Annotated in this window: 110 protein-coding genes and 1 riboswitch (1 of these 111 running past the window's edge); of the genes, 53 read left to right on the forward strand and 57 right to left on the reverse strand. The window is 62.9% G+C overall.

Going from position 1 to position 112,799, the window contains the following annotated elements; genetic code table 11:
- A protein-coding gene (locus RTP54_RS09325) for a kinesin (protein ID WP_312363215.1) crosses the window boundary here: on the forward strand, positions 1-1,333 show its final stretch. The gene continues 5,243 nt to the left of window position 1, outside the view; the window shows 1,333 of its 6,576 coding nt (coding positions 5,244-6,576); the start codon falls outside the window, past its left edge; its stop codon occupies positions 1,331-1,333.
- Positions 1,334-2,774: 1,441 nt separating this feature from the next.
- On the opposite strand, the gene RTP54_RS09330 is transcribed toward RTP54_RS09325, so the two are convergent.
- From RTP54_RS09330 to RTP54_RS09350, 5 genes are all read right to left on the reverse strand, one after another.
- Positions 2,775-3,644, reverse strand: coding sequence for a cytochrome c1 (locus tag RTP54_RS09330; protein WP_112815545.1), 870 nt, complete (start codon positions 3,642-3,644; stop codon positions 2,775-2,777).
- 32 nt (positions 3,645-3,676) lie between these two features.
- Positions 3,677-4,957, reverse strand: coding sequence for a cytochrome b (locus RTP54_RS09335; protein WP_112804860.1), 1,281 nt, complete (start codon positions 4,955-4,957; stop codon positions 3,677-3,679).
- A gap of 14 nt (positions 4,958-4,971) precedes the next feature.
- Entirely contained in the window at positions 4,972-5,550 is a 579-nt protein-coding gene (petA, locus tag RTP54_RS09340; protein WP_112804858.1) for a ubiquinol-cytochrome c reductase iron-sulfur subunit, read from the reverse strand.
- Between the two features lie 352 nt (positions 5,551-5,902).
- Positions 5,903-7,768: an ABC transporter ATP-binding protein gene (locus RTP54_RS09345; protein WP_112834214.1), complete on the reverse strand. Its 1,866-nt coding sequence runs from the start codon at positions 7,766-7,768 to the stop codon at positions 5,903-5,905.
- Positions 7,769-7,885: 117 nt separating this feature from the next.
- Positions 7,886-9,739: an ABC transporter ATP-binding protein gene (locus RTP54_RS09350; RefSeq protein ID WP_312362127.1), complete on the reverse strand. Its 1,854-nt coding sequence runs from the start codon at positions 9,737-9,739 to the stop codon at positions 7,886-7,888.
- A gap of 404 nt (positions 9,740-10,143) precedes the next feature.
- Between RTP54_RS09350 and RTP54_RS09355 the strand changes: the two genes are divergently transcribed.
- Together RTP54_RS09355 and RTP54_RS09360 are read left to right on the forward strand one after the other, a co-directional pair.
- Entirely contained in the window at positions 10,144-10,710 is a 567-nt protein-coding gene (locus RTP54_RS09355; RefSeq protein ID WP_312362129.1) for a GNAT family protein, read from the forward strand.
- 6 nt (positions 10,711-10,716) lie between these two features.
- Positions 10,717-11,178, forward strand: coding sequence for a tRNA (cytidine(34)-2'-O)-methyltransferase (locus tag RTP54_RS09360; protein ID WP_112804852.1), 462 nt, complete (start codon positions 10,717-10,719; stop codon positions 11,176-11,178).
- Between the two features lie 72 nt (positions 11,179-11,250).
- On the opposite strand, the gene RTP54_RS09365 is transcribed toward RTP54_RS09360, so the two are convergent.
- Entirely contained in the window at positions 11,251-11,826 is a 576-nt protein-coding gene (locus tag RTP54_RS09365) for an NADPH-dependent FMN reductase (protein WP_112804850.1), read from the reverse strand.
- 77 nt (positions 11,827-11,903) lie between these two features.
- On the opposite strand from RTP54_RS09365, the gene soxR reads away from it, so the two are divergent.
- Complete coding sequence (soxR, locus tag RTP54_RS09370) at positions 11,904-12,383, forward strand: redox-sensitive transcriptional activator SoxR (protein WP_112804848.1); 480 nt, start codon at positions 11,904-11,906, stop codon at positions 12,381-12,383.
- A 44-nt stretch (positions 12,384-12,427) separates the two neighbouring features.
- Here soxR and RTP54_RS09375 read toward each other — a convergent pair whose 3' ends face one another.
- Positions 12,428-12,688: a hypothetical protein gene (locus tag RTP54_RS09375; protein WP_112804846.1), complete on the reverse strand. Its 261-nt coding sequence runs from the start codon at positions 12,686-12,688 to the stop codon at positions 12,428-12,430.
- 194 nt (positions 12,689-12,882) lie between these two features.
- Between RTP54_RS09375 and hemF the strand changes: the two genes are divergently transcribed.
- Together hemF and RTP54_RS09385 are read left to right on the forward strand one after the other, a co-directional pair.
- Complete coding sequence (hemF, locus tag RTP54_RS09380) at positions 12,883-13,794, forward strand: oxygen-dependent coproporphyrinogen oxidase (RefSeq protein ID WP_312362133.1); 912 nt, start codon at positions 12,883-12,885, stop codon at positions 13,792-13,794.
- 484 nt (positions 13,795-14,278) lie between these two features.
- On the forward strand, positions 14,279-15,751 hold the full coding sequence (locus tag RTP54_RS09385; RefSeq protein WP_312362135.1) for a hypothetical protein: 1,473 nt from the start codon (positions 14,279-14,281) through the stop codon (positions 15,749-15,751).
- Between the two features lie 85 nt (positions 15,752-15,836).
- Here the strand turns inward: RTP54_RS09385 and RTP54_RS09390 are convergent, their stop codons facing one another.
- Positions 15,837-16,013: a hypothetical protein gene (locus tag RTP54_RS09390; protein ID WP_162703194.1), complete on the reverse strand. Its 177-nt coding sequence runs from the start codon at positions 16,011-16,013 to the stop codon at positions 15,837-15,839.
- Positions 16,014-16,185: 172 nt separating this feature from the next.
- On the opposite strand from RTP54_RS09390, the gene RTP54_RS09395 reads away from it, so the two are divergent.
- On the forward strand, positions 16,186-16,458 hold the full coding sequence (locus RTP54_RS09395; protein WP_112804840.1) for a BON domain-containing protein: 273 nt from the start codon (positions 16,186-16,188) through the stop codon (positions 16,456-16,458).
- A gap of 7 nt (positions 16,459-16,465) precedes the next feature.
- Here RTP54_RS09395 and RTP54_RS09400 read toward each other — a convergent pair whose 3' ends face one another.
- The 4 genes from RTP54_RS09400 to RTP54_RS09415 form a co-directional block, all read right to left on the reverse strand.
- Positions 16,466-17,083 carry an ABC-type transport auxiliary lipoprotein family protein gene (locus RTP54_RS09400; RefSeq protein ID WP_112815554.1) on the reverse strand — a complete coding sequence of 206 codons (618 nt, stop codon included), beginning with the start codon at positions 17,081-17,083 and terminating at the stop codon, positions 16,466-16,468.
- 93 nt (positions 17,084-17,176) lie between these two features.
- Complete coding sequence (locus RTP54_RS09405; protein ID WP_112804836.1) at positions 17,177-18,547, reverse strand: MlaD family protein; 1,371 nt, start codon at positions 18,545-18,547, stop codon at positions 17,177-17,179.
- A gap of 92 nt (positions 18,548-18,639) precedes the next feature.
- Positions 18,640-19,449, reverse strand: coding sequence for an ABC transporter ATP-binding protein (locus RTP54_RS09410; RefSeq protein ID WP_312362139.1), 810 nt, complete (start codon positions 19,447-19,449; stop codon positions 18,640-18,642).
- A gap of 13 nt (positions 19,450-19,462) precedes the next feature.
- A complete protein-coding gene (locus RTP54_RS09415; protein ID WP_312362141.1) occupies positions 19,463-20,617 on the reverse strand; it encodes an ABC transporter permease in 1,155 nt (384 codons plus the stop codon).
- A 138-nt stretch (positions 20,618-20,755) separates the two neighbouring features.
- Here RTP54_RS09415 and dgcA point away from each other — a divergent pair, with 138 nt between their 5' ends.
- Positions 20,756-21,739, forward strand: coding sequence for an N-acetyl-D-Glu racemase DgcA (gene dgcA / locus RTP54_RS09420; protein ID WP_312362143.1), 984 nt, complete (start codon positions 20,756-20,758; stop codon positions 21,737-21,739).
- Here the strand turns inward: dgcA and RTP54_RS09425 are convergent.
- Both RTP54_RS09425 and RTP54_RS09430 read right to left on the reverse strand, forming a co-directional pair.
- Positions 21,691-22,911 (reverse strand): MFS transporter, encoded by a 1,221-nt coding sequence (locus RTP54_RS09425; RefSeq protein ID WP_312362145.1) that lies wholly within the window; start codon positions 22,909-22,911, stop codon positions 21,691-21,693. The two genes, dgcA and RTP54_RS09425, sit on opposite strands and share 49 nt — an antisense overlap.
- Before the next feature lie 99 nt (positions 22,912-23,010).
- The gene (locus RTP54_RS09430; RefSeq protein WP_112804826.1) at positions 23,011-23,850 is read right to left on the reverse strand and encodes a UDP-2,3-diacylglucosamine diphosphatase; all 840 of its coding nucleotides are present in this window, start codon (positions 23,848-23,850) and stop codon (positions 23,011-23,013) included.
- A 175-nt stretch (positions 23,851-24,025) separates the two neighbouring features.
- Here RTP54_RS09430 and RTP54_RS09435 point away from each other — a divergent pair, with 175 nt between their 5' ends.
- From RTP54_RS09435 to RTP54_RS09450, 4 genes are all read left to right on the forward strand, one after another.
- Positions 24,026-26,338, forward strand: a complete 2,313-nt coding sequence (locus RTP54_RS09435; protein ID WP_112804824.1) for an NADP-dependent malic enzyme — start codon at positions 24,026-24,028, stop codon at positions 26,336-26,338.
- 169 nt (positions 26,339-26,507) lie between these two features.
- Positions 26,508-27,245 carry a helix-turn-helix transcriptional regulator gene (locus RTP54_RS09440; protein WP_112804822.1) on the forward strand — a complete coding sequence of 246 codons (738 nt, stop codon included), beginning with the start codon at positions 26,508-26,510 and terminating at the stop codon, positions 27,243-27,245.
- 155 nt (positions 27,246-27,400) lie between these two features.
- Entirely contained in the window at positions 27,401-28,045 is a 645-nt protein-coding gene (locus RTP54_RS09445) for an acyl-homoserine-lactone synthase (protein WP_112804820.1), read from the forward strand.
- A 185-nt stretch (positions 28,046-28,230) separates the two neighbouring features.
- Complete coding sequence (locus RTP54_RS09450; RefSeq protein WP_112834169.1) at positions 28,231-29,310, forward strand: DUF2865 domain-containing protein; 1,080 nt, start codon at positions 28,231-28,233, stop codon at positions 29,308-29,310.
- On the opposite strand, the gene bluB is transcribed toward RTP54_RS09450, so the two are convergent.
- From bluB to RTP54_RS09465, 3 genes are all read right to left on the reverse strand, one after another.
- Positions 29,219-30,010 (reverse strand): 5,6-dimethylbenzimidazole synthase, encoded by a 792-nt coding sequence (bluB, locus tag RTP54_RS09455; protein ID WP_312362153.1) that lies wholly within the window; start codon positions 30,008-30,010, stop codon positions 29,219-29,221. The genes RTP54_RS09450 and bluB overlap by 92 nt on opposite strands.
- Positions 30,011-30,054: 44 nt before the next feature.
- Positions 30,055-30,264: riboswitch (cobalamin riboswitch) on the reverse strand.
- A gap of 76 nt (positions 30,265-30,340) precedes the next feature.
- Positions 30,341-31,162, reverse strand: coding sequence for an SDR family oxidoreductase (locus RTP54_RS09460; protein WP_312362155.1), 822 nt, complete (start codon positions 31,160-31,162; stop codon positions 30,341-30,343).
- Between the two features lie 96 nt (positions 31,163-31,258).
- Positions 31,259-32,452 carry a phytanoyl-CoA dioxygenase family protein gene (locus RTP54_RS09465; RefSeq protein WP_312362157.1) on the reverse strand — a complete coding sequence of 398 codons (1,194 nt, stop codon included), beginning with the start codon at positions 32,450-32,452 and terminating at the stop codon, positions 31,259-31,261.
- Positions 32,453-32,552: 100 nt separating this feature from the next.
- Between RTP54_RS09465 and RTP54_RS09470 the strand changes: the two genes are divergently transcribed.
- Positions 32,553-33,578: a LacI family DNA-binding transcriptional regulator gene (locus RTP54_RS09470; RefSeq protein WP_112804810.1), complete on the forward strand. Its 1,026-nt coding sequence runs from the start codon at positions 32,553-32,555 to the stop codon at positions 33,576-33,578.
- A 54-nt stretch (positions 33,579-33,632) separates the two neighbouring features.
- Here RTP54_RS09470 and RTP54_RS09475 read toward each other — a convergent pair whose 3' ends face one another.
- Both RTP54_RS09475 and RTP54_RS09480 read right to left on the reverse strand, forming a co-directional pair.
- The gene (locus tag RTP54_RS09475) at positions 33,633-34,598 is read right to left on the reverse strand and encodes a quinone oxidoreductase (protein WP_312362160.1); all 966 of its coding nucleotides are present in this window, start codon (positions 34,596-34,598) and stop codon (positions 33,633-33,635) included.
- 11 nt (positions 34,599-34,609) lie between these two features.
- A complete protein-coding gene (locus RTP54_RS09480; RefSeq protein WP_112834168.1) occupies positions 34,610-35,098 on the reverse strand; it encodes a 2,4'-dihydroxyacetophenone dioxygenase family protein in 489 nt (162 codons plus the stop codon).
- Positions 35,099-35,209: 111 nt separating this feature from the next.
- Here RTP54_RS09480 and RTP54_RS09485 point away from each other — a divergent pair, with 111 nt between their 5' ends.
- On the forward strand, positions 35,210-35,881 hold the full coding sequence (locus RTP54_RS09485) for a helix-turn-helix domain-containing protein (protein WP_112804804.1): 672 nt from the start codon (positions 35,210-35,212) through the stop codon (positions 35,879-35,881).
- A gap of 1 nt (position 35,882) precedes the next feature.
- Here the strand turns inward: RTP54_RS09485 and RTP54_RS09490 are convergent, their stop codons facing one another.
- The 4 genes from RTP54_RS09490 to RTP54_RS09505 form a co-directional block, all read right to left on the reverse strand.
- Positions 35,883-37,403 (reverse strand): diguanylate cyclase domain-containing protein, encoded by a 1,521-nt coding sequence (locus tag RTP54_RS09490; protein WP_312362165.1) that lies wholly within the window; start codon positions 37,401-37,403, stop codon positions 35,883-35,885.
- Positions 37,404-37,563: 160 nt separating this feature from the next.
- Positions 37,564-39,300, reverse strand: a complete 1,737-nt coding sequence (locus RTP54_RS09495) for an ankyrin repeat domain-containing protein (protein WP_312362167.1) — start codon at positions 39,298-39,300, stop codon at positions 37,564-37,566.
- A 165-nt stretch (positions 39,301-39,465) separates the two neighbouring features.
- The gene (locus RTP54_RS09500) at positions 39,466-40,293 is read right to left on the reverse strand and encodes a TolB family protein (RefSeq protein WP_312362169.1); all 828 of its coding nucleotides are present in this window, start codon (positions 40,291-40,293) and stop codon (positions 39,466-39,468) included.
- 37 nt (positions 40,294-40,330) lie between these two features.
- A complete protein-coding gene (locus RTP54_RS09505; protein WP_312362171.1) occupies positions 40,331-42,013 on the reverse strand; it encodes an NAD+ synthase in 1,683 nt (560 codons plus the stop codon).
- 269 nt (positions 42,014-42,282) lie between these two features.
- Between RTP54_RS09505 and RTP54_RS09510 the strand changes: the two genes are divergently transcribed.
- The 6 genes from RTP54_RS09510 to RTP54_RS09535 all read left to right on the forward strand — a co-directional run bounded on the left by RTP54_RS09510 (position 42,283) and on the right by RTP54_RS09535 (position 49,584).
- On the forward strand, positions 42,283-44,205 hold the full coding sequence (locus RTP54_RS09510; RefSeq protein WP_312362173.1) for an LTA synthase family protein: 1,923 nt from the start codon (positions 42,283-42,285) through the stop codon (positions 44,203-44,205).
- A gap of 148 nt (positions 44,206-44,353) precedes the next feature.
- Entirely contained in the window at positions 44,354-44,902 is a 549-nt protein-coding gene (locus RTP54_RS09515; protein ID WP_112804793.1) for a DUF1003 domain-containing protein, read from the forward strand.
- A gap of 208 nt (positions 44,903-45,110) precedes the next feature.
- The gene (locus RTP54_RS09520) at positions 45,111-45,533 is read left to right on the forward strand and encodes a TadE/TadG family type IV pilus assembly protein (RefSeq protein ID WP_112804791.1); all 423 of its coding nucleotides are present in this window, start codon (positions 45,111-45,113) and stop codon (positions 45,531-45,533) included.
- A gap of 1 nt (position 45,534) precedes the next feature.
- Complete coding sequence (locus RTP54_RS09525) at positions 45,535-47,274, forward strand: TadG family pilus assembly protein (protein WP_312362177.1); 1,740 nt, start codon at positions 45,535-45,537, stop codon at positions 47,272-47,274.
- 196 nt (positions 47,275-47,470) lie between these two features.
- Positions 47,471-48,388: a hypothetical protein gene (locus RTP54_RS09530; RefSeq protein WP_312363218.1), complete on the forward strand. Its 918-nt coding sequence runs from the start codon at positions 47,471-47,473 to the stop codon at positions 48,386-48,388.
- 155 nt (positions 48,389-48,543) lie between these two features.
- Complete coding sequence (locus RTP54_RS09535; RefSeq protein ID WP_312362179.1) at positions 48,544-49,584, forward strand: MerR family transcriptional regulator; 1,041 nt, start codon at positions 48,544-48,546, stop codon at positions 49,582-49,584.
- A 4-nt stretch (positions 49,585-49,588) separates the two neighbouring features.
- On the opposite strand, the gene RTP54_RS09540 is transcribed toward RTP54_RS09535, so the two are convergent.
- On the reverse strand, positions 49,589-49,987 hold the full coding sequence (locus RTP54_RS09540; RefSeq protein ID WP_312362181.1) for a GFA family protein: 399 nt from the start codon (positions 49,985-49,987) through the stop codon (positions 49,589-49,591).
- Positions 49,988-50,111: 124 nt separating this feature from the next.
- Complete coding sequence (locus tag RTP54_RS09545; protein ID WP_112815725.1) at positions 50,112-51,485, reverse strand: class II 3-deoxy-7-phosphoheptulonate synthase; 1,374 nt, start codon at positions 51,483-51,485, stop codon at positions 50,112-50,114.
- A gap of 734 nt (positions 51,486-52,219) precedes the next feature.
- On the opposite strand from RTP54_RS09545, the gene RTP54_RS09550 reads away from it, so the two are divergent.
- Positions 52,220-53,083 carry a LysR family transcriptional regulator gene (locus tag RTP54_RS09550; RefSeq protein ID WP_312362184.1) on the forward strand — a complete coding sequence of 288 codons (864 nt, stop codon included), beginning with the start codon at positions 52,220-52,222 and terminating at the stop codon, positions 53,081-53,083.
- 114 nt (positions 53,084-53,197) lie between these two features.
- Here the strand turns inward: RTP54_RS09550 and gor are convergent, their stop codons facing one another.
- The 3 genes from gor to rpiA form a co-directional block, all read right to left on the reverse strand.
- The gene (gene gor, locus RTP54_RS09555) at positions 53,198-54,586 is read right to left on the reverse strand and encodes a glutathione-disulfide reductase (protein ID WP_312362186.1); all 1,389 of its coding nucleotides are present in this window, start codon (positions 54,584-54,586) and stop codon (positions 53,198-53,200) included.
- Between the two features lie 253 nt (positions 54,587-54,839).
- Entirely contained in the window at positions 54,840-55,388 is a 549-nt protein-coding gene (locus RTP54_RS09560) for a DUF2059 domain-containing protein (RefSeq protein WP_112804778.1), read from the reverse strand.
- A gap of 122 nt (positions 55,389-55,510) precedes the next feature.
- Positions 55,511-56,206 (reverse strand): ribose-5-phosphate isomerase RpiA, encoded by a 696-nt coding sequence (rpiA, locus tag RTP54_RS09565; protein WP_112805274.1) that lies wholly within the window; start codon positions 56,204-56,206, stop codon positions 55,511-55,513.
- Positions 56,207-56,427: 221 nt separating this feature from the next.
- Here rpiA and RTP54_RS09570 point away from each other — a divergent pair, with 221 nt between their 5' ends.
- On the forward strand, positions 56,428-57,105 hold the full coding sequence (locus tag RTP54_RS09570) for an HAD family hydrolase (RefSeq protein WP_312362189.1): 678 nt from the start codon (positions 56,428-56,430) through the stop codon (positions 57,103-57,105).
- Positions 57,106-57,332: 227 nt separating this feature from the next.
- Here the strand turns inward: RTP54_RS09570 and RTP54_RS09575 are convergent, their stop codons facing one another.
- Positions 57,333-59,225, reverse strand: coding sequence for a murein L,D-transpeptidase (locus tag RTP54_RS09575; RefSeq protein WP_312362190.1), 1,893 nt, complete (start codon positions 59,223-59,225; stop codon positions 57,333-57,335).
- 532 nt (positions 59,226-59,757) lie between these two features.
- On the opposite strand from RTP54_RS09575, the gene fumC reads away from it, so the two are divergent.
- The 3 genes from fumC (at position 59,758) to RTP54_RS09590 (ending at position 63,233) form a co-directional block, all read left to right on the forward strand.
- The gene (fumC, locus tag RTP54_RS09580; protein WP_162703192.1) at positions 59,758-61,149 is read left to right on the forward strand and encodes a class II fumarate hydratase; all 1,392 of its coding nucleotides are present in this window, start codon (positions 59,758-59,760) and stop codon (positions 61,147-61,149) included.
- Between the two features lie 190 nt (positions 61,150-61,339).
- Positions 61,340-62,410 carry a GGDEF domain-containing protein gene (locus RTP54_RS09585; protein ID WP_112804770.1) on the forward strand — a complete coding sequence of 357 codons (1,071 nt, stop codon included), beginning with the start codon at positions 61,340-61,342 and terminating at the stop codon, positions 62,408-62,410.
- Between the two features lie 172 nt (positions 62,411-62,582).
- Positions 62,583-63,233, forward strand: coding sequence for a L,D-transpeptidase (locus RTP54_RS09590; RefSeq protein ID WP_312362195.1), 651 nt, complete (start codon positions 62,583-62,585; stop codon positions 63,231-63,233).
- Between the two features lie 12 nt (positions 63,234-63,245).
- Here RTP54_RS09590 and RTP54_RS09595 read toward each other — a convergent pair whose 3' ends face one another.
- From RTP54_RS09595 to RTP54_RS09605, 3 genes are all read right to left on the reverse strand, one after another.
- Positions 63,246-64,058, reverse strand: a complete 813-nt coding sequence (locus RTP54_RS09595) for a M15 family metallopeptidase (RefSeq protein WP_312362197.1) — start codon at positions 64,056-64,058, stop codon at positions 63,246-63,248.
- Positions 64,059-64,122: 64 nt separating this feature from the next.
- Positions 64,123-64,731: a pyridoxamine 5'-phosphate oxidase family protein gene (locus tag RTP54_RS09600; protein ID WP_312362199.1), complete on the reverse strand. Its 609-nt coding sequence runs from the start codon at positions 64,729-64,731 to the stop codon at positions 64,123-64,125.
- 141 nt (positions 64,732-64,872) lie between these two features.
- A complete protein-coding gene (locus tag RTP54_RS09605; RefSeq protein ID WP_312362201.1) occupies positions 64,873-65,781 on the reverse strand; it encodes an alpha/beta fold hydrolase in 909 nt (302 codons plus the stop codon).
- Between the two features lie 47 nt (positions 65,782-65,828).
- On the opposite strand from RTP54_RS09605, the gene RTP54_RS09610 reads away from it, so the two are divergent.
- Complete coding sequence (locus RTP54_RS09610; protein WP_312362203.1) at positions 65,829-66,314, forward strand: MarR family transcriptional regulator; 486 nt, start codon at positions 65,829-65,831, stop codon at positions 66,312-66,314.
- Positions 66,315-66,335: 21 nt separating this feature from the next.
- Here the strand turns inward: RTP54_RS09610 and RTP54_RS09615 are convergent, their stop codons facing one another.
- Both RTP54_RS09615 and RTP54_RS09620 read right to left on the reverse strand, forming a co-directional pair.
- A complete protein-coding gene (locus tag RTP54_RS09615) occupies positions 66,336-68,156 on the reverse strand; it encodes a monovalent cation:proton antiporter-2 (CPA2) family protein (protein WP_312362205.1) in 1,821 nt (606 codons plus the stop codon).
- Between the two features lie 24 nt (positions 68,157-68,180).
- Entirely contained in the window at positions 68,181-68,555 is a 375-nt protein-coding gene (locus RTP54_RS09620) for a gamma-butyrobetaine hydroxylase-like domain-containing protein (RefSeq protein WP_112804761.1), read from the reverse strand.
- Between the two features lie 148 nt (positions 68,556-68,703).
- On the opposite strand from RTP54_RS09620, the gene moaA reads away from it, so the two are divergent.
- Complete coding sequence (gene moaA / locus RTP54_RS09625) at positions 68,704-69,753, forward strand: GTP 3',8-cyclase MoaA (RefSeq protein WP_312362207.1); 1,050 nt, start codon at positions 68,704-68,706, stop codon at positions 69,751-69,753.
- 314 nt (positions 69,754-70,067) lie between these two features.
- Here moaA and RTP54_RS09630 read toward each other — a convergent pair whose 3' ends face one another.
- Positions 70,068-72,620: a methyl-accepting chemotaxis protein gene (locus RTP54_RS09630; RefSeq protein WP_312362209.1), complete on the reverse strand. Its 2,553-nt coding sequence runs from the start codon at positions 72,618-72,620 to the stop codon at positions 70,068-70,070.
- Between the two features lie 234 nt (positions 72,621-72,854).
- On the reverse strand, positions 72,855-73,031 hold the full coding sequence (locus tag RTP54_RS09635) for a hypothetical protein (protein WP_312362210.1): 177 nt from the start codon (positions 73,029-73,031) through the stop codon (positions 72,855-72,857).
- A 45-nt stretch (positions 73,032-73,076) separates the two neighbouring features.
- Between RTP54_RS09635 and RTP54_RS09640 the strand changes: the two genes are divergently transcribed.
- The 3 genes from RTP54_RS09640 to mobB are packed head-to-tail and all read left to right on the forward strand — an operon-like array spanning position 73,077 to position 75,191.
- Positions 73,077-73,985, forward strand: a complete 909-nt coding sequence (locus tag RTP54_RS09640; RefSeq protein ID WP_112804756.1) for a DMT family transporter — start codon at positions 73,077-73,079, stop codon at positions 73,983-73,985.
- 13 nt (positions 73,986-73,998) lie between these two features.
- The gene (mobA, locus tag RTP54_RS09645) at positions 73,999-74,667 is read left to right on the forward strand and encodes a molybdenum cofactor guanylyltransferase MobA (RefSeq protein WP_312362212.1); all 669 of its coding nucleotides are present in this window, start codon (positions 73,999-74,001) and stop codon (positions 74,665-74,667) included.
- A complete protein-coding gene (gene mobB / locus RTP54_RS09650) occupies positions 74,664-75,191 on the forward strand; it encodes a molybdopterin-guanine dinucleotide biosynthesis protein B (protein ID WP_112833010.1) in 528 nt (175 codons plus the stop codon). Before mobA ends, mobB begins: the two co-directional genes overlap by 4 nt.
- Before the next feature lie 242 nt (positions 75,192-75,433).
- On the opposite strand, the gene RTP54_RS09655 is transcribed toward mobB, so the two are convergent.
- Together RTP54_RS09655 and RTP54_RS09660 are read right to left on the reverse strand one after the other, a co-directional pair.
- The gene (locus RTP54_RS09655; RefSeq protein ID WP_312362217.1) at positions 75,434-76,177 is read right to left on the reverse strand and encodes a polysaccharide deacetylase family protein; all 744 of its coding nucleotides are present in this window, start codon (positions 76,175-76,177) and stop codon (positions 75,434-75,436) included.
- A 104-nt stretch (positions 76,178-76,281) separates the two neighbouring features.
- Entirely contained in the window at positions 76,282-78,630 is a 2,349-nt protein-coding gene (locus RTP54_RS09660; protein ID WP_312362219.1) for an OmpA family protein, read from the reverse strand.
- A 415-nt stretch (positions 78,631-79,045) separates the two neighbouring features.
- On the opposite strand from RTP54_RS09660, the gene RTP54_RS09665 reads away from it, so the two are divergent.
- The 4 genes from RTP54_RS09665 (at position 79,046) to RTP54_RS09680 (ending at position 82,072) form a co-directional block, all read left to right on the forward strand.
- The gene (locus RTP54_RS09665; RefSeq protein WP_112804748.1) at positions 79,046-79,828 is read left to right on the forward strand and encodes an ABC transporter substrate-binding protein; all 783 of its coding nucleotides are present in this window, start codon (positions 79,046-79,048) and stop codon (positions 79,826-79,828) included.
- A gap of 169 nt (positions 79,829-79,997) precedes the next feature.
- Complete coding sequence (locus RTP54_RS09670; protein WP_112804746.1) at positions 79,998-80,801, forward strand: ABC transporter permease; 804 nt, start codon at positions 79,998-80,000, stop codon at positions 80,799-80,801.
- Entirely contained in the window at positions 80,798-81,628 is an 831-nt protein-coding gene (locus tag RTP54_RS09675) for an ABC transporter permease (protein ID WP_112815586.1), read from the forward strand. The genes RTP54_RS09670 and RTP54_RS09675 overlap by 4 nt, the downstream gene beginning before the upstream one ends.
- A 177-nt stretch (positions 81,629-81,805) precedes the next feature.
- Complete coding sequence (locus RTP54_RS09680; protein WP_112804742.1) at positions 81,806-82,072, forward strand: usg protein; 267 nt, start codon at positions 81,806-81,808, stop codon at positions 82,070-82,072.
- Between the two features lie 37 nt (positions 82,073-82,109).
- On the opposite strand, the gene RTP54_RS09685 is transcribed toward RTP54_RS09680, so the two are convergent.
- Both RTP54_RS09685 and RTP54_RS09690 read right to left on the reverse strand, forming a co-directional pair.
- Complete coding sequence (locus RTP54_RS09685) at positions 82,110-82,814, reverse strand: SDR family oxidoreductase (RefSeq protein WP_112804740.1); 705 nt, start codon at positions 82,812-82,814, stop codon at positions 82,110-82,112.
- 116 nt (positions 82,815-82,930) lie between these two features.
- Entirely contained in the window at positions 82,931-83,656 is a 726-nt protein-coding gene (locus RTP54_RS09690; RefSeq protein ID WP_112804738.1) for a DUF2270 domain-containing protein, read from the reverse strand.
- Between the two features lie 168 nt (positions 83,657-83,824).
- Here RTP54_RS09690 and RTP54_RS09695 point away from each other — a divergent pair, with 168 nt between their 5' ends.
- The 3 genes from RTP54_RS09695 (at position 83,825) to RTP54_RS09705 (ending at position 86,353) form a co-directional block, all read left to right on the forward strand.
- Entirely contained in the window at positions 83,825-84,652 is an 828-nt protein-coding gene (locus RTP54_RS09695; RefSeq protein ID WP_112804736.1) for a class I SAM-dependent DNA methyltransferase, read from the forward strand.
- Between the two features lie 106 nt (positions 84,653-84,758).
- A complete protein-coding gene (locus tag RTP54_RS09700; protein WP_409517120.1) occupies positions 84,759-85,634 on the forward strand; it encodes an NAD(P)-dependent oxidoreductase in 876 nt (291 codons plus the stop codon).
- Positions 85,631-86,353 carry a DNA alkylation repair protein gene (locus tag RTP54_RS09705; protein WP_312362226.1) on the forward strand — a complete coding sequence of 241 codons (723 nt, stop codon included), beginning with the start codon at positions 85,631-85,633 and terminating at the stop codon, positions 86,351-86,353. Before RTP54_RS09700 ends, RTP54_RS09705 begins: the two co-directional genes overlap by 4 nt.
- 105 nt (positions 86,354-86,458) lie before the next feature.
- Here the strand turns inward: RTP54_RS09705 and RTP54_RS09710 are convergent, their stop codons facing one another.
- From RTP54_RS09710 to RTP54_RS09720, 3 genes are all read right to left on the reverse strand, one after another.
- Complete coding sequence (locus RTP54_RS09710; protein WP_112804730.1) at positions 86,459-86,947, reverse strand: Lrp/AsnC family transcriptional regulator; 489 nt, start codon at positions 86,945-86,947, stop codon at positions 86,459-86,461.
- Positions 86,948-87,011: 64 nt separating this feature from the next.
- Entirely contained in the window at positions 87,012-87,647 is a 636-nt protein-coding gene (locus RTP54_RS09715) for a uracil-DNA glycosylase family protein (RefSeq protein WP_312362229.1), read from the reverse strand.
- The gene (locus RTP54_RS09720; RefSeq protein WP_312362230.1) at positions 87,640-88,260 is read right to left on the reverse strand and encodes a thermonuclease family protein; all 621 of its coding nucleotides are present in this window, start codon (positions 88,258-88,260) and stop codon (positions 87,640-87,642) included. The genes RTP54_RS09715 and RTP54_RS09720 overlap by 8 nt, the downstream gene beginning before the upstream one ends.
- A 196-nt stretch (positions 88,261-88,456) precedes the next feature.
- Between RTP54_RS09720 and RTP54_RS09725 the strand changes: the two genes are divergently transcribed.
- Complete coding sequence (locus RTP54_RS09725) at positions 88,457-89,992, forward strand: HAMP domain-containing sensor histidine kinase (RefSeq protein WP_312362232.1); 1,536 nt, start codon at positions 88,457-88,459, stop codon at positions 89,990-89,992.
- 3 nt (positions 89,993-89,995) lie between these two features.
- Positions 89,996-90,535: a GNAT family N-acetyltransferase gene (locus RTP54_RS09730; protein ID WP_312362234.1), complete on the forward strand. Its 540-nt coding sequence runs from the start codon at positions 89,996-89,998 to the stop codon at positions 90,533-90,535.
- Positions 90,536-90,540: 5 nt separating this feature from the next.
- On the opposite strand, the gene RTP54_RS09735 is transcribed toward RTP54_RS09730, so the two are convergent.
- Positions 90,541-90,954 (reverse strand): diacylglycerol kinase, encoded by a 414-nt coding sequence (locus RTP54_RS09735; RefSeq protein WP_112804722.1) that lies wholly within the window; start codon positions 90,952-90,954, stop codon positions 90,541-90,543.
- Between the two features lie 228 nt (positions 90,955-91,182).
- The gene (cobT, locus tag RTP54_RS09740; RefSeq protein WP_112804720.1) at positions 91,183-92,199 is read right to left on the reverse strand and encodes a nicotinate-nucleotide--dimethylbenzimidazole phosphoribosyltransferase; all 1,017 of its coding nucleotides are present in this window, start codon (positions 92,197-92,199) and stop codon (positions 91,183-91,185) included.
- Positions 92,200-92,352: 153 nt separating this feature from the next.
- On the opposite strand from cobT, the gene RTP54_RS09745 reads away from it, so the two are divergent.
- From RTP54_RS09745 to RTP54_RS09760, 4 genes are all read left to right on the forward strand, one after another.
- Entirely contained in the window at positions 92,353-93,141 is a 789-nt protein-coding gene (locus RTP54_RS09745) for an adenosylcobinamide-GDP ribazoletransferase (protein ID WP_312362238.1), read from the forward strand.
- A gap of 69 nt (positions 93,142-93,210) precedes the next feature.
- Positions 93,211-93,432, forward strand: a complete 222-nt coding sequence (locus tag RTP54_RS09750; protein ID WP_112804716.1) for a DUF1289 domain-containing protein — start codon at positions 93,211-93,213, stop codon at positions 93,430-93,432.
- Positions 93,429-94,130, forward strand: a complete 702-nt coding sequence (locus RTP54_RS09755) for a TIGR02281 family clan AA aspartic protease (RefSeq protein ID WP_312362240.1) — start codon at positions 93,429-93,431, stop codon at positions 94,128-94,130. Before RTP54_RS09750 ends, RTP54_RS09755 begins: the two co-directional genes overlap by 4 nt.
- A gap of 79 nt (positions 94,131-94,209) precedes the next feature.
- Positions 94,210-94,890 (forward strand): permease, encoded by a 681-nt coding sequence (locus RTP54_RS09760; protein WP_112815596.1) that lies wholly within the window; start codon positions 94,210-94,212, stop codon positions 94,888-94,890.
- Between the two features lie 16 nt (positions 94,891-94,906).
- Here the strand turns inward: RTP54_RS09760 and RTP54_RS09765 are convergent, their stop codons facing one another.
- The 10 genes from RTP54_RS09765 to RTP54_RS09810 form a co-directional block, all read right to left on the reverse strand.
- On the reverse strand, positions 94,907-95,668 hold the full coding sequence (locus RTP54_RS09765) for an ABC transporter permease (protein WP_112804710.1): 762 nt from the start codon (positions 95,666-95,668) through the stop codon (positions 94,907-94,909).
- Positions 95,665-96,591, reverse strand: a complete 927-nt coding sequence (locus RTP54_RS09770; RefSeq protein WP_312362242.1) for an ABC transporter ATP-binding protein — start codon at positions 96,589-96,591, stop codon at positions 95,665-95,667. The genes RTP54_RS09765 and RTP54_RS09770 overlap by 4 nt, the downstream gene beginning before the upstream one ends.
- A 116-nt stretch (positions 96,592-96,707) precedes the next feature.
- On the reverse strand, positions 96,708-97,196 hold the full coding sequence (locus RTP54_RS09775; protein ID WP_312362243.1) for a YeeE/YedE family protein: 489 nt from the start codon (positions 97,194-97,196) through the stop codon (positions 96,708-96,710).
- On the reverse strand, positions 97,193-97,600 hold the full coding sequence (locus RTP54_RS09780) for a YeeE/YedE family protein (RefSeq protein ID WP_312362245.1): 408 nt from the start codon (positions 97,598-97,600) through the stop codon (positions 97,193-97,195). The genes RTP54_RS09775 and RTP54_RS09780 overlap by 4 nt, the downstream gene beginning before the upstream one ends.
- The gene (locus RTP54_RS09785) at positions 97,597-97,929 is read right to left on the reverse strand and encodes an ArsR/SmtB family transcription factor (RefSeq protein ID WP_112804702.1); all 333 of its coding nucleotides are present in this window, start codon (positions 97,927-97,929) and stop codon (positions 97,597-97,599) included. The genes RTP54_RS09780 and RTP54_RS09785 overlap by 4 nt, the downstream gene beginning before the upstream one ends.
- Before the next feature lie 296 nt (positions 97,930-98,225).
- A complete protein-coding gene (locus tag RTP54_RS09790) occupies positions 98,226-99,047 on the reverse strand; it encodes a sulfite exporter TauE/SafE family protein (RefSeq protein ID WP_112804700.1) in 822 nt (273 codons plus the stop codon).
- Positions 99,048-99,280: 233 nt separating this feature from the next.
- Positions 99,281-100,528 carry an extensin family protein gene (locus RTP54_RS09795; protein ID WP_112804698.1) on the reverse strand — a complete coding sequence of 416 codons (1,248 nt, stop codon included), beginning with the start codon at positions 100,526-100,528 and terminating at the stop codon, positions 99,281-99,283.
- Between the two features lie 288 nt (positions 100,529-100,816).
- Positions 100,817-101,359, reverse strand: a complete 543-nt coding sequence (locus tag RTP54_RS09800) for a Kazal-type serine protease inhibitor domain-containing protein (protein ID WP_312362249.1) — start codon at positions 101,357-101,359, stop codon at positions 100,817-100,819.
- 344 nt (positions 101,360-101,703) lie between these two features.
- Complete coding sequence (locus RTP54_RS09805; RefSeq protein WP_112804697.1) at positions 101,704-102,261, reverse strand: Kazal-type serine protease inhibitor family protein; 558 nt, start codon at positions 102,259-102,261, stop codon at positions 101,704-101,706.
- 222 nt (positions 102,262-102,483) lie between these two features.
- Entirely contained in the window at positions 102,484-104,298 is a 1,815-nt protein-coding gene (locus tag RTP54_RS09810) for a methyl-accepting chemotaxis protein (RefSeq protein ID WP_312362252.1), read from the reverse strand.
- A 216-nt stretch (positions 104,299-104,514) separates the two neighbouring features.
- On the opposite strand from RTP54_RS09810, the gene RTP54_RS09815 reads away from it, so the two are divergent.
- Positions 104,515-104,901, forward strand: a complete 387-nt coding sequence (locus RTP54_RS09815; RefSeq protein ID WP_112804693.1) for an acyl-CoA thioesterase — start codon at positions 104,515-104,517, stop codon at positions 104,899-104,901.
- Positions 104,902-104,912: 11 nt separating this feature from the next.
- Positions 104,913-105,503, forward strand: coding sequence for a hypothetical protein (locus tag RTP54_RS09820; protein ID WP_112804691.1), 591 nt, complete (start codon positions 104,913-104,915; stop codon positions 105,501-105,503).
- A gap of 5 nt (positions 105,504-105,508) precedes the next feature.
- Here RTP54_RS09820 and RTP54_RS09825 read toward each other — a convergent pair whose 3' ends face one another.
- Both RTP54_RS09825 and RTP54_RS09830 read right to left on the reverse strand, forming a co-directional pair.
- Entirely contained in the window at positions 105,509-106,144 is a 636-nt protein-coding gene (locus RTP54_RS09825) for a DUF1109 domain-containing protein (RefSeq protein WP_312362256.1), read from the reverse strand.
- Complete coding sequence (locus RTP54_RS09830; RefSeq protein WP_312362258.1) at positions 106,131-106,697, reverse strand: sigma-70 family RNA polymerase sigma factor; 567 nt, start codon at positions 106,695-106,697, stop codon at positions 106,131-106,133. The genes RTP54_RS09825 and RTP54_RS09830 overlap by 14 nt, the downstream gene beginning before the upstream one ends.
- 226 nt (positions 106,698-106,923) lie before the next feature.
- Between RTP54_RS09830 and RTP54_RS09835 the strand changes: the two genes are divergently transcribed.
- The 8 genes from RTP54_RS09835 to RTP54_RS09870 all read left to right on the forward strand — a co-directional run bounded on the left by RTP54_RS09835 (position 106,924) and on the right by RTP54_RS09870 (position 112,651).
- The gene (locus RTP54_RS09835; RefSeq protein ID WP_112804683.1) at positions 106,924-107,193 is read left to right on the forward strand and encodes a DUF2282 domain-containing protein; all 270 of its coding nucleotides are present in this window, start codon (positions 106,924-106,926) and stop codon (positions 107,191-107,193) included.
- Positions 107,194-107,252: 59 nt separating this feature from the next.
- On the forward strand, positions 107,253-107,537 hold the full coding sequence (locus RTP54_RS09840; RefSeq protein WP_112804681.1) for a DUF2282 domain-containing protein: 285 nt from the start codon (positions 107,253-107,255) through the stop codon (positions 107,535-107,537).
- Between the two features lie 79 nt (positions 107,538-107,616).
- On the forward strand, positions 107,617-108,471 hold the full coding sequence (locus tag RTP54_RS09845; RefSeq protein WP_312362260.1) for a DUF692 domain-containing protein: 855 nt from the start codon (positions 107,617-107,619) through the stop codon (positions 108,469-108,471).
- Between the two features lie 11 nt (positions 108,472-108,482).
- Positions 108,483-109,238, forward strand: coding sequence for a DUF2063 domain-containing protein (locus tag RTP54_RS09850; protein ID WP_112815608.1), 756 nt, complete (start codon positions 108,483-108,485; stop codon positions 109,236-109,238).
- 25 nt (positions 109,239-109,263) lie between these two features.
- Complete coding sequence (locus RTP54_RS09855; RefSeq protein ID WP_312363220.1) at positions 109,264-109,743, forward strand: DoxX family protein; 480 nt, start codon at positions 109,264-109,266, stop codon at positions 109,741-109,743.
- 221 nt (positions 109,744-109,964) lie between these two features.
- Positions 109,965-110,918, forward strand: coding sequence for an aliphatic sulfonate ABC transporter substrate-binding protein (locus RTP54_RS09860; protein WP_112815610.1), 954 nt, complete (start codon positions 109,965-109,967; stop codon positions 110,916-110,918).
- Between the two features lie 101 nt (positions 110,919-111,019).
- The gene (locus tag RTP54_RS09865) at positions 111,020-111,802 is read left to right on the forward strand and encodes an ABC transporter permease subunit (protein ID WP_112815611.1); all 783 of its coding nucleotides are present in this window, start codon (positions 111,020-111,022) and stop codon (positions 111,800-111,802) included.
- A gap of 33 nt (positions 111,803-111,835) precedes the next feature.
- Positions 111,836-112,651: an ATP-binding cassette domain-containing protein gene (locus RTP54_RS09870; protein WP_112815612.1), complete on the forward strand. Its 816-nt coding sequence runs from the start codon at positions 111,836-111,838 to the stop codon at positions 112,649-112,651.
- Positions 112,652-112,799 lie beyond the last annotated feature (148 nt).

The raw sequence follows: 112,799 nt of genomic DNA on the forward strand, positions 1-112,799 counted from the left end.
CGAATCCATGCGCAATGCCCTGGCCCAGGCCGGCGAAGAAGCGGGTGCCTCGGTCGAAGCCGTGTTCTCGCGCGCCGAAGACCGCTCGCGCCAGATTGCCGATACCCTTCGCTCCGGCGTCGAGACGTCGTTTGCCGACGTCAACAAGACGCTTTCGGCGGTCGAGGGCCGTGCGCTCGGCGCGTCCGAAGCACTGCGTCAGGCGATCGCCAAGGTCGGCGAAGATGCGAACGCGTCGATCGAGGGCGCATTCGCCAATGCGGAAGAGCGCTCCAAGGAAGTGGCAACCCGCCTGCGCGGCAGTGTCGCCTCCTCGGTTTCCGACGTCGAACGCATGCTCAACGAGAGCGGCAAGAAGTCGGACGGCGTGGCAACCCAGCTGCGCGAAGCCGTGCGTGTCGCCATCGACGAAGCCATCGGCCGCTTCAGCGGCGCGACCGACGATATCCGGCGCTCGGCTGGCGAGATCCGCAAGGAACTCGACATGACCCGCGAAGAGCTGAAGCGCAGCGCCTTCGACCTGCCCGAGGAAGCCAAGGAGAACGCTGCTGTCATGCGCCGTGCCGTGGCCGAGCAGATCAAGGCCCTGCAGGAATTGTCGGATATCATCGGCAAGTCCTCGACGCAGCTCGAAGTCGCACAGCCGCTGCGCCAGCAGCCGGTCGCCGCCGCCCCTGTTGCGGCTACACCTGTCGCTCGTCCTGCGGTCCAGCAGCCGGTCGCAGAACCGCGCCGCCAGGAACCAGCTCCGGCGCTGCGCGGCAGCCTCGGTATCGAGCAGGCAACCACGGTTCAGCAGCCTGCCCCCGTCCAGCCGACCCGCGCTCAGCCGGCAACGCAGGCCGTAACGAGCGAGGTCGCCGAAGGCGGCGGCTGGATGCGTGACCTGCTGCGCGCCGCTTCACGCGAGGAGGCACCGGCCGCCGCTCCGCAGCGCCCGGCCGAAAGTCAGCCGGTTGCCCGCAGCGGCGACACCCGCAACCCGCGCCACGTCGTGGAATCGCTGAACTCGCTGTCGGTCGATATCGCCCGCGCCATCGACCATGACGCCTCTGTCGACCTGTGGCGCCGCTACCAGCGCGGCGAACGCGACGTCTTCACCCGCAGGCTCTATACGCTGAAGGGCCAGCAGACCTTCGACGAGATCAAGCGCAAGTACGACCGCGAGCCGGAATTCCGCACCGCCGTCGATCGCTACATCGCCGACTTCGAAAAGCTGCTCGCCGACGTTGCGCGCAACGACCCGGACAAGCGCATCACTCAGACCTACCTCACCTCGGACACGGGCAAGGTCTACACGATGCTCGCCCACGCGGCCGGCCGCTTCAACTAAGGAAGCACCATCGGTAAAGATCAGACGGCCCCACCTTCAAGGTGGGGCCGTTTTCGTATGCGCGCCACAGTCCACGTTCGACCATACGGCGAGTTTTGCTCCGGCTTGGGCGTGCCGCAACTTCGTGCGAAGCCGATGCGGATCAGCAACTTACCTGGATACCTCACACTATCTGAATACCACATGCGCGATGCTCGTTCCCGACATCGGGATCATGGTCATGCAAGTCACGGCTGTCCGTGACGGATTGCGGCAGATGTGGCTGAACCGCCGACAGCCATTGGCGTGTCCCCTTGCCAGCAAGGTCCCGTAAGCATCCCACGCATCAGCCTGCACCCGCGCCAGGTTCGCCGGCGTGCTGTGGGCCCGGGCCTGCCACCGCCCCGGGCTCGCACGACACAGCGGGTGTGCCGGCGTGATCCGTATCGGGCAAGGCCAGGTACCGCGACCGGATTGACGTGAGCTGCGACGCCCGCCCAAGCGAAATTTGCACTATTGGTGCGTAACCCACGACGCGGGCAATAGGCAAAGTCGTTATCCTTGCCCGACGACGCACACGGCCCACTCGTCACCTTCGCGGCCCATGACAAAGTTGGGATCGCCGGATCAGTCCCTGACGGACCAGCTTGCGACAAGCGTTCCGGGCGGCAATTCGCGGACCTGATCCAGCAACGGCGTCACCTGCCCCCAGTATCGCTCGAACGCGCAAATCCCATATTGGATAGCGCATCCTCTTCGCCGGGTCATAATGGATTTCGACAACCGATAAGTTGGTCACAGGCGGCCAGACGACCTCCCGCAGAGCGGCAGGATTGGAAGAAGCTAAGGGATAGGTCAGCTTCTGCCTGGTGGTGCAAATCATCACCATGAACGGGGCCATCGTTCGCGGGCAGCATCTCACCAGTACCAGGCACGAAGAGCAACAGCTGCTCACCGATTGCCCCCGGAAGCCATCCAATTCGAATTGGCGCCCCAGCCAATCTGCGCCAAAACAGGCTACTTGGCCTGCAAGGCCGGGCGATGCAGCGTGCGCATGCCCGGTAAACTGCTGCGCCCCAGCCCGTCGCAGACGATGGACACCAATTCAGACGGCACGACGTTATTGCCATCGTGGACGGCCGTTTACCTCTGGCCGTTGCGACTTTCAGACACCGTGGTCCCGTTTGAAGTGCCGCCGGCAAACGTGCAAAGCAGTTTCCTGACGGGAATGGCCGGGATTGAGCGATGGCGCGTCTCTGCATGCATATTCCATTCGGAAAGGCTCTGCGGCCCTCCGTGCCGGGCGCGACCCTGTTCCATCTCATTGCCATCGCCTCTGTCCGACAGCGACGGAAGCTCGCCGCAACGACCGCCTATGCACGGGGTCATCCAACGAAAAAAGGCCCCGGATGAACCGGGGCCCTTTCAAACTTCGATCGAGCCGGCCTGAGCCGGCCGGCGATCAATGTTCCTTGTTGGCGTAGACCGACTTCTTGGTCAGATAGACCAGACCGGTGAAGATCAGCAGGAACACCATGACCATGAAGCCGGTGCGCTTGCGCTCTTCGAGGTGCGGCTCGGCTGCCCACATCAGGAAGGCCGAAACGTCCTTGGAGTACTGGTCGACCGTCTGCGGCGTACCATCGTCATAGGTGACCTGGTCGGCGGAGATCGGCTGAGCCATCGCCAGCGCCGAAGCGTTGGCGAAGTACGGGTTGTAGTGGGTGCCCTCGGAGATCTGGACGCCTTCCGGCGGCTCCTGGTATCCCGTCAGAAGCGCGTGGATATAGTCCGGACCACCTTCCTGGTAGGGCCAGAACATATCGAAGACGAACTGCGGGAAGCCGCGTTCGATGCCGCGCGCCTTGGCGATCAGCGAGAAGTCCGGCGGTGCGGCCCCGTTGTTGGAGGCAGCGGCCGCTTCCTTGTTCGGGTAAGGCGACGGGAAGTGGTCCGAAGGCACGGCCTTGCGGGTGTACATTTCGCCGTCGGCGTTCGGGCCGTCCTGCACTTCGTAGTTCGCGGCGAATGCCTTCACCTGGGCGTCCGAATAGCCAAGGCCCGTGAGCGTGCGGAATGCCACCAGGTTCATCGAGTGGCAGGCCGAACAGACTTCGGTGTAGACCTTCAGGCCGCGCTGCAGCTGGCCCTTGTCGTAGTTGCCGAACGGGCCGGCGAACGACCAGTCCTGCTGCTCCGGCTTGTGGATCGGATAGTGGGGCGTACCGCCGCCATGCTCCTCGCCGCCCTTCGCCTCTTCGGCGACAGCCGCTCCGAGACCGAGGCCAGCGACGACAGCAAGTGACAGAATGCCTGTTACAAGCTTTTTCATTGTTGTGGGTTCCTTATCAATCGCTGTTCTGATCAGGCACGTGCGGTGGCTGGCTGCGCCTTTGCATTCTTCTTTTCCAAGACCGCTTCGGTGATGGAGTTCGGAATGCGCTTCGGCGTTTCGATCAGGCCGAGAACCGGCATGATGACGAGGAAGAAGCCGAAGTAGTACAGCGTGCCGATCTGCGACATGACAACGTACAGGCCTTCTGCAGGGCGCGAACCAAGCCAGCCGAGCAGGATGGCGTTGACCACGAAGATCCAGAAGAAAAGCTTGTACCACGGACGGTAGACCGCCGAGCGGACCTTGGAGGTGTCGAGCCAGGGCAGGAAGAACAGGATGATGATCGAGCCGAACATCACCAGAACGCCGCCGAGCTTGGAGTCGATCGGGCCGACATTGAAGGTGATGGCGCGCAGCATCGCGTAGAACGGCAGGTAGTACCATTCGGGAACGATGTGAGCAGGCGTCTTCAGCGCGTCAGCCGGAATGTAGTTGTCCGGATGGCCGAGGAAGTTCGGCTGGTAGAAGACGAACCACGCGTAGACCAGAAGGAAGATCGAAACGCCGAGTGCATCCTTCAGCGTCGCGTAGGGCGTGAAGGGAACGGTATCGGTCTTCGACTTCACTTCGACGCCGGTCGGGTTGGTCTGACCGGTGACGTGCAGGGCCCAGACGTGAAGCACGACGACGCCGGCAATCATGAAGGGCAGCAGGTAATGCAGCGAGAAGAAGCGGTTCAGCGTCGGCTGGTCGACGGCAAAGCCGCCAAGCAGGAACTGCTGGATCCACTCGCCCACCAGCGGGAAGGCAGAGAAGAAGCCGGTGATAACGGTCGCGCCCCAGAAGGACATCTGACCCCAGGGCAGAACGTAGCCCATGAAGCCGGCAGCCATCATCAGGAGGTAGATGACCACGCCGAGGATCCAGAGGATTTCGCGCGGTGCCTTGTACGAGCCGTAATAGAGGCCGCGGGCAATGTGCAGGTAGACGGCGATGAAGAAGAACGACGCGCCGTTGGCATGCATGTAACGCAGCAGCCAACCATGGTTGACGTCGCGCATGATCTTTTCGACCGAGTTGAACGCAACGGTCGTGTCGGCGGCATAGTGCATGGCGAGCACGATACCGGTCAGGATCTGGACGACCAGCATGACGGAAAGCATGGCGCCAAAGGTGTATGCGTAGTTCAGGTTCCGGGGAACCGGATAGCTGATGAAGCTGTCATGAATCATACGCGGCAGCGGAAGACGGGAATCAACCCATTTCTCAATGCCAGTCGTTGGCGTGTAGGTTGAATGTTCAGCACTCATTATCAGTAGTCCCCTCAACCGATCTTGATAACTGTGTCGGAAACGAACGAGAAGGTCGGCACGGGGAGGTTTTCCGGCGCCGGACCTTTACGGATTCGGCCAGCCGTATCGTAGTGCGAACCATGGCAGGGACAGAACCAGCCACCGAAATCACCGGCCTGACCGAGCGGCACGCAGCCGAGGTGGGTACAGGAGCCGACCATGACGATCCAGTTTTCCTTGCCTTCGCCGGCCGAGCGATCGAGATCGTTCGCCTGTGCGTCGGTCGGAAGGTTGGCATTGCGCGCAACCGGGTCCTTGAGGTCGGCAAGAGCGACCGCCTTGGCCTCTTCCACTTCCTTGTCGGTGCGGTTGCGGATGAAGATCGGCTTGCCGCGCCATTTGGCCGTCAGCGACATGCCCGCCTGCAGGCTCGATACGTCGACCTCGATCGAGGCGAGCGCCAGCGTCGAGGCATCCGGACGCATCTGGTCGATGAATGGCCAAGCAACAGCGCCGGCGCCAACGACGCCTGCCATGCCGGTGGCCAGGTAAAGGAAATCGCGGCGAGTGGGCTCGCCCGAGGTCTCGCTTGAAATGTCGTGTTCGCTCACGGCTAAACCATCCTCTCACGCAATGTTGCGGAAACCGCATCCGCCCAGCGAGATCCCTGCCCTTGCGGTTTGACCTAGGTCAAGGAAACACGCCCAATCAAAGTGCTGACACTTTCGCGTGTTTACCGTTGCAAACACGTTTTCAGCGCCAGAATCCGTAAACTTCTGCGCGCGCACGGCTCGCAGATTCCCCGTCAATCCGGCGCGTTCTATGCTTGATCGCAAATTATGTCCAGCCTTGACAAGGGCGGGTGGGCAGATTGTCGCGGGGAAAAGCGCGGCCAATTGGCACAAGGACTTGACGGTTGGCATTATGGCCGTCGAGCCATCTTGAAATAGCGAGAGGGCGGCCCTACTCCGCCGCTTCTTCGCGCGCCAGAAACCCGCCCGATTGCCGCGACCAGAGGTCGGCATAAAGCCCGCCCCGTGCGATCAGTTCGGCATGGGTTCCGTCCTCGACGATGCGTCCCTTGTCCATGACGACGAGCCGGTCGAGCGCGGCGATCGTCGACAACCGGTGCGCGATCGCAAGCACGGTCTTGCCCTGCATCAGCCGGTCGAGATTGGACTGGATCGCGGCCTCAACCTCGGAATCGAGCGCCGACGTCGCCTCGTCGAGGACGAGGATCGGCGCATCCTTGAGCATGACGCGAGCAATGGCGATGCGCTGCCGCTGGCCACCGGAAAGCTTGACGCCGCGTTCGCCGACATGGGCATCGAAGCTCCTGGCGCCGCGCTGGTCCTGCAGCCCGAGGATGAACTCGTAGGCTTCCGCCTTCTCCGCCGCAGTGATCAACTGCGCCTCGCTCGCATCCGGCTGGCCGAAGAGGATGTTGTCGCGAATGGAGCGGTGGAGCAGCGAAGTGTCCTGGCTGACCATGCCGACCTGGGCGCGCAGCGATTCCTGGCTGACCATGGCAATGTCCTGGCCGTCGATGAGGATGCGCCCGCCTTCGAGGTCGTAGAAGCGCAGGAGCAGGTTGACGAGTGTCGACTTGCCGGCACCCGAACGTCCGACGATGCCGACTTTCTCGCCCGGACGCACCACAAGCGTAAAGTCGTCGATGACGCCAGCGCCCTTGCCATAATGAAACTTCACATGCTCGAAACGGATCTCCGGCTCGCGCACGGAAAGCGCCTTGGCACCGGGCTGGTCGACGAGGCCGATCGGTTGTGAGACCAGTTCGGCCGAATTCTGGATCGTGCCGATATTGCGCATGATCGAGTTGAACTGCGTCATCATGCGGCCAAGCAGCATGTTGAGCCTGAGCACCAGCGCCAGCGTGAACGCAACGGCGCCCGCGCTGATCGCGCCGCCGAGCCAAAGGTGGATGGAATAGATCGCGATCGCCGCGATCATCATGCCCGAAAGCAGCGCAAGCGAGGCGCGCACGGCCGTCAAGAGCCGCGTGAAGGGGATAACGGCTTTCTGGAAGCGGTCGAAGCCGGCGCGGATGTAGCGATCGTTCTCGTCGTCACGCCCAAACAGTTTCAGTGTCTGGATATTGGAATAGGCGTCCACCATCCGCCCGTTCAGCATCGAGGCCATCTCGGCCGTTTCGCGGGCATGCTTGCGGATGCGCGGAACGAAGTAGCGTGCCAGCGCGAGAAAGACGACGATCCAGAACGCCACCATGGCCGCCAGCCGCCAGTCGAGCTGAGCGACCAACGCCATGGTCGAGGCGGTGTAGATGACGATGAACCAGACGACCTGCAGCAGCGACACGATCAGGTCGCTTGTCGCCTGCGCTCCGGACCAGACCTTGGTCACGATTCGGCCGGAAAAATCGTTCTGGAAGAACGACAGCGATTGCCGCGCGACGTGGGTATAGGTCTGCCAGCGCACCAGATTGAGAAAGCCGGTGGTGATTGCCTGTTCCTCGACCAGCGCCGCCAGTGACACCGCCACGAAGCGAAACACCAGCACGGTCAGCAGCATGAACAGCAGCTCCGGACCATTGGCGGCGATCAGCCCGCTCCAGCCCGCCTCCGGCTTGACGGTATCGAGAACATCGACGAGGCGCCCGACAAAATAGAAGAGCCCGGCCTCCAGCATGGCGACGAGACCGCCGAGGATGGCCATCGCCAGAAACGGCCCCTTGGCCTGACGGGCATAGAACCAGGCAAAGCCCCAAAGGGATTTCGGCGGCTGCAGTCGCTCGCGCGGCGCAAACGGCCTGATCCAACTCTCGAATATACTGACGATGGCGCTGAGCATGCTTCCGATATAGGCGCTTGGGCGCCAACGGCAATCGGTTTTCGCCTCCGGCCGCATTACAAATACGTTAGGTCAAGGGATGGCCCCGCCACGGACATGGGGCGGGGCAGCTGCGGATCACTCCGCAGCTTCTTCCTTTTCCGTGTCGTCGGCGATGAAACCGCCGGACTGGCGCGACCAGAGGTCGGCATAAAGTCCGCCCTTGGCCACGAGATCGGCATGCGATCCGGTTTCGACGATCCGGCCGGCTTCCAGGATGACGAGGCGGTCCATTTCCGTCAGCGTCGACAGGCGGTGGGCGATCGCGATCACCGTCTTGCCGGCCATCAGCGCGAACAGGTTCTCCTGGATCGCCTGCTCGACTTCGGAATCGAGCGCCGATGTCGCCTCGTCGAGCACCAGGATCGGCGCGTCCTTGAGGAAGACGCGGGCGATCGCGATACGCTGCCGCTGGCCGCCGGAGAGCTTGACGCCCCGCTCGCCGACCTGGGCATCGAGCCCCTTGCGTCCCTGGTTGTCCTCGAGCCCCTGGATGAACTCCCAGGCATTGGCGCGCTTGGCCGCCGCGATGATCGCCTCATCGTCGGCTTCCGGATGCCCATAGGCGATGTTGTCGCGAATGGAGCGATGCAGCAGCGAGGTATCCTGCGTGACCACGCCGATCTGCGCGCGCAGGCTGTCCTGGGTGACGGTGGCGATGTCCTTGCCGTCGATGCGGATCGCACCCGCTTCCACGTCGTAGAACCGCAACAACAGGTTCATCAGCGTCGTCTTGCCGGCGCCGGAGCGTCCGACGAGGCCGATCTTTTCGCCCGGCTTGATGTCGAGCGACAGATGATCGATGACGCCCTTCGCCTTGCCGTAGTGGAAGCGAACGTTGTCGTAGCTGATTGCGCCCTTCTCGGCCTTCAGCGCCTTGGCGTCCGGCTCGTCGACGATATCCTGTGCCTTGGTCATCATGCCGATGCCGTCATAGACCGTGCCGATGTTCTCGAACAGCGCCGAGACTTCCCACATGATCCATTGCGACATGCCGTTGATGCGCATGGCGAGGCCGACGGCAATCGCGATGGCACCGACCGAGATGGCACTCGTCAGCCAGAGGTGGATGCCGAGCGCGCTGATCGCAAACAGCGCGATGCTGTTGTTGGTGTAGACCAGCACATGAAACAGCGTGACCTTGCGCATCTGGCGATGCACCGTGTCAAGGAACCCGTCCATACCGGCGCGCGCATAGGTCTCTTCGCGGCCCGCATGCGAGAACAGCTTGACCGTGCCGATATTGGTATAGCTGTCGACGATACGGCCGGTCATCATCGAGCGCGCGTCGGCCTGCTCCTTGGAGATCTTCTGCAGGCGCGGCACGAAGTAGCTGACGATGCCGATGTAAATCACCAGCCAGACGGCCAGCGGCATCACCAGCCGCCAGTCGGCGGCGGCGACGACGATCAGCATCGAGACGAAGTAGCTGACGACGTAGACGAAGACGTCGAGGATCTTCATCACCGTTTCGCGAACGGCAAGCGAGGTCTGCATCACCTTGGTCGCGACACGACCGGCAAACTCGTTGGCGAAGAACGTCATGCTCTGGCGCAACAGATAGCGGTGCATCTGCCAGCGGGCGATCATCGGATAGTTGCCGAGCAACACCTGGTGCATGATCAGCGAATCGATCGCCACCAGCAGCGGCAGGCCGATCAGGATCAGCGCGCCCATCCACATCAGTCGGTGGCCTTCTGCCTCCAGGAACGTGTCGCGATTGGCGCTCGAAAGCCAGTCGACCATGTTGCCGAGAAACTGGAACAGCGCCACTTCACCGATCGCGATCAGCATGGTGCAGACCGACATGATGAGCAGCCACGGAACTGCGGGCTTGGAATAGTGCCAGCAGAAGCCGAAAAGGCTTTTCGGCGGAAGAACGGGCTCTTCCGTCGGATAGGGATTAAGGCGGGATTCAAACCAGCCAAACATTATCTTGCTCCTTCAGAGTATTTTGAAGGAAGGCGGGTACATTTCTCCCCGCATTCTTTATCGTGAAAATTTCAGTCCGGAAATGCTGCCCCGCCACGGCGGGTCGATCTTCCGGAGTTCCGGAAGCGCGCATAAATCTCTTGAAAGATAGGTCGCGGAACCGGTCAGGCCAAACGGTGGCCCATCACTCCAGGAAGGCGTGTCAACATCAATACAGTCATCATTGCCTCCGTCGGTTCGCGTTGAAGAGAGCTTCTCTCTACCCCTATTCGCGCCGACATGCCAGATTGTCGCAGGCACTTTCTTGCCTGTTATTTCATCGCTTGATCGGATGTTGCTCGTTCGGCACAGATTAGCGACCACAAATTCAGCACGGATGTGGCCGAAACCGGCAGGAAACGCCCATGATCCCATCATCGACGCGCCCTCCCGTCCTCACAGGACACGGCATCGTCCTGCGGCCCCCGAAGGATGGTGACGTCGAGACGCGGCTGGCCTTCGGACGCGACGCAGAAATCCACCGCATGTACGGCGGCAGCGCCGCCTCCGCCCCTCCCTATGGACGGGCCGATGCGCGGGCGTGGGTAAATTCGATTACCGAGCATCCGGCAGCGTGGATCATCGACCACAATGGCGCTATCGGCGAAGTGCGGCTCGACAACATCAACCGGAGCGACAGGCGGGCCAGTCTCGCGATCGGTATCTTCGACCCGCAAAGGCTCGGCCGGGGACTTGGCACCGCCGCCACCAAGCTTGTATTGGCGCATGCGTTTGGCGCGCTCGGTCTGCATCGCGTTTCGCTGCGTGTGCTCGATTTCAACGAGCGCGCGATTGCCAGCTACCGCAAGTGCGGCTTCTCGATCGAGGGACGCGAGGCGGCGCTGATCGACGGCGAATGGCATGACGACATCATGATGGGGATACTCGCGCACGAGTTCTCCGCACAAAAAGATCTGTTGCAAGGAAAGTGACCAGACGTGAGTGACCTTCGCATTGCCCTTTACCAGCCCGACATTCCCGGCAATACCGGCACGATCCTGCGCCTCGCCGCCTGCCTCGGTCTTGCCGTCGACATCATCGAACCGGCGGGCTTCGACCTGTCCGACCGCAACCTGAAGCGCGCCGGCATGGATTACATCGCCTCCGTCACACTCACCCGCCACATCAACTGGGAGCGGTTCGAGGCCTGGCGTGCGCCGACGGGACGGCGGCTCGTGCTCGCATCGACCAAGGCGGCCGAGGCCTATACCCGCTTCCAGTTCCGCGCCGACGATATCCTGCTCTTCGGCCGGGAAAGCGCCGGTGTGCCAGACCATGTGCATGATCTGGCGCAAGGCCGTATCCTCATTCCCATGGCCGAGGGGCAGCGGTCGCTCAACGTCGCCATATCCGCCGCCATGATTGCCGGCGAGGCTATCCGTCAAGTGCAACTGCTCTGATCCGTCTTGCATGAGCCTGCCCTGCCTTCGTTGATGGGGCAATTGGCACCGCCTTTGGACGGCACCGAAGGATCAGGCGGCGACCTCGTTATAGGGCGTCGCCTTGCGTGCCTGTTTCAGTGTTCGCGCCCACCAGATGAGCCGATCCATCATCAGGAACAGCGGGGCGCGAAACTCCTCGGGCTTGTAGAGATTGCCGGCCGCGTCGAACTTCGACCAGGCCTTGGCGAACTGTACGCCGTCGCGCAGCGTCACCGCGTGCAATTCGCCGAAGACCTGTCGCAGCTGTTCGACGGCGCGAATGCCGCCGGACGCGCCACCATAGGAAACGAAGGCAACGGGCTTGGCATGCCAGGGCTCGTAGACCGAATCGATCAGTTCCTTCAGCGCGGCCGGATAGCCATGATTATACTCCGGCGTGACCACGAGAAACGCATCGGCTTCGGCGACCTTTCGCTCCAGCCATTCGCCGGGATTGACTGCCGCGCCGACGCCGCGCGACGCCCTTAGTCTCGCCGGATCGATGACGGTCAGATTGAAGACGGCCGAATCAGAGACCTCGCGGATCAGCCAGTTGGCGACCGTATCGCAGAAGCGTCCCTGCCGGGCGCTGCCGTAGATCACCGCAAGCGTCATTTTCTCAGTCATGGGGATTTGCTCCTTGTTGTGAATGCCATGGAGCTCATGCTATAAAACCTCAACATTAGTTGAGGTCAATAGACGTCATGGCGATTGTGAGAAACAGCGAGATGCGGCGCGAGCTAACCGTCGGCGAAGTGGCCGAACGCAGTGGCGTCGCCGTCTCCACACTTCATTTCTACGAGGCCAAGGGGCTGATCCGCAGCAACCGCAGTCGCGGCAACCAGCGGCGCTATCCACGAGGCGTGCTCAGGCGCGTGGCGGTGATCAAGGTGGCGCAACGCACAGGAATTCCGCTGGCAGAAATCCAGGCGGCGCTAAGCGTGCTACCGGACGACCGGCCGTTGACGGTGCAGGATTGGGCACGGCTATCGGAAAGCTGGCATGAACAGCTGAATGAACGCATCGCGAGCCTGATGGCACTGCGCGATCATCTGACGAGTTGCATCGGCTGCGGCTGCCTCTCGCTCAGGGAATGTCCATTGCGCAATCCGCACGATGTGCTCTCGATGGAAGGCACCGGTCCTCGGTTGATGGACGCGACCGAAGAAGACGGCCAGCCTTAGGCTGCCTCTTCCAGCGGACATCGCCCTGCAGGCTGCGCCAACGCTCAATCGGCCGTCGGCAGGCGCCGCATGGTGAATTCGATCTGGTCACCGTCGAGCTGTCGCCAGCTCTCCACCTCTGTCCAGTAGGCGGCCTTGGGCCAGGTATCGAACCATTCACGCGCCTTGGCGCGGGCCGCAGTTCGCTCAAGCCGAAAGGTTTCCCGCACGAAAAGCCCATCGCCTCGTGTCGGATTGTCCCGGCGATGCCGGGCGATCTGGCGCCGCAAACCATCAAGCGGCGGACCTGCGGGTATTCTTGCCATCGGCCATACCTCTGGAGGTAAAGATAGGGTGTGAGGGCAATCTTTGCCAGTGCGTTGTGCCGGACGCGCCGCATGCGGCAGACTGGCCCTGCGACCCCTTCGCCGTTGCCAACAGGGCGGAAATATGAACTGTGGCGCAGATCAACGAATCGGCGGCTTTCCGGCATGAAAAGCCGCTAACAGGACGAATTTTCATGGAACGACCGCAACTCCCCCCGGGCCTGCCTGCCGATATCGAAGAAAAGAAGGCTGCAGCCAGGGCTTGGTTCGAAAGCCTGCGCGACACGATCTGCGCCGCCTTCGAGGCTGTCGAGGACGACCTGACCGGGCCGCTGTCCGACCGTGAACCCGGCCGTTTCGTCGGCAAGGAGTGGAGCCGCGACGGCGGCCAGGGTGGCGGCGGCCGCATGTCGATGATGGAAGGCCGCGTCTTCGAGAAGGTCGGCGTGCACACCTCGACGGTCTTCGGGGAATTCTCGCCCGAGTTCCGCGAGCAGATCCCGGGTGCCAGCGAAGACCCGCGCTTCTGGGCGTCGGGCATTTCGCTCATTGCCCATCCCGTGAACCCCAACGTGCCGGCCGTTCACATGAACACCCGCATGGTGGTCACCACCAGCAACTGGTTCGGCGGCGGCGCAGACCTGACGCCGGTGCTCGACCGTCGCCGGGTCATGAGCGATCCCGACACCCAGCTGTTCCACCGCGCCATGGAGATCACCTGCAATCGTCATCCGGTGGCCGATCACGCCCGCTTCAAGCAATGGTGTGACGAGTACTTCTTCCTGAAGCACCGCAACGAACCGCGCGGCACCGGGGGCATCTTCTACGACTGGCTGCAGTCGTCCCCCGAGCAAGGTGGCTGGGAGGCAGACTTCGCCTTCACGCGCGATCTCGGCAAGGCTTTCACGCTCGTCTATCCGAAGATCGTGCGCACCAATTTCAACATGCCATGGACCGAGGAAGATCGCGACGAGCAGCTCGTTCGCCGCGGCCGCTACGTCGAGTTCAACCTGCTCTACGACCGCGGCACCATCTTCGGCCTGAAGACGGGTGGTAACGTCGAATCGATCCTCTCGTCCCTGCCCCCGGTCGTCCGCTGGCCCTGATATGTCTGGTGATCTGACCGGCTCCGAAAGGAGATCGGTCGGGCCGGTTTTTTGATCTGCGCTGCTGGCAGAAGGCCGGCAGCGCACGGCGCGCGCGCTTTCGTGTGATTGCGTGCGTGTTGCCATCACTCGAATGATGGCCGACAGGTCCCCCTTCCAAATCCCGGGTTCAAGCCAGGCGCCTCATCACCTCCGCGCGACGGCGCCGACGTACCGGCTTGCGGTCAATTGACCGCGCCTTTCGTGAAATGCGCTGAGGCTCTTGCGCTTTGCCAGGCCCATCGACATCTACCTGAAGGTGGTGCCGAGAAAGTCTTGCGCGCCACCACGCAAGCATGCCGGTTGTCAAATCCTTATTCAAATCTGTCTGTTCCCGCGGGCACCGCTGCAATTCCTGGATCTGAACATGATCCGGGTGGTCAGACCGGTCCCGGATTCGGCATCGACGGATGACGAGCCATCACAAAGCGAGAAGGACGAACGCATGACGCACGAGAGCACGGCCTCCACCGCCCACCGGCACAGGAAACGCTTCCCGCGATGGCTGAAGCGATCTGCGATTACCATCGCCGTTCTGGTCGTCCTCGTTCTGGCGCCGCTCGCGCTCCTCCTTTATCCGACGCTGAAACCCTATCCCAAGGCACCTCCGATCGAGACAGCCGTTTCGCAGCTCGACAGAAACAGGCAGGACCTCGCCCACCTCAGGCATTTTCCGGATTTCGAAAGAAGCTTCACGCCGGAGGCGAAAGCCGCCTTTACGCGCGCCCTTGGCGAGATCGAGCAGCGCGCCGGCGAACTCGACCGGGCGGGACTGGCCATGGCAACAGCGAAGGCCGTGGCTCTCGCCGACAACGGTCATACCAACGTCGTCGGGCTCGTCGGCGGCCGCAGCTTCAACGCGGTGCCAATTCGCCTTGGCTGGTTTTCCGACGGGTTGTTCGTCGTCTCCGCCGCTGAAGACCAGAGCCACCTTCTCGGACGACAGATCCTCGGCGCAAATGGCAAAACGACGGATGAAATGGTGGAGGCGCTGCGCCCATATGTCGGCGGTCCAGCCAATCTTGCCAAGGAATTGGTGCCGAACTTCCTGATATCGCCGGAGCTTCTTCATGCGGCCGGCCTTGGGCAAACAGCGGCAAGCAGCACCTATGACATGCGCCTCTCAGATGGGAGCGTCGCCCCGGTCCTCCTCACCGCAACTCCTGCTGGCCAAGGCGCTCAAAACACCAATTTCTGGCCCGCACGCGATTTGAGCCCCGTAGCGCAGACGGGCGACACAGCCCAGTGGCGACATGTCCTCGATGGGGTCGCCTTGCCGGACTACCTCGCCCGCCCCGAGAGCAACTACTGGCACGCCTATCCCGAACCGGGCCTGCTCTACGTTCAGATCAACCGCGTCCGCGACCAGGCACCAACCGGCCTGTCGCAATATCTCTCCGATGCGCTCGATGAAGCGGCTGCAAAGCCAATTCGCAACGCGATCGTCGATCTCAGGTTCAACAGCGGCGGAAACTACACGTTGTCTTCTGATTTTGCCCAACGCTTGCCGGAGCTTCTGCCACCGACGGGCCGACTTTTCATACTGACCAGCGGCAACACGTTCTCCGCGGCGATCAGCACCGCGGCGTGGCTGAAATATTATGGCGGCGCCCGCGTCACCATCGTTGGCGAGACGGTAGGTGATCGCATGCAGTTCTGGGGTGAAGGCAACCGCGCCGTTCTACCGAACTCGAAGCTTGCGATCCGCTACACCACCGGCTTCCACGACTGGGAAAACGGATGCGGCCTGGCGCAGCTCAGGACATGTTTTCTGCTGAACTACATCTATGACGTCCCGGCTGGCTCGCTTGAACCGAGCGTGAAGGTGAAGCCGACCTTTGCGGACTATCTCGCCGGCAAGGATCCGGCCATGGCTGCCGTCATGGAGATACTCGCGGCCACCCGCACGCCCGGCTAGTCAGCCGGATGCTCGACCGGGAGGAGCAGTGCTGGCGTATCGGACGGAAGATCGCGGGCACCCGCACGCAACGAAGGACCGTCCTTCATTTGCAGATGCGGACTTTCCTGATCACCACCCTGCCATAGGCGCCATAGGTCTTCACCGTCTTGAGGACGCAACTTTGCCGCTGGCCATAACTGTAGGTGCCGGCCGTCGCCGGCATGGTGATGGCAAGGGTGGTCGTCATCGCAACGGCGATGGCGAGAGCAACATGACGCATGAATGGTTCCCCGTTGGTATGCGGCGGTCGGAAACTCGCTGTGGTCCGCCTGTAAGAGCGATCGCATGAATTCCGCCGCGCGCGCTGTTTCGATTGGAACAGGTGAACAAACAACTGGGCCCCGCGTTGTCTTTCATCGGTGATGAGTGACACCCTGGAGGAGAACCGGGTCATGATCTTCAAGAAGCGGACATTTCACGGCAACGAGCCTGAACGAAGCACGACCGATCAGCCCGCCGAGCTTGAGCGCCGCGTCGCACATGGTCTTGCGGTGACGCCGGGGCTCGATGCGGTTGACGTCACGGTCGTTTGCAAGGGAAACACGGTCATGCTGGCCGGCCGCGTCGCGACACGCGCTGAAATCGCTCGCGCAGAGGAATCAGCGCGAGCAACCAAGGGCGTCGCCGAAGTGGTCAATCGCGTAACGGCAGTCGAGGTGGGATAACGCCGGCTCAGATCGAGCCGAGCGTCCAGCCGACGATCTCGGATGCGACCTGGGAAAACGCCTGGTCGAGCGCCTTGACGAAGGCTGGATTGCCAGTGCCGCGCACGCCAGCCGTGGCGCGGAACGCCTTCTGCGACCGCACAGTTCCGTTGCGGTCGTTGACGATCTTGGCGAAGATTTCGACAACCGCCGTGTCGGCGCCTTCGGTCGAAATCTCGAAGGACCGGATTTCGCTGATCACCTGATAGTCGATCGCCAATCCCTCGCCCGGCTTGCCGACGCCGCCGACCTTGCCGGTATTCTCGAACGCCTGGACCAGCTTGGCCTGCACCATGCGTGGCAGACGGTCGCTCCATTGTGCCTTGGACAGATACTGCAGTTCGGAGCCCGACAGGCGAATGACGATCTGGTCGCTGTCGAGTGCCTTGAGAGCTGTCGGCTCCGGCACGAGGATCTGCTTGCTGGTCGCCGCACGCGTTTCGATGGTGGGAGACGAAGAGAGATTGAACGTATCGTTGACGGCGGCGCCTGCTCCGCAGCCTGCCAGCAACACAGCCAGCGTGAAAATCAGGGCGGAGCGTTTCGCTCCAGTCTCACGCACACACACCAGCCCCGGAAAATTCATACTGCCCAAACCCTTGTCCAATAAGCAGCACCTTAGAGCGCTCTTTAGTGAAAGCAACCCGCCCGGCCCTGCGCAGGTTTTGTCTTATCTGATTCACCGTCGGGTGCGACCATCATATTGCTTGACCGTTTCGCCTCCGAAGAGCAGGCGCTGCGGGTTCTTGTCGAATGTCGAGATCGTGTTTTCGAGGCTCTGCACGGTGCGGCGGGTATCGGTCACCAGTGCCTCGACGTCGCGAAGGCCACCTCCGGAGAACCGTTTCAGATTGTCGGCAATCGGGCCAATCTGCGCATTGAGGTTCTCGGCCACCTTGCGGAACGATTCGAGTGTCGTGCGCGCCTCGGCCGAAAGCGACGGTGCGTCCGCATCACCGAGGAACCCGTCGACCTTGACGAGGATACTGTCGACGCGGTTCGAAGCGGCGTTGAGCTTGCTCGCCATCTGCGTCACGTCGGTAATGGTGCGGTCGATGTCCTGCTGGCGCGCGGTGATCTTCTCGGCAAACTGCGTGACGCTGGCGACAGCCTTGCGCGCGTCGGCACTGGCTGCCGAGATGTCGTTGATGACAAGTTCGACCTTCTGCTTGTCGACGGCGGCCACCAGCGTATCGACACGTTCAAGCGTCTTCTGCGCGTTCTTGCCGAACTGGTCGTAGGTTTCGACCGTCCGCTTGAATGCGAGGATCGTCTCGGAAACGCCGCCGGATGCTGCCTTCAGGTCGTTGCTGACCTGCTCGACATTGCTGACGATATTGTCGATCTTTTTCGGATCCACCGACTTCACCAGCACATCGGCCGTGGCGAGCGTCGAATCGAGCTTCTTCGATGCCGCGTTGATCGACGCCGACAGCTCGGTCACGCTTTTCAGGAAGTCGTCGATGGCGCCGGAATTGTCGGCAAGGGCCTTCGAGAATTTCTCGGCATTGCCGATCGTGCCCGTCAGCGGACCACGCACGTCCTTGACGAAGCCCTGGATGTCGGTGATCGCATCGTTGGCGCGGTCCATGATCGCGTCTGCCGTCGCGAGCAGGCTGGTAACGCTCGACTGGTCGGCGAGGATGCGGGCCTGCGTACCCTTTTCGAGCGCATTCCTGAGGATGTTTTCGTCGCCCTTGTTGCCGCCACTGAGCTCGATATAGGCCGCACCCGTCAGGCCCTGCACCTCAAGCGTCGCCTTGGTCGATTTGAGCACGGGCGCGTCGATGGAGACTTCGGTGACGGCAATCGAGTAGCGCGGATCGTTGGCGTCGATCGCCAGATTGCGCACGGAGCCGACGGGAATGCCGTTGAAGCGAACCGGCGAGCCGACGGAAAGACCGTTGGCGGAGCCGGGAATGTTGACGACCAGCTCGACCATCTCGCCGCTGCGGCCATACTGCGACATCCAGTAGACGAAGCCGAAGGCCGCCGCGATCACGAACACAGTGAAGAAGCCGACAATGGCGTAATTCGCTTTAGTTTCCATTCGTTCCGTCTACCTCAGTGGCCATCCTATCGGCCGTTCTACTGCTTCAGGCATCCCGGAGACTTACCGGATTGCCCGACGGCTTCCTGGCGCTATTCGTCGTGTCTGACGATCGACCGCGCCCGCTTGCCCCGGAAATAGGACTGCACCCAGGGATCGTCGCAAGCCAGCATGTCCTCGACGGTCCCCTCGACCAGAACCTTCTTGTTTCCAAGGACGGCGATGCGATCACAGACCGAAAACAGACTGTCGAGGTCGTGAGTCACCATATACACGGTCAATCCGAGCGTGTCGCGCAGCTTGGCGATCAACTCGTCGAACTCGGCAGCACCGATCGGGTCGAGCCCCGACGTCGGTTCGTCGAGGAAGACGAGATCCGGATCGAGCGCCAGCGCCCTTGCAAGCGCCGCCCGCTTGATCATGCCGCCTGAAAGCTCCGACGGATATTTGTCGGCAGCCTCCGGCGCGAGGCCGACCAGGTCGATCTTCACGCGCGCCAGTTCGTCCATCAGGCCCTGCGGCAGGTCGAGATACTCGCGCATCGGCACCTGGATGTTCTCGCGCACCGTGAGCGCGGAAAACAGCGCACCGTGCTGGAACAGCACACCCAGACGCATGTCGAGGGCGATGCGCTCGGCATCCGTCATCTTGTCGTATTCCGCACCAAGGATCTCGATCGTGCCGGAGCGCTTGGCCAGCAGCCTGAGCACGGTACGCATCAGCACGGATTTTCCGGTTCCGGACGCACCGACAAAGCCGAGAATCTCGCCGCGATAGATCTCGAGATTGAGCTTGTCGAGCACGATATGCGAACCGAAGCCGACCGTCAGGTCACGCACCGACAGCACAGCTTCATGGCCGTTGGCGATATCCGGTTGTCTTTCCGTGGCTGTCGTGTCCATCGCTCCACCCGCCTCAGAATTCGATCGCTGCGTAGAACATGGCAAACAGGCCGTCGATCAGGATCACCACGAAGATTGATTTGACCACCGAGGACGTCACGTGGCGTCCGAGTGATTCGGCGCTACCGCCCACCTTCAGCCCCTCCACTGCCGCAACCACGCCGATGATCAGCGCCATGAACGGCGCCTTGATCATGCCGGCCGCGACCGATGAAAAATCGACCGCCTCCTGCAGACGTGACAGGAAGGTCGCGACCGTGATGCCCGAATAGGTCCAGGCAACGAGGGCGGCCCCGGTCAGCGCCGCGAAGTTGGCAATGATGGTGAGCAGGGGCAAGGCGATCGTCAGCGCCACGAGGCGCGGAAACACCAGCACCCCGACGGGGCTGAGCCCCATCACCTTCAGCGCATCCACCTCTTCGCGCATCTTCATCGAGCCGATTTCGGCGGTGATCGCGCTGCCCGAGCGGCCGGCGATCATGATCGCGGTCAAAAGCACGCCGATTTCGCGCAATTGCAGGATGCCGACGAGATCGACGACAAAGACCTCGGCTCCGAAGTAGCGCAGCTGGAATGCGCCCTGCTGCGCAATGATCGCGCCGATCAGGAAGGACATCAGCATGATGATCGGCACGGCCTTGACGCCCATGCGATCGATCTGGTGCACGATGGCCGCCGGCGAAAGCCCGCTGTGCCGGCCAAGCTTGAGCTGGGCGCCGCGAACGGCGGAGCCGAGAATGTACATTGCCGCGACGATATCGTTCCAGGTGGCGATCATCACCTCGCCCACCGGTGCGAACAACCGCTGGAACAGGGGGACCGGCTCGCTGTCGTCTTCCGGCGTCGGCAGTTCCGCCGGCAACGCGCCGATCAGCTCGACATATCGCTGCCCGCCGTCGACGAACTGGATGCCGTCGTTTTCCGGGCCGGCAATCCTGGTCATGAAGCGCCGGATGATCCAGGCGCCGGCCGTGTCCATGGCGGTGACGCCCGACAGATCGAACTGACGGACCTGGCTGTCCTTGCGCGCCAGCTGATCGAGCTTGCCAGCCATGGCCTCGGCAGTTTCGTGCCGCCAGACGCCTGAAAAAACGTAGGCGCGTCCGGAGCCTCCGGCCTCACCGTCGAGCGCGACATCCGCAACGATCTTGGTCTGGGAACGCGTCACCTGGTCTCTGTCATCCCGATTTGCTAACCGCTCGTAAAAGCTTGCTCCGTCATAACGGCTCACATCCTTGATGTCATCCTGACGAAGCCGGTAACATCAAGACCTAACCACCAGATATGGGCCGCCGGAGAAGATTTCATGTCAACTGTGCTCGAAGCGACAACCGAAGACTTCCCGATTGCGGGCACATTCACCATTTCACGCGGCTCGAAGACCACTGCCAGCGTCGTGACGTGCCGAATCACCAGCGGCGACGCCAGCGGCTGGGGCGAATGCGTGCCATATGGCCGCTACAACGAGACCATCGCCTCGGTGCTTGCTGAAATCGCGGCCATTCGCCCACGGATCGAACAGGGTCTGACGCGTCAGGAATTACAGTCGGCAATGAAATCGGGGGCGGCACGCAACGCGGTCGATTGCGCATTGTGGGATCTGGAAGCAAAGAGAAAAGGAAAATCCGTGCATGAACTTGCCGGCATTTTCTCACCTGAAGCATTGACCACGGCCTATACGCTGTCGCTCGCCGAGCCCGATGCCATGCGCGCGCAGGCGGCACAGTATGCGCACCGCGCGCTCTTGAAGATCAAGGTCGGCACATCGGACGACGCCTCGCGCATTCGGGCCGTGCGCGAAGGCGCCCCCGAAAGCCGCATCATTCTCGATGCCAACGAAGGCTGGACGCCGGATACCCTCGCCTATCACTTCGCAATCTGCGCCGAACAGCGCATCGACCTGATCGAGCAACCATTGCCGGCCGGCAAGGATCAGGCGCTCGCCACCATCGCCCGCCCCGTTCCCGTCTGCGCCGACGAGAGCGTGCACGCGACCGGCGACCTCTCGGCCCTGGTCGACCGCTATGACGCCGTCAACATCAAGCTCGACAAGACCGGTGGCCTGACCGAAGCCCTTCGCATGCGCGATGCGGCGATGTCCCTCGGTCTGAGGGTGATGGTCGGCTGCATGGTCGGCACCTCGCTCGGCATGGCGCCGGCAATCCTGGCGGCACAGGGCGCCGACTTCGTCGACCTCGACGGCCCCCTGCTTCTGGCACGGGACCGCACGCCGGGACTACGCTACGAAGCCTCGCTGGTCTTTCCGCCCGAGCCCCGCCTCTGGGGTTGAAGACGCCAGGCCGCAATGGCAAAGCAGCAGCCGACAAAGGCAACGACCGACATCGAATAGAAGCCGTTCACCCCGTACCAGCTGTAGAGATAGCCTGACAGGAACGTGAAGATCGCCGTGAAGATGCCGGTATAGAAGAAGTAGATCCCCTGGGCCGCGGCCTCCTGCTCCTCGACGACGCGCTCCACCAGCTTTGCCTGCATGCCCGTGTGCATGATTGCGTAGGTAAAGGCATGGAAGCACTGCAGTACGAAATAGCCGGAAAAACCGAGATCCATCGGGAAAATGATCCAGCGCAAGACGGCGAGGAAACAGCCGGACAGGATCATCGCCCAGACGCTGAAACGGCGGATGATCGCCTTGGCAAAGACGAACATCGTCACCTCGGCGGCAACGCCAGCACTCCAGAGAATGCCGATCTCCGTGCCGCTATAGCCGATATGCTGCCAATAGATCGCCGAGAAGGCGAAGAGCATGGCGTGGCTGGCGTTCACCAGCGTCACGCCGATCAACAGCAGTTGCAAATCGACCTGACGCAAGGATTTCGGCGGCGGTTCGGTCAAGGCCGTGATCGGTGACGGGCGCCGGGGCCGACCGACCTTCGGCGCGGCAAAGGCCATCAGGATCGTCAGGCCAAAGCCGATCGCCATCGCCGGCAGCACCATGTCGCCGCCGAAGATACCGATCATCCAGCCGCCGAGCATGGTGGCACCGATGAAGGCGACGGATCCCCAAAGACGCATCTGCGCATAATCGAAGCCCCAGCGCCGGACGCCGGAAAGCGCGATTGCCTCGACGATCGGCACATAGGGCGAATAAACAGCCGATTGCAGCGTGTAGATGATCAGGACCGGCCAGAAGTCACGGGCGTAAAACAGCACGAAGGCCGTCGCCAGCGACAGGAAACCCGACCAGATGAGCACGATCGTGCGCTCTCCGATGCGGTCTGCGATGACGCCGGCGATCGGCGCGGTAAACACCCTGATGAACATCGGCAGCGCCAGCACGACGCCGATCTCGAAATCGCTCATCGAAAGCGTCGTCAGCCAGACCGGAAAATACGGCATGGCAAAGCCGTTGACGATCAGCGGCGCGCAGAAGAGCAAGGCGGTGCGAAGCGTGAAATAACGCGGCGGAGGGCCCACGGAAGCAGGCGCTTGGGAGGGAATCATGACGGAACCTGATGGATACCGTCCACCAATAGCATAGGCCGCCGGCAGGTCGCCATAACCTAGATTTCGCGACACGCTTGGCGTGTACCGTGCCCGCCGTCAGGCTGCGCGTTGCGTCAGCAGGTGCGCCAGCAGCCTTTCGGCTTCGGCTGTCCCCTCAGCCTCCGCCACACCGCCGCGCATCTGGTGCCAGGTGATCAGCTCCATGGTGCCGTCGTGGTGCTCGGCAATCGCCGTGCAGCTTTCGACCCAGTCGCCGGTATTGATGTACCTGATGTCGCCGATATCCTCGATAACAGCGTGGTGGATATGGCCGCAGATCACCCCTTGGGCGTCATGGCGTCTCGCCTCGTCGGCAACCACCTTCTGGAACTCGCCGATGAAGTTGACCGCGTGCTTCACCTGCAGCTTTGCCCAGGACGAGAACGACCAATAGGGCATGCCGAGCCGGCGACGAACGGCGGCAAGGCCGATGTTGATCGCGATTGCGGTGTCGTAGGCCCAGTCGCCGAGATAGGCGAGGATGCGGGCGTTGCGCACGACCACATCGAACTCGTCGCCATGCAGCACCAGATAGTTGCGGCCATCGGCGGCCTTGTGCATGTGGCGCTGCGCCACTTCGATGCCACCGAAGTGAACGCCCGGAAAATCGCGCATGAACTCGTCGTGATTGCCGGGGATATAGATGATGCGCGTGCCCTTGCGCGCCTTGCGCAGGAGCTTCTGAACCACGTCGTTGCAGTTCTGCGGCCAATACCAGCTGCGCTTCAACCGCCAGCCATCGACGATATCACCGACGAGCACGATGGTTTCGGCCTCGTGATGGCGCAGGAAGTCGATGAGAAAGTCGGTCTTGGCTGCCTTGGAGCCGAGGTGGACGTCGGAGATGAACAACGTCCTGACATGCCTTACGGAGTTGTTTTGCGGTGCCGCCATCATACCAGCCTCGTCTTGATTGCGCCTTATGGGCCCCGTCAAAACCAGACTCGTGTTTCAGGAAGATGACATGCACGCCGGCCCCTTCGTCGCACCGGCGGAAAAGAACGGTGCGAAAACTGTACGCGCCCTCCAATTCATGCCACAAGGCCACGTCCAAAAAAGAGGAATGCAGACTATGAGCACGGGCGACAAAACCAAATCCCATACCGGTCCGGCCAGCGGCGATATCGACCAGCAGGCCCTTTTCTTCCACCGTTACCCCCGCCCCGGGAAGCTCGAAATCCAGCCCACCAAGCCGCTCGGCAACCAGCGCGACCTCGCGCTTGCGTATTCGCCCGGCGTGGCCGCGCCCTGCATCGCCATTCGTGACAATCCGGAAACGGCAGCCGACTACACCGCGCGCGCCAACCTCGTTGCCGTCATCTCGAACGGCACGGCCGTGCTCGGCCTCGGCAACATCGGCCCGCTCGCCTCGAAGCCGGTGATGGAAGGCAAGGCCGTCCTCTTCAAGAAATTCGCCGGCATCGACGTCTTCGACATCGAGATCGACGCGGCCAGCATCGAACGCATGGTCGATGTCATCTCCGCACTGGAGCCGACCTTCGGCGGCATCAACCTTGAAGACATCAAGGCGCCGGAATGCTTCGAAGTCGAGCGCCAGCTGCGCGAAAAGATGCAGATCCCCGTCTTCCACGACGACCAGCATGGCACCGCGATCATTGTTGCCGCAGCCATCCTCAACGGCCTGGAACTGGCCGGCAAGGACATCGCCAAGGCGAAGATCGTCACCTCGGGTGCCGGTGCTGCTGCGCTCGCCTGTCTCAACCTGCTCGTCACGCTCGGCGCCAAGCCCGAGAACATCTGGGTGCACGACCTCGAGGGCCTCGTCTACAAGGGCCGCGAAGTCCTGATGGACCAGTGGAAATCGGTCTATGCCCAGGACAGCGATAACCGCGTGCTCGCCGACAGCATCGGCGGCGCCGATGTCTTCCTCGGCCTGTCGGCAGCGGGCGTCCTGAAACCGGAACTGCTGGTGCAGATGGCCGAAAAGCCGCTGATCATGGCGCTTGCCAACCCGACGCCCGAGATCATGCCGGAGGCGGCACGCGCGGCGCGTCCGGACGCAATGATCTGCACCGGCCGTTCGGATTTCCCCAACCAGGTCAACAACGTGCTCTGCTTCCCGCACATCTTCCGCGGTGCGCTCGACTGCGGCGCAAGCACGATCAATGAAGAAATGAAGATGGCGGCCGTGCGTGCCATCGCCGGCCTTGCACGTGAAGAGCCGTCAGATGTCGCCGCCCGCGCCTATTCCGGCGAGACGCCGGTCTTCGGTTCCGACTACCTGATCCCGTCGCCCTTCGACCAGCGCCTGATTCTCAGGATCGCGCCGGCCGTTGCCAAGGCGGCCGAGGAGAGCGGCGTTGCCACCCGTCCGATCCAGGATTACGACGCCTATCTCGACAAGCTGAACCGCTTCGTCTTCCGCTCGGGCTTCATCATGAAGCCCGTCTTTGCCGCCGCCAAGAACGCGCAGAAAAACCGCGTGATCTTCGCCGAGGGTGAAGACGAACGCGTGCTGCGTGCAGCCCAGGTGCTTCTGGAAGAGGGCACGGCCCGCCCGATCCTGATCGGCCGCCCGCAGATCATCGAGACGCGCCTGCGTCGCTACGGCCTGCGCATTCGCCCCGACGTCGACTTCGAAGTGGTCAATCCGGAGGGCGATCCGCGCTACCGCGACTATGTCGAGGATTATTTCGCCCTCGTCGGCCGCCTCGGCGTCATTCCGGAGGCCGCGCGCACGATCGTTCGTACCAACACGACCGTCATCGGCGCGCTTGCGCTCAAGCGCGGTGAAGCCGATGCGCTGATCTGCGGCGTCGAAGGACGCTACAGCAAGCATCTTCGCGATGTGTCCCAGATCATCGGCAAGCGTGAAGGCGTGCTCGATTTCTCCGCGCTCAGCCTGTTGATCTCGCAGCGCGGCGCCACGTTCTTCACCGATACCTATGTCAGCTATTGCCCGAGTGCGGAAGAAATCGCCCAGACAACCGTCATGGCCGCGCAGGAAATCCGCCGCTTCGGCATCACGCCGCACGCCGCCCTGGTCTCGCACTCGAACTTCGGCTCGCGCGATTCCGAGAGTGCGACCAAGATGCGCCAGGCGCTACAGCTCGTGCGCGAACTGGCACCGGAGCTCGAGGTCGACGGTGAAATGCACGGTGATTCGGCGATCTCCGAGGTGCTGCGCCAGCGCGTCATGCCCAACAGCACGCTGTCTGGCGAAGCCAACCTGCTGGTCTTCCCGAACCTCGACGCTGCCAACATCACGCTCGGCGTCGTCAAGACGATGACGGACAGTCTGCACGTCGGACCGATTCTGCTCGGCTCGGCGCTGCCCGCTCACATTCTGTCGCCGTCCGTCACGTCGCGCGGTGTCGTCAACATGGCAGCACTCGCTGTCGTTGAAGCCAGCCATCCAGGCTGATGGCAATTTGCGGGGCCACTTTCGCCAGTGGCCCCGCATTTCTGTGGTGATCCGGGCAACAACCGTTGTTTGTAGGATCGACAATCCACAGCAAATACGGATGACGGTTCTGGACAAAAGGTGAACCCCCAACCATTGTGGGGTTCAGGGCAAGAATCGGTGTTGTGGCATGACTGAACAACAGGCTGTCCTCGACATGCTGGAAATCCTGGAATGCGGAGGCTGTGTCGAGCCGGCCCATTTTTTTACGCTGATGCGACGTACCTTTCGCATCGCTCATCTCCTTTATCTTGAAGCTGAGCCCTATGCCGACGAGCTCAAGATCTGCCGCCTCCACCACACGTTCGGGGCCTATGCGGCGGAGCTATATCTGACGCGCGGGCTCTACCGGATCGACCCGATCCTCAAGCTGGCGCTGGGCGGCGTCAGGCCGGTGGAATGGACAACCGCGCGCCACCGCTTTCCCGAATGCGAGCCCCTTTTCAAGACGGCCGAGGAGATTGGCCTCTCCAGCGAAGGCGTCGCGCTGCCGCTGCCCTCGCCCGCCGGCCGCATGGCCCTGCTTGCGATCAACGTGAACATGTCGGCAGGTGAATGGTCGATCTACCGGCGCAACCACCTGCGCGACTTCCAGCTTGCCGCCAACCTGTTTCATGCCGGCATGCTGGAGAATGCCGCCATGACCGGCGGGCTCAACGCCCGCGACACGCGCCTCACGAGCCGCGAGACCGAGGTCCTCACCTGGTCGGCTGCCGGCAAGAGCTACTGGGAGATCGCCACCATTCTCGGCATCTCCGAGCGTACCGTGCGTTTCTTCATGACCAATGCCCGCCGCAAGCTCAACGTCGTTTCCAACACGCAAGCCGTAGCGCAGGCGGTTCGCCACGCGCTCATCCCCTCGGTTTGATCCCGGTTCAAGCCGCTCCTCCCTCGCCCTTCCGGAAACCCATCGAAATTTAGAGTAAAAAAACCGTTTACGTTACTGTCGCTTGCGACAGTTTCGCCCCTGCCGCCGGCCTGACAGCATCACGCCATCCCTTAAGAACAAGGATGGAGAAAAAGATGATCAGGATCCTCAACGGCAGGACGCGCGGACAGCACCCACAGGCCATCGACGAGATGTTCAAGCTGCGCAAGCGCGTCTTTCATGACTTCCTGAAATGGGACGTCCAGACCGAAGGGGATTGGGAAATCGACAACTACGACACGTCGAACCCGCTTTACGTGCTGTCCTATTCGCCGGAAACGGGCAAGCTGCGCGGCTCGCTGCGGCTGCTGCCGACGCTCGGTCCCAACATGCTCGACGATACCTTCCCGATCCTGCTTGGCGACAATCCCGAGATCCGCAGCGCCTCTGTCTGGGAATCGAGCCGTTTCTGCATCGATCCGGAGATCTCGCAGGACCGCGCCTCCAACCAGGTGACGGTCGCCGCTGCCGAACTGATGTGCGGCGTCGGCGAGCTCGGGCTTGCCTCCGGCATCAGCCACATCGTTACGGTCACCGACGTGTTCCTCGAGCGGATGTTCCGCCGCATGGGTTGCCCTGGAGAGCGCATCGGCGAACCGCACCGCATCGGTTCGGTCTTTGCCGTGGCGGTCGCCTGGGAGGTGACGCCGTCGCTTTTGAGCGCGATGAAGGCCGTGGCCGCAATCGAAGGCACGGTTCTCGAACGGCCGATGTCGCTGGAAACAGCCCGCGCCGCCTGATCGCGGATCCGGCCGATCGCTCCTTCGCCTGGAGCTGTTAACGCAATACGAGGCTTGTCATTGCACACGCGGTGACAAGCCTTATGATAGGGCGCAAACAGGAAGAGCCGACAGCGACCGATCCCAGACGATAAGGGTGGCGCTCGTGCGGTTGAAGGAAGAGACGTTCGCCCTTGTTCCGGAACATGAAAGCCCTTGCCGCGGCGACCCTGCCGTTGCTTTTGGTTCTTGCCGATCAGGCGCTGGCCTCCAGCGTATGCGACCGCCTGAACACCCGGCTCGCCGAACTGCCGGCGGCCATGACCACCACGGCCGATACGCGCGACTATGCCAGCGCGATTTCGCGACAGAACATCGAGCTGCGCCGCGCACGCAACGACCGCCGGCGCGCAGGCTGCGGCTCCGGCAGTGTCGTCGTCTTCAATGGCGGCGATCCCGACATCTGCTCCGACATCAACAGCCTGATCGCCGAGATGGAAGACAATCTCGACATCCTCAAGTCCGAACGTCAGCAGCTGATCGCGGGCGATGGCGGCGACACGCGCCGGCGCATCCTGGCTGCGCTCGAAATCAACGGCTGCTACGGCGACCGCGAGGAGTTCGCCAGCACCGATCCCGACGCGCCCGAAACCCACCGCAATATCCTGCGGGACCTGCCGCCGGACGAAAGCTATGGCCCATTGCTGCGCGATGGCGGTGAAGGAACCTACCGGCCGGAAAGCGGCATCTATTCCGGCACGCTTCGCACCATGTGCGTGCGCACATGCGACGGCGCCTTCTTCCCGATCTCGTCAGAGGCAAGCCCTGCGGATTTTGCCCGCGACGAACAGGCCTGCCGTGCCCGCTGCCCGGGCGCTGAAACGGAACTGTTCTTCCACGAGCTCGCCACTGAAGAGAGCGACCAGATGGTGTCCGCCTCGACCGGGCGCCCCTACCGGGAGCTGCCGAACGCATTCGCATACCGGACGCGAGACGTCGGCAAACCTGGAATCTGCGGCTGCCAGATCCCGAAGACGGCAGCGACCACGCCGAAGGCAACGGGCGGCAGCGCCAGTGACAACCAGTCCTCGATCATCGTCATCGAAGGCACGAAGGGATCGGCGGCGCCCGTCAACAAGGCCGCAGCCCCCGCCGAGGAGCGCCCCTACGATCCCGCCAAGAGCAAGGTGCGGGTCATCGGCCCGACATTCCTTCCCCAGGAGGAGACGTCGATCGATCTTCGCCACCCGAAGGGCCCCGGCTATCAGCCGGTTCAGAACAACTGATCGCTGCCTCTGAGGGCCGTCGGTTTCCCCAACCTTCCTCGAACACCAGCTCGTCCAATGGCAGGCGCTGTCGCCAGCCCTTCGCCGCCAGTTCCGGTTCCTGATAGAGCTGGTCGACATAACCAAGGCAAAGCCAGGCGACGATCACGACATGATCGGGGATGCCGAGGATCGCCTTGATCTCGGCTTCATGGAAGATGCTGACCCAGCCGACGCCGACGCCTTCGGCTCTGGCCGCGAGCCAGAGGTTCTGAACGGCGCAGACGGTCGAATAGACATCCATGTCCGGATTGTGCGTGCGCCCGAGAACGACCGATCCACCGCGGGTGCGGTCGCAGGTTATGCATAGGCTCAAGGGCGCCTTGCGGATCCCTTCCAGCTTCAACGCGCGATACATCGCCTGGCGGTCGCCGTCGAACATCAGGGCCGCTTCGTCATTGGCACGGGAAAAGGCCTGCCAGACCCGCTCGCGGGTTTCCGCCTGCCGGACGAGGACGAAATTCCACGGCTGCATGAATCCGACCGAAGGAGCGCGGTGTGCCGCGTTCAACAGCCGCATCACCAGATCGTCCGGCAATGGCGCGGGCAGAAACTGATCCCGCACATCCCGGCGTGTTTCGATCGCCCTATAGACCGCCTCGCGCTCGCAGGATGAAAAGGCTTCGGCAGCCACAAGGCTGCCATTGGCGTCAGTCAGCATCGTTTGATCCCCAACAATGCACAACCTTCCGCCGTCCGCGCGGAATTCGGTCTATCTTGCCAGGCCGGTCTTCTGACTTCGGATCAGCCGGCCGCCTCACCTTCCCAGATCGGATGAAGATCCAGTGGCAAAATCTTGAGAATTATCAAGACTTCTTGAGGAGGCCGTCCCCGTCACAGCGTTGGGCACGTTCCGGAGTGACACCGGATTCCCGATTCTCCCGCATCGCGGGCACCTGACGACCTCATAAGGACACAGCCGATGGTGCATGACAAGCAAGCGTGAAGCCGCTTGCTTGTCACTCCACAGCCCCAATCGACGGCCAGAGCTTCAGAGCGGTGCGACCGGATGCGGCGAGCCGTCATACGCGCCCCAGACCGACTGGTCGAAGCAGATGACCGAACCGGTCATCAGTCCGGATTCGCTGGACGAAAGATAGGCACAGGCACGGGCCACTTCCGCCGGATCGACCAGCCGGCCGAAGGGCTGTCCGGCCGCTGCCTTTTCCAGCCAGTCGGCGGCGGCGCCATGAAATTCACGCTGGATGCGATCTTCGCCCTCCGATGCCATCCAGCCGATGTTGAGACCGTTGACGCGAATGCGGTTGCGCAACAGTGCATAGGCTGTGTTCTTGGTCAGCGTCTCCAGCGCCCCCTTGGACGAGCAGTAGGCTGCGATGAAGGGCTGTCCCGCCATTGCCGACATCGAGCCGATATTGACGATCGTGCCCTCTGTGCCTTCCCGGCGCATGACCTTGATGGCCTCCTGCATCAGAAAGAACGGCGCGCGCACATTGATCGCGAACATCCGGTCGAACAGTTCGGGGCTGGTGTCGAGGATGGTGCCGCGGTCGGTGATCGCTGCGGCATTGACCAGCGCGTCGACACGCCCGAAGGCGGCGTCGCAAGCGTTGACGACCTTGCGCGCATCCTCGACCTTTTCGAGGTCGGCCTCGACGTAGAGCACTTCAGCGCCGCTTGCCTTTCGGATCTCTTCCGCCTTTGCCTCGCCCTTGGCGGCATTGCGGCCGCAGATGACGACGGCTTTGGCGCCGCGCTCGGCAAACAGGCTGGCGATCCTCGCCCCCAGCCCCTGTGTGCCGCCGGTGACGATGGCGATCTTGCCGTCGAGACGGCCGTGGTGTTCGGTCATGAAATTCCTCCCGGGAGTGAAGATGACTTGGAAACAGGCAAACGGCCCCCGCCGCAGGACGGTGGGGACCGGCAATCTCGATAGGTCTTCCTCAGGTCAGCTCAGCTTGCGCCGTGTCTGCTCGTCAAGCGCCTTGCGGAACTCCTGATCGCTCCATCCGCCCGCCAGTGCCTCATGCATCAGTTGCGCCTGGGTCTTCGGCGCAAGGCCGCCAAGCGGCGGGTCCCGGTCGAGATTGGTCGGGAAGGAGTAGCCCTCGGCGCAGGACGCAATCGCATTGGCTGCCTCTTCCGGCGAAAGCGTGCCCGAGCCAGAAAAAGCCTTGAGCGCAGGGTAGAGCGTGGCACTCATCCTGGTGCGATCGACGGTTTCCATGGCCCGCCCGAAGGCCGAGGAGACCTGAAGCAGGTTGGCCACGCGCTTGATATCGGCCGAGCGGTTGCTGCCGGCGGCATGGTAAAGCGCCGGATTGAAGAACACCACGTCGCCCTTCTCCAAAGGCAATTGCACGTGGTGCTCGTCGAAATAGGCGCTGAACTCGGGACGCTTCAAGGCGAGATAGCCGGGCAGATAGTTCTGGCTGTAAGGCAGAAACAGCGTCGGACCGCTTTCAAGCGGCATGTCGCAATGGGCAACGGCCCCCTGCAGCGTCAGGACCGGCGACAGCCGGTGCACATGCGCGGGATACTGCTCAATGACGTCGGAGGTCTGGAAACCGAGATGGTAGTCGCGATGGGCCGATTGCGAGGCACCACCCGGATTGACGCGATTGACCTGCGCCGTCATCTGGTAATTCGGACCCAGCCAGGCCTCGCTGACGAGCGCCACAATGCTGTTGGCATAGTAGGCCGCGAAATTCTCAGGGCTTTTCAGGCAGTGTTTTTCGAGCGAATTCCAGATCCGGTCGTTGGCTCCGGGTTTGGCGAAGTGGTCACCACCGCCGCTGTTTGTGCGGTGCTGCTCCTCGATGATCGCATCGAAAATGCCGCTGGCCGCATCGATGACGCTGGTATCGGCATAGGCCCGTTTGAAGACAGCCACTCCCGGCCCGGTGGCCAGAGCCTCGCAAATCTCGGCAAGCGCGGCGCGGCGCCCGTCCGCTGTCGCACATGCAGCAAGCAGGCTGGCGCTGTCATAGATCAGCACGTTCTTTTCGCAGGCGAGCGCGTGGGGGTAGTCCGCAAGGTTTGTGCGGCGTTCGACCTCGACCCTGAACGCTTCGATGTCACAGCTGTCCTTGCTCAGCCAGACGCGGTCGAGCCGCTGGCGCTGCGTGTTGTCGGTTTTCATCTCGTTCCTCCTCAGAAACCCTGGATGTCCCGACTATAGGCGCCGCCCGATCGTGATATAGAGCAGGAAACCATCAAAAAACCATCAGGAGAGATCGCCGATGGCCCATCCGTTTCTGGTCAAGGATATCGCCTTTCAGGCTGGCCTCAGCACCGCGACGGTCGATCGCGTGCTCAATGGACGCCCAGGCGTGCGCCAGCAGACCGAGGCGCGGGTGAAGGCCGCCATCCGCGAGCTGGAAAAGCAGCAAGCCGGGTCGGAGATCCAGGGGCAGAAGCGCACGATCGATGTGGTGATGGAGGCGCCGGAGCGCTTCACGGAAGCCGTCCGGTTGGCGTTCGAAACGGAAGCGCCGACTTTCATGCCAACCACGTTCCGTTGTCGCTTCCACTTCGCCGAGACCATGCGCCCGCACGACATCGCCCAGTTGCTCGACCGCATTCGCCTGCGCGGAACCGATGGCGTCGTGCTGAAGGCACCGGACGTGCCCGAGATCGTCGGCGCCGTCGCTCGCCTGGAACAGGCGGGCATCGCGGTCGTTACACTCGTCACCGATCTGCCGAACTCGGCACGCACCGCCTATGCCGGTGCCGACAACCGAGCCGCCGGCGAGACCGCGGCCTATCTCGTCGGCGAACGTTTTGCCGAGACGCCGGCAACCGTACTGGTGACGATCTCAAGCAGTCGTTTCCGCGGCGAGGAAGAACGTGAGATCGGTTTTCGCCGCATCCTGCGCCAGCAATATCCGGCAATCCGTATCGTCGAAATCAGCGAAGGTCATGGCAAGGACATCGAGACCGGTGCCCTGGCGACACGTGCGCTCACGGCACATGCCGACATCAATGCGGCCTATTCGATCGGCGGTGGCAACCGCGCCGTGCTCGCCGCCTTCGAGCGCAGCGGACGGGCCTGCGCGCTGTTCATCGCCCACGACCTCGACCAGGACAACCTGGCGCTGCTGCGCGAACGCCGGGTCCACTTCGTGCTGCACCATGATCTGCGCAGCGACGCGCGCATGACGTTCCGGGCCATTCTCGCCCGGCGCAGCGGCAATCGCACCATCCTCGGCGGCAGCCGCCTTTCTGCCGTCGAGGTGATCACGCCCTTCAACCTGCCGGCCGCCTGAGGGCGCAGGCAGCCGTCCCTGGCATGATTGGCCCCGCAAATGCGGGACCTGATCTCACGCGGGCAGAAGTACGATCTTGCCGGAGAAGCGCCGGTCCTCGAGCCGGGTATGCGCCGCGGCACCGTCCGACAGTGCGAAGGTTTCGATGCGCGGGCGCTCGATGACGCCCGCACGCAGTGCCTGGAACAGCCGCCCGGCCCGGCTCAAGCGTTGCTGCCGGTCGGTCAGGAAATCCCAGAGATCGCCACCGGTGACGGTTTTCGAGTGCTCCATCAGGTAGCGCGGATCGACCAGCGGCGCCGGACCGCCGGCCATGCCGAACGTCACCAGGGTGCCGCGCGAACGCACCGCCGAAAGGCTGTCGAGAAGGGTTATGCCGACTGAATCGTAGGCGACATTGACGCCGCCGTTACTCAGGGCGCGCACCTTGTCTGGCCAGCCCTCGTCATAGCCGAGCGCATAGGCCGCACCCGCCGCCTTGGCGAGCGCCTGCTTCTCGAGCGTCGAGGCCATGCCGATGACGCTTGCGCCCCTTGCGATCGCAAGCCGGATCAGCAACTGCCCGACGCCACCGCCGGCAGCCTGCACCAGAACCGTGTCGCCGGCGCGGACGGCGTAGCTGTCTTCCACCAGATACTGCGCGGTCAGCCCTTGCAGCAGAAGTGCGGCAGCGTCCTCGAAACCGATATCGTCGGGGAGCGGGATCGCCCGCTCCAGCGGCACGGTCACCCGCGTTGCATTGGCAAACGGCACGTCGGCAAAGCCGATGCGATCACCGATTGCGACGCCTTCGACGCCCTCGCCGATCGCAATCACCTCGCCCGCCCCTTCGTAACCGGCGATGTGGGGCGCCTTGCCGGCCAATGTGTAGTTGCCATTGCGCCGGTAGATATCGGCGAAGTTCAACCCGATTGCCCGCGTCGCAAGCTGGATATGGCCGGGCGGCACAGCCGGATCGGCGACCTCGCGGTAGCTCAGGACTTCCGGCCCGCCGAACGTGTCGAATACCAATGCATGCATGGTTGTGCCTCCTACCGGATCAGTGTGCGGACGAAATCTTCGCCGAGGCCGACCGACTTACAGTGTGCCGCATAGCGATCGAGCCTGACGAGAACGTCGTCGTAGCCTTCGGCGTTGCCGTCGTCATCGAGATAGACCAAAGGACCGAACACATGGAACAACGCTTTCATGTGGCCGGCCTCCGGGTGAACATAGAGCGTATGGATATCGCCCGCCGGTTCGAAGATGAAGGTGCCGGGACGGGCGATCCAATCGCGCTCACGATACCCCCATGTGCCCTCCAGCGTCCAACCGGTCACCGGATTGGAGTGGCGGTGCCGTTCGATCGTACCGGCGCCCTTCGCCTTGAAGATGCTGACCCAGCTGCCGCCACGGACGTCGAACAGCAAGGGCAAGGTAAAGGCGCTGTCGCCGAAGGGCAGCCAGCGTCGCTCATCGGCCTCCGCATCGGCAACCAGCAACTCGTCGACCCCGTATCTGCTTTCCTGAATGTTGATCATAGTTCGTCCTCCCGTTAAGCTTCACAATCGGGATTTATCTACTATAGTGGATCTCGTCAACAGAATTGAGAATCATGAACTTTGACGGTATTGAGGGATCGAGGAGACGCCATGCCAAATCTGACCATCACCCGCCGCCCCGCCGAAGCGCGATTGCGCTCGAGCGAGGAGCGGCCAAGCGAACTCGGCGCCCGGGTCAAGGAGCTCAGGATCGCCCGCGACTGGACGCTCGAAGACGCAAGCCAGCGCATCGGCCTGTCCCGTTCGGCGCTGTCGAAGATCGAGCGCAACGAGATGTCGCCGACGTTTCACGCCATGCAAAAGCTCGCAGCCGGTTTCTCCCTCGACCTCCTGAGCTTTCTGGCTTCTGGCGAATCCAGCCCGCCGGCCGGTCGACGAAGCATCACCCGCAAGGACGACGGCACCCGTCACGAAACGCCGAACTATGGCCTGCGGCTGTTGATGGAAGAGGTGCGCAACACCGCCTTCATGGTCGTCGAGGTTCAGGTCCGGGCGCGGTCGCTCGACCAGTTTCCCGATTGGGACCGGCACGACGACGAGGATTTCATGTATGTCCTCGATGGCGAAGTAACGCTCTACACCGAGCACTACGCCCCGGCCGTGCTCAAGGCCGGCGACGCCGTCTACTTCGATGCGCGCCTTGGGCATGCCTGCCTGTCGACCGGCAGCGACGATGCCCGGCTGTTATGGGTAACTGCGCCGCTCGGCGGGCGCTTCAGCCGCGCCGAGGAAGGGAACGCCGAGGGCTCGGCGATCGCCTGAATCAGCCGGCATGTCGCCTGGCGATCTCTTCATCCGCCGCGATCCGCTCCTCCGGGGTCAGATCGTCCGCTGTCTGAACCCGGTTGCGGCCGCGTCGCTTGGCCAGATAAAGCGCCTCGTCAGCGGCCGATAACAGCGCGCGCGCGGTCCGACCGTGCTTCGGCGCAAAGGCGACACCGACACTGCCCCCGACGCGCAGCAACTGCCCCGCAAGTTCGATCGGCGTCTGGGCATCGATGACCAGTCCGGCAGCCAATGCCGTTGCATCGGCTTCCGCATAGCCGGTGCGCAGGATCACCCCGAACTCGTCGCCACCGAGGCGCGCGACCGTGCCCTTGCTGCCGACGCGACGGCGGTATCTCTGCGCAATCGCCACCAGCACCGAATCACCGGCTGCGTGCCCCTGCTCGTCGTTGACGGCCTTGAATTCGTCGAGGTCGATAAAGGCCAGCGCAAACGGCCTGTTGTCGACATCGAGAAGTGCCGCGGCAAGCGCATCGTCAAAGCCGCTTCGGTTAAGCAAGCCGGTCAGTCGGTCGTGCTTGGCCATGTGGCGGTTGCGCGCCTCACTCTGCTGCAGGGCGGCAAAGAGCGTTGCGAACCGAAAGGCGACAAAGGCCATCAACGATGTCACTGCGGCTGCAATGGCGATGACGCTCGGCAATATCTCGGCGCGCACAAACCCGCCGGGCGACTTGGGCGTCCAGGCAACGACAATACAGGAGGCGTCTGCGCAACGGCCGGCAGGGACATGGACGCTGTCAGCGGGCGTGTCCGACAGCGGCACGAATGACAGGCCGGTCACGCCGAGCTTTGCCTCGATGTCGCGCAGGGACCGCGCGGTGAGCGGACGAACAGAGGTCATGAACACCGGCTTTCGACGCGCGGCCGGAAGCTGCAGCGTTTCCGGGATGACGGCCTGGACGATGGCGATGCTCATCTGGCCGTCGATTTCGCGCAAGTCCACCGCATGAATGTTGGGCACGATCGGCGTTGCCGATTGCCGGTCGGGCCTGGGAATACTCAGCGTGTAGGTGTCGCCCTGGTTCCTCAGCACGTTGTCGTAGCGGCGCCGGGCCTCCTCGACCAGATCCTCGACGTCGTGGAGAGGCGCTCCGGCCACATCGGATGATACGACCAGCCCGTCCTTGACCGCGGTCGAGATATGCCCGTCTGCATCGCTGAAAATCAACCAGGAAAAGCCGTAGTCCTCCCACAGCCAGCCCGACAATTCCTGGGCGACGAAGACATCGCTTGGCCGACCCGCGGCAAGCTCCGCATAGGTGGCATCCCAGAACGAGACCTGGGCCTGAAATTGCACGGCGGCTTCCATCTGGTGGCGCAACTCGTTGGCAACCAGCCGGCGCTCGGCCGAAAGACCGAAACGATCCGCCTCCACCACGGAACGATTGAGAACGAAGATGAGGCTGGCGATCGTCAGGATCGCGAACAGGGTACAGGCCGCGTGGATTGCCCAGACTGCCCTGTTTCGCTTCGGTTGCCGAAACTTGTTGTCGATCACTCCAACGCCCCCTTACCGGACCAGCCGTTAAAGGCGAAGGGTGGCACCGGTCAGACGCCACCCTAAAGATCAAAGCAGAAATTTAGTTTAAGCAAGCTGGTATTGAAAGCCTTAAAGACTTCAACCGCCTAGTATAGAGAAACAATCACCGGTCGCACGACTACTGGTTGGGTGAATAATCCCGGCGCAACATCGAGACGATTTCTGCGTTGCCTGCGTCACGCGCCAGCTCCCGGATCGAGCGGGTGCCGCTGCCATCACGCAGGCTGGCATCGGCGCCTTTTTCGACGAGCAGCTTCACCACCGACGGTCTCCGGTTGACGACTGCGATCGCAAGCGGCGTCATCCAGTCATTCTGCGCGTCCGGATGACCGCGTCCGCGGAACCGGCCGAAGGGTATGTCGAGCAGCTCCGGCATTTCTTCTATGATATCCCGCACCCGTTCCGCCTTGCCGAAGGCGGCAGCGGCAAACAGGTCGAGCGGTTGTTCTTCGAGAAAGCGGACCATGTCGGCCTTGCCGTTGTAATGCGCCCAGCCGATCGGCGGCGCATGATGGTACGGGTCGCGCGCCATGGTGTTGGCACCCTTTCCGATCAGCAGCTTCGCCATTTCGATGTGCCCGTGCAACGCCGCCTCGTGCAGCGGCGTGCGCGAGGTCATGCGATTGACGTCGAAGCCGAGCGACAGCATAAGCGCCGCCTGATCCGCACGGTTTTCGCCTGCCGCCTCGTGCAGGATTGCCGGATGGGCGGCCTGCGCTCGTGAAACGAGCGTCGGATCGCCGGCCACGAGCGCTTCCGCCTCGCTTGCCTTGCCTTCTCCGATCGCCCGCGCCAGCCTGTCGACATCCGCGAGTTCGTCGACGGCGGCGCCCCGCGCAACCAGATACGCCGCAAGAGCCGCATCGCCGCCAAGTGCTGCCCACTGGTATGGCGTGCGCCCTTTCACCATGCGGTTGACGTCGGCGCCATGCTCGACCAGCAGACGCACGCGCTCGTCCATTCGCTTTTCCAGCGCCCAGGCGAGCTGATAGTCGAAAACGCTCTGGCTGTTTTCGATCAGATCGCCATCCTCCCGCACGAGCCAGTTGTTTCGATCTGTAGCCGTCAGCCCGTGGCGCAGCAGGATCTCCAGGCAGGTGTTGTCTGGCTCGAACATGCGGTTGTAGACCGCCTGGCTGTCATTGGCCCTGGCACCGGCCTTGAGCAGGCTTTCGGCAAAGGCTGTGCAGTCGGGATGCTCCGGCTGCCGTTCCTTGCCTGCCTCGCCCTCACCGAAAACGCCGGTCAGCGCCGTGAAGCGATATTGGCCGTCGTCCATCCAGAAGGCGTTGGCATCGGCGCCACGCGCGATCAGCCGCTCACCGGCGGCAAGCGAGGACCGTCCGGGAACGCGGGCATAGGCCGCATAGAGCAGCGGCTCCCAATCATAAGGACCGCCACGCTTGCCGATCAGTTGCGGCTCGCCGTCGAGCCAACGGTCTATCGCCTCGCCATCGCCGAGCGCGGCTGCGACATGGATGCTTTCACCGGCGATTTCAGGGTGTTCGTCGAGCAGATCTTTCGCCTGTCGATAGCGCTCGGGATCGGCGGCGATGTCGCCGAAATAGGACACGGTTGCAAGCGCCAGGAAACGGTTCGCCAGTTGCTCCGTGGCAGGCGTTCCGCTCGATGAGCGCTCGAGATGCGTCTTCAGTCGGGTCCAGCTGGAAAAGCCGAATTCCCTGGCAAGGACCAGTTGCACATCCTGCAGGCCGATGGCCGCAGGTTCGGAAAAATAGGGAAGTGCCCGCTGGCGTGCGGCGGCATCGCCGGCCTTCAGGGCCTTGAGAAAAGCCTTGGCCTGCTTGCGGATGGATTCGAGGGTAGCATTCGCGGGAAGATCGCGCGTGATCATGAAAGACCTCCTTTCATTCACGTCCGGTATCCGCGCCCACAGACTGAAAAGAGGTGTGGCAACCAAGTTCAGTGAAACAGGTGGGTCTGGCCCTTCCCGCGGATCGGGTGCGCCCTGCGAACGACATGATCGCTAGCACGCAGGCTGTATTCCTGTCCAGCGGTCTCAGCTTTCCGGTTGGTAGCGAACGAAGGCGAAACGATCGCCTGATGGAGACCAGTTCGGCACGTTCATCGTACCTTGCCCGCCGAAGAGTGCGAACAGTTCGCGCGCATTGCCGCCATCCATATCCATCAGCCGCAGTCGGACATCGAGATCGCGCGGATGATCGAAGACGTCGCCGTCATACGACAGCACCAGCAGGTGCCTTCCGTCCGGCGACGGATGCGGGAACCAGTCGCCATAGGGGCTGTCGGTGATGCGCTCGACGTCGCTGCCATCAGGCCGGATGCGCCAGATCTGCATGCGGCCGCTGCGGCTCGAATTGAAATAGATCCACTGCCCGTCGGGCGACCAATCCGGCCCGTCATTGCGCCCCTCGCCGTGGGTCAGCCGCCGCTCCTCGCCGCCCGCGACGTTGATGGTGAATACGTCGAAGACCTGGTCGCGAATGCCGCAGTAGGCGAGCGTTTGCCCATCCGGCGACCAGCCGTGCCAGTAGGACGGAAGGTTGGGCGTGATGAGCCTGGGAATGCCGCCTGAAGCCGGGAGCAGATAGATCGCCGATTTGCCGAACTCGGTCTTGTCGCTGATGGCGATCGTGTCGCCATCGGGTGAAATGCCATGGTCGTTGTTGCAGAGCCGGGCAAAACCCGTATCGATCCGCACCGGCTCGCCGCCGGCAAGCGCCAGACGGTAGAGCAGTCCATCGCCGTTGATGACAAGATGCGTGCCATCAGGCGACCAGTTCGGCGCTTCGACCAAGCTGTCCGTCTGCCAGACCACGCGCGTCTCGCCGATCAGGATGTCAAACGTTTCAACGGAACTGCGCATTGCCTTCCTCCGCTGCGACGAAGACAGCGATCATCCCCTAACCCCGGTCGCGAAATCGGTTGGTGATCGGGTAGCGGCGGTCGCGGCCGAAATTCTTCTTGGTGATCTTCACGCCCGGCGCCGACTGCCGGCGCTTGTATTCGGCGATGTAGAGCAGGTGCTCGATGCGGTGCACGGTCGGTTCGTCATGGCCGCGCGCCACGATCTCCTCCGTGCTCATTTCCTTTTCGACCAGGCATTCCAGAATATCGTCGAGCACCGGATAAGGCGGCAGCGAATCCTGGTCGGTCTGGTTGGGACGCAGTTCGGCCGAGGGCGCCTTGTCGATGATGTTCTGCGGAATGACCACGCCGGACGGGCCGAGCGCGCCGGGAGGCACGGTGGTGTTGCGCCAGCGTGAAATCCCGTAGACCTCCATCTTGTAGAGGTCCTTGATCGGATTGAATCCGCCATTCATGTCGCCGTAGAGCGTGGCATAGCCCACCGACATTTCCGACTTGTTGCCGGTCGTCACCACCATCGAGCCGAACTTGTTGGAAACGGCCATCAGGATCGTGCCGCGTGTCCGGCTCTGCAGGTTTTCCTCGGTAATCCCGGTCTCCGTGCCCTCGAACATGTCGGCGAGCGCGCCGAGGAAGCCCTCGACCGGCTCCTCGATCGGCACGATATCGTAACGGCATCCAAGCGCTTCGGCGCAATCCTTGGCGTCCTTCAGCGAATCCTTCGAGGTATAGCGGTAAGGCAGCATGATCGTGCGCACCCGCTCCTCGCCGAGTGCATCGACGGCAAGTGCGGCACAGATCGCCGAATCGATACCGCCGGAGAGGCCCAGCACGACATTCTTGAAACCGTTCTTGTTGACGTAGTCTCGGAAGCCGAGCATGCAGGCACGATAATCCGCCTCCTCACGCTCCGGCAGCCGCGATTTCAGGCCACCGGCACAGTGCCAGCCATCGTCGCCCTTCTTCCACTCGACGATCGATAGCGATTCCTCGAACTGGCTCATCTGGAATGCGAGCGACTTGTCGGTGTTGAAGGCAAAGCTCGCGCCGTCGAACACCAGTTCATCCTGGCCGCCGAGCTGGTTGGCATAGATCATCGGCAGGCCGGTTTCGATCACCTGCTTCAGCACCACCTGGTGGCGAACGTCCACCTTGCCGCGATAGTAGGGAGAACCGTTCGGCGACAGCAGGATCTCGGCCCCACTTTCTGCCAGCGTTTCGCACACGCCGAGATCGCCCCAGATATCCTCGCAGATCGGAATGCCGATGCGCACGCCTCGGAAATTAACCGGGCCGGGCATTTCGCCCTGGTCGAACACCCGCTTTTCGTCGAATTCGCCATAGTTCGGCAGGTCGACCTTGTCGCGCACGGCGATGATCTTGCCGCCATCAAGGACGGCGACGGCGTTGTGGCGGCCTGTCTTGGCCAGACGCGGAAAGCCGATGATGACGCCCGGGCCGCCGTCGGCGGTCTCGGCTGCCAGCGTCTCGACTGCCTGCAGGCAGGCCTTCAGGAAGGCGGGCTTCAGCACCAGATCCTCCGGCGGATAGCCGGAAATGAAAAGTTCGGTCAGAAGCAGGAGATCGGCGCCCTGACGGGCCGCGTCGGCGCGCGCGTCTCGCGCCTTTGCCAGATTGCCGGCGATATCGCCGACTGTCGGGTTGAGCTGGGCGACGGCAATGCGAAGCACGGTGGGAGCGGCGTTGTGTGCGGTCATGAGCGGGCCTGTCGGTCTGTTCTCGAACGAATGCGTCTGACTTTCGCACCGATCTTTAGCGCAATCCGCGGGGAAATTCCCACAGGCAATCATCGCCACGCGAAAAATTCCAAAAAATTCTGCTTTTCCGGCTTGTTATCGGCGCGCGCTCGCGCGTCCTCACGTCACGAAACCCTGTTTCCAATCTCCCTGAACAAACCATTCATCCCCTGTTCAAAATGACGGTCGTATGACAGTTACACGACACATTGATGAAATTGGAGAAGATGTTGGCTAATATCGATACAGCCGTGGCCAGGAGATCGGGAGTCTACGCAGCTAGACCCGGATTTGCCGCGCGGCACGCCAAGACGCTGACCTCCGCACGCAGTGCATTGTTTTCGCTCGCGATCGCGGCAGCCCTCGTTTTTGCGGTCGAGTTGATCGTGCGCCAGTCCATGGCAGACACGGTTGCCTATTTCCTCGATCCGACGCGCCCAGCCTGGACCACCATCGGCGCGTTCTTCCTCATCCTGCTTGCGATCGACGGCTTCTTCGGCCGTGAGCACAAGTCCGCCGTGGTGCTGGCGCCGCTGGCGATCATTCCGGCCATCATCTGCCAGCAGAAGCAGGTCTTTCTCTCCGACCCGCTCTACCCGACCGACTTTCTCTTCGGCCGCCAGATCCTCGAACTGATGCCGGTTCTGGTCAAGGACCGTCCGTGGACCGCCGTCGGCATCGCCGTCGGCCTTGTTGCAGCTGTTGCCGCGATCGGCCTGTTGCTGCGCTACGCCTGGCGCAACTTCCCCAAGTTGACGCGCCGCGAGCGCATCGCGCGCGCAGCCTTTGCGCTGCCGCTGCTGTTCGCCTTCTGGAACATCATGGACTACAACCAGTTCTCCTGGATCCGCGACCGCCTGAAGGTCATCCCGATCATGTGGGACCAGACCGAGAACTATCGCCACAACGGCTTTGCGCTCGCCTTCGCGATCAACCTGCCGATGGCCAATGTCAGCGCGCCCTCCGGCTACATGGCCGATGCGATCGACCGCATCCCGGTCAAGCCGCTGCCGGCCGGCACCTCCCATCGCAGCAAGCCCGACGTGATCGTACTGATGAGCGAATCCTTCTGGGATCCGACCCGTCTGCCGAACGTCAAGCTTTCGCCCGACCCGATGCCGACCATTCGCGAGATGCAATCCGGCAACGTGTTCTCACCCGAATTCGGCGGCATGACGGCCAACGTCGAGTTCGAAGCGCTGACTGGCTTTTCCAACGCCTTCCTGCCCTATGGCAGCATTCCGTACCAGCAGTACATCCGCAATCCGATCCCCTCGCTTGCCACCTTCTTTCGCGGCGAAGGCTATGTCTCGCGCGCCATCCACCCGTTCCAGAGCTGGTTCTGGAACCGCACCGCCGTCTACAAGGCCTTCGGCTTCGACACCTTCAAGTCGGAGGAGAACATGCCGCCGATGCAGAAGCGCGGCATCTTCGCCTCGGACGAATCGCTGACAGACGAGATCATCCGCCAGGCCGACGCCATGGACGATCCGTTCTTCTTCTTCGCGGTGACGCTGCAGGGCCATGGCCCCTATGAGGCCAACCGCTATGCCAAGAACACCATCAAGGTCGAAGGCAACCTGCCCGAAAGCGATCGCCAGGTGCTGGAAACCTACGCACAGGGCATCAAGGAAGCCGACGAAAGCCTGAAGAAGCTGATGGACTGGGCCAAGGAACGCGACCGCGAAACGGTCATCGTGCTCTTCGGCGACCACCTGCCGCCGCTCAACACAGTCTATACCAATACCGGTTTCATGAAGGGCGTGACCGCGGAGCGCAAAGGTTCGAAGGAGCAGATGAAGGCGCAACACGAAACGCCGCTCGTCGTCTGGTCGAACAAGACCGGCCCGAAGAAGAATGTCGGCACCATCAGCCCGGCGTTCCTCTCCTACCAGATCTTGAAGCAATCCGGCTACGAGCACCCCTACTACACCGGCTTCCTCGGCAAGGTGCACGACCAGTACCGTGTCGTCGACCGCTACATGCTGATCCGCAAGAACGGCAAGGACGTTGCCGAGTGGTCACGCCAGCCGAAGGTGCCGGCGCTGCTGCGCGACTACCGCTTCCTGCAGCACGACATGATGTTCGGCAAGCGTTACTCGACAGACCGTTTCTTCAAGTCGCACGCGGACCTCTACGCCGCCGGCCTTTAAGAACGCCAAGCCGCACGGAGCATCCATGCGCGCATAGACTGACAGAGCCGGACGGTCGCCCGTCCGGCTCGTTCATTTCGTCGATCCCGTTGATGTCTTCATTGAAATGATGCGCTAGATATTTCCGTATCCTTCCTCGGAGACAGACATGTCGCACATCAACGAAATCTCGCAGCATCTCTTCGGCAAATCAGTCACCGAACTCGGCGAAATCGAGCGGCGCATCCTGACGCGCGCCAAGGAACGGCGCACGGTCTCGACGGACACCAATGTCGAATTCAACGCCGAGCTGTCCGTCGGAGACCGGCTCGCCGACGCCATTGCCAGGGTCGGCGGCTCCTGGTCCTTCATCCTCGGCTTCTGCGGCTTTCTGGTCGTCTGGGTCATCCTCAACACCATCCTGCTGGTGGCAGGTGCCTTCGATCCCTACCCGTTCATCTTCCTCAACCTGCTCTTGTCGATGCTGGCCGCCCTGCAGGCGCCTGTTATCATGATGTCCCAGAACCGCCAGGCAGAGCGCGACCGCTTCGCCGCAGCCAAGGATTATGAGGTCAATCTGAAATCGGAGGTCGAATTGATCGCCCTGCACCACAAGGTCGATGACGTGCTGCTGCGCGAGATTGCCGAGTTGCGCACCGACATCGCCAACCTCAACCGCCAGCTTGCCCAATATCGGAACACACCGGATGTCGAATAGACAGCGGGAATGGGCACCGCGCGAAGGGCAAAAACCCCCAGGAATCCGCGCAATTCCTAATTCAATCACAAATATGCATTTTACAACAATAGGCTATTTCTAGCCATTGAAACAACCTATTCGCGTATCGAAAAATTAACACTTGAGGCGCACCGTTAAGGCGCAGGGACAGAAAAAAAGCAGTCACGGTTCGGTCGGAGTTGCTGAAATGTCCATTTTTACGCGCCTGTCTGGCAGCCGCGATGGCGCTGCCGCAATTGAATTTGCAATCATCGCGCCCCTCTTCTTTCTATGCGTGCTCACATTGATCGCCTATGGCATCTACCTGAGTGCTGCGCACTCCATCCAGCAGATCGCAGCCGATGCTGCGCGAACCGCGATCGCCGGGCTTTCCGAAGGCGAACGGGAGCGGCTTGCCACCGACTATATCCAGCGCACGACCATGGATCAGGCGTTCATCAAGCCGTCCCGAATGACCGTCACGGTCAAGGACGATGCGGGCAACGCCAACCAGTTCACGGTCAGGATCAAGTACGACGCGGGCGATCTGCCGATCTTCAACATGTTCACCTTTGCAATGCCGAACGAGAAGATCGAACGCTTCGCCACCATTCGCGTGGGGGGGATCTGAGATGACCATGAAGTTCCCATCCATGCGCCTGTTCGCACGAGCAAGCGATGGAAATATCGGCATCTCCGCCGCGCTCGTCATGCCGCTCGTCGTTGCCTCCATGGGGCTAGGCGTCGACTACGGCTACCTCACGGTCCAGAAGCAGGAGATGCAGTCGACGGTCGATCTTGCAGCGATCGCCGCGGCCGCCAGCGTGCCCTCGGCGGAGCAGGCCGTGCTCAAGCATTTCTTCAACAACAAGCTGAATTTCGCAGTCGCGACACCCGCCGGCCTGATGACGGTCGATGGCAAGGTTCTGCCGGCGGGTGAAGCCAGCACGGCGAAGGTCGATGGCGTCGCAACCATCACGCGCGGCCGTTATGTGCCCGACCCCAGCATTCCAGCCGGCAAGCGTTTCATCAAGGATGCCTCGCCTTCGGATGCGGTCCAGGTGCGCCTCCAGAAGAAGGGGCTTATCTTCTTCGCGTCCGTCTTCAGCGCGCCGCCGGATCTGAGTGTCATCGGCACGGCCGCGAGTTCCAAGATCGCGGCATTCTCCGTCGGATCCCGGCTTGCCAGCCTGAACGACGGCTTGCTCAACGCTATTCTCGGTCAGATGCTCGGCACCAACATCTCCTTGAAGGTCATGGACTACGAAGCGCTGATCAACGCCGACATCGATATCCAGCCTTTCCTGAAGATCGTCGCGACCAAGCTCAGCCTGACGGCCGCATCCTACGAGGACGTGCTCAACGCCCAGCTGACCATGCCGCAGCTGCTGTCGTCGATGCGGCTGTTCCAGGGTCTGTCGGGCACAGTCAACTCCGCCCTCAAGAGCATCGAACTCGCCACGGCGAACAACAAGAAAACCTTCACCCTCGCCCAGATCCTCAATCTCGACCCCAAGAAAGACTTGAGGATCGATGCCGGCTCCGACTGGGCGATGAGAGTGAGTGCGCTGCAGATCGTCTCGGCTGCCGCCGCCATCGCTAACGGCGAGAACCAGATCGCTCTTAACGCCGTTGCCGGACTTCCGGGCATTGCCTCGGCAACCGTCAAGCTGGCGGTCGGCGAGCCGCCAGTCCAGACACCAAGTCATCGTCTCGGTGCCCCGGGCGCAGCGGTGCGCACCGCACAGACGCGCCTCGCAGTTGAGGTGAATGTCGACGGCCTCGCCGCACTTGCGGGTATCCGCATCCGGTTGCCGATCTATGTCGAACTCGCCCACGCAGAAGCAAAGCTTGCAGACATCCGCTGCTACGGCGGCAAGCCGGACAACGCGGCCGTCGTCGTCGACGCCGTGCCGGGTGTTGCCGAGATCGCGATCGGCGATGTCAACCCGAAGGTGCTGTCGAGCTTCTCATCCGACGCACGGGTGGAGCGCGCCCGCATTGTCGACGCACTCGTCGTCAAGATCGACGCCATCGCCCATGTCGAGGCACAGAACCTTCAAGCGTCCCGCCTCACCTTCAGTCCGGCGGAAGTCGCCGCGCGTTCGATCAAGAGCGTTTCGACGAAGGACATTCTGTCATCGACCACGCAGACCCTGCTCAACAATCTCGACCTGAACATCCAGGTCCTGTTCCTGACGCTCGGCAGCCCGACGGTCCTGCAGCAGGCTCTCGCCCAGACGCTCGGCGCTGTCACAAAACCGGTAGACGATCTGCTCTACAACCTGTTGCTGCTGGTGGGCGTGCGGGTGGGTGAAGCGGATGTCAGGGTCACAGGCGTCAAGTGCCAACCTCCTGTTCTGGTCCAGTAAGGCGTCCCCCAAAACACGAAAAGGGCCGACAGCGGAAAATCCGTTGGCGGCCCTTTCGAACAAAATGATGGGTTCGCACGTTATGGGCAAGGTAGAACTGCTACAAGCGGTCGGGTTGAGTGATATCGAGGCAGGCGCGGTGCGGGATCGACCCTCGCGGCGTGTGCGACAGATCGTCGGGAGACGTGCACAACAGATGCATTGGGTGGCAAAACAGGGGGATGCTGCGCCGGAAAAACCGCCCGCCTTCACGGCGGACGGGATTTTGCGCAATCCGCTTTTACGCGAAACGTTGCAGATCAGTGCCCGCGACCTCATGGCGGTCTACGACATCTTTCCCCGCGTCGCCCGGCTGGTGGCCTCCCACCAGAAATGGATGCTCTCACAGGCGGCCTTTGCCCTTCATCTCGAGCGCGATCCATCCCATCCCGATTCGGGCATAACGGCTGCACGTCTGCTGAAATTCATGCGCGATACCGGCGGCGCCAGCAGAAACACCGCTGCCGCTTTCCTGTCCGAACTGCTCGCCTACAAACTCCTGCGGGATGTAAGCGGTGAGCGGACGAACAGGAAGGTTCGCCCTCTCGAGCCGACCGACGTCAGCGAAAGTGCGATGATGCGGTGGTTCATGAGCCAGATGGGCACGCTTGACCGTCTGGATGGCGGCAACCGGCTGGAGCATGTCGAGGCGGATATCTCGGTCCTTTGGCGCACGCAGCCGATCGCGGCTCGGATGCTCCTGTCCGACAAGAGCTGGAGCGTGCCGCCCGAAGGCGTCGAGATCTTCGTTTGGACCGAATGCGGCGGCTTGCTGCTCGATGACCTCATGGCCCGTCCGAAAACCTTGACGCCGGTCGACGGAAAGGTCTGGCTGGATCTCAATCTTGCCGAGCTTGCGACGCACTACATGATTTCCAATACCCATGTGCGCAGGCTGTTTACCAAGGCGCAGGACAACGGCTTCATCGGCCGGGCGAATGACGGCGCGCGCGGCCGCTTCTGGATGAGCGCGGGCCTGGTCGATATCTATTGTCGGTGGCAGGCGGTCAAGCTTGCTGCACTCGCCAACGCCTACGAACGTGCCACGCAAGATGCGGTTCGCCTGCTGAAGTAGGCACGTGTCCGCGCTGCAATGCGTCACGTCCGGCCAGCCCCTTGCGCGCCCATGCGCCCGGCGTTCACGCCCCCACCACATTTTTGACCTCTCCGGTTGACCCGTCCCCAGGGGCAGGAGCGATAAGGACTGCGGCCAACAGGACGAGGTGATTCGTGAAGACCCCCGCAGAATTCTTGAACGCGACCGAGGCTGCCAAACGGCTCGGGGTATCGGTAAAGGCACTGCGCCTCTATGAGCAGCGCGGATTGATCGCCCCGGTGCGAACCTCGGCGGGATGGCGAACCTACGGGCCCGCACAGATGGAGCGCGCCCGCGAGATCGTCGCGCTGCGTTCGCTTGGTCTTAGCCTGGCAGAGATCGGGCGCGTGCTTGCCGAAGAGCGACGGCAGCTCGGCGCCACGCTCGCCGCGCAGCAGAGTGTGCTCGAGATACGGATGCATGACCTCCACGCGACCGTCGAGAAACTTCGCCGTCTGCGCCTCGACCTGCCGGCCGATCACGAGGCCGTGCCGGCGACGCTGGCGCAGATGCAAGCGCAATCACCGGAAACCGGCCCAGGTCTTGCGCTCGAGCTTCCGTGGCCATGGGGCGGAGAGACGTTCACCCTCAATGGACTTCACCCGTTGACCTACATCACCGGACCACTCGGCAGCGGAAAGACACGCCTCGCCAAGGCGATCGCCACGACCCTGCCCGGATGCGCTTTTGTCGGGCTCGACCGCCTGGAAGAGACATGCCGCCTGTCAGCCACCCGCCGGCTCGACGAGGATGCCGCGCTGCGGTCCCGGATCGGGACCACGGTCGCGCGTTTAGTGGACGACGGTGCCGTCGCGTCATCGGCGCTGATCGTTCTGCTGTTGGCGCTCGAGGCCGACGCCAGCGCATTCGTCATCGATATGGTCGAGCAGGACCTCGATGCTGCATCGCAGACAGCGCTGATCGGCCATTTGCGCGACGGTCGAGCCGACAGGCGCCCCATATTCATGCTGACGCGCTCCAATGCCATCCTTGATCCTGGCGCGCTCAGGTCGGGCGAAACCATCATCCTGTGCCCCGCCAACCATAGCCCGCCGAGCGAAGTCGCGCCCTATCCCGGAGCTCCGGGCTTTGAGAGTGTCGCCCACTGCCTTGCGTCGCCTGAAGTACGGGCGCGCACGCAAGGCGTCATCGCCTGGCGCGCTGGCGTGGCCTGACCACTCACGTCCGCCCGGCGTCGAACTTCGGCAGGCCGTCGTCGATATCGTAGAAGTCGCCCTTGTCGGCGCAGAAGATGTGGTAGCCCGGCTCGAGGTCCGTCGGCGTTTCAAAGGCACCGGCCATGATCGACGTGTATTCGCCACCATCGGATTTCCAGAAGAGCGCCGATCCGCATTGCCGGCAGAAGCCCCTGCGGGCGCTTTCGCTGGAACGGTACCAGGTCACATCCTCGGCCCCTTGCAGCTCCAGATCGCGATCAAGCACGTTGGTGGCAGCGTAATAGAGGCCCGTCTGCTTGCGGCACTGGCTGCAATGGCAAAAGATCAGCTCGCGCAGCACACCGTGCGTCTTGAAGCGTACCGCCGCGCAAAGGCAGCCGCCGCTGTGAATATCCGCCATGGTCCCCCGACCTCCCAGAAATGAAAAATGCCGGACCAGCTTTGCGAGCGGGCCCGGCATTGTCAATTTCATAGCAGACGACCGACAATCAGAAAAACTGAAGCGTCGGGCGCTGGGGGCTTGATCAGCCGTTGACGACCAGCTTCTTCTCGTCGCGGCCGCCCTTCATGCGCTCGGCGAGCAGGAACGCCAGTTCCAGCGCCTGGTCCGCGTTGAGGCGCGGATCGCAGTGCGTGTGGTAGCGGTCGGCCAGATCGTCGCCCGAAAGCGCGCGAGCGCCGCCGGTGCACTCGGTCACGTCGTTGCCGGTCATCTCGATGTGGATGCCGCCCGGATGCGAACCTTCCGCACGGTGGATCTGGAAGAAGCTCTCGACTTCCGACAGGATCCGCTCGAACGGACGGGTCTTGTAGTTGTTGAGCGTGATCGTGTTGCCGTGCATCGGATCGCAGGACCAGACGACCTTCTTGCCTTCGCGCTCGACCGCACGAATGAGGCGCGGCAGGTGCTCGGCGACCTTGTCGTGGCCGAAGCGGCAGATCAGCGTCAGGCGGCCGGCTTCGTTGGCCGGGTTGAGCAGATCGATCAGCTCCAGCAGACCGTCGGCCGTCAGCGACGGGCCGCACTTCAGGCCAAGCGGGTTCTTGATCCCACGGCAGTACTCGATGTGGGCGTGATCAGGCTGGCGGGTACGGTCGCCGATCCAGATCATGTGGCCCGATGTTGCGTACCAGTCACCCGAAGTGGAATCGACACGCGTCAGCGCCTGCTCGTAGCCGAGCAGCAGCGCCTCGTGGCTGGTGAAGAAATCGGTCTCGCGCAGGCTCGGATGGTTCTCCGAGGTGATGCCGATCGCCTTCATGAAATCCATCGTCTCGGAGATCCGGTCGGCGAGCTTGCGGTAGCGCTCGGCCTGCGGGCTGTCCTTGACGAAGCCGAGCATCCACTGGTGCACGTTGTCGAGGTTGGCATAGCCACCCATCGCAAAGGCGCGCAGCAGGTTGAGCGTCGCGGCGGACTGGCGGTAGGCCATGATCTGCCGCTCCGGATCCGGAACGCGCTCGGCTTCGGTGAAATCGATGCCGTTGATGATGTCGCCACGGTAGCTCGGCAGCTCGACGTCGCCCTGCTTCTCGATGTTGGACGAGCGCGGCTTGGCGAACTGGCCAGCGATACGGCCGACCTTGACCACGGGCTGCTGGGCGCCGAACGTCAGGACGACGGCCATCTGCAGGAAAGCGCGGAAGAAGTCGCGGATCGTGTCGGCACCATGCTCGGCAAAGCTCTCGGCGCAGTCGCCGCCCTGCAGCAGGAAGCCGCGGCCTTCGGCAACGTTGGCAAGCGCGCTCTTCAGACGCCGCGCTTCGCCGGCAAATACCAGCGGCGGATACTTCGCAAGCTTCGCTTCGGTTGCCGCAAGAGCTGCAAGGTCCGGATATTCCGGCACCTGCTGAATGGGCTTCTGCCGCCAGCTATTCGGGGTCCAAGTCTGTGCCATTTCGATCACCTGTTGTCTGCCGCGGATGATTGCCCGCGCGGGTCGCGCCCTGACGGCCAATGTGAGCCGCCCGGTATTCTGAAATTTCACTAATCTCCGCGCGTACCGCCTGAACGCCAGGCCGTCCCTGGCCAGCCGGAAACGCCGCAGAATGCGGGCTTATAGACGTTAAGGAAACGCTTGGAAAGTCATTCCGCCAGAAATCATTGCTCGCCGGAGCACACATCGCGCAAGGATATGACCTCGGGACGCACGATCCCGAATCCCGGCATCACCGCGACGAAAGATTTATGCGCCATTTCAACGGGATACTGCCCCCTCGGCGCGGCATTCCGTCGGACTTGCGCGGTGGCCGACGACCGCTCCGCGTCGTGCCTCTTGCGTTGGCACGGCCCGTGTCGGACGCGATTTCGCACGGCTTCCGCCCGGCGGCAGGCCAGACGACAAGAAAGACAAGATCGCAAGCGCCCAGCGCAGGCCATCCCATTCCGGTCGGTCCAGCGGATCGTCAAGGCTCTTGGCTTTATCCCGGCGACTGCCCAGCAGATGTGTCGTGCCGATGAGTGCCCATTGTTCATGCATGGTCTCGCCTCCTTTGCGTTGAGACAGGACGAGACCTAATGTCTGGGTCGGACCCGTTGTAGGCACAGCGCTGAAAGACGTTTTTCATCCGCGAACGCAGCGAACTCCGGCAATTGGCGCTAGGAGGAGATCGCGATCATCAGGGAGAGCATATGGCCGAGGCAGCCTGGGACGATCTGAAACTGTTTTACCATGTCGCGAGCGAAGGTGGGCTGAGCGGCGCTGCCATGCGGACCGGCCTGAGCGCACCGACCATCGGCCGCCGCATGCTCGCACTCGAACGGGCGATCGGCAGGGCACTCTTCATCCGCAGCCAGCAGGGTTATCGCCTCGCACACGACGGTCAGATTCTGCTTGAACATGTCCGCACCATGCAGAACGCCGCCGACAGCATCACGGACTGGCACCGCGACGCCTTCGCCCTGCCGATCGTATCGGTAGCAGGCGATGCCTGGGTATCCGGCTTCATCGCCGATAACGCATCCGCACTTCGCGGCCGCGGCGACGGCTTTCGCTTCTGCTGCAAGCAGGTGGATCGCGGCTTCGACCTCACTTTCAGACAGGCCGACGTCGCCGTGCTTCACGAAAAGCCCCGCTCCGGCAACGTCGCCGTGCGCCGGTCGGTCAACCTCGCCTACGGCATCTACCGCGCTGGAAACATGCCGGACCGCGAAGACTTTCCCTGGATATCGATCGGCACGGAGGCCGCCTGGACTGCCGCCGACAAGTGGGTCTTCCAGAACCATGAGCAACAGATCCACACCTGGACAGACAGTCCTTCCCTTTTACTGCGGCTGATCCGCAATGGCGCCGGGCGGGGCATCCTGCCCGCCTTCGTCGGCGACGGCGACCCGCTGCTCAGGCGCGAAGGGGGTTTGGTCGAGGACCTGACGCATCCGTTGTGGATCGCCGCAAACGATGACGACCGGCATCGCCCGGAAGTGCGCTCGGTCATCGAGCGCCTGGCGGACCTGTTCAGGCGGGAAGAGCCAAGGTTCGCCGGCGTGTTCGCCTAGTGTGCCGCGCATCGGCATGAGCGCCGCAAGGGCACGCTCACCCTTTGATGCCTGCCATTCCCAAGAATTCCCTGCCTCAGGTCGTTTTCACCTGAGGCAGAATGTCCGAGGCAATCAGACCCGCTCGCCCTTGTGAAGGCGGTAGGTCGGCGCGTACATCGTTACCAGCTCTTCCGAGGCAGTCGGATGAACGGCCATCGTCCGGTCGAAATCATCCTTCGTGCAACCCGCCTTCAGCGAGATGCCCAGCAACTGCGCCATCTCGCCGGCATCGTGGCCAAGGATGTGGGCGCCCAGAACCTTGCTGTCGGCGGCGTTGACGATCAGCTTCATGATCGTCTTTTCCTTCCGGCCGGAAAGTGTCGCCTTCATCGGCCGGAATTCGGCGCGATAGACCTCCAGGTCATCGAACTTCCGTGCGGCCTGCTCTTCGCTGAGGCCGACGGTGCCGATCTCCGGCTGCGAGAAGACCGCCGTTGCGATCAGGTCGTGGTCGGGCGAAACAGGGTTGTTCTTGTATTCGGTCTCGATGAAGCACATCGCCTCGTGGATCGCGACCGGCGTCAACTGCACGCGGTCGGTTACGTCGCCAAGCGCGTAGATGCCGGGCGCGCTGGTGCGCGAGAAGGCATCGACGATGATCGCACCACGCTCATCGGTCTTCACGCCTGCGCTTTCAAGCCCCAGCCCCCGGGTGTTCGGCACACGACCGAGCGCCAGCAGAATCTGGTCGACGGCGATTTCGCCATGCTTCATCGTCTGCGCCACGCGCTTGCCATCGGCATCGGTGGCAACGGACTGGATGATGTCCTCGCAAAGGATCCGGATGCCCTTCTCTTCCATCGCCGCGTGCAGGCCGCGACGCATGTCGTGATCGAAGCGCGACAGGATCTCCTTGCCGCGGTAGATCAGCGTCGTCTCGACGCCGAGGCCATGGAAAATATTGGCAAACTCGACCGCGATGTATCCGCCGCCGGCAATCAGGATCGATTTCGGCAGTTCGGCCAGGTCGAAAGCCTCGTTGGACGAGATGCAGAGTTCGTGGCCCGGCAGCGCATCATGCGGCGTCGGATGGCCACCGACCGCGATGACGATCCGTTCCGCCGTGACGGTCTTGCCGCTATCGAGCAGGCGCACCGTGTTCGGGCCGACAAGTTCGGCACGCGTGCGCAGGATCTCGGCGCCCGCATTGGCAAGCCCCTTCTGGTAGAGGCCTTCGAGGCGCGTGATCTCCTGTTCCTTGGCCGCAACCAGCTTTTGCCAATCGAAACGGCTTTCACCGACCGTCCAGCCGAAACCGGCCGCATCCTCGAAATGTTCGGAATACTGCGAGGCATAGACGTAGAGCTTCTTCGGCACGCAGCCGCGAATGACGCAGGTGCCGCCGTAGCGGAACTCTTCGGCGATCGCCACCTTCTTGCCCATGCTCGCCGCCAGCCGACCGCTTCTGACACCGCCAGAACCACCACCGATTACGAAGAGGTCATAGTCGAATGCGGGCATGGCGTACTCCTGAAGGTCGTGCAGACTGCAATTGGGATTGTAAGGAGCACCGTGCGACCGGCTTTGGCCGACAGCATGCCCCGCTCGGGGCAGCCCCGTCGCAGGCACATATAGTGTTGCACTGCGGAAAAAGAAAAGCCCGGATCGCTCCGGGCTCTTCAAAACGTGATGATCGTGTCGACATGACGCAAGAGCATGCCTGCTGCGCTCTTTCGAACGCGCGGCGCTCATGCCCGCATCAACGCGCCCCGGATTATTGGGCAGGCGTCGCCGGCGTGCCTTCGACGAGCGCAGGAGCCGAGGTGCCGACCTTGGCGTCGAGCGACTTCGTTGCTTCGGCATTGAGGTCACGCGAAACGCCGGATGCCCAGATGTCCGCCGCCTTCAGCAGTTCGCGCGAAGCGATCGGGCCGTCGTTCAGAAGCTTCTTGCCGGCGGTCGAGCTGTAGAACTCGGTGATGGCGTTCAGCTCTTCGAGGGTGAAGGTCTTGGCGTAGATTGCCGCCGCTTCATGCTCCAGGTCGGACCGGCGGGCAGCGAGAGCCAGGGCCTTTTCGTCGACGGTCGCGGTGATCAGTTCCTGGAAGTTCGGCGAAGCCTGGATCAGCGTGTTCTTCAGACGCTCGGCAAGGTTCGGCAGGATGTTGTCGAAGTTGTTGGTGACGCCAAGCGCGGCGATGGTCGCACGAGCGGCCTTGATCTGGGCGTCAGAGACGTCCTGGGCCTGGACCGCCGGAATGGATGCAGAAAGGAGAACCGCGGTGGCTGCGAATGTGCGGGCAAGACCTGCGAGTTTGTTCATTTTTATCCATGCTCCTGTGTTTGTCGCATGCTGCCCGGGCGATTGCCGCCGCCAGGCCCGCATGTGTGGTAACCTGTTGCCTTTGCCGCTCCCTCGTCCGTAACGGACCGCGGGAAGCAGGCTCACGATGCGGTCAGAATGCGTGCCTCTTCCGGTCCGGCGATAATCGCAAGCGATGCGATACCGATGAAAAGTCCGTGCTCTACGACGCCGGGAATGGCATTCAGCTCTCCCGCGAGCGCATCTGCATCAGGAATACGGCCAAAAGATGCATCAAGAATGAGGTGTCCACCATCCGTCTTGAAGGGGCCGTCGCCGGAATTGCGCACGGAAATATCGCCGGAAAGACCGAGCCGCGAGGCGACCTTTTCGATGGCGATGCGTGTGGCGACCTGACCGAAGGGATTGACCTCGATCGGCAGCTTGAACGCGCCGAGAACATCGACGACCTTCGATTCGTCGGCGATGACGATCATGCGCCTCGATGCAGCCGCGACGATCTTTTCGCGCAGCAGCGCCCCGCCGCCGCCCTTGATCAGCCGCAGCTGAGCATCGACCTCGTCGGCACCGTCGATCGTCAGGTCGAGCTCCGGGAGCTCGTCGAGCGACTTCATCTGCACCCCGAGTTCCAGGCAGAGCCGTGCCGTGCGCTCGGATGTCGGAACACCCTCGATGCGAAAGCCCGAGGCGACCTTTTCGGCCAGCAGACGGACGAATTCCTCCGCCGTCGACCCCGTGCCGATGCCGAGCCGCATACCGTCTTCGACATGTTCCAGCGCCGCTGCCGCGGCTTTGATTTTCATTTGGCGGGCGTCCATGCGCCAGTCGCTCCCTTTTTTCACCGGAAAAGACATGCGGTCGCCCGCCATCTCCGTCCGTTTTCCGCTGAGACACTTACACGGCCAAAGCCGCAAACAAAAGCCAAAATCAGGCGTTCGGCCCGGAATCCTGACCCCGCCCCGCGCACACTCGCCATTGCATTCCGACGCAACTTCGCCTACCCGAACGGCAACGCTTCCCGCTACGCGAGGTTCATCTGTTGTCTTCCCCCATTGTCGTCTTCGATCTCGACGGAACCCTTGTCGACACGGCCCCGGATCTGGTGGCGAGCCTCAACCATGCGGTCACCCAGGCCGGTGTCGAGCCGGTCACCTATCGCGACCTCACCCACCTCGTCGGCCACGGGGCCCGCGCCATGATCGAGCGCACCTTCGCGCTGCGTAACATGCCACTCGACGAGGAGGCGCTGACCTGGCAGATGAAGGAGTTCGTCGACTTCTATCATGGCTCCATGCCCGGCGATTCCCTGCCCTATCCCGGCATGCTCGAAGCGCTCGACCGTCTGACGGCGGCGGGTTTCAAGCTGGCGGTCTGCACCAACAAACCGGAAATGCTGGCAAACCGGCTGCTCGAGCGCCTCGGCCTCATCGATCGCTTCGCCGCGGTCTCCGGCGGCGATACCTTCGAGATCCGCAAGCCCAACGCCGATCATCTGCTGCGCACGATCGCCAATGCCGGTGGCAGCGCCGCGCACTCGGTGATGGTCGGTGACAGCCTCAACGACATCCTGGTCGCCCGCAACGCCGAGATCCCGTCGATCGCCGTGCCATTCGGTTACTCCGACGTTCCGATCGAGAGCCTTGAACCGACCGTCATCATCCGGCACTTCGACGAACTGACGCCGGCGCTGGTGACCGGACTTTTCAACGGCAAGTAACAGGCGGCGCGCACCGCAGCCCGGCATCGATCGACGCGAACCGCCGCTGATCCAAACGGACGAATGCCGCCCTGACGGGATGGACTTCGTCCGTCCGCGCTCGTGCATCTGCGCGTCTTCTTCCTTGCAGCCGATCGACAGAACGAGAAAGACCCCGGGAGAAGCTCCGCGGGGTCTTAATGCATTGCTTGATGGTGGGCGCCAATCTGTCGGCGCCACCCGAAGCCTTACCCCTCGGCGCGACGCGCGTTGCGGGTCGCCTCGAAGGCGCGGTTCATGTACATGTCGCGATCATAGACATCGTCGAAATATTCGACGGCGCCATCCTTGTTCGGCCAGGCGGTGAAGTAGGCGACGTAAACCGGCACCTTCTGCGGCACCTGCAGCGCCTTGTTGCGGCCGCCATTGATCTCCTTGCCGACATCCTCGACGCTGGTGCCCAGTACGGCCGCCGCCATCCGGCGCGGATCGGCAAGACGCACGCAACCGTGGCTCAGCGCGCGCTGGTCGCGCTTGAAGAAGCTCTTCGAAGGCGTGTCGTGCATATAGATCGCATGCGCGTTCGGGAACAGGATCTTCAGCTCGCCAAGCGCATTGTCGCTGCTCGGCGGCTGGCGCACGGCGACGGAGGCGGTCGAACCATTCCAGTTGACCGAGGAGGACGGCACCGAGCGGCCGCCGACTTCCACCTGATAGCCCATCCGGTCGAGATAGCCGGGATCGCTGCGCAGCTTCGGCAGCATCTCGTTGATGATGATCGACTGCGGAACGCCCCAGTACGGGTTGACCTCGACGGTCTGGATCTCGTCCTGGAAGAAGTAGGTCTGGTTCGCCTTGGAGCCGACAACGACGCGCATCGAGAACTGTTCGGTGCCATTGTCGGTATAGGAGGCGGTAAAGGCCGGCTGGTTGATGAAGACGTAGCGGCTGCCGAGACCGTCGGGCAACCAGCGCGCCTGCTCCATCGCGACTTCCAGCTTGTTGATCTTGGCGGCCGTGCTGTCGCCACCCGTGAGGATGCGCAGCGATGCCTGCCCGACCACGCCATCGGCCTTCAGGCCATGTTCCTTCTGGAAGGCTTCGACCAGCGCGACAAGCTCAGGCGTATATTCAGGCGTCCCCTGATAGGCCGCCAACACGTCCGCATGATCTGCCTTCAGCGTATCGGAACCCTTGATGCGGATGCCGGCGACGATGTTGGCGAGTTCCGGATTGCTCTGGCCCGGCTTCAGCAGCGTGCCCGGCGCAATTTCGACGCGCTGTTCCACACCCTTCTCGGCACGAAGGCGCTCAAGCTCCACCGAAAGAGCGGCGAACTGAGCGCTTTTCGGGTTCTGATCGTTGATGAGCGTGGCGACATCGGCGCTTGCGGACATCTTGTCCAGGAACGCGCCGAGATCGACGGTCTTGCGCTTGAAGTCGTGATAGCCGGAGATCTTGTTCGGATCGATACGGCCGCGCACCGTGTCCTGTACGTAGGACAGCGTTGCGATCGACAACGAGACCTCGAACTGAACGAGTTCCTTTTCACGCGCGATCATGTCGCCGCGGTCGAAATCGTCCGAAGGCACCTGAACGGCATAGTCCTGCGGATCGAGACCGACCTTTGCCGCGTCGGCAAGAACGGCAATCGCCGCCTTCGCCCGCGCGCTCACGCCATTCGCATCGATCCAGACGAAGTCGGAACGCGATCCGTAATGGGTCTCGATCGCCTTGGCCACGTCAGCGGTCGCGCGCACCTTGATTTCAGGCATGAACTGGCGGGCATCGTTGAGCGGCGCACGCAACATCGGCGGCAGCGCCCCGTTGCGCACGGAGCCGGTGACGACCGGATCGAGCAGCTTGTCGGTCGCGACCCAGCGCAGCGCGTCCGCCTTGTAGGTATAGTACTGCGGACCCGTGACCTTCGGCAAAGGCCTGGATACCGTGTTCTGCTGGGGCTCGACCATGGCCCCGACGCCCGGGAGTGACTGCAGTTGCTGCTGCTGGGGCTCGGGCTTCTTCCTGCCTGCGCGGATGAAATCGCCGAGCGTGAAGGCCGAAGCCGGCCGTGTATCCAAGGTCGCGATCGCACAGCCGCTCATGAGCGCTAGAATCGCTGCCGTCTTAAAAATTCTCATGTGAAACTGCGTCCCCGTATCGCGTTGTCGCCGAACTCGGCTTTAGCCAATTCCTCGCCACGCCCTCGTGCTCCAAAACTTATAGAAAAGGATGGTGAATGAAAAGGAAACGCGCAGCGCCGAACAGGCATCAAACCACCTCAAAGTCGCAGGATAACCGCTTCATCAACAGGACGTTCCAAGGGCCGTAAAAATTTGATTTGCATCGACATTACTTCGCCGCCGTGAACCTTTGCGGGCGGAATGGCGCGTTGCGGTCATCATGGAAGGTCGCGAATGTGACTGAAACGCCACAAGAAATCCGCATGCGGCCTGACCGGGGCGAATCACCCAGCGCGCGGCAGCCCGCGCCGATCGCAACGGCATCAAGGCCTTTGAAACGATTGTAGCATTGCGCGTACCGGAACCACCTCTTTACAAGCCTTGCCAGCCGGGGCAGAGAGAGGCCCGGCACCTTGGGGAGGGACAGCCGGTTACGGCCGCGTCCCCTCGCCCAAACTTCATGAACCGCATGACGAAGGCAGGGATCACGATGACATCGACGCGCACGGAAACAGATACGTTCGGCCCCATCGAAGTGGCAAACGATCGCTACTGGGGCGCCCAGGCCCAGCGATCCCTCGGCAACTTCAAGATCGGCTGGGAAAAACAGCCGGCCTCGATCGTGCGTGCGCTCGGCATCGTCAAGCAGGCAGCGGCCCGCACCAACATGGCGCTCGGTCGCCTCGATGCGACCGTCGCCGATGCGATCGTCAAGGCATCGCAGGAAGTCATCGACGGCAAGCTCAACGAGCATTTCCCACTGGTCGTCTGGCAGACCGGCTCCGGCACCCAGTCGAACATGAACGCCAACGAGGTCATCTCCAACCGGGCGATTGAAATGCTCGGCGGCGTCATGGGCTCGAAGAAGCCCGTGCATCCGAACGACCACGTCAACATGAGCCAGTCGTCGAACGACACCTATCCGACGGCCATGCACATCGCCTGCGCCGAACGCGTGATCCATGACCTGCTGCCGGCGCTGAAGCACCTGCACCAGGCGCTCGAAGCCAAGGTCAAGGCATTCGACCACATCATCAAGATCGGCCGTACCCACACCCAGGACGCCACCCCGCTGACGCTCGGCCAGGAATTCTCCGGCTACGCAGCCCAGGTCGCATCCTCGATCAAGCGCATCGAGATGACGCTGCCGGGCCTTTGCGAACTGGCGCAGGGCGGCACGGCCGTCGGCACAGGCCTCAACGCACCGGTCGGCTTTGCCGAACAGGTCGCCGACGAAATCGCCAAGATCACCGGCATCGCCTTCACCACGGCGCCGAACAAGTTCGAAGCGCTCGCCGCCCACGATTCCATGGTCTTCAGCCACGGCGCGATCAATGCCGCAGCCGCCGCCCTGTTCAAGATCGCCAACGACATCCGCTTCCTCGGTTCGGGCCCGCGCTCGGGTCTCGGCGAACTGTCGCTGCCTGAAAACGAACCGGGCTCCTCGATCATGCCGGGCAAGGTCAACCCGACCCAGTGCGAAGCGCTGACCCAGGTCTGCGTCCAGGTGTTCGGCAACAACGCCGCCCTGACCTTCGCCGGCAGCCAGGGCCATTTCGAGCTCAACGTCTTCAATCCACTGATGGCCTACAACTTCCTGCAGTCGGTTCAACTGCTGTCGGACGCGGCCGTTTCCTTCACCGACAATTGCGTCGTCGGCATCGAAGCGCGCGAAGACAACATCAAGGCGGCGCTTGACCGCTCGCTGATGCTGGTGACGGCGCTGGCGCCGAAGATCGGCTACGACAATGCCGCCAAGATCGCCAAGACCGCGCACAAGAACGGTACGACGCTGCGCGAAGAAGCTGTTGGTGGCGGCTACGTCACCAATGAGGAGTTCGACGCGGTCGTGCGTCCGGAAACGATGATCAGCCCGGCCTGAACCATCCATCCGAGCCGCGATGCCCAGACGGGGTGTCGCGGCTCGTCTCCCGCCGACCTCCAGGGAGCAGCGCATTATCTGCGTTCAGTCGAATTGTCTTTGCTTCAGGAAGCAATCATTAAGACTTCGCAAATCATTTGCCCCTAAAAATCAGTACTCGTAAGCAATAAGCAATATTGGGAGTTTGCGGATGCAAACGGCCACTTCTGGAAAGACGCAGGCTCCGGATATCGCAGCGCAGGTCACCCATGCGATGCGCATGATGGGCGTGTCGCCTATACCGCGAAATTACGAGCTTTATTACGAAGCCTATCTCGGTTCGAACCCGCAGCTGTCCAAGGAGCTCGCAGCACTCGGCAGCCGTGCGACCCAGGAAGAACTCGACGCGATCGGCGCACAGTATTTCAGCCATATCCACCGCTCGACAGGCATCGAGCGCGCCCACACCAGTCTTGCCGCCAAGCTCGCCGAACTGGTCAATTTGCTGAAAGACGAGCAATACGCGCTTGAGAACTACAACAAGGTACTCGACGAAGCCTACGTCAACATAACCAGCAAGAGCGCCTCCAGCGCCGACATCCTGCGCCACGCCATCGGCATCCTCACGGAAGCGACTGCCGACACCATGAGCCAGGGCAAGGAACGCGTGCAGACCGTGGTGCAGAAGTCCTTCGAGATGGAGGTCATCCGCCAGGAACTCGACGAGTACAAGCGGATCGCCAACACGGATTCCCTGACGCGCCTCGCCAACCGCCGCGCCTTCGACGACAATCTGGCCGCCGTCTACAACAACGATCACCAGAAGAATTTCACCGGCCTGCTGGTTGCTGATATCGATCACTTCAAGAAGGTGAACGACACGTTCGGCCATCCGGTCGGCGACAAGATCCTGGCAACGGTCGGCAGCGTCATCCGCGCCAATGTCCGGCGCGATGCCTTCGTCGCGCGCACCGGTGGCGAAGAGTTTGCGGTGATCTTGAACGACAGCAGCCAGGAAGAATGCCTGCAGGTCGCCGATCGCATCCGCACAGTGCTCGCCGGCACGCCGTTCCGTAATTCGAAGACCGGGGTCAACTATGGCCCGATCACGCTTTCGGTCGGCGTCTGCATGGCGACCGCGGCCGAGGATGCTGTGGACCTCTACAACAAGGCCGATATCGCGCTTTACTCGGCCAAGAATGCCGGCCGCAACAAGACCATGCTGTTCGAGGACGGCATGCGCAAGGAATCGGGCCGCAACTGGCTGATCTACAGGCGCTAGCCTGAGGTCAGAAACGTTTCGTCGAATGGCGCCCATCGGGCGCCATTTTCGTTTCGTCGCCGCGTTCCCTTGGAAACAGCCGGATCGGCCTGCAAACGCTACAACCCTGACAACAGGGAACAACGGCTACGAAAAGCGCGATCGGTTCCCACAATCCGAAGGGGGACCCGTGATGAAGCGCATTCTTGCAGCCATTGCAGCAACGTTTTTTTTCGCCGGACCGGTCGCCACCGTCCACGCCACCGAAACCGGGCAGGATCCGATCACCGTCGCCTCGCTCGACAGCAATGCCGGCAGTGTCGGTTGGCTGCAGGTGCTGTCGCAAGGCGGCACGCGGCACAAGGCCAAGCGCGGCGACATCAACCAATCGCCGATCGCCCGCGAACTCGTCGCCTTCAATGCAGCCGCGGCCCCCGGAACCATCATCATCGACAATTCCGAACGCCGCCTCTACCACGTCGTCGGCCGTGGAATCGCGGTCAAATACGCCGTCAGCGTCGGGCGCAAAGGCTTTCTGTGGACTGGCACCAACACCGTCAGCCGCAAGGCCGAATGGCCGACCTGGGTGCCACCGGAAGACATGCGCATGCGCGAAGCCAGGAAGGGCAAGGTGCTGCCCGCCAGCATGGAGGGCGGCATCGATAATCCCCTCGGTTCGCGCGCCATGTATCTGGGCTCGACGATCTACCGCATCCACGGCACCAACCAGCCCCTGTCGATCGGCAAGGCGATGTCTTCGGGCTGCATCCGCATGGCCAACGAGGACGTCGAGCACCTCTATGCCAATGTCGAGATCGGCGCGAAGGTGATCGTGCGCGACTGAGTAGCCAAGATGTTACCGGCAGGTGGAAGCGCCCGCCTGCCGGGCGATCGCAATCAGCTCCGGCCGATATTCGAAATGCATGGTGTCGAAATGATACCAGCGCCCGCCCCAGATAAAGCCGTGTTTCTCGAAGACGGCGACGATCTCGAGCGGATAGCGGTTGCGATATTGCACGGCCCTGCCCTTGGCACCACCCGCCCAGCGCCAGTAGTCGGCAAAGCCGGTGTTGAGATCGATCGCAGCGCCAAAGCTGTGAACCGAAAGCGTGCGCGCGCCGGCGATGGTGCGCCAGTTGAAGGTCCCGGCACTTGGGATGAGATAGCGCTTGAGTTTCGGTCTGGAAGCGAGTTCCGCAGCCACCGCCTGCAACGCTTTGGCAACGCCGTGCCTGCTGGTCACCCTGAGGCGCTCCCCGAACCAGTCGATCGCCACGAGATCGCGTGCGACCGTATCTGCGCTGCCGCCATAGAGACGCTTCATCAGGGCCTCGTTGCGGATGCGTCCCGGGTCGAAGTCGCGCGGCGGCCGCATGTCGCATGCGCCCAGCGGATAGATCTGGGAAAGACTGTCCTCGATATCGCCTGCGGCAAGCTTCTGCGCATGCGTCTTTTTTCGGCCATCGTCGATCGGCAACGCCGCGCCGCCGTCGCGCAGGACCAGGTGACCATCGCTTGCTCCGGCAATCGCATCGGGATAGGCGCCGGCAAGCAGCTCGAGCCTGGCGGCCAAGGGCAGCTCGGTCGCAACCGCCACACCGGCAAACGTCGAAAGAAGCAGAACGGCCGCGCCCAGGCCTGCGCTTGCACGAACATGTCGCATCGCCATTCCACCTCCCGGCTTGCGTCGCCGCGGCGACACGCTCGGCCGGACGGGTCCGGCCGGGTCAAGCCTACCACATGGTCTTGGCAGCGCGCTCTGGCCATTCGCGATCATAGGTGTCGCGGTCGAAATCCGCCTTGGCCGCTTTCAGCAAGGCGCCAGGCGTCGGTAGCGCGGACGGGTCGATGAAGCGTTCGGGGTTCCAGATCTGCGAGCGCATCAACGCACGCGCGCACTGGAAATAGACCTCGCCGATGGTGACGACGATGACGCTGCGCGGGTTCTTGCCGTCGACCTCGAAAGATCCGGTCAGTGCCGGGTCGATGCTGACGACGGCCGTGCCGTTGATGCGCATGGTGGTGTTGGATCCCGGCACCAGGAACATCAGCGCTACCCTTGGATCGCGCACGATGTTGGCAAGCGAATCCACCCGGTTGTTGCCGCGCCAGTCCGGCATCAGCACGGTCCGGTCATCGGCGACCCTTATGACGCAATGGTCATCTCCGCGCGGCGAACAGTCGAGCCCCTCCGGCCCGACGGTCGCAAGGGCCGCAAACGGCGATGCCTCGATCATCTGTCGGTACTCGGCGGTGAGCGCCTTGGTGACCTTCGCCACCGACGCCTCGCTGCTGGCGCCGTAGAGCGCGTTCAATTCCTCGACCGAAGTAATGACCGTCATGCCGTCCTCTCCCGCAAATGCCCGCTCCCGCTGGATCGAAGCGATCCTTCGACCGATAGCATGACGGGCTGATGACGGCATCAGTGAAATAGACCGGACCGGACCGTAGCCAGGACCGGGATCGGTGCACTGCGCTCCCGCTCAGGCGGCCGCCTTCCGATCTTCGCCATGGATGAAGGAATTGACCCTGTCGATCACGGACGCTGCGGAGACGATCCGGCGATGACCGTAGCCGTTCGCCCAGTGAAGTTCGATATTGGGGCCGGCGGCCGCATAGCGGCGCGCATGCTCAGCCGAAACCTCCTTGTCGTCCTCGGCATGGATGACCAATGTCGGCACGGCTCTGGCCGCGAGGATCCTGGCGGCATCGAAGTCCTCGAGCCGACGACCGGCCAACCGCTCGACGACGCCTTCGAAGGCTGCCTGCGTCTTCGCAGACAGGCGAAGAATCTTGCCGAACCCCTTGAAAAGCCATGTCATCTCGCTGGGGGCGCCGATGAGCACGAGCTTCTTGGCCACATGGCTTGGTACGTCGCAGACGACACCGCCGGCGGCGCAAGCCAGGCTGCCGCCGCCGAAGGAGTGCCCGACGCTGACATCGAAGCCGCCGAAATGGCGCCAGGCGGCGTCGATCGCCCTGACGGCCGCAACCATGGTCAACGTGCGCCCCGGCGAGGCGCCGTGCCCCGGCCAGTCGAGCGTCACCACCTCAGCGCCGCCAGCAACAAGACCCTCGATCATCGCGGCGAGATAGTCGCTGCGCGATCCCCAGCCATGAACGAGCAACACCCGCTTGGCATTGGCGGCATTACGCGGACCAGCGAAATGCCGGGCCATCACCCACCCGCCGGCATAGGAGAGCGTCACCGGCGTACCCTTGGCTATGATTGGAACCGCAGCCGCCAGTGCCGCCCGCTCCTTGGCGCTCTTGGGTTTGCGCCCGGGCGTAACCGTGAACAGCTTGAAGGCGAGCCGGCCGGCCGCCTCGGGTGAAATGGCCGACACGCCGGCAAGCGCATGGCGGATGACCTTGATCGCAAAGGATGCCATAGTGAGAATCTCTTAATATGTTCAATGCTGAACATTATTGTACAACGATGAACAAAAATCAAGCGATGGACGAACAGCATCATTTCCCCTGGGACCACCCGCGTTTTCGCAGCTGGATTGCCGTTGCGCGCGCCTGTCAGCTGATGCAGCAGACGATGACGCGGTCACTCGCGCATCTCGACATCAAGACGCCGCATCTCGATATCCTGATCAATCTCTATCGCTTCGATGGGATTTCGCAGCAGGAGCTTGCCCGCAAGCTGCTGGTGGGACGGTCGAACATGAGCATGCTGCTGCCGCAGCTGGAGAAACGGGGCCTGATCGAGCGCCGCGGCGACGACAAGGACAAGCGCGTGCTGCGCCTGTCGCTGACGCCATCAGGGCGCACGTTGACCGAAGAGGCGATGGAGGTTCAGACCGGCCTCATCAAGAGACTGATGGAGGATGCGCCGCTAGAGGAGTGCGAGGTCGTGGCGCAATCCATGGAGCGGCTGATCGGCGTTCTCATGAAGGATGAAAACGAACCCGCCTGAGACCGGCCTAAGACCCTGGGCCTAACCGGGCGAACCTTCCTGTTCTTCCCGGGCCTCAGCCTCGGCCCGCGCCCGCGCGGTTCTCGAGGCGATGATGTCGGATGGCTGCGCATTGCCGCGGATCAACTGCCGTCCGGCGTAGATCCCGCCGACGGTCTCCAGCGCAAAGCGCTCCTTGTCGAGGTCGCGGAACTCTTCGATCACCTCGGCGGCGGTTTCGGCATCCTCACCCAGAACGTTCAGCACCTCGGTGCCGAAGACGAGCGCCGATTCGAAGGTCTCGCGGATCTCGAAGTCGACGCCGGCATGGAGGAGATCGATGGCATGGCCACGATCGAAGGCCCGCGCCAGCACCGGCACCAGCGGAAACTCCTCCTTGGCGGTGTGGGCGATCTTGACCGCGGCCGCCTTGTCGTCGACGCAGATGAGGATTGCCCTTGCCGTCGCAGCACCCGCCGCATGCAGGATGTCGCTGCGCGATCCGTCGCCGTAAAAGACGCGGAAGCCGAAGTTCGAGGCGTCGCGCACGAATTCCGCATCCTTGTCGATGAGCGACAGCTTGTATCCACGCGCCAGAAGCGGCTGGCTGACGATCTGGCCGAAACGGCCAAAACCGATCATCAGCACCGTGCCCTCGACATTCTCCGGCACTTCGAGATCATCGGTGCGCGGCGGCACTGGCTTGGCGAGCCGGCCATGAAGGAAGATCGCGATCGGCGTCAGCATCATCGACAGGATGATCGTCGCCGTCAGCGTCGCATTGGCCTCCGCATCGATGATGCCGGCGGAGACGGCAGCGGCATAAAGCACGAAGGCGAACTCGCCGCCTTGCGCCATCAGCACCGCCCTTTCAAGGCTTTCGCTATGGCAGGCGCGCAACAGCCGCGCGACCGCATAGATCAGCACGCCTTTCAGCGCCATGTAGGCAAAGACCGAGATCACCACGATCTGCCAGTTGGCAGCAATCACCGCAAGGTCGATCGCCATGCCGGCGCCGAGGAAGAACAGGCCGAGCAGGATGCCGCGAAACGGCTCGATATCGGCTTCGAGCTGGTGGCGAAACGCCGATTCCGACAGAAGCACGCCGGCAAGAAAGGCGCCCATCGCCATCGACAGGCCGCTCTTTTGCATCGCCAGCGCCGAACCGAGCACGACGAGCAGCGCTGCCGCCGTCATCACCTCGCGCGCCCCGGCTGCCGCCAGAAGCCTGAAGAGCGGGTTGAGCAGGTAACGGCCGGCAATCACCAGCGCGACGAGCGCGGCAAATGCGATGCCGACGGCCATCCAGCGCTCCGCCGGATCGCTGGCCGCGCCGCTGCTGCCCAGCAGGGTCACGAGCACCAGCAGCGGTACGATCGCCAGGTCCTCGAACAAAAGGATGGCGATCATCCGCTGGCCCTTCAGCGTCGAGATCTCGTTTCGCTCCTGCAGCATCTGCATGACGATCGCCGTCGACGTCAAAACGAAACCGGTGCCGGCGATGAAGGAGGGTATCGGCTGAAAGCCGAGCGCGAGACCGACCATGGTCAGGCCGGCGATGCAGGCAAGCACCTGCGCCGCGCCGAGCCCGAAAATGTCCTTGCGCATGCTCCACAGCTTCGACGGCTGCATCTCGAGACCGATGATGAACAGGAACATCACCACGCCGAGTTCGGCCACATGCAGGATCGCCTGCGGTTCGGTAAAGAAGCGCAGGCCGAACGGCCCGATCACCAAACCCGCAAAGAGATAGCCGAGCACAGATCCAAGGCCGATGCGCTTGAAGAGCGGCACGGCGACGACGCCTGCCGTCAGCAATACCACCACCTGCGTCAGGTCATTCGCTTCAGATGCACCAGCCAACAGACTGTCTCCTTTTCAGATGGTTCAGCGCGGCTTTTCGGCCTTGTCGCGCGACATGCCCTTGTCGGCGAGCTCCTGCTCGTAAGCTGCAAACAGCTCTTCTCCCTTTTCGCCCAGTTCGCGCAGATAGGTCCAGGTAAAGATGCCGGTGTCATGGAAATCGTCGAAGCCGATGCGCACGGCGTAATTTCCGGTCGGCTGCACCGAGATGATCTGGACATTGCGCTTGCCGGGCACCGTCACCCGCTGGCCCGGACCGTGGCCCTGAACCTCGGCTGATGGCGAAAGCACGCGCAGCATTTCGGCGGAAAGATCGAAGGATGCGCCGTCGTTGAAGGCAACGACGAGGCGGTGGCGGTCTTTCGAGACACGCAGTTCGCTCGGCCAGAATTCGCTCATGCTGTCAGCTCCTGTTTTCAAGCCCACGCTTAACGGAAGAATCGCCTGGCGAGAATTACCCGGCTTTTCCAATCAACACTTTGCGACAGGATGCGCCTTGACGCGACCACGTTTGCTAACGACATTGAAGGGGCTGGGAGAAAGACGTGTGAACACAGCAGCGATAGTGAGAACCGGCGCCGCGGCGCTTGTGGACGGAACCGCCCCGATGGTCGACCCATTCGGGCGGGCGATCACCTATCTGCGCGTGTCGGTCACCGATCGCTGCGATTTCCGCTGCACCTATTGCATGGCGGAACACATGACCTTTCTGCCGAAGAAGGATCTTCTGACGCTGGAAGAGCTGCATCGGCTCTGTTCCGCCTTCATCGCCAAGGGCGTGCGCAAGCTCCGGCTGACCGGCGGCGAGCCGCTGGTGCGCAAGAACATCATGTTTCTGGTGCGTGAACTTGGCCGCGAGATCGAGGCCGGGCGGCTCGACGAACTGACGCTGACGACCAACGGCTCGCAGCTCGCCAAACACGCCGCCGAACTTGGCGAATGTGGCGTGCGGCGCATCAACGTTTCGCTCGACACGCTCGACCCCGCGAAATTTCACCAGATCACCCGCTGGGGCGATCTCGGCAAGGTCATCGAAGGCATCGACGCGGCGCAGGCCGCCGGCATCAGGGTCAAGATCAACGCCGTGGCGCTCAAGGGCTTCAACGACGTCGAGATCCCCGACCTGATGCGCTGGGCGCATGGGCGCGACATGGACCTGACCCTGATCGAGACCATGCCGATGGGCGAGATCGAGGAAGACCGCACCGATCACTACATGCCGCTGTCGGAGATGCGCCGGCAGCTGGAACAGCAGTTCACGTTCACCGACATCGCCTACAAGACCGGCGGCCCTGCCCGCTATCTGAACGTCGCCGAAACCGGCGGCCGGCTCGGCCTGATCACGCCGATGACCCACAATTTCTGCGAAAGCTGCAACCGGGTGCGGCTCACCTGCACCGGCACGCTCTACATGTGCCTCGGCCAGAACGACGCCGCCGACCTGCGCACCGCCCTTCGCGCTTCCGACGACGACGCCTATCTCGGCCAGGTGATCGACGAAGCGATCGGCCGCAAGCCCAAGGGCCATGACTTCATCATCGACCGCGAACACAACCGCCCCGCCGTCGCCCGCCACATGAGCGTCACCGGCGGCTGAGCTGCCCTCTGTTTCACAGTGCTTTATCAGCCCCTCATCCGCCTGCCGGCACCTTCTCCCCGCAGGCGGGGCGAAGGGACACATGCGGCGGCGCGCTACCCCACCCTTAAGTCCCAAAGCCCTGAGCCCCAATGGAAGCGAGGCGAGCGGTAAAGCGCGAACAGGACGTGGGAAGACGCCGTGTGATCGTGGGATGGAAAATGGGCCCAAGGTCACCCAAAGCCCATAGCGGGGCAAGTCCCCTCTCCCCGCGTGCGGGGAGAGGGTTAGGGTGAGGGGCAGCCGGCAGGCACATATCGCGCCGGGAAACGCGCTCACGCCGCGTAAGTCGAGCCGTAGCCACGGCCATAGCTCTGGTTGCCGACCGTCGACGTGCCGGTCTTGAAGCGCTCGATCTTTTCGTTGAGCGCCTCGACCTGCCGGCGCAGCCCGTGGATTTCGGCCGTGTTCTCCTCCACCATTGCCGCATTCTGCTGGGTGATCAGTTCCACCTCGTGCACCGCCGAATTGACCTCGTTGAGGCCGGTATACTGGTCGGCGGCCGCTGCCTCGATATTGCTGACGAGTTGGTGGATGGTGCCGATGTGGCTGTTGATGACGCCGAGCGCATCGCCCGTTTCCTGCACGAGCGCCACGCCGCTTCTGACCTGCGCCGAGCTCTCGGAGATCAGCCCCTTGATCTCGCGTGCCGCCCCTGCGCAACGCTGGGCAAGCTCGCGAACCTCCTGCGCGACAACGGCAAAGCCGCGACCCGCATCGCCTGCCCGCGCCGCCTCGACGCCGGCATTGAGCGCCAGGAGGTTCGTCTGGAAGGCGATCTCGTCGATGACGCTGATGATCGTGCTGATCTTCTCCGACGAGCGATTGATTTCCGCCATGGCGTCGATCGCCTTGGCGACGACCGCGCCGGAATGCCGGGCATAGGAATTGGTCTCGTCGACCGAGACGGTGGTCTTGCGGGCACTTTCAGCCGTCGAGCGGACGATATCGGTCAGTTGGCGAAGTGCGCGCGAGCTTTCCTCGAGCGCCGCCGCCTGCTGTTCCGTCCGCCGCGCCAGATCGTCTGCCGAAGCCGAGAGGTTACTGGTGCCGCCGGTGATCTCGCCAGTGACCATGCGCACGTCGCTGAGCGTGGCGCGAAGCGCCTCCACGGCATTGTTGTAGGTGCGCGCCATGATCACGTAGTCGGCCGGCAGGTCTTCCGCCATACCTTCCTCGAGGTTGCCGGCGGCAAGCTCCGCCAGAACATCCGAAAGCGCGTTCAGCGCCTGCATCTGCTCGGCCTCGATCCGCGCGCGCTCCTCGGCGCGCCGGGCCTCTTCTTCGGCCGACAGCGTGCGCGCAGCGTCCGCCTCGCGACCGAGCCGGACATTCTCGACCGCGTTGTCGCGGAACACGGCCACAGAGCGCACCATGTCACCGATCTCGTCGCCGCGGTTGCGGCCTTCGATCGCCACGTCGAGGTCACCGTTGGCAAGTCGCGTCATCGTTTCGGTGACGCGCTTCAGCGGGCCGCGAAGGGTCTCCACCAGCATCAGGCCGCCGATGATGGCCAGCAGCGTGCCTGCCACCATCGCCACGATCGACATGTCGGCCGAACGCTGGCTGTCGACCTTGCCGGCCTCCTGGGCGCTGCTGACGAAGCTTTCGAGCGTTGCGCTCGCGCCGGCAACCAGGCTGGAGGCGGCGGCCTTGGCTTGCTGCCAGCGCCCGCCGACGTCGATCAGCGCCGCCGTGCCGGTGTCGATGTTGTCGAGCGACGCCTTGAGCTTGACCGGCAGGTCGCGAAGGGCCGCATTCTTGCCGCCGAGCTCTGAGAGTTTGCCGGCGCTGTCGCGAACGGCCTGAATGTCGGCCATCACCAGATCGCGACTTTCCGCATCGAGCTTGCGGTGCAGTTCGCTGATATGCAACCGCGTGCTGTCGAGCGCCTTGAACGTTTCGCCCATCAGCGCGATCAGCGTCTTCAGCTGCGAGATTTCGCTGTCCATGCCGACGAAGCGCTTGGCGGCCGTATCGGAATTCTTGGCCGCTTCCTTGGCGAAGTCGGCCTCATATTTCGAGAACTTGCTGAGGATCGGCACCAGCGCGTTCTTCTTGGTCTCGCTGTCGTCGCCGCCGGCGAGGATCGCCTGGACCTTCAGCGCCTGCTCCTTCAGCTCGGCAATCGGCTTTTGCACCTTTTCGGACGCAATCTTCTCGGCTTCCTCGATCTGCTTGATCAGGTGCGGCAGCAGTTTGCCCGCCTGGTCGATCTTGGCATCGGCGCTGGCTGCCATCGTCACCGGCAGGCGGAACTTCTTGATGCGCTCGGCAACGCCCTGATAGGCGGCGGCATCGAAAAGCAGCGCCTTGGCAAAGGCTTCCTTCTCGCCCGATTCCTTGCGGATGATGTCGATCTGCTTGTAGGCGCCGTTGCCCTGAGCGGTCATATCGGTCAGTGCGGCCTCGAGCGATGCCGTCACCTGGTCCTGCTCGACCTTGATCGACCAGAGCTTGTCGGTCTCTGCCCGCATCGCTTGTCCGAGCGACAGAACCGAAGCGATCTCCGACTTGTCCGCCTCGCGGGTCAATAGACCGTCGAGCGCACGAACGCCGCTTTCCTGCTCGTCGATCTGTGAAGCGAGTGCTCCACGCGTGTCTTCGCTCGGCGCATCGGCAAAGTTCTGCAACGCACTGCGCAGCGCCTGGAAATCCGAAAGATTGTTGATGGTTTCGCGCGTCACGGTCATGTGGCCGTTGAGCGTTCGCGCGGTGAAGAAGCCGACGAGGCCGATGCCGGCAATCAGGACCACCAGGGGAACTACGAAAAGCAGAACCTTGGTAACGATACGCAGGCGCTGTAACAGACGATCGATGAAAGACATTGCGGACCCCGAATTATTCTTATGAGGGACATGTCCGCGCGGCGACTTCTTCTTGTCGGAAGCATGGGGTGAATAATGGGCCAAAGCGCCTCCCAGGCTTCGGCCGACACCCCTTGAACAGCGAGCTGCCAAGGTTGCGGCGCGCGCCATCCACCGATCGCATCATGCGATTGGAAGCGGAATGTTCGGGACGATAGGCAGCGAAACTTAAGATTCCGCGAATAGAAGCGGCGTCTAATGGCCGTTCTTTCCAGCCCCGTCATAGTCTTCGACCGGCTTGATCTGCCGCTCGAAGATCAGTTCTACTTTCACTCGAAGAAAAGAGGTGCGCCGGCGGGTTGGGGTTTGCACAAAATGGCGGCCAATGCTTAAACGGTATGCGGCATCCGGCAACGGATTCGCCATTGCCATCCGCCGTCAGGCTCCCGCCCGATCCGGCGCCGCAGGACAGTCAGCATGCAATCCTCCAGCAATTTCCGCGGCATCATCTTCATGTGTCTGGCGATGGTCGCCTTCTCCTGCAACGACGCATTGGTGAAGTCGGTGACCGGGGCGATGAATGTCGGCCAGATCATGTTCGTGCGCGGGCTGCTCACCACGTTGATGGTGATCGTCATCGCCCGCCACTTCCGCGCCTTTCGCCCGCTGCGCACCATCCTGAAGCCGGTCATCATCCTGCGCATCGTCATGGAGGCGCTGGCATCCATCACCTACATCTCGGCGCTCGGCCAGATCCCGCTCGCCAACGCCTCTGCGATCATGCAGGCGCTGCCGCTGGCGGTCACGCTCGGCGCCGCCGTCTTTCTCGGCGAGCCGGTCGGCTGGCGGCGCTGGACGGCGATCTTCGTCGGCTTCATCGGCGTGCTGATCGTGCTTCGCCCCGGCCCGGAAGGCTTTACGCCCGCGGCACTCACGGTGGTCGCCTGCGTCTTCTGCACCGCGACGCGCGATCTCTGTACCCGCCGCATCGACCACGACATCCCCTCGCTCTACATCACCGTGACCACGGCGCTGGTGACGACACTCGTCGGCGCGGCGCTGATCGTGCCGCTCGGCGGCTGGCAGCCGATGTCGACGACGACGCTGACCCATGTCGCCGCCGCCAGCCTGCTGCTGATGGTCGGTTACCAGACGATCGTGCTTGCCATGCGTGGCGGCGATATCTCCGTCATCGCGCCCTTCCGCTATACGAGCCTGCTGTTTGCGATCACGATCGGCATTTTCTTCTTCTCGGAAAAGCCCGATGCATGGATGCTGCTGGGTGTCGCGGTCATCGTCGGCTCGGGCCTCTACACGTTCTATCGCGAGAGCCGGCGTGGCAAAAATCCCGTTGCCCGGAGCGCGGTCACGGGACCGCTCGAATAGGAGTGATCGGACCGTGAAGCCACAAGACGAGACGCAAGGACACACACGCCACGCATGGCCAGCCGTTGTCCTTGCCGGCGGCCTATCCCGCCGCATGGGCCAGCCAAAATCGGCGCTCTATCTCGGCGGGCAAACGATGCTCGCGCGGATCATCGCGAGGCTGGAGCCTCAGGTCGATTGTATCGCGGTCAATCTCAACGACGCCGACGGCCAGGCGACGATCGACGGCCGGATGGCGATACGCGATACCGTCCCCGGCTTTCTCGGTCCGCTTGCCGGTGTCCTGGCCGCCATGCGCCACACAGCCGCAGCGATGCCAGCGGTAAGCCATGTTCTCGTCGTGCCGACGGATACGCCGTTCTTTCCGACAGACCTCAGCCGGCGACTGACGATGGCGATGACCGAGCATACCCAGATTGCCGTGGCAGCATCCAATGACGCCCTGCATCCGCTCTTTGCGCTCTGGCCGGTCGCGCTCGCCGACGATCTCGAGCGCTGGCTCACCACCGATCCGAAACGCCGGGTCCGCGCCTTCATCGAGCGGCACCCGAACGTCACGGTCGATTTCCCGATGACAGATACGGCCGCCGGCATGTTCGACCCCTTCTTCAACGTCAACACGCCGGATGACCTCGCGCAGGCGGAAGAGTGGCTGCGTATCCTCATGGAGAATGGCGAATGACCGCGACGAAAATCTTCGGCATCGCCGGCTGGAAAAATTCCGGCAAGACCGGCCTGATGGTGCGCCTCGTCACCGAGTTGACCCGACGGGGATATGTCGTCTCGACGGTCAAGCATGCCCATCATGACTTCGACATCGACAAGGTGGGCGCCGACAGCTTCCGCCACCGGGAGGCCGGCGCCCACGAAGTCACCATCGTTTCGGGCACGCGTTTTGCGATCATGCACGAATTGCGCGGCGCGCCGGAGCCGAGCTTCGAAGAGATCCTCGCCCGTCTCGCGCCTTGCGACCTCGTTCTGGTCGAAGGCTACAAGCGCGAGCCGATCGCCAAGATCGAGGCGCGCCGGCTGGAATCGGCCAACCGCGAACCTCTGGCGCCCACCGATCCGCATATCTGCGCCATTGCTGCCGATCACCCGGTCGGTGACACGAGGCTTCCGGTGTTCGATCTCGATGATACCGATGCGATTGCAGATTTTGTCGAGCGGGTCACAGGCATAGTGCGAAAGAGCGGGACGCCCTGACGCGTCGTTCGCGTCACTTCTTCGGCAGCGCGTCGAGATACTGTTGTGCTTCCGAGATCCCCTGGGCTGCCGCCTTGCGATAATCCGCCCGAAGACAGCGCGCTTCATTCGTTCCTCCCGAGACGGATCAATCCGCCTCGGAATCCCAACAACGAAAAGTTGGTTCCCCACACACTTGAATCCGATGCAGGAACGGGAGCACGCAGATCGCGCTATGACCGAACGCCGGCAGTCGAGCCGCGTCAGTTGGTGGCGCCGACCGCCATCTCGTCGGGGATATCATTGAGGCGCACGAAGCTGTAGCCCCTGGCCTTCAGATCGAGAATGCCGCGCGCGACGCCGGCGCCGGCCGCATGGGTCGGCTGGTTGATATGGGCGATGATGACGTCGCCGTCGCGGGCGTTGCGGATACGCTTCTCGGCCATCGCAGCCCCCAGCAGCGAACCACCGTCGCCGTTCACCGAATAGCCGGCGATGCGGTAGCCCATCTCGCGGATCTGGCTCATCGAGGTGTGGGTGTACTTCGCCGTCGCGCCGCGAAACCAGCGTGGTGCCGCAAGGCCATGCGCCTTGATCGCCGCCGCCCCGCCTTCGACCTCGGCTGCAACGGCAGCACTCGACCCGGCAGCAGCCAGGCCATAGACGGAGACCTTGATATCGATCGGCGGCACGTGCATGGCGCCGTGATCCTCAATTTCGAAGAGATCCGGGTGCGCCTTCATCACCTCGACCACCAGTGCGTTGCGTTTCAGCCACCGGGCCGTCACGAAAATGGTCGCCGGAATGCGGTTTTCGATCAGCGTGCCGAGGATGCGCATGTCTGTCGCGCCACTGCAGGCGTCGAGCGTCAACGCCACGCGCGGCGGCTGGCCCTTGCCGGCAGGGTTGCCCGGAAGATGCAGGTCCGGCTCGACGAGCGCTGGCGCCGCATGGGCGGCCGGAGCGGAAAGAGCAAGGGAGGCGAGGAGCAGAAGAGCGGTTTTCATGGCAATCCGGAAAAGAAGTCTGGGGCAGGAAACGGCAGAAACCCGCCCTTTGAAAGGCGGGTTTCACTTATTTTGTCAAAGGTGTCGAGCCAGGCTCGAACCTGTCAGCGCTGCGCGACCGGACGGACGAGCGGCGTCACGCGACGGATGGTCACGCGGCGGTTCTGCTGCTCGGCAACCTGGGTGCGCACCTTCAGGAAGCGCTCGCCATAGCCCTGGGTTACCAGGTTTTCGGCGGGGATGCCGTAGACCTCGGTCAGAAGCTGCGCAACCGATTCGGCGCGCTGGTCAGACAGCACCAGGTTCGAGCGGTCAGAGCCGACCGCATCCGTGTGTCCCTCGATGAAGAAGGTTTCACCCGGGTCCTTGGCCAGCACCTTCTCCATGGCGGCGGCAACGCCACGCATGGTCTTTGCCTGCGACATCGACACCTCGGCGCTTGCTGTCGGGAAGGTGATCGTATCCAGGTCGATACGGCGCACCTTGTCGCGCAGACGTGCCGAATGACGAACTTCGTCCATCGTGTAGACACGTTCGACGCGCTCCACCGGAGGTTCGGCCAGGAAGTCGTAATAGTCGCGGCCCGGATCGTCGGAGACATCGGCGATGTATTCGCGAACCGGAATGCGCAGGCGCATCGGCGGCAGCTCGTAACCGACGTCGATGATGGCCGGACGCGGACCTTCGTCACGCTCGGGCGCGTAGATCATCAGGTATTCGTTGCCGTCGCGATCGACGCGCGAACGCTGCAGGATGTCGCCGTAACGATTGTAGATCGTGACGATCCGGTAACCGCCCGGGCGAACGATGGTTTCGCGGGTACGGCCACGCGGCAGCTGGTCGTAAAAGGTCTCTTCAGCATCACGACGCAGGCGCGGGCGATCGTCGCCGCGCACGAAGATCTGATCGCCGACGCCGAGGATGACGCGGTTGTCGATCTCCTGCACCACCCTCACATCGGTGATGTTGTTCGTGACGTTGTTGACCACCGTGTTGTTGTTCACGACAGTATTGTTGTTGATCACCGTGTTGTTGATGACGGTGTTGTTGACGATGTTGGTCGTCTCCGGAACCGCAAACACCGGAACTTCCTCGACGCGCGTGCCCTTTTCGGTCAGGTTCGCCTCTATCTTCTGCGGCAGCTCGGCCTGGAGTTCGGCCGGCAGTTGCACCTGTGCGGATGCATCGTCGGTCGGCGCCGGAGCGGCCTCTTCCTGCGCGCGCAGCTCTTCACGCTGCTTCTGGCGATCTTCGCGCGACTTGTTGCCGCCTGAATTGTCGGCGTCCTTGTCGCTGTCGAGAACGGCCGCACCGTTTTCAACCGGGAGCACGACCGTTTCGTCGGATGCGGCCGGGTCTTCGGCAATCTTCTGCTTTTCTTCCTCGGTGCGGGTATCGACCACTTCGGGGACCGGCTGGACCTGAGGCTGCTGTTCGGCCGTTGCCGGCTGCTCGACGCCCGGAACCGGCTGGCCTTCGCCCGTCTGCGGCTCGGTCTGCGGCTCGACGGCGGGCACGACGGCTTCGCCGGCGTTCTGGCCATCGCTCGCGGGCGGCTGTTCGCCAGCCTTCTGCTCTTCGGTCACTGGCGGTTGCTCACCAGCGTTCTGGCCCTCTGCTGCCGGCTGCTCGCCAGTGGCCTCGCCCTGCTGGGCCTTCTTGGCCTCCTCGGCCAAGCGTGCTGCTTCTGCTTCTGCAGCCTTCTGCTGTTCGGCAGCCAGGCGCGCTGCTTCGTCTTCGGCAGCCTTCTGCTCGTCAGCAGCCTTCTGCTCGTCGGAGGCCTTCTGTTCGTCGGCTGCCTTCTGCTCAGCTTCGCTTTCGGCAGCCTTCTGAGCTTCCGCGGCCTTCTCCTGTTCGGCGGCCTGGCGTGCTGCCTCGTCTTCCGCAGCCTTTTGCGCTTCGGCCGCTTTTTCCTGTTCGGCGGCCTGACGGGCTGCCTCTTCCTCGGCGGCCTTCTGCGCCTCGGCTGCCTTTTCCTGCTCGGCCGCCTGGCGGGCGGCTTCCTCTTCGGCAGCCTTCTGCTGTTCGGCTGCCTGGCGCGCAGCTTCCTCGTCCGCGGCGCGCTGGGCTTCCGCAGCCTTTTCCTGCTCGGCCGCCTGGCGGGCAGCGTCTTCCTCGGCTGCGCGCTGTTGTTCGGCCGCCTGGCGGGCAGCCTCTTCTTCGGCGGCCCTCTGCTGTTCGGCCGCCTGCTGTTCCTGCTGCTGGCGCTGCGCTTCGGCTTCGGCCGCGCGCTGCTGCTCTTCGGCGGCCCGCTGTTGCTCCTCGGCTGCGCGCTGCTGCTCTTCGGCCTGGCGCTGCTGCAGCAGAAGCTGTTCATCCGTAGGCTGGCCGCTCCCTTCCTGGGCCACCTCGAACGGCTTCATCAGGCTGTCGGCAAGGGCTGGTTGCACCGCAAGCGACACCGAGAGCACCGGCAGCGCCACGGTTGCGAATAGTCTGGATCGAATCGACATTATCTTCCTTCCTCGTCCTGGGAGGTCCCTGGCCTGCCTCTGTTTCCCACCGGACAGCCGCTTCGGCAACAGGAGACAGGCGTGAATTCTCAAGGGCCTTGATCCAAGGTTCCGGCTTTTTTGTGTTGCACTCCACAGGAGCCGGCAACGCAACGCCCGAACCGCTGATCGGTTCCCGTAATAGGGCTAGCGAAAGCAAGATTAACCGCCGCTGAACGCCCCGTTCATGTTCGCTGCCACCGCGCGCGATGCAATCACCGGTCGAATTCCTTTTCCCGGTGGGCACCGTCGCTTTCCAGTTGATTTTTGCGGGGAAACAGTACGAATATCGGCACAACCGGTGGCAAGCGCCCCGGTCAAGATAGGCATCCGCGAAGAACAAAATACCGGATGTCGGCCAACAGAGAGGACTATCATGCGTATTTCCAGACGGCTGGCAGCCGCCGCATCGGCTGCCGTTTTCGTGCTCATGGCAGGCACCGCCATGGCAGATGGCGAAAAGGTCGTTATCGGCACCGAAGGCGCCTACCCGCCCTTCAACAATCTCGAATCGGACGGCACCCTCACCGGCTTCGACATCGACATCGCAAAGGCCCTTTGCGTCGAGATGAAGGTCGAATGCACGTTCGTGACGCAGGACTGGGACGGCATCATTCCGGCGCTGATCGCCAAGAAATTCGACGCCATCATCGCGTCGATGTCGATCACCGCCGAGCGCAAGGAAAAGGTCGACTTCACCAACAAGTACTACAACACGCCGCCAGCGATCGTCGTGCCGAAGGATTCGCCGATCACCGAAGCGACCGAGGCAGCACTTGCCGGCAAGTCGCTCGGCGCGCAGGGCTCGACCACCCACTCCAACTATGCCGAAGCGCATATGAAGGGTGCCGACATCAAGCTCTACCCGACCTCTGAAGAGTACAAGCTCGACATCGTCAACGGCCGCATCGATGCCGTCATCGACGACGTCGTCGTGCTTTCGGAATGGCTGAAGTCGGCCGACGGCGCCTGCTGCAAGCTTCTCGGCACGCTGCCGGTCGATCCCGTCATCAACGGCGAAGGCGCCGGCATTGCCGTGCGCAAGGGCGACGACGCGCTGCGCGAGAAGTTCAACAAGGCGATCGAAGCCATCCGCGCCAACGGCGAGTACAAGAAAATCAACGAAAAGTACTTCGCCTTTGACGTTTATGGCAGCTGATCGACGGCTTCCGGCCGGTTTTGCTAGTGAATCATGCCGGAAAAACGTTGGTTGATGAAAAAAATGCAACGGCGGATGGCTTGCCCTTCCGCCGTTTTTGTTTGACAAGAACCTAAAACATAAGCGCGATCCATATGCATAAAAACAGCGCAAAGGGGAATTCTCTGACATGAGCGGGTTATTTGCCGGCTTCTATTCGATCCTGGCCTGGATCGGCTCCATCGTGGATCCATTGTGCGGCCCCGTCGGCGTCTTTCGCTGGCTCGCATCTGGCACGCTCCTCGCCTGCGGCGATACCGGATGGGGCGACGAACTTGCCTACGGCTTCGTCGTTACCGCAAGCCTCGCCCTTGCGACCTTGCCGGTCGGCCTTCTGATCGGCTTCTTCATCGCGCTCGGCAAACAGTCCGAAGAGCGCACAGTGCGCCTCGCCTCGAACATCTACACGACCATCTTTCGTGGCCTGCCGGAACTGCTGACGCTGTTCATCGTCTATTATGGCCTGCAGATCCTGGTGCAGCAGTTGCTGGCATCGTTCGGATATGAGGGCCCTGTCGAGATCAACGCCTTTTTCGCCGGCATGATTGCGCTTGGCGTGGTGTTTTCGGCCTACTGCTCGGAAGTCCTGCTGTCTGCCTTCAAAGCCATTCCGCACGGCCAGTATGAAGCGGGCGCGGCCCTCGGGCTCCATCGCGGTCGCACCATGCGGCTGATCATCCTGCCGCAACTGGTGCGCATCGCATTGCCGGGCCTCGGCAATCTCTGGATGGCACTGCTGAAGGATACCGCCCTCGTCTCCGTCGTCGGCCTGCCCGATATTCTTCGCCAGACCGGCATTGCCGCCCGCGTCACCAAGCAGGCCTTCGAATTCTTCAGCCTTGCCTGCATTCTCTTCCTGATGCTGGCGATGGTTTCATCGATCGTCTTCTCCAACCTTGAGCGCTGGACCAAGCGCGCGGAGATGGGCCGATGAGCTTCGTCGAAACCATGATCCCGCCACAGGCGCCGCCACCGGTTCCGCCCAAGCCCTACAGCCTCGCCCGCTTTGTGGGCAGCGTTTCGCTCGGCATCTGGCTGGCGCTCGCCGTCGGCATATTCCTGACCGTCGTCAACGGCTGGGATCCGGCAAAGTTCGCCAAATACGGCCCGAGCTTCCTGTCGGGCCTCGGCGTCACCCTGACGCTGGTCGCCTGCTCGGTCGTGCTCGGCGCCATTCTTTCGCTGCCGGTCGCGCTCGGTCGCATGTCGAAGAACAAGATCTGGTCCTGGCTTGCCTATGCCTATGTCTACTTCTTCCGCGGTACGCCGCTGATCGCACAGCTGTTCCTGATCTACTACGGCCTCGGCAGCTTCCGGCCCGAGCTCGAATCCATCGGTCTCTGGTGGTTCTTCCGCGAAGCCTGGAACTGCGCGCTCTTCACCTTCACGCTCAACACCGCCGCCTACCAGGCCGAAATCCTGCGCGGCGCGATCGAGAGCGTGCCGCGTGGCCAGCGCGAAGGGGCTGCCGCCCTTGGCCTGCCGGACCGTATCGCCTTCTACAAGATCATTCTGCCGCAGGCGATGATCGTGGCGCTGCGGCCCTACGGCAACGAGATCATCCTGATGATCAAGGGCTCGGCCATCGTTGCGATCGTCACGGTCTTCGACCTGATGGGCGAAACGCGCCGCGCCTTCTCGCGCACCTTCGACTACCAGATGTATGTCTGGGCGGCGATCCTCTACCTCATCATGGTGGAGTTGCTGCGCAACATCTGGGCCTGGCTCGAGAACCGGCTGACGCGCCATCTGAAGCGCTAGAGGCCCGAAGCTCTAACAGACATATTACAATCAAATGGCTTGGCAGCACTCTTCATCGAGTGCTGCCAAGCCATTGTTATTACGCCTAAAGTTTCAGATCGAGACAAATATTAGAACTTGATTAATAAATCAAGCGTTTCATCATAGAGACCAACCTTTGCGAGAAGTGAGGTTACTATGACGAACGAAATGGAACTGCAGCTGAAGGGTTACGGGATGACCACGGCCCAGATCCTCTACCGCATGCCGGATCACCCGACATTCCTGCAGACCTATATCTGGCAGCACTACGACATCGCCCCGGACTTTCCGGAGATGCGCGGTTTCCTGAAATTCTGGCAGGAAAAGCTCGACGGCCCCCTGCACTCGGTGCGCTACGTGCATCGCAAGCTGATATCGGCCACCGAGTGGCGGGCGCTGAAGGGCGAGTTCATCTTGCACTGAACCCGCCCCGCGCAACGTGCGGCCAAGGACAGCCGGATCAGACCGATCGGGTAATGCCGCCGTCGATGCGGATGTTCTGGCCGGTAATGTAGGCGCCGCGGTCGGTTGCCAGAAGCGCGATCAGTTCCGCCACCTCTTCCGACGTGCCGTAACGCTTCATCGGGATGCGATTGCGCCGCTCTTCCGTCTCCGGCAGGCTGTCGATGAAGCCGGGAAGCACGTTGTTCATGCGGATGTTGTCGACCGCATACTGGTCCGAAAACAGCTTGGTGAAGGCGGCAAGCCCCGAACGGAAGACGCCCGATGTCGGAAACAGCGGATCGGGTTCGAAGGCCGCATAGGTCGAGATGTTGACGATGCTGCCGGACTTCTGCTCGCGCATGATCGGCGTCACCAGCCGCGCCGGGCGAACGGCGTTGAGGAAATAGACCTCCATCCCCTTGTGCCAATCCTCATCGGTCAGTTCCAGCACCGGCGCGCGCGGGCCATGGCCGGCGGAGTTGATCAGCGCGTCGACCCTGCCCCAGGTGTCATAGGCCTTGTCGACCAGACGCTTCAGATCGTCGTTGGACTGGTTGGAACCGGTGACGCCAAGACCGCCGAGTTCGCTCGCCAGCGCTTCGCCCTTGCCCGAGGACGACAGGATCGCGACGCGATAGCCTTCCGCCGCCATCCGCCGTGCGGCGACCGCCCCCATGCCCGATCCGCCCGCCGTGATTACCGCTACTTTTTCGCCAGCCATGCTGTTCTCCTGTTAGGCTCCTGATGGCCGGATAGAAGCAGTCGCCCGCGGCAATCTCAAACGACAAATTCTGAACGCAGCCACAAATGCACACATCCTTTGCAGCCGCCTGTCGCTCAGACGTGTACCTCGCCATGGGCAAGCTCGCCCTCGCCCGGCTCCTTGTGCAGCGAGCCGTAGAGGACCACCGCGTAGAACAGCACCACCACCAGGATCACGGGCCAGCCGGGCAAAGGGCCGAGCGCCGCGTTCTGGGTGACGTCGGCCCAGGAACGCACGTGGCCGAACGGCTCGCCGTTGGTCGACAGTTTCGGCGATGAGATCTTCAGCGCCCAGGCGAGCAGCAGGATCAGATACATCCAGCAGTAATTGCGCTGCAGCCGGCGGCACACCGCCTCGCGATAGCTCATCAGGAAGGCCGGCTTGCGCAGGCTCTTGGCGATCGAGGCGGCCCAGTTGAGGTTCGGCGCGCCATCCGGCGCCAGGATCTGGGCGAAATACCCGCGCTCAAGCTGACGCACCCGGGCGCGATAGACGTCGAAGAAGCGGTAACGCCGGGCCTCGATCAAGAGCAGCAGCGTGATCAGCAGCATGGCAAACAGGAGCACGCCGTGATGGGAGGACGGCGTCGACAGCGACACCGACAAAAGCGCCGCGACAACCGTGATTGCCCAGTTCGATGTGCGGTCGATGCGATCGCGCCAGCCGGCCATGCGCCCCATTTCGCCGCGATAATAGTGCACGACGGCGTTGATCTGCTCCTGCGACGTCTGGGGCAAGGGCGGCCCCTTCGCCTCCTTGATTTCCGCCCCGACAAGCAACGGACTGAGTTCGGCGGCCATCGGCATTTCCTCCGTCTTTTCTTGTTGTTGCGATCATGAACCCTTTCCCGGCCTGGATAAATCCCGTCAACGTCGCGCGCTGCCGTTTTTTATCTGTCGGCAGCGGGTGCCGGCGGCATAAAGATGTCGCGCATTGCCAAAGACAGGCTTCGGACGTAAGAAGCGGGCATGACCCAGAACACCACGATCATCGACGAAGAAGCGCTGGCGGAAGCCTACAACCGCGCCCTTTCACTGGAAAAATCCGGCAATTTCGATGCCGCAGCCGAGGCCTATGCCGAAGTGCTGGCACTCGATCCCGAGGATCACGGCGGCGCCTCCGTTCGTCTCGCCTCGATGGGCCGCGGCGAGACGCCGGTAAAGGCGCCGGATGCCTATGTCGCCACGCTTTTCGACCAGCATGCAGACGTCTTCGACAACGTGCTCGTCGAGCAACTCGGCTATTGCGTGCCGCTTCTGGTGCGCCAGCGCCTGCAGGCACTCGAACTCGGGCCCTTCAACCGCGTGCTCGACCTTGGCTGCGGCACGGGCCTGACCGGCGGCGCATTGCGCGACATGGCCGAAGACATCACCGGCATCGACCTCTCCGAAAACATGGTCGAGATCGCTCACGAGAAGGATCTCTACGAGACCCTCTACGTGGCCGAAGCCATCGATTTCCTGGACGACAACGACGACGAGCCCTTCGATCTCGTCGTCGCGACCGACGTTCTGCCCTATATGGGCGCGCTCGAAGCGCTGTTCTTCGGCGCCGTCGACAATCTCGTGCCGGGCGGCCTGTTCATCTTTTCGAGCGAAACCCTGCCGGCCGAGACATTCGCCGGCCGTCCGTTCATGGTCGGGCCGCACCAGCGCTTCGCCCATGCCGAGGCCTACCTGCGCGAACGCCTGACGGCGACCGGTTTCGAAGTGATCGAAGTCGGCGACATCACCGTTCGCATGGAAGAAGGCGAACCCATCGCCGGCCACCTGGTGATCGCCCGCTTCAAGCCCTGATCGGGCCGACACATCATCATTCCAAGGGAGCATCGAACGATGCTCCCTTCGCTCTTTTCCGTGCGCCCGCCATCAGTTACACCAGAGCCAAAGCAATGGGAGCATTCTGAATATGGCAAAGGTCGCATTCATCGGTCTCGGCGTCATGGGTTATCCCATGGCCGGCCACCTCAAGGTCCGCGGCGGACACGAACTGACCGTCTACAACCGCACCTTCGCGAAGGCCGAAAAATGGGCTGCCGAGTTCGGCGGCCGCGCTGTCCGCACACCGGCGGAAGCTGCCGATGGCGCCGATTTCGTCTTTGCCTGCGTCGGCAACGACGATGACCTGCGCTCGGTCACCACAGGCAAGGACGGCGCCTTCGAGACCCTGAAGGCCGATGCCATCTTCATCGACAACACCACGGCCTCCGCAGAAGTCGCCCGGGAACTTTACGAGGCCGCAAAGGCTCGCGGCGCCCACTTCGTCGATGCGCCCGTCTCCGGCGGCCAGGCCGGCGCTGAAAACGGCGTTCTGACGGTGATGTGCGGCGGCGACGAACCCGCCTTCGAACGCGCCAAGCCGGTGATCGACGCCTTTGCCCGCATGGTCGGACTGATGGGCCCGGCCGGTGCCGGCCAGATCACCAAGATGATCAACCAGATCTGCATTGCCGGCCTCGTCCAGGGGCTGGCCGAAGGCATCCATTTCGGCAAGAAGGCCGGTCTCGACATCGAGAAGGTCGTCGATGTCATCTCCAAGGGGGCTGCCGGCTCCTGGCAGATGGAAAACCGCCACAAGACGATGAATGCCGGCAAATACGATTTCGGCTTCGCCGTCGACTGGATGCGCAAGGATCTGGACATCGTGCTTTCGGAAGCCCGCCGCAACGGCGCCAAGCTGCCGGTCACAGCCCTGGTCGACCAGTTCTACGGCGACGTTCAGGCCATGGGCGGCAACCGCTGGGACACGTCCTCGCTGCTGGCCCGACTGGAAAAATGACGCTCTCGCCGACCTCGAGTGCCGAAGACATCATTGCGCACCTGCGAGCTCAGCGCTCGCAGGACAGTCTTGCCGGCATGGCGCGGTTCGGCATCGACACCGAAACGGCGCTCGGCCTTTCCAATGTCGCGCTGCACGGGATCGCGCGGCAGGTGAAGACCGGTCATGCCCGTGCGCTCGATCTCTGGCAGTCCGATATCAGAGAGGCACGCATCCTTGCCGCCTTCACCGCCGACCCCAAGGCCCTGACGCTCGACGAGGCACGGCGTTGGGCGGATGACTGCAATTCCTGGGAGATCGTCGACACCGTCGCCGACCTCTTCGTCACTGCCCGTTTCGAACAGGCACTGATCCCGAATTTTGCAGAGGACGACCGGCAATTCGTACGCCGCCTCGCCTTTTCGATGATGGCGATGGCCGCCGTGCACTTGAAGAAGGAACCGGACGCGAGCCTGCTTGCCTGGCTGCCGCTGATCGAGCGGCATGCCGAAGACGAGCGCAACTTCGTCAAGAAGGCCGTCAACTGGGCGCTGCGCCAGATCGGCAAGCGCAATTTCACCTGTCACGGCCCGGCGCTTGCACTTGCCGAAAAGCTTGGCCGCAGCACCGACCGAACGGCCAGATGGATCGGCAAGGATGCCGTGCGTGAGTTAAGCGGACCAAAAGTGTCGGAGAAGCTCGGGCTCATGGCGCCAGGCCCGGATGATGTGAAGGCCTGAACGCCACGCAATGGCGTGTTGCGACCCGCTGATCGAATGTCCGGTGTCCAAATCTCCGGACGACGGGCAGCGCGGGGAATGGCCAGCGCCGCCCTTCGTCAGGTCTCAATCCTCGCTGGATTTCGCCTGGTCGATCATCATGTAGTCGAGCGGCAGCTCGGTCGTGTACTTGATCTGCTCCATGGCGAAAGCCGAGGAAACGTCGCGAATCTCGATCTTGGCGATCATCCGCTTGTAGAAGGCGTCATAGGCGGCGATATCAGGCACGACGACGCGCAAGAGGTAATCGACGTCGCCGCTCATGCGGTAGAACTCGACGACCTCAGGGAACTCGCCGACCACTTCGGAAAAGCGGCGCAGCCATTCGATCGAATGCGTGTTGGTGCGGATCGACACGAACACGGTCACCTTGGTATTGATCTTCACCGGGTCGAGAAGGGCCACGCGCCGACGGATGACGCCATCCTCTTCCATCTTCTGGATACGCCGCCAGCAAGGCGTGGTCGACAGGCCAACCTTCTTGGCAAGGTCGGCAACGGCCAGGGTGGAATCCTCCTGCAACAGGCGCAGGATTTTGCGGTCTAGACGATCCATGATGTCCCTCTCGAATTATTTTTCTTTCTATAGCGCGAAATCAGCAAAGATAAAGAATATTTTTTCAGGCGATCAACAGGCTGATCCGCTCGCGTAGAAACGGCAGGACGTCCGCTTCGAACCACGGATTGCGCTTCAACCAGCCGGTATTGCGCCAACTCGGATGCGGCAGGGGAAGGATGGCGGGCACGGCGTTGCGCAGGGCGTAACGCCGCCAGCCTGAAACGGTCTCGGTCATGGATTTCGGACAGTCCGGTCCGATATGCCAGCGCTGCGCATAGTGGCCGATCGCCAGCACCAGTTCCACCTGCGGCATCGCCGCCATCACCTGCGCGCGCCACAGGGGCGCGCACTCGCGGCGTGGCGGCAGGTCGCTGCCATGCGCGTCGTAGCCGGGAAAGCAGAACCCCATCGGCGCGATTGCCAGCTTGTCGCGGTTGTAGAACGTCGCGCGGTCGACGGCGAGCCATTGCCTGAGCCGGTCGCCGGAGGCGTCGTTGAAGGGCAGTCCGCTCTCATGAACCCTGAGGCCCGGCGCCTGGCCCGCGAGCAGCACCCGCGCCGACCTCGACATGACCAACACCGGCCGCGGCTCGTGCGGCAGGCGATCTTCCGGCCCACGCGCCGGCTCGTCGCGACAGACGCGACAGGCGGCAATAGCGGCGCGAAGAGGTCCGAGATCGTTCTCGTCGTCATGCATCGCCGATCCTCGCAAACAGCGCCGAGAGCCCTTCGAACAGCCAGAGCCGGATGGCATCGAGCCAGCCGTCGACGACATGCGGCGCCTCGTCCGCATGTCCGTTGGTGCGACGCCAGGCCTGGGGCCGGATGAAGTCGCCTGCCCAGAGACCGACGTTCCGGCTTTCCGCCTCCGCCTCCTCCTTCTGGTAGCGGCCGTAGCTCACAGCATAGCCGCTCGCCACCATTTCCCGCCCGATGTCCCGCCCGTCAGTTTCACAGGTGCCGAGATCGCGGCCATATTTGTCGCGGCCATGGAGGCGACATTGCGTCTTTCCGCTCGCCACCATCCCCCGCAACCGCTGGCGCGCGTCCGTCCCGCAGTCCCATTCTGCGCCGTTGCGTGTGCAGGTCTGGCCGAACTCCGGCGCATCGATACCTTCAAGCCGTATCCGCCGACCGCCAAGGCGCAGGCTGTCGCCGTCACTGGCGGTTGCCGTCCCGGAGACCTCGCCGGTCACGGCACGCTCCGGGCCCGGCAGTTGCGAGGCAAAATAGGCGCCGACGCACAGCATGAGAAACAGGATCCAGCCGCCGACGGTCCCCAACCGTCCGGCAGGCGCGAGATCCTTCATCCCGCGCCCCCCACCTGTAAACCGATGTCTGGATCTGCCCGATCTCAAGCTCAAAGCACCCTCTTGTTTGCCGCGCCGCCCGGCGGCCGCAAATCACGATCGCGCCACAATGGTTCTCGAATCCTTCACGCGAGCAGCAACTTCTTAAGGATTGCTGACTACAGTGCAACCAGCCTTAACCGTTGCATATATGAGCATGAGTATCGCCGTCAGCACATCGACTGATAAGATTATTGTCGACAAGTCGCGAAGCCATCGAAACAAGGCTGTTTCGAAGACCGTGCGCGCGACGCGAGAACGGCTGCAAACCGGTTCGTCGGCTCCGTCCGGCTTCGAACGCGAAATGCTCAATCTCTATATCGGCTCAGCCTTGCATGGCGCCATTGCCATGCCGATCATCGTCGCCTTCATTACCGCTGTCGGCATCTACCTTTCTGGCGACCTGAGCATCGTCATCTGGGCGGTGATGACGTTGTCCGCTCACGCCGTCACCGTCTTTCTGGCCCGCAAGGCCCAAAAGCAGGATATTGCCGCCGACAGAGTGCCGGTCTGGCGCCGCCGCTTCCTGATCGGCCAGCTGCTGATGGGCATTTGCTGGGCAACCTTCGTGACGCAGGACTGCACCGCATGCGGCGGCGTTCGCTATGGTTTCTTTGAAGGAACGGGTCTGCTGATTGCGCTGGCTGCGACCGCCATGGGCACCTTCCTGCTGCGCAATGCCTTGCTCTACACCTTCCTGCCCGTCGTTGCCGGCCTCGCCTTCTCGTCCATCACCACGGGCGATCCGGTGCATATGGGGCTGACAGGCGTGATCGCGCTGGCGCTGCTGTTCCTCGTCTTCATGACCGACCGCATGAACCGGGCCAATGTCCACATCCTGTCGATGCAATCGGAAAAGGACGACCTGATCGCCGAGCTCGAAGTGGCAAAATCGATGTCGGATGAGGCACGGCGCCGCGCCGAGGAAGCCAACCTCGCCAAGTCGCGCTTCCTCGCCTCGATGTCGCACGAACTGCGCACGCCGCTCAACGCCATCCTCGGGTTCTCCGAGGTGATGTCGACCGAAGTTCTCGGGCCGCTCAACAACCCGACCTACAAGGAATACACCAGCGACATCCACCGCTCGGGCGAACATCTGCTCAACCTGATCAACGAGATCCTCGACCTCTCTCGCATCGAGGCCGGCCGCTACGACCTCAACGAAGAGGCTGTCAGCCTTGTCGACATCGCCGACGACTGCATCGGCATGGTGCAGCTTCGCGCCCGTGCCAAGACGATCGGCATTCACGCGCAGTTCGAGCAGGGCATGCCGAGCGTCTGGGTCGATGAAAAGGCCATGCGCCAGGTCATCCTGAACCTCTTGTCGAATGCGGTGAAATTCACCAGCTCCGGCGGCGAGATCACCGTCAAGGTCGGCTGGACCGCGGGCGGCGGACAGTATCTCTCTATCAAGGACAACGGTCCGGGCATTCCCGAAGAGGAAATCCCGATCGTGCTTTCGGCCTTCGGCCAGGGCTCCATCGCCATCAAGAGCGCCGAACAGGGCACCGGCCTCGGCCTGCCGATCGTCCAGGCGATCCTGGCCAAGCACAACGGCGAGTTCATCCTGCGGTCGAAGCTGCGCGAAGGCACCGAAGCGATCGCCATCCTGCCGGCGCGGCGCGTGCTGGAAAGCCTGCCGGCCGTCGAAGACGTGCCCGCCCCTGCCCGCCGTCGCAAGAGCTTCGCCTGATCCATGCGCATCGAGACCGAACGCCTGCGGCTGCGGCCCTGGCAAGATCGTGACCTCGCGCCCTTTGCCTTGATCAATGCCGATCCTGATGTCCGCCGCTTCTATTATCCGTCCGTCCTTACAGCGGCGGAGACCGCCGACGTCATCGCCGAGTGCGATGCCCACCTGGAAAAACACGGCTTTGCCTTCATGGCACTTGAGCGCAAGGCCGATGCCGCGCTCATCGGTGGCCTCGGACTTTCCATCGCCGGCGAGGAGATTTCCGGTGGCCCACATGTCGAGATAGGCTGGATCCTCGGGAGCCCCTACTGGCGCTACGGCTATGCGCTCGAGGCGGCCGACGCCTGCCTGCGGCACGCCTGGGCAGCGCTTGGGCTCACCGAAGTGATCGGCTACACCTCGCGCGTCAACCATCCTTCACGGGCGCTGATGGAGAAGCTAGGGATGAAGCGCGATCCGGCCGAGGATTTCGACGACGTCACGGTGCCCGAAGGCAACGCGCTTCGCCCGCACGTGCTCTATCGGGCAAGGCCGGCCGGCTGAGCCGATCAGCCGAAGAAGCCGACGAACACCACCACATAGCCGGCATAGACGGCATTGGCGACGATCAGGCAGAGGCAGGCGAACGAGCCCAGGTCCTTGGCGTTCTTGCCCATCTCGGAAATCTCGGGCGACACACGGTCGACAATCTCCTCGATCGCCGTGTTGATGGCCTCGAATGCCATCATCAGCAGGAACAGGATCGCCATCGCGACATACTGGAAGAAGGTGGCGCCGGCGATCACGAACGCGACGATGACCACCGCAAAGGCGATCAGTTCGTGCCGGAACGCGGCCTCGCCGATCAACCGCTTGGCGCCGCCGAGCGAATAGCTGGCGGCAGCGAACAGATGGCGGATCCCGGTCTGCTTTTCGACCGGACCGGTCTGGCCGCGGCGGGGCGTGGTGTTGTTGGCGTCCATTTCATCTCGACTGGCTGTAAAACTGCGCTGCTTCGACATCGTCATTGAGGCGAATGCAAGGCGGTCTCGGTTGCAGTGTGCGCCGGCAGGTGTGCGCGGCGTGCATCGGCACTCTGGATAGGCGAGAAGGATACGGCCAGCAAGGCCCGACATCGCCTGGCATCGCTTCGGCGACAGCCGGTCGACAGCAAATGGCGGGCCCTCGTTCGAAGGCCCGCCGTTTCTCGTTCAGTTCTTGTTGCTGACGCCCGCCTGCGCGAACGTGGCCATGCCGCCATGGCAAGCGGCTGCGGCCTTGACGATCCCTGCGGCAAGGGCAGCACCGGTGCCTTCGCCAAGGCGCATGCCGAGCGCCAGCAAGGGCGTCTTGCCGAGTTTCTCGATCGCCCGCATATGCCCCGGTTCGCCCGAGACATGGCCGATCAGGCAGTGGTCGAGCGCAGACGGATTGGCGGCCTTGAGGATTGCGCCCGCAGCGGTCGCCACGTAGCCGTCGAGGATGACGGGGACCTGCTGCATGCGGGCGGCAAGAATGGCACCGGCCATGGCGGCGATTTCGCGGCCGCCCAGCCGGCGCATCAGCTCCAGCGGATCGGACAGATGGTTCTTGTGAAGTGCGACGGCCTTTTCGACGGCGGCGATCTTGCGCTTCAGCACCTCGCCTTGCGAACCCGTGCCGGGCCCCACCCACTCTTCGGCGGTGCCGCCGTAAAGGCCGAGATTGATCGCGGCCGCAATCGTCGTGTTGCCGATGCCCATCTCGCCGATGCACAGCAGGTCGGTGCCGCCGGCAACCGCTTCCATGCCGAAGGCCATCGTCGCTGCGCAATCGCGCTCGGAAAGGGCGGCTTCCTCGGTGATGTCGCCGGTCGGATAGTCGAGCGCCAGGTCAAACACCTTCAGGCCGAGATCGTGGCTGACGCAGATCTGGTTGATCGCAGCACCGCCTGCGGCGAAATTCTCGACCATCTGCGCCGTCACGGACGCCGGGAACGGCGTGACGCCCTGGCGGGTAACCCCGTGGTTGCCGGCAAAGATCGCGACCAGTGGCCGGTTGACCGCCGGCGGCTTGCCGGTCCAGGCCGCAAGCCAGAAGGCGATCTCCTCGAGGCGCCCGAGCGCCCCCGGCGGCTTTGTCAGCTGCGCATCGCGATCGCGCGCGGCAACCAGGGCGGCCGAGTTCGGGCCTGGCAGGTTGCGCAGCAATTCGCGGAAATCATCAAACGGCAGGCCGCTGGCGCTCATGGAGAAGAATCCTTGCATATCGAAAAGTACAATCCACGCTCCTCATAGAGGCCACGGAAATTTCGGGCAACGACATTTGCGCCAATCCGCGTCGCCGGAGCATGATCCGGCAAACAGGTGTCGATTCGGCGCGCCTGCCATGGGAGACGGGCGATGACATATCTTCGCGATTTTTGTGACGATCTCGCGCGTTCCGTCGCCTTCCTCAGTCGCATCCACATGCCGCAGCGGCATTTCGTCAACTATGACGGCCGGTTGAACCGGGCCGTCCGGGCATTTCCGCTGGCCGGCCTCATGATCGCCCTGCCCGCAGCCGCCATCGCATCCGTGCTGATGGCGTTTCAGGTGAGCTCCCTCTTCACCGCCTTCCTGGTCGTTGCCGTCCAGGCGCTGGTCACAGGCTGCCTGCACGAGGACGGGCTTGGCGATACCGCCGACGGGTTTGGCGGTGGGCGCGACCGCGATGCGGCACTGCTGATCATGAAGGACAGCAGCATCGGCTCCTATGGCGCAGTCGCGCTGATCCTGTCCTTCGGCCTCAGGGTGTCGGCGCTCGCGTCTTTCCTGCCGCTGTTCACGCCGTCGGGCGCCGGGCTGATGCTCCTTGCCGTCGCGGCCCTCAGCCGTGCGGCCATGGTCTGGCACTGGTCGCGGCTGCCGCCGGCGCGCCGTGACGGTGTCGCCGCCTCGGCCGGCACACCGGATCCGGCAGCCACGTCCTTTGCGCTGGCCTCCGGCGTGCTCTCGGCCATGCTGCTCTTCTACTTCGCCAAGGCGCCGGCCACCGCCCTCATTCTGTCGCTTGTCGCGTTCATCGTCACCGTTGCGGCCTTCGGCCGTCTCGCCACACGCAAGATCGGTGGCCACACCGGCGACACCATCGGCGCGACCCAGCAACTGACGGAGATCGCCGTTCTCGGCGCCCTTGCACTGACCGTTTGAAAAGCCGATATAATCAGTCGAAACAACGCCGGCCGCCCCGCCGCAACCCGGGACCTTCAGTTCAGGACCATGGAAACTCCCTGCATTCTCATCTGTTCCATCGATGACAAGACCGGCTACTGCTTCGGTTGCGGACGCACCCGCAACGAGGTCGGCGCCTGGTCGCAATACACCGACGCCGAGCGCCGGGCGATCATGCTGGCCCTGCCGGCAAGGCTCGAGACGATGGAGCGCAAGCCACGCCGCGAAACGCGCCGCACGCGCATGGCCAGGGAACGCGGCGACGCATGACACGGCTTCTTATTCTGCTTTCCATCCTGGCGATTGGCCTGCTGCTGCTCATCGTCAACCACGATGCCGGCCGCACCTTCGGACTGCCGAATGACGATTTCGGCCAGCTCGTCTCGCTCGGCGCGATCGCCACGCTGCTGAGCGCCGGCATCTGGCAAAGCCGCCGCCGTTTCGGCGAAGGTGCAAGGCAGGCGGCGATCTGGCTCCTGATCGTGCTCGCCCTCGTCTCGGCCTATGTCTACCGCTTCGAGCTGGAGGGGTTCGGCAACCGGGTGCTCTCCGGTCTCCTGCCCGGCCGCGCCACCGTCATCACCGACAGCGAAGGCCGCCAGGAGGTGGTGCTGCAGAAGATGATCAACGGCCATTTCGAGACCAATGCAACGGTCGACGGCAAGGAGATCAACATGCTGGTCGACACCGGCGCCAGCAGCATTGCGCTGACCTACGAGGATGCAGAGCGGATCGGCCTCGACCCGGCCAATCTCAGCTACACCGTGACGGTGATGACTGCCAATGGCCAGGCGATGGCAGCACCCGTCCTGCTGTCCGAAGTTGCCGTCGGCCCGATCGTGCGCCGCGACATCCGCGCAACGGTCGCCGCCGAAGGCAAGCTCGACCAGAGCCTGCTTGGCATGAGCTTCCTGTCCACGCTTGAATTCCTGCAGATGCGCACCGACGAGCTTCGCCTGCGCGACTGATCGCCATTGCGACGGGCGCATCTTCGTGCATGGTGCGTGGGCAACAGATGTCCGCGGCCCATCACGCAAGGTTTCGCTCATGGATTTCATGCGACTGCTGAAGTCGATCGAAGAGCTTCTCTATGAACTGGTGTCATGGCTGCTGTTTTATCCGCTGACGATGTGGCGGACGCTCAGGCAGCCGCAGGCGATGATGCGCTATGCCGACATGGAGCTGACCGACGATGTGTCGGAGCAATATACCGACACGCTGAGCCCGCCGCTGTTTCTACTGATCACGCTGATGCTTGCTCACGGCGTCGAGCTCGCGCTGGTCAACCAGACGACGCCCTGGGCGCCACCGCCGCTGCTGGCAAGCGACTCCAATCTGCTGATGTTTCGCGCGGTCTCCTTCAGCATCCTGCCCTTGCTGATGGCGGTCAGGCTGCTTCGCCACAAGGGCGCGCGGCTGACCCGCGATACCCTCAGGCCACCCTTCTATAGCCAGTGCTATGTCGCGGCCCCGTTCGCACTCGTGCTCAGCGTCGGCATGCTGCTCGCCCGAACGGAGAGCCATACCGCACGCATCGCTGGCCTCGCCTGCGTGTTTGTCGCCTTCACCTGGTACGTGATCGTGGAGATCCGTTGGTTCAGGACGGACCTCGGGCTATCGACCATCAGTGCCGCGCTCTACGTCGTCTGGACGTTGCTTCTGGCGCTGATCGCCGTGCTACTTCTCGGCGCCGCCATGGTCTATGGCACCGGTGCCGCGCCGCTCTGAGGCCGTTTTGCGTCGATCAGTTGCGCAGGCGGTAACCGGTCCGGAAGATCCAGGCCAGCACCGACAGGCAGATGGTCAGGAACACCAGGATGATCGCCGCGCTGAAGAGCGGGTTGACGTCAGACACCTCGAAGAAGCTCCAGCGGAAGCCGCTGATGAGATAGAGCACCGGATTGAAGTGGCTGACCGCCTGCCAGAACGGCGGCAGCATGTCGATCGAATAGAAGCTGCCACCGAGGAAGACCAGCGGCGGGATGACCAGCATCGGGATCAGGTTCAACTGCTCGAAATCCTTGGCCCAGATGCCGATGATGAAGCCGAACAGGCTGAACGACACGGCGGTGAGCACGAAGAAGAACACCATGGCGATCGGATGGGCGATCGAAAGGTCGACGAACAACGAAGCGGTCAACAGGATGATCGTGCCGATCATCAACCCCTTGGTCGCCGCCGCTCCGACATAGCCGAGCACGATCTCGATCATCGACACCGGCGAGGACAGCACCTCGTAGATCGTGCCTGTGAATTTAGGGAAATAGATGCCGAAGGAACCGTTGCCGATGCACTGCGTCAGCAGCGTCAGCATGATCAGGCCCGGCGTAATGAATGCGCCGTAGGAGACGCCGTTGATCTCCTGGATGCGCTGGCCGATCGCCGCCCCAAAAACGATGAAATAGAGCGAGGTGGAGATCACGGGCGAGACCACGCTCTGCAAAAGCGTGCGCCGCGTGCGCGCCATCTCGAAGAAATAGATCGACTTGATCGCTTCGATGTTCATCGTCCGGCTCCCACGATCTCGACGAAAATGTCCTCCAGCGAGCTCTGTCGCGTGGAAATGTCCTTGAGGCGCACGCCCGCCTCGGCAAGGGCTGCCAGGAGCGAAGTGATGCCGGTGCGCTCGGCGCTGGTGTCATAGTCGTAGATCAGGCAGTGGCCATCCCCCTCGAGCGTGAGGTTGTAGGACGACAGCGTTTCGGGGATCGACTCCAGCGGATGCGACAGGTCGACACGCAACTGCTTGCGTCCGAGCTTCGACATCAACGCCGTCTTGTCCTCGACCAGCAGGATCTCGCCGCCATTGATGACGCCGATGCGGTCGGCGATCTCTTCCGCCTCTTCGATGTAATGCGTCGTCAGAATGATCGTCACGCCAGAGGCGCGCAGCCGCTCGACGACCTCCCACATGCTCTTGCGCAGGCTGACGTCGACGCCGGCCGTCGGCTCGTCGAGAAAGAGCACGCGCGGCTCGTGCGACAGCGCCTTGGCGATCAGCACGCGCCGCTTCATGCCGCCGGACAATTCGCGCAGCATGTTGTCCTTCTTGTCCCAGAGGGAGAGATCCTTCAGCACCTTTTCGATATGGGCCGGGTTCGGCTTCTTGCCATGAAGGCCGCGCGAAAACGTGACGGTGTTCCAGACCGTTTCGAAGGCGTCGGTCGTCAGCTCCTGCGGCACCAACCCGATCATCGACCGGGTCTCGCGAAAATCGCGCACGACGTCATGGCCGTTGACCAGCACGGTGCCGCCCGTCGGGTTGACGATGCCACAGATGATCGAGATCAGCGTGGTCTTGCCTGCCCCGTTCGGGCCGAGCAGCGCCAGGATTTCACCCTGCTCGATATCGAGGCTGACGCCCTTGAGCGCCTTGAAACCCGAGGCATAGGTCTTGGAAAGATTGGAAACGGAAACGATGGGCGCCATGAAGCTGATCCGGGATGCGGGGGGAGAGCGAAGTCGGCAGGTCTCGCCTATATGGGCCGATTCAGAAGGATTTGCAGCCCGGCTCGTGCAAAAAACCGGGTGACGGAGCGTCAACGTCAGGAGGATCGGCCGGTTTCCAGGCCATTCGAACCGCTGCCCGCGCCTTGCCGCCCGGCTCCGATCCTCGGCAGGCGATCGTGCAGCACCATGCCGGCAAGCATGGCAACCACGAAAAGCGCCGTCGCCGGCAACCCGAGTGACAACGAGGCGAGCGCCGGACCGGGGCAAAGCCCCACCAGGCCCCATCCGACGCCGAAGGTGGCCGAACCGATGACGAGCCGCCCGTCGATCACGCGGTTTTCAGGCAAGTGAAAGCTGTCGTCGAACAATGGGCGTCGCATCCGCCTGACAGTCAGCGCGCCCAGCGCCGAGACGGCAACCGCCCCTCCAAGAACGAAGGCAAGCGACGGGTTCCAGTCGCCGGCAATGTCGAGAAAGCCGCGCACCGGCGCCGGATCCAGCATGCCGGAGAGCGAAAGGCCAACGCCGAAGAGAATGCCGGAGGCAAGCGTGGCCACCAACCGCCAGACGATATCCCGCCTCATTGAAACAGACCCTGAACAAAAACCGTGACAATCGCCGCGAACATGAAGGTCGCGACCGCCACCATCGATCGGCGCGACAACCGGGCGAGACCGACGACGCCGTGGCCGCTGGTGCAGCCGGAGCCCATCCGCGAACCAAAGCCCACCAGCAATCCGCCGATCACCAGCAACGGCCAGGATGCGCTGACGGTCACGGCCGGCCATGCGCCGGAGAAAAAGCGGTAGATCACCGGGCCCGCCACGAGCCCGAGAATGAAGACGGTGCCGGTCGCGGCCTGCGTGCCCTGCAGCAGTCGCCCAGCGATGCCGCTGATGCCCGCCACGCGTCCGTTGGCAACCATCAAGACCGCCGCCGAGAGCCCGATCAGCAGGCCACCGGCAAGCGCACTCCAATACTCATTCATTTTTTCGGGCCTTCGCGACAAAAGATCTGACAAAGCGTGCTGACCAGCCGCGCGACCTTATCATGGCTGAGGCGATAGAAGACCTGCTTTGCCTGGCGCCGCGTCGATACGACGCCGGCCTCGCGCAGCACCGTCAGCTGCTGCGACAACGTCGGCTGCCGGATCCCCAGCAACTCTTCCAGCGCCGCGACAGAATGCTCACCTTCGAGCAGCGTCGTGACGATCAGCAGCCGGTTGCGATTGGAAAGCGTGCGCAGAATCCGGGAAACATCGGTGGCGTGCGCCGTCATGTCGGCACGCACACCTGGAAATCGCATAACAGTACCCATGCCTTCCTCCCGTGGTGCGTAGGAGTGAGTGGAGACCTAAAAGGTGCGCCTGGAACAAAACCACACTCAATCCATGATTGTTATACGAAGTAATATATTATCGTATTACTTATTGAAGAGCCAGAGGAAACACAAAGGCGTTACCTTACGGCCCGGCCGGCTATCGCGGCTCGACAGAATCATAGAGCAGAATCAGTCCACTACAACGGTACGCGCGACAAAAATACGCGCAGAGGTTGGCAATGCGCGTGAAAGCAACCAAAAGGATGCGCTAAAATGCCTGCCTGAGAAGAGCCTTACCCGTAAAGGCTGTAGAAAAACCTGAAAGCAATCAAGACCATGAAAATGCCGAAGCCGGCCTCGAGCTGGCGCCGGTTCATGGCGTGCGCGGCGCGCACGCCGAGCGGTGCGACCAGCAGGGTGATCGGAATGATCAGCGCGACCGCGATCCAGTTGATGAATCCGGTTGAGAATGGCGGCAAGCCGGCCATGCCCCAGCCGGCCCACACATAGCCGAAAAGGCCGGGGATCGAAATCAGCACACCGACGCCGGCCGATGTCGCGACCGCCTGGTGGATCGGTCGGCCATAGAGCGTCATGAAGGTGTTGTTGAGCACGCCGCCGCCGATACCCATCAACCCCGAAAGGATGCCGATCGCAACGCCGACGAGCCATTTCGCCGGATTGCGCGGCAGGTCGGAGCCGAGCCGCCAACTCGCCCGGTTGAACAGCATGCGAAAGGCGACCGCAAGGGCGATCACCGCAAAGATCAACCGCAGCGTTCCACTGCTGACGGATGCTGCGATCACCGACGCCAGGATCGCACCGAGCGGCACGGCGATGATCCAGTTTCTCAGAAGCGCCATGTCGACGACGCCCCGTTTGTAATGGGACAGGAACGAGCGCACCGAGGTCGGCACGATGATGGCAAGCGAGGTGCCGACAGACAGATGCATGCGCACCGCATCATCGATGCCGAGCAGGCCGAACACCTGGTAGAAGACGGGCACGAGGATGGCCCCGCCGCCGATGCCGAAGAGGCCCGCAAGCAGGCCAGCGACCACCCCGGCGGCAGCAAGCGCCAGGGCAAACATCATCAGTTCCGAGACCGGTGGCATTGCATGCTCCATCGTGACAGCTGAGCCCCGACGAAGAAACGCGGAATTATCGGCCGGGAGGACCGTCTTGTCACGAAACGGTGATGCTTATCAATCAGTTTGGCGGGGCACGCGGCCCGCACGCCCCGTGATTTGCACGCATCGTTTCTGGTCCGGAGCCCCCTCTCCGGACGTCGGCCGGCTCCCCGCCGGCCATTTTTTTGATCGCTGGCAAAAGCGCTCGCTCGCACCTGTCAATCGCAGTGGCGATAACCGGTCTTGCGGGTTCGCAGGTCGAAGTGAAAATGATCCTTGTGATAGGGATCGCTGCCCGGCCCGAGGACCGTGTTGAAGTATTTGCAGCTGTCGGTGCGCACGGCTTTCAGCAGCCCCTTTTCGCGGAAGGCGAAGAAGCCCTTCTTGCGCACATCGATCTCCTTGCCGTTCTTCAAGACGAACTTGCCGACATCGATGGCATTGCCGTGGGCGTGCTCCGACATGGGGTTGCCGCGGCGCGAGTTCATGGTGCGGCAGGAATAGCCGCCGAGCGGCTTGATGGTCTTGACGCCGGACCAGTAGCGATAGCGCGACGAAGGCGCGAGTTCGTATTTCACCCATTTGGCGAAGGCTTCGGTCACTTCGCAGTTGAGCTTGACCGCAGGCTTGACGTCGATACCTCCCGAAAGGCCGGCCAGTTCGATCGGATAGTCGATACCGCAGGAAGGGCCGTTGCTGATGCGCGGGATATCGCGGAACTCAACGCCGAGCTTGCGCAGCCGCTGACGGCAGGCAATCTCCGAGCGCGGCATCTGGCCGGTGAACTGGGTTTCCGGCTCCGACATCGGATTGCGGGCGCGCGGCAGCATCGCCACTTCCTGCGGCTGCTGCGCCCGTTGCATCGCGTTCTGGCGTTCGAAGGCACGGCGACGCGCGGCCTCTTCGGCCGAAATCTGCTCCGCGGTCAGGGGCGGCAGATCCGGATCGCCGCCAAGGCTTGCCTGTGCCGCGTCCAGGGTCTGCGGCGGGCTGCCGAGCTGGCGAACATTGTCCTCGCCGATACCGCCGACGACCGGCTGGCTGGCATTGCCCTCGGCAATCTCGTTGTTCTGTTCTTCCGCCAGCCCGACCACGGGCTCGACGCCAAGCATCTGATCCATGTTGACGCCTTCGGAGGGAATAGCGCTCGAACCGGAGCTGACGGGCTGCGCGCCCGAAAGGGTCGCCTCCTCGCTGTCGATCATCGGCAGTGCGCGGCGCGGCGGCTGATGGCTCGCTGCCGGCGCAGTCCGGCCGCCGCCGAACGTGGAAACCGGCTCACCGGAGGGATAGGCCGCGACCTCCTGTTCCGGCACGGCATCGACGGGAACAGGCCCGATGGCGCCGACGCGTTCGCCGCTGTCAATCCGCGCCGACGGCGTCAAGTCATCCGTCGTGCAGGCAACGAGCGAGATCGACAGCACGAAGGCCGTCAAGGGCCGCTGAAGCGAGGAAACATACCCCATACCGATTTGCCGCCTTCATCCAGAGCGATACCGGAGATATCGCCACGCCGCGCCCACCCGACTTCAAAACGGTGCAGGCCGCCTGTGTCGCAAGCCGGGCGCCCGGCCGAAAAAGCCCGATTTCCGGGGCATTTTATGCAAACACGGTAAATGAAGCCTTGCGCGCGGCACCCAACATCCAGCAGGTCGAAAGGCTGCAACTCCTTCTCCTAAAACCACAAAGGCCCGCGAGCCAACCGGCTGCGGACCTTTGATACTGGCGGCTGGAGGACGCCAGAGCGCGCTGCTTCAGATGCAGGATCCGGCGCTGGCAACCGCCGCACCATCCGCCTTGGCCGAGCAGGAATTGGAGTAGGTGCGGAAACTGCCATCGCGCAGGCCGCAAACGGGGGCGTAATCCTGGGCGCAGAACGCCTCCTCGTCCCGATCGTCCTGCCGGCGGCATTCACCCGACGACAGAACCCGGAAGCCCTCTTCGCCGGCTGTGCAACTGTTTGGGAACGTGCGCATCTGGCCGCGACGCTGGGCGCAGACAGGCGCGTAGTCCTGCGAGCAGAAACGCGGCTCACGGTCGTCCTCGATCCGGCATTCGCCTGGCGATTTCACACGGTAGCCGGCTTTGCGCGCCGCGCAGACGTTCGAAAAGGTCCTCGTCTGACCGCGCGATTCGCCGCACACGGGCGCGTAGTCCATCGTGCACATGTCGCCGCCGATCGGCGCGGGTATCGGCGGCGGATAAGGTCCGTCATGCGGAACGCAGGCACTGAGGAGCGCAATCGCCATCGGGGCGGCGAAGAGCAGCTTCGACGTGATGAGTTTGGAAAACGACATGGAATTCCCTGTGAAACGCAGCCTGAGCGCAGGCGAGCAGAATGAGCCCGCCCGACGCCCTGGGGCGCGATTTCTATCCCATTATCGACTATCGTCAAGATGGCATAAACTTATATAAAACCATCTAAAATTGTATTCGCGGATATACACCGATCGGCGCCGCGGAAATTGGCGCGCGGAATCGTCGAGGCCCGCGCGGATTGCTCCGCGCGGGCCTCGACTGATTACAACCTTTACAGCGCCGCACGTCAGATTCGACTGGCGGCTGATGGTGTAATGCCTTGAACACCTTGCTCGATTTCATCGCCGGCTTGAATGCCGCCCGGCAAATTATGCAGTGGGTCCTACCGGCATTCGCCGGGATGAACGACCCGGAAGCCCGCGCCGCCGGCCTCGCAGGAATTCGGGAATGTCTGGATCCGGCTGCCGCGCTGGCCGCAGACCGGCGCGTATTCGCGGCTGCAGAACTGGCCCTGCGGCGGGCGGTCGTCGTCGCGACGGCATTCACCGGGCGCAACGACGCGGAAGCCATCGGCACGTGCCATGCAGGCATTGGAGAAGGTCTGCTGCTGGCGGCCGCGCTGGCCGCACACCGGCGCATATTCGCGCGTGCAGGCTTGCGGTTCACGCTCCGGCGGACGGTAATCCGGCCGGCACTCGCCGCGGTGGACGACGTTGAAGCCATCGGCGCGCGCCTGGCAGGAGTTCGAGAAGGTGCGCGTGCGGTTGCCGCGCTCGCCGCAAACCGGCGCATATTCCATGGTGCACATCGGTGGACGGATCGGGCCCGGGCCTGGACCCGGCCGCGGCTCGTCGACCACGACGGTACAGGCCGACAGGAACCCGAAAGCCAGGAGAACAGCCGCCCCCGGCCGCGTGAAAAGAAGTCTGAGAAGCGCCATGAATATCCCCTGGAGTGCAGCGATGGCCGGCGACCCGGCGTCATGCCGCATCATCCCGCCCCCGTTCACCGGTATCTATTCCCGTACACGGTTTGGTCAAGCCCGCAGCCGCGCCGCGCACAGATGGTTGCATCCGGACATCCCGCTCGAAGCGCGCATGAATGGCAAGGGGCCCGCGCACTGTCGCGCGCGGGCCCCGTTATCGATAGGCCGGTTCAGGCCTCAGGCGGCGCGGCCGTAACCTGTCTGCCGGGCCGTCTCCTGCAGGCGGAACTTGGTCAGGAGCATCTTCAACTCGCGGCTCTCGGCCGCAAGCGTCTGGCTTGCCGCCGTCGTCTCCTCCACCATCGCCGCATTCTGCTGGGTCATCTGGTCCATGCTGTTGACCGCAGTGTTGACCTCGGCAAGACCGGTCGCCTGTTCGCGGGCCGCCGTCGCGATCGAGGCAACCTGTTCGTTGACGCGGTTGACCAGCGCCTCGATCTCGGTCAGCGCGTCACCGGTCGAGCGAACGAGCTCGACACCGGCACCGACTTCGCGCACCGACGTGCCGATCAGTTCCTTAATCTCCTTGGCGGCACCGGCCGAACGCTGTGCCAGTTCGCGCACTTCCTGCGCCACCACCGCGAAGCCACGACCGGCCTCGCCTGCCCGGGCGGCCTCGACGCCGGCGTTGAGCGCAAGAAGGTTGGTCTGGAAGGCGATCTCGTCGATCACGCCGATGATCTGGCTGATCCGGCTCGATGATGTCTCGATCCGTCCCATCGCATCGATGGCGTTGCGCACGATGCCGCCGGATTTGGCCGCGCTCGCCTTGGTCTCGTTGACCATGCTGCGGGCCTCGTTGGCCCGATCGGAGGAATGGCGCACCGTCGAGGTGATCTCGTCGAGCGCAGCTGCGGTTTCCTCGAGCGCCGCTGCCTGCTGTTCGGTCCGGCGCGACAGGTTGTTGGCCGCTTCCGAAATGTCGCCGGCGCTCGCCGTGACGATCTCGGTGGAATGCGAGATCGATCCGATAACATCGCGGAGGGCGGCAACCGCCGTGTTGAAGTCGTGCCTGAGCTTGCCGTATTCCGGCGCGATATGGCCGATCTCGGCCGTCAGGTCGCCGCTTGCGAGCAGTTCGAGCGCGGCACCCACGGTTTCCATCGCGTCCGTCTGCGCGTCGGCGGTTGCCCGCTGGCGCTCTTCGTTGCCGCGCCGTTCGGACGCCATGCGATCCTGCTGCTCGGCCTCGCGGGAGCGCAGTTCCAGCCGTTCGCGTACGGAATCGCGCAGGACCACCAGCACCTTCGCCATCTGGCCGATCTCGTCGCCCCGATCGGTTTCGGGCACTTCGCTGGACAGATCCTCGTCGGCGATCGACCGCATCGATGCCTTCAGCTTCTCGACCGGCCTGACCACGCTGCGCACGATCGCCAGTGCCGCCATCAGGATCGCGAGAGCCGCGGCAAGCAGAATACCGGCAACCTGCCACGCACGCTCGCGGAACATGGCGGCGAGATCGTCGGAATAGACGCCGGTGCCGACGACCCAGCCCCAGGGCTTGAAGCCGGCGACATGGGAGTATTTCAGCACAGGCTCATCGGCGCCCGGCTTCGGCCAGTAGTAGTCGACGAACCCCTGCCCGCTCTTTTCGACCGTCTTGACGAACTCGACGAACAGGTGCTTGCCGTTCGGGTCCTTGTTGGCTGAAAGATCCTTGCCGTCCATTTCCGGCTTGATCGGATGCATGATCATCGTCGGATGCATGTCGTTGATCCAGAAATAGCCGCTGCCCTGGTAGCGCATCGCCTTGATGGCTTCGAGCGCGCGTTTCTGCGCGTCCTCGCGCGACAGCGTGCCGGCCACTTCCTGCTTGTGATAGGCGTCGAAAACCGCAATCGCGTTCTCGTTCATGGCCGACAGCATCGCCTTGCGCTCGCCGACGAGCTTGTCCTGCGCCTGAAACAGGCCGAAGGTCAGTGCCGCCGCCATGGTCAAAAGTGCGAACGCCACAAGCGCGTAGAGCCGCACCGAAATCCTGAATCGTTTCATCCCCAGTCCCCTGCCTCCAGTAGAAGCGTGCAGGATAGGGATGGCTCTTTGCAAAGCCCCTAACAAACGACCCCTAAATTTGACGATTCTCAATTAACACCTTCGAAAGAAGCGCAGTCGTCGATTGTTCGGTCGCATTCGATTTGTCCTGCGGCGCCCTTCCCTGGAGAAGCCACCATGCGCTACATCTTCTAGGGTAAAAGGGAGACAAGCCGCATGATTGCAGACAGCAGACCGACCGGCGAACTGACCTTGCGCACGCTCGCCATGCCGGCCGACGCCAACGCCGCCGGCGACATCTTCGGCGGCTGGGTCATGGCACAGATGGACCTTTCCTGCGGCATCCGCGCTGCCGAGCGCGCCCGCGGACGGGTGGTGACGGCGGCGGTGAAGGAGATGGCCTTCGCCCTGCCGGTCAAGATCGGCGATACGCTGTGCATCTATACGGATGTCGTCAAGGTCGGACGCACTTCGATGACGCTCAAGGTGGAAGCCTGGGCGCAACGTTATCTCTCGCATCTGATGGAGAAGGTGACCGACGCGATCTTCGTCATGGTCGCGCTCGACGAAAACGGCAAGCCGAAGGCGGTGCCCGAGGAATAGGAGAGGCGTTCATGGATCCGATCCAGCCCGACCCGGCGATCTTCTCGCATATTCGCGTCGTCATGGGCATGATCGTCAGCCTGAGCCTCGCAAGGCTGCTCAGCGGGCTTGCGCTCTTCGTGCAGCATCCGGGCAAGACAAGGGTCTACTGGATCCACCTTGGCTGGGTGCTGTTCATGTTCGTCTTTCTGGTGCATTTCTGGTGGTGGGAGTTCCACCTCCACGCCCTGCCCGTCCTCGACGTCGCCGTCTATCTGTTCGTCATCCTCTATTGCTGCGTCTTCTTCTTCCTGTGCGTGCTGCTGTTTCCGACAACGCTGGATGATTACAGCGACTACGAGCATTACTTCATGTCACGGCGAAGGTGGTTCTTCGGCTTCCTGGCGCTTGCCTTCGCCGTCGATCTGGTCGACACCGCGTTGAAGGGCAAAGCCTACTTCGCCTCCTACGGGCTCGAATATCCCGCGCGCAACGTCACCTACATCGTGCTCTGCCTGATCGCGGCCTGGACGCCGAACCGGCGTTTCCATGCGGCCTTCCTCATCGGCGCGGTGGCCTATCAACTGGTCTGGATGTACCGGGCGTTCGACCTTTTGGATTGAGGCCGTTACCAGCTCAGCCAGCGTCGCCCGGCGAAGTAGCCGACCGTGGTCACCAGCAGGACGGCGATCGAGTACCAGACCGCCAGAAACAGCGGGCTGTCATCAGGGCAGTGAAACGCGTAGAGCGCCGCGGCAATGGCGCCGGCGGCAAGGCCCGCCGAAGCGCCTGCAAGGCCGGGATTTTCAGGCGCGCCGTTCTTCAAGACAAACAGAAAACCGGCAAGCGGCGCGAGCGACAGCACCGGAATGAAAAACAGGCAGAAGCCGGCATTCTTGCCGATCAGGCTCTCAGTCCAGGCCTGCGAGGGCAGCATCAGCAATTCGATAGAAACGGCAATGGCCAGAAGCGTGGCCGGAATGGCAAGCTGAAATCCACGCGCCCTGAGCGAGCGCCCCGGCCGCCCGACAAGGAAGGCCAGCCGGCATGCGACGACGGCGAGCACAAGCGTGAAGCCGATCTTGAAGAGCACCCGCGCCGTCTCGATGGCCGTTGCCAGGTTGGGCCGCACACCGACCGTCGATAACAGAATGAGGGCGGACACGATGAGCCCCGCCAGAAGTGCGAGCGCCAGCATGCGGCCAAGCCGCATACCGACGGAGGCATCCTCGGCCAAAAGGCTGATCAGATCATTCGTCTTCACGTGTCTCACTCCGATAAAGGGCTGCCAACGACTTCAACGCCCGGTGCAGTGCCACGCGCACCGACCCTTCGCTCATCTTCAGTCGTTCAGCCGTTTCACGCACGCCCGCCCCTTCGAGCGAAATCGAGCGCACGATATCGCGCTGAGGATCCTTCAGGCGTTGCAGCAGGTTGGCCGCATCCATCCGGTCCAGCCCGTCACCCTGCTCCTCCGCCTCCAGCGTCTCGATCACATCCTCGATCGGCACATTCACGTGCCGACCCCGGCGACGCAGGCTGTCGATCAGCTTGTTGCGCACGATTGCCGACAGCCACGGGCCGATCGGTCGATCAGTATCCCACGTTGCGCGCTTGAGGTGCACGGCCAAAAGCACTTCCTGCACCACGTCCTCCGCCTCGCTCGCCGGAGCACCGAACTGATCGCAGCGCCGGCGCGCCATGGCGCGCAGATGCGGGGTCACGGCGCAGAGGAAGCGATGGTAGGCCTGCGTATCGCCCTTCATGGCGCTGCGCATCCATTCCGCCCATTGCTGTTCACGCGCCGAAGAATTCACCCGACATCATCCTCTACGAACGGGCACACGTTTTTGTTACCGACCCGCGAAGAAATATTTCTGAATCGCCGGAAAGCCTTGGTTCGCCTGCGTTTTCCCCCGCAATCGAAAAGACTGCAAGCGCACGCGGCGAAAAAAATCGAAACGCGTGATGTAACGAACGGCGATCCGCCTCCGTAGCCCAAGTGTCAGCCGATCATGGCCGACCATCAACGGAGACAGTTCCATGAAAAACAGCATCGCTACTCTGGCACTCGCAGGTTCGCTCGCTTCGGCGCTGGCAACAATCGCTGCCCCGTCCGCCTTCGCCGCCGAAAACACTGAAAAATGCTACGGCGTTGCCATGAAGGGCCAGAACGATTGCGCTGCAGGCAAACATGATTGCGCCGGCAAGTCGACGATGGATTTCGACAAGGGCTCGTTCAAGCTGGTCCCGGCCGGCACCTGCACCTCGATGAAGACCCCTGAGGGTCACGGCATGCTGATGCCGGCCTGATCGCATCGGTCCAAACCGACAGCGTGCCTTCCTCAACATAATCAGGACTGAACAGCATCATGAACAAGATATCCGCAAGCGTCTTTGCCGCTTCCGTCGCAACCGCCCTGTCACTCGTCGCGAGCGCCCCCGCATCGGCCGCCGAGCCGAGCAAGGAGAAGTGCTACGGCATCGCCCTGAAGGGCCAGAATGATTGCGCTGCAGGACCGGGCACCACCTGCGCCGGCACCTCCAAGGTCGACCACCAGCAGAACGCCTGGAAGCTCGTTCCAACAGGCACATGCGAGGCGATGAAGACGCCGAATGGCCATGGCTCGCTGACGCAGGGTCCCGCTCCGGCCTAAGCCCCGGATCGTCACCATCCGACAAGGCGGCGGCGCAGTCCCCCCGCGCCGCCGCCCCGCAACCAGAGGAGCCATCCGAATGAAACTCTCCGATCTCCCGCGCCGTGCTGGCGTCGGCTTCAAGCCCGAGCATTTCCAAGCGATCAATGCGGGCCCCCAACCGATCGGCTTTTTCGAGGTGCATGCCGAAAACTACATGGGTGCCGGCGGCCCCCCACATGCGCAGCTCGCCAAGTTGCGCGAAGACTACGCGCTTTCCATCCACGGCGTCGGCTTGTCGATCGGCTCGGTTCAGCCGCTCGACAAGGCACATCTGTCCCGCCTGAAGACCGTCTGCGACCGCTACGAGCCCGAGAGCTTCTCCGAGCACCTCGCCTGGTCAACGCATGACAGCGTCTTCCTCAACGACCTGCTGCCACTGCCCTATACAAACCTGACGCTGACGGCGGTTGCCGACCACATCGACCAGGTCCAGGAAACGCTGAAACGGCAGATGCTGCTCGAAAACCCGGCCACCTACCTGCTCTTTGCCGAAAGCACGATCGAAGAAACGGCGTTCCTGGCTGAGGTCGTCAAGCGCACCGGCTGCGGCTTGCTGCTCGACGTCAACAATGTCTTCGTCGCCTCGACCAACCATCATATGGACGCGTCCGACTACCTCGCTCGCTTCCCCGTCGATGCCGTGCGCGAAATCCACCTGAGCGGTCACTCCGAGACGGTGGACGATGCCGGCGCGCCGCTCCTGATCGATAGCCACGATACGCCGGTCAAGGATCCGGTCTGGGCGCTCTATGCCACCTTGATCGCGCGCATCGGCCCGGTCGCGACCCTGATAGAATGGGACAATGACGTGCCCGACTGGCCGGTTTTGAGCGCCGAAGCGCGGGCCGCCGACGTCATTCTCCAGAACGCCTGCAAACGCCGCGCCGCCTGAAGGAGAGAGCCTTGTCACTTGGCACCCAGAGGCAGTTTGCCGCCGCCTTGACCGATCCGGCCGTTCCCGTTCCGCAAGGCCTGACAGCCTGGAACGGGCCCCGGCCGCAGCGTCGCTTCGCCGTCTACCGCAACAATGTCGTCTCGGGCTTGACGGGTGCGATCGCCTCGCGCTTTCCGGCCGCCGAGACGATCGTCGGTGAGGCGTTTTTCTCAGCGATGGCAGCCGAGTTCGTCCGTCTCCACCCGCCGCATTCTCCCTTGCTGCTGACCTATGGCGACGACTTCGCCGATTTCACCGAGCAGTTCGAACCGGCAAGATCCATTGCCTATCTGCCCGACGTCATCCGGCTGGAGGCGGCACGCGGCAAGGCCTATCACGCCGCCGACGCAGCCCCGCTCGACCCCGCCGTGCTCGCAGTCCTTTCGCCCGAACGGCTGGCAGACGTCGTTTTCGTGCCGCATCCATCTTTGAGCGTCCTGCGGTCGCCGCACCCCATCGTCACCATCTGGGCGATGAATGCCGGGGAATCCGAGTTGCGTCCGATCGAGGCATGGGTCGCCGAAGACGCCATCGTGGTGCGGCCGCATATGACGGTCGAGGTCCGCCGCCTGCCGCCGGGCGGCGCAGCCTTCCTGCAGGCCTTGGCGGAAGGAAAGCGCCTTGCCGCCGCGGTCGACATCGCGAGCGAGGATGCCAGCGCGTTCGACCTATCGGCCAATCTCGCCGGCGCCCTGCAAACCGGCGCCTTCGTTGCCATCCGCTGACTGGAGCAAGACCATGCAAAACGAAATGTCCCTGACGTCGGACGGCCACCAGGGCATTGCCCGCAAGTTCGGCGCGGCGCTGCACATCCTGGATCGCATCCCGCACGATGTCGTCGCGCTGATCGCGCGCCTGTCGATCGCCGCAGTCTTCTGGCAGTCGGGCCAGACCAAGGTCGATGGCTGGCAGGTAACGGACAGCGCCGTCTACCTGTTCGAAAACGAATACCGGCTGCCGCTCGTAGATCCCTGGCTTGCCGCCCATGCGGCCGCTCTTGCCGAACACCTGTTCCCGCTGTTGCTGGTCATCGGTTTTGCCAGCCGGCTGTCCGCCTTGGCACTCCTCGGCATGACGCTGGTGATCGAGATCTTCGTCTACCCCGATGCATGGCCGACGCACGGCACATGGGCGGTCTGCCTGCTCGTGATCATCGCCGGCGGCCCTGGTCGCGCTTCGATCGATCATTTCATCGCCCGGCGTTTCGGCGGGTGCAGCGCCCGTCGCTGACTTGAGGCATGCCGCGGCGCTCAATCGGTCAGCGCCGCGCGGCGGCTTGCGCCCGGGCAGGATGACGAAAATTCCCGGGAGGCCCGCCTGCCGCAAAAGCGTTTCGCAAAGAGGGCCGACAACAAAACAAACAAACTCCATAAATTTTATGATCTTCTTCTACACTGAACCCGGTTCAAAGGACGGCGCCCTTAGCCCTCCAGCAAACAGGAGCGGGACAGATGTACAAACTGACCAGACGACTTTTCGGCACCGGCCTCTTCACCGCCGCAGTGCTGGCCTCCTTCGGCGTCTTGGCTGACGATCTCAAGGAATTCCGCATCGGCTTCCAGAAGACCGGCCTGCCGGTGGTCGCCCAGCAACAGAAAGTCATCGAGAAGGCGCTGGAGCCGAAAGGCATCGCTGTGTCATGGGTCGAGTTCACCGCCGGGCCGCCGCTGGTCGAAGCCTTGAATGTGGGCTCCATCGATGCTGGCTGGACCGGCGACGCGCCGCCGATCTTCGGCCAGGCCGCCGGCTCGGCGATCGTCTACGCCGCTGCCCTGCCGTCCAATGGCAAGGGCGAGGCAATTTTCGTCAAGCCGGGCTCGCCGATCCAGTCGCTTGCCGACCTCAAGGGCAAGAAGATCGGCGTCGGCAAGGGCACCAGCGCCCATAATCTCGTGGTTGCCGCACTGGAGAAAGCCGGCATCGGCTTTGGCGACGTTACGCCCGTCTATCTGAGCCCTGCCGATGCGGCTGCGGCATTTGCCAGCGACAAGATCGATGCCTGGGCCGTCTGGGATCCCTTCTTCGCCATCGCCGAAACCCGCTACAAGCCGCGCATCCTGACGACCTCGGCCGAGACGCTTGATGTCAATACCTACTTCCTCGCCAACCGCGACTTTGCCGCCAACCACGCCGAGACGGTGACCACCACCATTGCGGCACTGAAGGAGGCCTCGGTCTGGGCCGATGGCAATCGCGACAAGGTCGCAGCCGCGCTGCACGATGTGACCGGCGTGCCGCTCGAAGCCCAGACGATTGCGGCCAACCGCACCGTGTTTTCCATCGGACCGATCACCGACGAGATCGTCGCGGGCCAGCAGCAGACTGCCGATCGCTTCTTCAAGCTCGGGTTGATCCCCAAACGGATCACCATCTCCGATGCGGTGTGGACAGCGCCGGGCAATTGATCCCTCTCCCTCCCAAGGCGAGAACCGGCCGGCGTCGGGACGAAAGTTTCGGCGCCGGCGCCGCGAAGACCTGAGACTGCGAGCAAGCAAGGACCTGAGGCATGGCGAAGACCGCAACGAACACCATTGCGCGAAATCTCGCAGGCTGGCTCCTGCCCACCATCCTGATCCTCGTGTGGGAAGCGGCCTCCCGCACGGGCCTCATCTCGGAGAGTGTGATTGCGCCTCCCTCGGCCGTGCTCGCCGCCTTCATCCGCCTGCTTGCCACGGGCGAGCTTGCCGAAAACATCGGCGTCAGCACCTTGCGCGCACTTTCGGGCTTTGCCATCGGTGGCTCGATCGGTTTTGCCTTCGGGCTTGCCAACGGCCTTTCGCGCCTCAGCCGAGACCTGACCGACACGACGCTGCAGATGGTGCGCAATATCCCGCATCTGGCGCTGATCCCGCTGGTCATCCTGTGGTTCGGTATCGACGAGGAAGCCAAGCTGTTTCTCGTGGCGCTCGGCGTCTTCTTCCCGATCTACGTCAATACGCTGCTCGGCATCCAAGGCGTCGACCCGCAACTCGTCGAGATGGGCAGGATCTACGGCATGTCGCGACGCCAGCTGTTCTTCCGCGTCATCCTGCCAGGCGCCCTTCCCGCCATCTTCGTCGGCCTTCGGTATGCGCTCGGGATCATGTGGCTGACGCTGATCGTCGCCGAGACGATCGCCGCCTCCTCCGGCCTTGGCTACATGGCGATGCAGGCGCGCGAGTTCCTGCTGATAGACGTCGTCATTCTCTCCATCCTGATCTACGCGCTGCTGGGCAAGCTGGCCGACAGCTTCGCAAGGCTGCTCGAGCGCCTGACGTTGCAATGGCACCCCGCCTTTCAGCCGGCCTGAGGCAGCTCTTTCCAGACGAAGAGGAACAATCCGATGTCCGTCATCGCCCTTCATGCCAAGCAGCAACCGGACAAAAACGACGTGCCGGCGTCCAACCGGGCACCTTCACCGACACCACCAGCAGTCCCGCTCGCCTTCTCCTTGCGCGGAATAACCAAGCGTTTCGGCGACAAGACCGTGCTCGACGGTATCGACCTCGACGTGCCGCAGGGGCAGTTCGTCGCCGTCATCGGCAAGAGCGGCTGCGGCAAGAGCACGTTGCTGCGCATTCTGGCCGGGCTCGACACCCCGTCCAGCGGCACCCTGACCCTTGCCGGCGGCAGCGCATCCGAGCGTCGCAGCCGCATCATGTTCCAGGAGCCGCGGCTTTTGCCCTGGGCAAGGATCGGCCGCAACGTCGAGGTCGGCCTCACCGGCATCGCCAAGGGCGAAGTCGCCCGCGACCTGTCGCTGCAGATCCTGCAGGCGGTTGGCCTTGCCGACCGCGCCGGCGAGTGGCCGTCCGTCCTGTCAGGCGGGCAGAAACAGCGCGTGGCGCTTGCCCGGGCGCTTGTCGCCCACCCCTTCATCCTGGCGCTCGACGAGCCGCTCGGCGCGCTCGACGCCCTCACGCGCATCGAGATGCAGCAACTGCTGGAGCGCATCTGGCAACAACAGAACTTTACCGCCGTGCTCGTCACGCACGACGTCGCCGAGGCCGTAGCGCTCGCCGACCGCGTCGTCGTGATCGACGAAGGCCGCATCGCGCTTGATCTGCCGATCCCGGTCGCCCGCCCCCGCCGCCACGGCAGCCCCGAGACCGCTCGACTCGAAGGACAGATCCTCGACCGATTGTTCGGGCGGGGCTGACACGCACCCTCGACTGCCGTTCAGCGTGCAGGCCGTTGACGACCACAACCTTCCGTGAAAGCAATGCAACCATTGCCTTCATGAGAGGTTGAAACATCAATTCGACGGCCATCGATACCAGACCTGCGCGCTTCCTCTGGCGACGGCT

Origin of the sequence: Ensifer sp., assembly GCF_031989085.1 — a bacterium.
Lineage (GTDB): Bacteria > Pseudomonadota > Alphaproteobacteria > Rhizobiales > Rhizobiaceae > Ensifer.

Excerpts from the sequence above, each read along its gene's own strand:
- RTP54_RS09575 (WP_312362190.1), bottom strand. The coding sequence starts at position 59,225 with ATGAGAATTTTTAAGACGGCAGCGATTCTAGCGCTCATGAGCGGCTGT.
- RTP54_RS09525 (WP_312362177.1), top strand. The coding sequence starts at position 45,535 with ATGACCATGAAGTTCCCATCCATGCGCCTGTTCGCACGAGCAAGCGAT.
- RTP54_RS09800 (WP_312362249.1), bottom strand. The coding sequence starts at position 101,359 with ATGTCGTTTTCCAAACTCATCACGTCGAAGCTGCTCTTCGCCGCCCCG.
- RTP54_RS09485 (WP_112804804.1), top strand. The coding sequence starts at position 35,210 with ATGCCAAATCTGACCATCACCCGCCGCCCCGCCGAAGCGCGATTGCGC.
- RTP54_RS09350 (WP_312362127.1), bottom strand. The coding sequence starts at position 9,739 with ATGTTTGGCTGGTTTGAATCCCGCCTTAATCCCTATCCGACGGAAGAG.
- RTP54_RS09515 (WP_112804793.1), top strand. The coding sequence starts at position 44,354 with ATGTCGCACATCAACGAAATCTCGCAGCATCTCTTCGGCAAATCAGTC.
- RTP54_RS09595 (WP_312362197.1), bottom strand. The coding sequence starts at position 64,058 with ATGGCGATGCGACATGTTCGTGCAAGCGCAGGCCTGGGCGCGGCCGTT.
- RTP54_RS09785 (WP_112804702.1), bottom strand. The coding sequence starts at position 97,929 with ATGGGTACTGTTATGCGATTTCCAGGTGTGCGTGCCGACATGACGGCG.
- RTP54_RS09330 (WP_112815545.1), bottom strand. The coding sequence starts at position 3,644 with ATGAAAAAGCTTGTAACAGGCATTCTGTCACTTGCTGTCGTCGCTGGC.
- dgcA (WP_312362143.1), top strand. The coding sequence starts at position 20,756 with ATGTCAACTGTGCTCGAAGCGACAACCGAAGACTTCCCGATTGCGGGC.
- RTP54_RS09545 (WP_112815725.1), bottom strand. The coding sequence starts at position 51,485 with ATGGCACAGACTTGGACCCCGAATAGCTGGCGGCAGAAGCCCATTCAG.
- cobT (WP_112804720.1), bottom strand. The coding sequence starts at position 92,199 with ATGAGCGCCAGCGGCCTGCCGTTTGATGATTTCCGCGAATTGCTGCGC.
- RTP54_RS09860 (WP_112815610.1), top strand. The coding sequence starts at position 109,965 with ATGTACAAACTGACCAGACGACTTTTCGGCACCGGCCTCTTCACCGCC.
- RTP54_RS09805 (WP_112804697.1), bottom strand. The coding sequence starts at position 102,261 with ATGGCGCTTCTCAGACTTCTTTTCACGCGGCCGGGGGCGGCTGTTCTC.
- RTP54_RS09365 (WP_112804850.1), bottom strand. The coding sequence starts at position 11,826 with ATGACTGAGAAAATGACGCTTGCGGTGATCTACGGCAGCGCCCGGCAG.
- gor (WP_312362186.1), bottom strand. The coding sequence starts at position 54,586 with ATGCCCGCATTCGACTATGACCTCTTCGTAATCGGTGGTGGTTCTGGC.
- RTP54_RS09820 (WP_112804691.1), top strand. The coding sequence starts at position 104,913 with ATGGATCCGATCCAGCCCGACCCGGCGATCTTCTCGCATATTCGCGTC.
- RTP54_RS09755 (WP_312362240.1), top strand. The coding sequence starts at position 93,429 with ATGACACGGCTTCTTATTCTGCTTTCCATCCTGGCGATTGGCCTGCTG.
- RTP54_RS09720 (WP_312362230.1), bottom strand. The coding sequence starts at position 88,260 with ATGAAGGATCTCGCGCCTGCCGGACGGTTGGGGACCGTCGGCGGCTGG.
- RTP54_RS09430 (WP_112804826.1), bottom strand. The coding sequence starts at position 23,850 with ATGATGGCGGCACCGCAAAACAACTCCGTAAGGCATGTCAGGACGTTG.
- RTP54_RS09730 (WP_312362234.1), top strand. The coding sequence starts at position 89,996 with ATGCGCATCGAGACCGAACGCCTGCGGCTGCGGCCCTGGCAAGATCGT.
- RTP54_RS09745 (WP_312362238.1), top strand. The coding sequence starts at position 92,353 with ATGACATATCTTCGCGATTTTTGTGACGATCTCGCGCGTTCCGTCGCC.
- RTP54_RS09335 (WP_112804860.1), bottom strand. The coding sequence starts at position 4,957 with ATGAGTGCTGAACATTCAACCTACACGCCAACGACTGGCATTGAGAAA.
- RTP54_RS09665 (WP_112804748.1), top strand. The coding sequence starts at position 79,046 with ATGCGTATTTCCAGACGGCTGGCAGCCGCCGCATCGGCTGCCGTTTTC.
- RTP54_RS09450 (WP_112834169.1), top strand. The coding sequence starts at position 28,231 with ATGAAAGCCCTTGCCGCGGCGACCCTGCCGTTGCTTTTGGTTCTTGCC.
- RTP54_RS09590 (WP_312362195.1), top strand. The coding sequence starts at position 62,583 with ATGAAGCGCATTCTTGCAGCCATTGCAGCAACGTTTTTTTTCGCCGGA.
- RTP54_RS09540 (WP_312362181.1), bottom strand. The coding sequence starts at position 49,987 with ATGGCGGATATTCACAGCGGCGGCTGCCTTTGCGCGGCGGTACGCTTC.
- RTP54_RS09500 (WP_312362169.1), bottom strand. The coding sequence starts at position 40,293 with ATGCGCAGTTCCGTTGAAACGTTTGACATCCTGATCGGCGAGACGCGC.
- RTP54_RS09760 (WP_112815596.1), top strand. The coding sequence starts at position 94,210 with ATGGATTTCATGCGACTGCTGAAGTCGATCGAAGAGCTTCTCTATGAA.
- RTP54_RS09640 (WP_112804756.1), top strand. The coding sequence starts at position 73,077 with ATGCAATCCTCCAGCAATTTCCGCGGCATCATCTTCATGTGTCTGGCG.
- RTP54_RS09750 (WP_112804716.1), top strand. The coding sequence starts at position 93,211 with ATGGAAACTCCCTGCATTCTCATCTGTTCCATCGATGACAAGACCGGC.
- RTP54_RS09435 (WP_112804824.1), top strand. The coding sequence starts at position 24,026 with ATGAGCACGGGCGACAAAACCAAATCCCATACCGGTCCGGCCAGCGGC.
- RTP54_RS09550 (WP_312362184.1), top strand. The coding sequence starts at position 52,220 with ATGGCCGAGGCAGCCTGGGACGATCTGAAACTGTTTTACCATGTCGCG.
- fumC (WP_162703192.1), top strand. The coding sequence starts at position 59,758 with ATGACATCGACGCGCACGGAAACAGATACGTTCGGCCCCATCGAAGTG.
- RTP54_RS09425 (WP_312362145.1), bottom strand. The coding sequence starts at position 22,911 with ATGATTCCCTCCCAAGCGCCTGCTTCCGTGGGCCCTCCGCCGCGTTAT.
- RTP54_RS09780 (WP_312362245.1), bottom strand. The coding sequence starts at position 97,600 with ATGAATGAGTATTGGAGTGCGCTTGCCGGTGGCCTGCTGATCGGGCTC.
- RTP54_RS09630 (WP_312362209.1), bottom strand. The coding sequence starts at position 72,620 with ATGTCTTTCATCGATCGTCTGTTACAGCGCCTGCGTATCGTTACCAAG.
- RTP54_RS09725 (WP_312362232.1), top strand. The coding sequence starts at position 88,457 with ATGAGTATCGCCGTCAGCACATCGACTGATAAGATTATTGTCGACAAG.
- RTP54_RS09620 (WP_112804761.1), bottom strand. The coding sequence starts at position 68,555 with ATGAGCGAATTCTGGCCGAGCGAACTGCGTGTCTCGAAAGACCGCCAC.
- RTP54_RS09345 (WP_112834214.1), bottom strand. The coding sequence starts at position 7,768 with ATGCTCAGCGCCATCGTCAGTATATTCGAGAGTTGGATCAGGCCGTTT.
- RTP54_RS09715 (WP_312362229.1), bottom strand. The coding sequence starts at position 87,647 with ATGCATGACGACGAGAACGATCTCGGACCTCTTCGCGCCGCTATTGCC.
- RTP54_RS09610 (WP_312362203.1), top strand. The coding sequence starts at position 65,829 with ATGAACAAAAATCAAGCGATGGACGAACAGCATCATTTCCCCTGGGAC.
- RTP54_RS09670 (WP_112804746.1), top strand. The coding sequence starts at position 79,998 with ATGAGCGGGTTATTTGCCGGCTTCTATTCGATCCTGGCCTGGATCGGC.
- RTP54_RS09505 (WP_312362171.1), bottom strand. The coding sequence starts at position 42,013 with ATGACCGCACACAACGCCGCTCCCACCGTGCTTCGCATTGCCGTCGCC.
- RTP54_RS09440 (WP_112804822.1), top strand. The coding sequence starts at position 26,508 with ATGACTGAACAACAGGCTGTCCTCGACATGCTGGAAATCCTGGAATGC.
- RTP54_RS09790 (WP_112804700.1), bottom strand. The coding sequence starts at position 99,047 with ATGCCACCGGTCTCGGAACTGATGATGTTTGCCCTGGCGCTTGCTGCC.
- soxR (WP_112804848.1), top strand. The coding sequence starts at position 11,904 with ATGGCGATTGTGAGAAACAGCGAGATGCGGCGCGAGCTAACCGTCGGC.
- RTP54_RS09405 (WP_112804836.1), bottom strand. The coding sequence starts at position 18,547 with ATGGAAACTAAAGCGAATTACGCCATTGTCGGCTTCTTCACTGTGTTC.
- RTP54_RS09770 (WP_312362242.1), bottom strand. The coding sequence starts at position 96,591 with ATGGCGCCCATCGTTTCCGTTTCCAATCTTTCCAAGACCTATGCCTCG.
- RTP54_RS09355 (WP_312362129.1), top strand. The coding sequence starts at position 10,144 with ATGATCCCATCATCGACGCGCCCTCCCGTCCTCACAGGACACGGCATC.
- RTP54_RS09375 (WP_112804846.1), bottom strand. The coding sequence starts at position 12,688 with ATGGCAAGAATACCCGCAGGTCCGCCGCTTGATGGTTTGCGGCGCCAG.
- RTP54_RS09385 (WP_312362135.1), top strand. The coding sequence starts at position 14,279 with ATGACGCACGAGAGCACGGCCTCCACCGCCCACCGGCACAGGAAACGC.
- RTP54_RS09465 (WP_312362157.1), bottom strand. The coding sequence starts at position 32,452 with ATGAAAACCGACAACACGCAGCGCCAGCGGCTCGACCGCGTCTGGCTG.
- RTP54_RS09695 (WP_112804736.1), top strand. The coding sequence starts at position 83,825 with ATGACCCAGAACACCACGATCATCGACGAAGAAGCGCTGGCGGAAGCC.
- bluB (WP_312362153.1), bottom strand. The coding sequence starts at position 30,010 with ATGCTGACTGACGCCAATGGCAGCCTTGTGGCTGCCGAAGCCTTTTCA.
- RTP54_RS09835 (WP_112804683.1), top strand. The coding sequence starts at position 106,924 with ATGAAAAACAGCATCGCTACTCTGGCACTCGCAGGTTCGCTCGCTTCG.
- RTP54_RS09445 (WP_112804820.1), top strand. The coding sequence starts at position 27,401 with ATGATCAGGATCCTCAACGGCAGGACGCGCGGACAGCACCCACAGGCC.
- RTP54_RS09655 (WP_312362217.1), bottom strand. The coding sequence starts at position 76,177 with ATGAAAACCGCTCTTCTGCTCCTCGCCTCCCTTGCTCTTTCCGCTCCG.
- RTP54_RS09390 (WP_162703194.1), bottom strand. The coding sequence starts at position 16,013 with ATGCGTCATGTTGCTCTCGCCATCGCCGTTGCGATGACGACCACCCTT.
- mobB (WP_112833010.1), top strand. The coding sequence starts at position 74,664 with ATGACCGCGACGAAAATCTTCGGCATCGCCGGCTGGAAAAATTCCGGC.
- RTP54_RS09685 (WP_112804740.1), bottom strand. The coding sequence starts at position 82,814 with ATGGCTGGCGAAAAAGTAGCGGTAATCACGGCGGGCGGATCGGGCATG.
- RTP54_RS09815 (WP_112804693.1), top strand. The coding sequence starts at position 104,515 with ATGATTGCAGACAGCAGACCGACCGGCGAACTGACCTTGCGCACGCTC.
- RTP54_RS09470 (WP_112804810.1), top strand. The coding sequence starts at position 32,553 with ATGGCCCATCCGTTTCTGGTCAAGGATATCGCCTTTCAGGCTGGCCTC.
- RTP54_RS09600 (WP_312362199.1), bottom strand. The coding sequence starts at position 64,731 with ATGACGGTCATTACTTCGGTCGAGGAATTGAACGCGCTCTACGGCGCC.
- RTP54_RS09400 (WP_112815554.1), bottom strand. The coding sequence starts at position 17,083 with ATGAATTTTCCGGGGCTGGTGTGTGTGCGTGAGACTGGAGCGAAACGC.
- RTP54_RS09410 (WP_312362139.1), bottom strand. The coding sequence starts at position 19,449 with ATGGACACGACAGCCACGGAAAGACAACCGGATATCGCCAACGGCCAT.
- RTP54_RS09775 (WP_312362243.1), bottom strand. The coding sequence starts at position 97,196 with ATGAGGCGGGATATCGTCTGGCGGTTGGTGGCCACGCTTGCCTCCGGC.
- RTP54_RS09480 (WP_112834168.1), bottom strand. The coding sequence starts at position 35,098 with ATGATCAACATTCAGGAAAGCAGATACGGGGTCGACGAGTTGCTGGTT.
- RTP54_RS09865 (WP_112815611.1), top strand. The coding sequence starts at position 111,020 with ATGGCGAAGACCGCAACGAACACCATTGCGCGAAATCTCGCAGGCTGG.
- RTP54_RS09765 (WP_112804710.1), bottom strand. The coding sequence starts at position 95,668 with ATGAACATCGAAGCGATCAAGTCGATCTATTTCTTCGAGATGGCGCGC.
- RTP54_RS09635 (WP_312362210.1), bottom strand. The coding sequence starts at position 73,031 with ATGGCAATGGCGAATCCGTTGCCGGATGCCGCATACCGTTTAAGCATT.
- RTP54_RS09870 (WP_112815612.1), top strand. The coding sequence starts at position 111,836 with ATGTCCGTCATCGCCCTTCATGCCAAGCAGCAACCGGACAAAAACGAC.
- rpiA (WP_112805274.1), bottom strand. The coding sequence starts at position 56,206 with ATGGACGCCCGCCAAATGAAAATCAAAGCCGCGGCAGCGGCGCTGGAA.
- RTP54_RS09795 (WP_112804698.1), bottom strand. The coding sequence starts at position 100,528 with ATGGGGTATGTTTCCTCGCTTCAGCGGCCCTTGACGGCCTTCGTGCTG.
- RTP54_RS09395 (WP_112804840.1), top strand. The coding sequence starts at position 16,186 with ATGATCTTCAAGAAGCGGACATTTCACGGCAACGAGCCTGAACGAAGC.
- RTP54_RS09495 (WP_312362167.1), bottom strand. The coding sequence starts at position 39,300 with ATGATCACGCGCGATCTTCCCGCGAATGCTACCCTCGAATCCATCCGC.
- RTP54_RS09690 (WP_112804738.1), bottom strand. The coding sequence starts at position 83,656 with ATGGCCGCCGAACTCAGTCCGTTGCTTGTCGGGGCGGAAATCAAGGAG.
- RTP54_RS09475 (WP_312362160.1), bottom strand. The coding sequence starts at position 34,598 with ATGCATGCATTGGTATTCGACACGTTCGGCGGGCCGGAAGTCCTGAGC.
- RTP54_RS09810 (WP_312362252.1), bottom strand. The coding sequence starts at position 104,298 with ATGAAACGATTCAGGATTTCGGTGCGGCTCTACGCGCTTGTGGCGTTC.
- RTP54_RS09560 (WP_112804778.1), bottom strand. The coding sequence starts at position 55,388 with ATGAACAAACTCGCAGGTCTTGCCCGCACATTCGCAGCCACCGCGGTT.
- RTP54_RS09520 (WP_112804791.1), top strand. The coding sequence starts at position 45,111 with ATGTCCATTTTTACGCGCCTGTCTGGCAGCCGCGATGGCGCTGCCGCA.
- RTP54_RS09605 (WP_312362201.1), bottom strand. The coding sequence starts at position 65,781 with ATGGCATCCTTTGCGATCAAGGTCATCCGCCATGCGCTTGCCGGCGTG.
- RTP54_RS09845 (WP_312362260.1), top strand. The coding sequence starts at position 107,617 with ATGAAACTCTCCGATCTCCCGCGCCGTGCTGGCGTCGGCTTCAAGCCC.
- RTP54_RS09710 (WP_112804730.1), bottom strand. The coding sequence starts at position 86,947 with ATGGATCGTCTAGACCGCAAAATCCTGCGCCTGTTGCAGGAGGATTCC.
- RTP54_RS09460 (WP_312362155.1), bottom strand. The coding sequence starts at position 31,162 with ATGACCGAACACCACGGCCGTCTCGACGGCAAGATCGCCATCGTCACC.
- RTP54_RS09840 (WP_112804681.1), top strand. The coding sequence starts at position 107,253 with ATGAACAAGATATCCGCAAGCGTCTTTGCCGCTTCCGTCGCAACCGCC.
- RTP54_RS09855 (WP_312363220.1), top strand. The coding sequence starts at position 109,264 with ATGTCCCTGACGTCGGACGGCCACCAGGGCATTGCCCGCAAGTTCGGC.
- RTP54_RS09585 (WP_112804770.1), top strand. The coding sequence starts at position 61,340 with ATGCAAACGGCCACTTCTGGAAAGACGCAGGCTCCGGATATCGCAGCG.
- RTP54_RS09680 (WP_112804742.1), top strand. The coding sequence starts at position 81,806 with ATGACGAACGAAATGGAACTGCAGCTGAAGGGTTACGGGATGACCACG.
- RTP54_RS09675 (WP_112815586.1), top strand. The coding sequence starts at position 80,798 with ATGAGCTTCGTCGAAACCATGATCCCGCCACAGGCGCCGCCACCGGTT.
- hemF (WP_312362133.1), top strand. The coding sequence starts at position 12,883 with ATGGAACGACCGCAACTCCCCCCGGGCCTGCCTGCCGATATCGAAGAA.
- RTP54_RS09705 (WP_312362226.1), top strand. The coding sequence starts at position 85,631 with ATGACGCTCTCGCCGACCTCGAGTGCCGAAGACATCATTGCGCACCTG.
- RTP54_RS09735 (WP_112804722.1), bottom strand. The coding sequence starts at position 90,954 with ATGGACGCCAACAACACCACGCCCCGCCGCGGCCAGACCGGTCCGGTC.
- RTP54_RS09530 (WP_312363218.1), top strand. The coding sequence starts at position 47,471 with ATGCATTGGGTGGCAAAACAGGGGGATGCTGCGCCGGAAAAACCGCCC.
- RTP54_RS09660 (WP_312362219.1), bottom strand. The coding sequence starts at position 78,630 with ATGTCGATTCGATCCAGACTATTCGCAACCGTGGCGCTGCCGGTGCTC.